The sequence below is a fragment of the Streptomyces novaecaesareae genome, from assembly GCF_000716875.1.
In the GTDB taxonomy this organism is placed as follows: domain Bacteria; phylum Actinomycetota; class Actinomycetes; order Streptomycetales; family Streptomycetaceae; genus Kitasatospora; species Kitasatospora novaecaesareae.
In genome coordinates, this window is the sequence record NZ_JNWQ01000009.1 from 1 (window position 1) to 110,468 (window position 110,468).

The window sequence follows — 110,468 nt, forward strand, 5'->3', positions numbered from 1 at the left end:
GAAGACGGCATACGAGATTTCTGCCTGTCTCGTGGGCTCGGAGATGTGTATAAGAGACAGGGCGGGGTCAGCCCATCTCCTCCAGCGCGCGGCCCTTGGTCTCCTTGATGCAGAAGGCCACGAACGGGATGGAGAGCAGCGCGAAAGCCGCGTAGATCACGTACGTCGCCGAGAGGTTCCAGTCGGCGAGGTCCGGGAAGCTGACGGTGATCGCCCAGTTGGCGATCCACTGGGCCGAGGCGGCGACCGACAGGGCCAGCGCGCGGATCCGGTTGGGGAACATCTCGCCGAGCAGGACCCAGACCACGACGCCCCAGGAGAAGGCGAAGCAGAGCACGAAGACGTGCGCGGCGACCAGGGCGACGGTGGCGTGGGTGTTGTCGAGGGTGGCGGTGTCGCCGGTGCCGTGCCGGTAGGAGAACGCCCAGGCAGCGGTGCCCAGCGCGGCCGCCATGCCGATCGAGCCGGCCAGGGCCAGCGGCTTGCGGCCGATCCGGTCCACCAGGACCATCGCGATCACCGTGCCGATCACGTTGACGATCGAGGTGGAGAGGCTGATCAGCAGCGAGTCGGACTCGTTGATGCCGACCGACTGCCAGAGGAGGGACGAGTAGTAGAAGATCACGTTGATGCCGACGAACTGCTGGAACACCGAGGCGCCGATGCCGACCCAGACGATCGGCAGCAGGCCGAAGCGGCCGCCGAGCAGGTCCCCCGGCCGGGGCTTGTGGGCGGACTGCAGCACCGCGCGGATCTCCGCCACCCGGGCGTCCAGGTCCACGCCCTCGCCCTCCACCTCGGCCAGCACCTTGCGGGCCTGCGCCTCGCGGTGGTCGGCGATCAGGAAACGCGGCGACTCGGGGATGGAGAGCGCCATCAGCCCGTACACCAGCGCCGGGATGGCCTCGACGCCGAGCATCCACTGCCAGGCCTGGATGCCGCCGAGGTGGTTGGTGGACTCGCCGCCGGCGCCCTGGTTGAGCGCGTAGTTGGCGAGTTGGGAGATGGTGATGCCGAGCACGATCGCCATCTGCTGGAAGGAGGCGAGCCGGCCGCGGTAGGCGGTCGGCGCGACCTCGGCGATGTAGGTCGGCGCGATCACCGAGGCGATGCCGATCGCGACGCCGCCGACCACGCGCCAGGTGGCGAGGGTCTCGATGTTCGGCGGGAACATCGAGCCGATGCCGCTGGCCGCGAAGAGTGCGGCGGCCAGCAGCATCGTGCGCACCCGGCCGAGGTGGTCGGCGAGCCGGCCGGCGATCACCGCGCCGGCCGCCGAGCCGAGCAGTGCGATGGCCACCACGAAGGCGGTGGTGCCGTGGCCCACCGCGAAGTGCTTCTGGATGCCCGTCACCGCGCCGTTGATCACGGCGCTGTCGTAGCCGAACAGGAAGCCGCCCATGGCGGCGGCCGCCGAGATGAACACCACGTGCCCGAGGTGGGCCTCGCCGGACGCCTGTCGGCTGCTGACTGAGGACACACACGCTCCCGGGGGTGGACGGGCCCGCCCTGACGCCGAGTGGGCAGGGCTCGTCTCACATTCGAGCAGCGCCGGGGGCGGCCTGCCCGACATCGGGGCCGATCGGGCGACGCGGGGTCAGCCGGCGGCGGGCGGTGCGGTGGTGCGCGGTGCGGTGGTGCGCGGTGCGGTGCCGCGCGGCGCGGTGGTGTGGGGTGCGTCGGTGCGCCGCTGGTGGCGGCGGAGCAGCTGGGTACGGGCGGCGGCGTACTGGTCGCGGCCGCGCCCGCGCCCGCGGCCGTCCGCGCGCTCGGCGAGGCGGGCGGCGATCCCGAACTGCGCCTCGGCGGGCTTCTTGTCGTCGTACTTGAACTTGGCCCGCACCTCGTTCACCGTCAGCCGGAGCCCGCGCAGGCCGGGCAGTTGCCGGGCCAGCTCGCCGCCGCCGGGCACCACCCGGACCTCCGGCGTCTCGGGCTGGAAGTGCGCCAGCTGGCGGTTGAGGATCTCCGCCTTGCCGGCGGCGGACTCCACGACCTCGGCGGTGCAGTGGAAGTGCACCGAGGCGTAGTAGCTGGTGGGCGTGCCCGGGGCGCCGCGCCAGTGGCCGGGGGCGAAGGCGTAGCCGTCCGTGACCGCGAGGGTGACCTGCGGGTCGGCGCGTACGGCGGCCAGCAGCGGGTTGGGCGCGGCGAGGTGGAGCAGGATCTCGCCGCGCCCGGCGTCGAGCAGGAAGTGCGTGGGGACGAGCACCGGACCCTCGCCGGGGCCGCCGTTCGCGGCGAGCAGGCCGAAGTCGCGGCCCTCGGCCAGCCAGGCGCGCCATTCGTCCTCGTCGCCGCGGTCCCAGGACCTGATCAGCATGGGTCGCTCCTCGTCAGCGGGGGTAGCCGCGCAGGTGCGCGGGGAGCGGGAGGGTGGTGCCGGGGTGCGGTACGGGGGCGCCGTGCACGGTGGTGACCGGGATCAGGCCGGACCAGTACGGGAGGTCGGTGTCCTCCGGGTCGTCGTCGGCGCCGTCGTCGCGGGTCTTGGCCGAGACCTCGTCCAGCTCCAGCCGGAGGACGGCGGTGGCGGCGAGCTCCTTGGCGTTGGCCGGGCGGACCTCGGCGGAGCGGCCGGGTATCGCGTGGTCGACCAGGGCGTCCAGTGCGACGTCCAGCTCCTGCGGGTCGGTGACCTGGTACGCGGTGCCGTGGGCGACGACGGAGCGGAAGTTCACCGAGTGGTTGAACGCGGACTTGGTCAGCACCAGCGCGTCGACCTGGGTGACGGTGACGCAGACCGGCATGCCCTGCTCGCCGGAGGCGCCGCGCAGCGGGCGGCTGCCGGTGGAGCCGTGGACGTAGAGCCGGCTGCCGACCCGGGCGTAGATGGTCGGCAGGACGACGGGGGCGCCGTCGACGACGAAGCCGAGGTGGCAGATGTAGGCGCTGTCGAGGATGGCGTGGATCGCCTCCTGCTCCCAGGTGGCCCGGTCCTTGTAGCGGGTCGGGGTCGTCCTGGGGGTGCGGGAGTAGGTGGGCGAGCCTTCCGTGGTGTCTGACATGACATCCTCTATGTACTAGTGCATAATTTGCTTTGTGCTAGGAGACTATCCGCTGAAAGGGCGACGCGCCAGCGAAATCGCGGCGCACATCGAACAGGGCGTGAGCAGCGGATTGCTCGCCCCCGGAACCGCGCTGCCCCCGCTGCGCGACCTCGCCGCCGAACTCGGCGTCAACCCCAACACCGTCGCCGCGGCCTACCGCCTGCTGCGCGACCGCGGTGTGATCGAGACCGCCGGCCGCAAGGGCAGCCGGATCCTCCCCAGGCCCGCGCTCACCCCGCGCGACCAGATCCGCATCCCCGTCCCGCCGAACGCCCGGGACCTCTCCGGCGGCAACCCCGACCCGGCACTGCTGCCCGACCTCGCCCCGGCCCTCGCGGCCGCCGCCGAGGCCGCCCGCACCGAACCCGTCCTGTACGGGCACCCGGCCGTCGACCCCGCCCTGCTCGCGCTCGCCCGCGCCTCCTTCGAGGCCGACGGCCTGCCCGGCGGCCCGATCGTCGTCGCCTCCGGCTCGCTCGACACCATCGAGCGCATCCTCGTCGCCCGGCTGCGCCCCGGCGACGCGGTGGCCGTCGAGGACCCGGGCTGGGGCAGCCTGCTCGACCTGCTGCCCGCGATGGGGCTGCGGCAGGTGCCCGTCCGGCTGGACGACGAGGGCCCGCTGCCGGACGCGCTCGCGGCGGCCCTGGCCGAGGGCGTCCGGGCGGTGGTGGTCACCAGCCGGGCGCAGAACCCGACCGGCGCGGCGCTCACCGCCCGCCGGGCCGAGGCGCTGAAGTCCGTCCTGGCCGGGCACCCCGGGGTGCTGCTGATCGAGGACGACCACGGGCACGGCATGGTCGACCAGCCCTACCACCCGCTGGTCGGGGCCGGCTCGCGGCACTGGGCGGTGGTGCGCTCGGCGGCCAAGGCGTACGGGCCGGACCTGCGGCTCTCGGTGGCCGTCGGAGACGAGGAGACGATCGGACGGGTCGCCGGGCGGCTGCGGCTGGGTGCAGGCTGGGTCAGCCACCTGCTGCAGCGCACCGTCGCCGAGCTGTGGCGCAGCGACGCCGCGCCGGTCGCGCAGGTGGCGGCCGTCTACCGGGCCCGGCGGGACGCGCTGTTGGGCGAGCTGGCGGCGCGCGGGATCGAGGCGCACGGGGAGAGCGGGCTGAACGTCTGGGTGCCGGTGCCGGACGAGACCTCGGCGCTGGCGGCGCTGGTGCAGCGCGGCTGGGTCGCGGCGCCCGGCGCCCGGTACCGGATCCAGTCGCCGCCCGGGCTGCGGGTCACCACCGCGCGGCTGGAGGCGGCGCAGGCGCGGGAGTTGGCGGAGGACCTGGCGGCGGTGCTGGGGGCGGGCTCGGGCGGGTCGCGGTTGGTCTGAACCCGTCGGTAACAAAGCGGAAACCTCCCGCAGATACCTAGCGGTAACAGGCGCGGCCATGCCATCTTCATCGCGCCACCGGCCGGCGGTCCACCCTCACCTACGCGTCTTTCCGTGCCCCACACCACGGGAAGACCGAGCCGCAGGAGTTCCGCGTGCCCGAAAACTGTTCAAGCATCACCCGCAGCGCACCTCGACTCGGCCGACGGCTGCTCACCGCAGCCTTCGCCCTCCCGCTCGCCGTCGCGGGCCTGGCCGTCGCCGCACCGGCCCACGCCGCGCCGTCCGCGCCCTCCGCGATCCCCTCCGGGCCCACCGCCAGCGTCTCGCTCGGCGACAGTTACATCTCCGGTGAAGCCGGGCGCTGGAAGGGCAACGCGGCCGGCACCAGCGGCAGCCGCAACGGCACCGACCGGGCCTGGACCGGCAGTTCGTACGACCCCTCGCTGGTCTACGGCACGACCGCCGCGAGCGGCTGCGACCGCTCGGACGTCGCCGAGGTGCTCAGCGCCTCGACCGGCGCCCAGAACGAGATCGACCTGGCCTGCTCGGGCGCCGTCACCGCGAACGTCTTCCGCGCCTCCAACGGCGGCCAGTCGTACAAGGGCGAAGCCCCACAGGCCGACCAACTCGCCGCCGTGGCACGGCAGAACAACGTCAAGCTGATCACCCTGTCGATCGGCGGCAACGACCTGGGCTTCGCGGACGTCATCTCCACCTGCGTACAGGACTACCTGATCTGGTACTCCTACTGCCACGACTCCGCGCAGTCCTCGATCGACGCCAAGATGCCCACGGCGATGGCCGGCGTCGGCAAGGCGATCGACGAGATCCGCGCGGTGATGGCCGACGCGGGCTACGCGCAGACGGACTACCGGCTGGTGCTCCAGTCCTACCCGTCACCGATCCCGCGCAGCGCCGAGATGCGCTACCCGGAGAGCGGCTGGACTCGGTCGAACACCGGCGGCTGCCCGTTCTGGGACGGGGACGCCGACTGGGCCCGCGACTCGATGGTGCCGCAGATCACCCAGGCGCTGGCGGGCGTTGCCTCCTCAAAGGGCGCGCAGTTCCTGGACCTGTCGGACATGCTGCAGGGCCGCGAGGTCTGCTCGACGGCCACCAGGCAGCCGACCAGCAGCTCCGGTCCGTCCGCGACCACCAGCGAGTGGGCGCGTTTCCTCGACGGCGGGCTCAACTCCACCCAGGGCGCGCTGCAGGAGTCGATGCACCCCAACTACTACGGCCAGCAGGCGGTCGGGCGCTGCCTGACATTGCTGTGGGGCCGCCCGAGCGGTGACTACGCCTGCCGCAACACGGCCGGGCAGGACGCCGCCGGGATGTACCTGACCGCGCGGTGACCGTGCGCTCCGGCGCCCCCGCAGCCTCGGCCGCGGGGGCGCCGGAGCGGTGTGCCGGGGTCAGCCCTTGGCGAGCAGGGACTGGGCGTGCGCCCGGACCTGATCCTTCGTCAGATAGGCGTCGGTGTACTCGAAGTCCTGCAGCCGGGCGGGCTGGCGGGCGAGGAAGCCGGTGCGGACGAAGTCGTCCCCGGCCGTCGCGTTGAGCAGCCAGTTGGCGCCCACCCGGAACTTGGCCGCGTTGGTGCGCATCGCCATCAGGTGGTAGCCGCGCGCCACCAGCTGGGCGGGCACCCCGCGCAGCTCGATGCCCAGCGGCTTGGAGACCGCGTCCTTGCCGCCGAGGTCGACCACCAGGCCCAAGTCCTTGTGGTAGTACGGCTCCAGAGGCTTGTTGCGGAGCGAGGAGATCACGTTGTTCGCCGCCGCGCGGCCCTGCCGGGCGGAGTGCTGGGCGGTCGGCGGGCAGACCGCGCCGTCGCCCTTGGCGAGGTCGGGCACGGCGGCGGCGTCACCGAGCGCGAACACCCCCTCGAACTGCGGCACCCGCATCTCCGCCGTCACGGCGAGCCGGCCGCGGACCGTCTCGGCGTCCAGGGTGCCGATCAGCGGGCTCGCGGCCACACCGGCGGTCCAGATCAGCGTGCGGCAGGGCAGCACCCGGCCGTCGGTGAACTTGACGGACTCGGCGCCGACTTCGGCCACCGACACGCCCAGCGACACCTCGATGCCGCGGCCGCGCAGCACCTCCAGGGCGGCCTCGCCGAGCGGGTCGCCGAGCTCCGGCATCAGCTTCGGGGCGATGTCGATCAGGTGCCACTTGATCTGCTGGGCGTCCAGGCGCGGGTAGCGGTGCGCGGCGGCGGTGGTCAACCGCTGCAGGCAGGCGGCCGTCTCGGTGCCCGCGTAGCCGCCGCCGACCACCACGAACTGGAGCCGGGACTCGCGCTCCTTCTGGTCCAAGGTGGCCGAGGCGAGGTCGAGTTGGGCGATCACGTGGTCGCGGACGTAGGCCGCCTCGGCGAGCGTCTTCATGCCCCGGGCGTAGTCGGTGAGACCGGGGATGTCGAAGGTGCGGGTGACGCTGCCGGGGGCGAGCACCAGGATGTCGTACTTCTGCGCGACCACCTCGTCGGTGATCTTGCGGACGACGCAGACCTTGGAGGCCGGGTCCACGCCGATGGCGCCGCCGGGAACGATGTGGGTGCGGCGCAGCGAGCGGCGCAGGGAGACGGCCACGGACTGCGGGGTGAGGACGCCGGCGGCGACGTGGGGGAGGAGGGGGAGGTAGAGCTGGTAGCTGAACGGTGTGACCAGCGTGATCTCGGCCTCCGCGGGCGAGAGCTTGTGTTCGAGGCGGCGGGCGCACTCCAGACCGGCGAAGCCACCGCCCACGATCAGGATCCGAGGTCGTTCCATCGCTCATCCCTTTGCCGTGAAGGTCCCCATTACTGTCCGCCACACTCGCACGGAGCAGCGGGGGCTGCCACTGGGGTGGGGCGGATGAGGGAGGGAGGAACGGGGGCTGGGTGGGGGGTGAAGGTGGGGGTGGTGAGGGTGCGGGCAGAGCGGGGGCGGTGGCACCGATAGGCTGTCGGTCGTGCTACCCGAGGTGACGGCGATCCGGTACGTGACGCCACTGCGAGAAGGCGGCTCGATGCCGGGCCTGGTCGAGGCCGACGATCGGCGGCTCTACGCGCTGAAATGGGTCGGTGCGGCGCAGGGGCGCAAGGCGTTGGTGGCGGAGGTGCTGGCCGGGGAACTGGGGCGGCGGCTCGGGCTGCCGGTGCCGGAGCTGGTGACCGTGGACCTGGACCCGGTGCTCGCGCGCAGCGAGCCGGACCACCAGATCCAGGACCAGATGCGGGCCAGTGGCGGGACCAACCTCGGCATGGCCTTCGTCAGCGGCGCGCTCAACTTCGACCCGCTCTGCTTCGAGGTGGATCCCGAACTCGCGGGCCGGGTGCTCTGGTTCGACGCGCTGATCGGCAACGTCGACCGGTCCTGGCGCAACCCCAACCTGCTGGTGGCCACCGGCGGGCTGCGGCTGATCGACCACGGGGCGAGCCTGATCTTCCACCACAACTGGCCGGGTGCCGCCGCCTGGACCCGCCGTCCGTACGACGCCTCCGACCACGCGCTGCTGAGCGCCGGGCCGGATCTGGAGGCGGCGGACAAGGCGCTGGCGCCGCTCGCGGAGGCGGCGATCGAGGGCGCGGTGGCGCAGATCCCGGAGGTGTGGCTGATGGACGAGTTCGGCTTCGACTCGCCCGACGAGGTGCGCGCCGCGTACCGTGCCCAGCTGACCGGGCGACTGGCCGGTCCGCGTGACTGGCTGCCGGAGGTGCCCGCATGACCGAGTCGTCGACGCCCGCGCTGCCGGCCATCGTCGAACTGCACGACTACGAGTACGCCGTGATCCGTGCGGTGCCGAGGGTCGAGCGCGGTGAGTGCGTCAACGTGGGGGTGCTGCTGTACTGCCGGCAGAGTTCGCACCTGGCGGCGCGGACCCACCTGGACCAGGCCCGGTTGTTGGCGCTGGACCCGGTGGCGGACGTGCAGGGGGTGCGGCGGGCGCTGCACGGGATCGAGGCGGTGTGCCAGGGCGGCCCGCAGGCCGGGCCGGCGGCCGGGGACAGCCCCGGGCAGCGGTTCCGCTGGCTGACCGCGCCGCGCAGCGCGATCGTCCAGCCGGGGCCGGTGCACACCGGGCTGACCGCGGACCCGGATGCGGAGCTGCGGCGGCTGTTCGACCAGTTGGTGCTCTGACCGCGGCTGCGGCCGGGGCCGTGAGCGCGGCGGTGGGCGGGAGTGTGAGGCGGCTCGCCGACGGTTGCCCTGGTCAAAGCTTGAGTTGCTGAAGCACCTGGTCGTACCCTGACCCCATGGGTTCGACAGCGACGACGACCGTACCGACCAACGCCGAGCTGATGGAGGCGTTGGCCGCCGTCGGCGCCGCGTACTTCCAGGACTTCGCGGCGGCCGCGGCCCGACACGGCCTCTCCTCCTCGCAGGCCAAGGCGCTGGGCGCGGTGCAGGAGCCGGTGCCGATGCGCGCACTGGCCGGGCGACTGGGCTGTGACGCGTCGAACGTCACCGGGATCGTGGACCGGCTGGAGTCGCTGGGCCTGGCCAACCGGGCGGCGGCGGCCGGCGACCGCCGGGTGAAGATCGTGGTGATCACGGCCGAGGGCCGGGAGATCCTGAACCGCATCCGGAGCGAGATGGCCCGCACCCACCAGGCCTTCGAGGCGATGACCGACGAGCAGCGGATCGCCCTGCACTCGATCTGCGGGCAGGTCCTGCCGGTGCTGGCCGGCCGGACGGGCGGAGCGCAGTAGGACCTGCGCCCGCCCGGCCCACCCCATCCGCCGCCGTCCGGCGTGACCTCGGCTGTTACTCTTGCGAAGCGTGAGCGCGAAGCCCCAGATCCCCAATGTCCTGGCCTCCCGGTACGCCTCGGCGACCCTGGCCCAGCTGTGGTCCCCCGAGCACAAGGTGGTCCTTGAGCGCCACCTGTGGCTCGCCGTCCTGAAGGCCCAGCAGGACCTCGGCGTCGAGGTTCCGGCGACCGCCGTCGCCGACTACGAGCGGGTGATCGACCAGGTCGACCTCGGCTCGATCGCCGCCCGTGAGCGGGTCACCCGCCACGACGTGAAGGCCCGCATCGAGGAGTTCAGCGAACTCGCCGGCCACGAGCAGATCCACAAGGGGATGACCTCCCGGGACCTGACCGAGAACGTCGAGCAGTTGCAGGTCCGCCAGTCGCTGGAGCACGTGCGGGACCGTACGGTGGCCGTGCTGGTGCGCCTGGCCAAGCTGGCCGCCCAGCACTCCGAGCTGGTCATGGCCGGCCGCTCGCACAACGTGGCCGCGCAGGCCACCACCCTGGGCAAGCGCTTCGCGTCGATCACCGACGAGCTGCTGGTCGCCTTCCGCCGCCTGGAGGAGCTGATCGCCCGCTACCCGCTGCGCGGGATCAAGGGCCCGGTCGGCACCGCCCAGGACATGCTGGACCTCCTCGGTGGCGACACCGAGAAGCTCGCCGAGCTGGAGCGCCGGGTCGCCGGGCACCTCGGCTTCGAGAACGTCCTCACCAGCGTCGGCCAGGTCTACCCGCGCTCGCTGGACTTCGAGGTGCTCACCGCCCTCGTCCAGCTGGCCGCCGCGCCGTCCAGCCTGGCCAAGACCATCCGTCTGATGGCCGGCCACGAGCTGGTCACGGAGGGCTTCAAGGAGGGTCAGGTCGGCTCCTCCGCGATGCCGCACAAGATGAACACCCGCTCCTGCGAGCGCGTCAACGGCCTGGCCGTCATCCTGCGCGGCTACGCGTCGATGACCGGCGAGCTGGCCGGCGACCAGTGGAACGAGGGCGACGTCTCCTGCTCGGTGGTGCGCCGGGTCGCGCTGCCGGACGCCTTCTTCGCCTTCGACGGCCTGCTGGAGACCTTCCTGACCGTCCTCGACGAGTTCGGCGCCTTCCCTGCCGTGATCGAGGCCGAGCTGGACCGCTACCTGCCGTTCCTGGCCACCACCAAGGTGCTGATGGGTGCGGTGCGCGCGGGCGTCGGCCGGGAGACCGGACACGAGGTCATCAAGGAGCACGCCGTCGCCTCCGCGCTGGCGATGCGTGCGGGCGCCCGGGAGAACGAGCTGCTGGACCGCCTGGCCGCGGACGAGCGGATCCCGCTGGACCGGGCCGCGCTGGACGCGCTGCTGGCCGACCGGCTCTCCTTCACCGGCGCGGCCGGCGCCCAGGTCGCCGAGGTGGTCCGCCAGGTGGAGGCCGTCGCGGCCGCCTACCCGGAGGCCGCCAAGTACGCGCCCGCCGACATTCTCTGACGATCGGTCAGTTCTCGGGCGAGGGCCCCGCTGCCGGACCGGTGGCGGGGCTCTCGTGCGTGTGGACGTGGCCCGGGTCGAACGGCGGGGTGGTGGTGCCGCAGGGCCAGTCGCAGTTCGGCTCGGCCACCGGGTGCGCCTCGGGGGCGAGGACGTTGCCCCGGACGGTGACGAAGGCGACCAGCCCGCCGGCGGCCAGCAGGCCCGCGCAGATCAGCATCGCGGTGTGGAAGGCGGAGTCGACCGCCGACGGCACCCGGTAGGCGTCGCCGCTCAGCCCGGCCAGCGCCGGGAGGGCGGCCACCGCGAGCAGGCCGGCCGCGCGGGCGGCGGCGTTGTTGACCCCGCTGGCGATGCCCGCGTGCCGGACCTCGACGGCGGCCAGCACGGTGGCCGTCAGCGGTGCGACCAGCAGGGTCATTCCGCAGCCCATCACCGTGACGGCGGGCAGCACGTCCGCCCAGTAGGAGGAGCCCGGGCCGGTGCGCAGCATCAGCAGCACCCCGGCGGCGCACAGCAGCGGGCCGACGGTGAGCGGGATCCGCGGGCCGATCCGCTTGCCCAGGCGCCCGGCGCGGGCCGACAGCGCCAGCATCAGCACGGTGATCGGCACCAGCGCGAAGCCCGAGACCAGCGGCGAGAACCCGGAGACGATCTGCAGCTGCACCACCAGCAGGAAGAAGACGCCGCTGAACGCCGCGTACACGCACAGGGTGACCAGGTTCACGGCGGTGAACAGCCGGGAGGAGAACAGCCCGAGGGGCAGCATCGGCTCGGCCGCCCGCTGTTCGACGGCGACGAAGGCGGCGCCGAGCGCCACGCCGATCGCCCCGGTGACCCAGACCGTGGGGGACACGCCCTCCCCGGCCGCGGTCAGCGCGTAGGTGATCGCGCCGAGGGCGAGCGCGGCGAGCACCGCGCCGAGCGCGTCGAAGCGGCCGGAGGCGCTCTCGTCCCGGCTCTCCGGGACGTACCGGGTGGTGACGGCGATCACGGCGGCGGCGAGCGGCAGGTTCAGCAGGAAGATCCAGCGCCAGCCGGGGCCGTCCACCAGCCAGCCGCCGAGGAAGGGGCCGACCGCGGCCGACACCCCGCCCAGGCCGGACCAGAGGCCGACGGCGGCCGAGCGGTCGTCAGGGTGGAAGACGGCCTGGAGCATGGCGAGCGAGCCGGGGGTGAGCAGCGCCCCGCCGATGCCCTGGACGGCGCGGGCGGCGACCAGCACCTGGATGTTCGGTGCGGCGGCGCAGGCCGCGGAGGCGGCGGCGAACCAGACCACGCCGATCAGGAAGACCCGGCGCCGGCCGTACCGGTCGCCGAGTGCGCCGCCGAGCAGGATCAGGCCCGCCAGGGTGAGCAGATAGGCGTTCAGGGTCCATTGCAGGGACGCGAGGGAGGCGCCGAGGTCGACGCCGATGCGGGGCAGGGCGACGTTCACCACGGTGCCGTCGAGCATCGCCATGCTGGAGCCGAGCACGGTTGCCAGGAGTACCCAGCGACCCTGCGCGGTGCTCAGGCGCAGGGTGCCGGCTTCGGAGGTGGCCACGGCCCGATCCTGCGCCCCCGGGGCGTACGTGACAAGGCTCACCGGAGGGTGTGTCGGTGATTGACGGCGTGTGGGCGGATCGTTGCGGAGCGTCGTCGAGTTCGGCGCAGGGTCGTGGATCAGTGGCGCGGGGTGAATGGATTGTGTACGGACCGTATGGTCGGACGTGCGGAGGGTGACCGGGGTGCGGGGGATGGTTGCCGATTCAAGAGATCGACATTGCTTCACCCGAACGGATGGGTTTTAGTTCAGCGACCGCCCGGCCAGCCCGGACGGATCCGCCGGGTGGAACGCCGAGTCCTGCCGCTGCCCGGTGGTTCGAACTGAACTCTGTACGGCAGGAGCGGGGGACCCACAGGTAAGTCGCCGGACCGGAGTTCGCGCCTCAGGGCGCGGGCGTCCAGGGCCGGCTTGGGGTGAAGCCGCGCATGCGGCCGGGCAACTCCAGCCCGAACCCGACAGCTCACCTCGCAGGCGTCGGAGAGGAAACTTCCATGCCTGCTCAGGCTCGTCGTATCGCCCTGCCCCGCGCCGCCCGCATCGGCATCGGCATCGCCGTCACCGGTGTCTCCTTCGCCCTTCCGCTCGTGACCGCGATGAACGCCCAGGCCCACACCGCCCCGGTCGCCCCGGTCGCCCCGGTCGCCCAGGCCCACACCGCCCCGGTCGCCCAGGCCACCCCCGGCGCCGAGGCCAAGCCCGCCGCCCCGGCCGCCGCGCCCGCCGCCGCGCCCGCCGCCCACGAGAGCTACCGCGTCGTCAGCGGCGACTCCCTGTCCAAGATCGCCGAGGCCAAGCGCGTCGACGGCGGCTGGCAGGCGCTGTACGAGCAGAACCGCTCGGTCGTCGGCGCCAACCCGAACCTGATCTTCCCGGGCCAGCAGCTCGCGATCGCCGGCCACGCCGCCGCGCCGTCCGCCGACGCCGCTCCGGCCAAGCCCGCCGCGCCGGTCACCCAGGCCGCCTCGGCCGCCAAGCCGAAGGCCCAGCTCCAGGTCACGACCGAGGTCGCCAAGCCGTCCGCCCCGGTGCAGACCCAGGTGCAGACCGCCGCCCCGGCCCCGGCCGTGACGGCCGCTCCGGTCGCCGCCACCTCCGGCTACGTCGCGCCGCTGGCCCACCCGGTCCTCGGTGAGGCCTACGGCGTGGCCGGCTCGATGTGGGCCTCCGGCCACCACACCGGCCAGGACTTCGTCGCCTCCACCGGCACCCCGCTGCGCGCCGTCGCCAACGGTGTCGTGGTCAAGGCCGGCAACGGCGGCGCCTACGGCAACGAGGTCGAGATCAAGCTCGCCGACGGCAAGTACGCCCAGTACGCGCACCTCTCCTCGATCGGCGTGACGATCGGTCAGAGCGTCACCGTCGGCCAGCAGATCGGCCTCTCCGGTGCCACCGGTAACGTGACCGGCCCGCACCTGCACTTCGAGATCCGCACCGGTCCGGAGTACGGCTCGGACATCGACCCGGTCGCCTACCTGCGCGCGCACGGCGTCGCGCTCTGACCCTGTCGGGGTCTCAGGAACCACCGCTGCTGCGGAGCGAATCGATCCTCCGGGATGGTCATGTCGGGTGACCGCTCGACCGGGTGATCGCCGCACGGCGGACATGGGCGCGGGACACGCCCAAGGCCGGCCCGGCTCGCGAGATTCAACCCCCTCTCGCGGGCCGGGCCGGCCGCTGCCGTTTTCCGGTCCGGTGGCGTCGGGCAGGTGGTGTCGGTCCGGTGGCGCTCGGTCAGGTGCGGTGGGCGGGCTGGCCGTACTGGGCGGCGGACAGCAGGTCGTGCATCCGGTGGCCGAAGTCCTCGGTGTCGCGGGCCGGTTCGGGGAAGACCAGGCGGACGTCGCGGTGGCCGTCCGGGTGGTCCAGGCGCAGCAGCAGGCCGTGGCGGTCCAGGGCGAGCGGGCGGACGTCCGGGGTGCGGGCGAGCAGCGCCGGGTCGAGCAGGCGGGTGAGCACGTCGAGGGCGTCGGCGTGGTCGTCGGCGAGGTGGGTGAGCAGCGCGGCCTCGTGCCGGGCCAGCGGGTCGGCGGTGGCGCGGGCGAGGTCGGTGGCGGTGATCGCGCCGGTGCCGTACGGGGTGGCGAGGACGGCGTGGGCGACGTCCACGCGCAGGTGGACGCTGAGGCCGTCGTCGGCGAGGTGGGCCAGGTGCAGCCGGCCGGCCAGGGTGAGGCGGGCGCGGATGCGGTCGCGGACGGCGACGGGGGCGACGTCGGTGACGTCGAGGACGACGGCGAGGCCGTCGGTGGCGTGGGCGGCGGCCGCGGTGAGCGGGGCGTCCAGTGGGGCGCGCATCCGCAGGTGGGAGCCGTGGACGGAGACCGGGGTGTCCAGGTCGTGGTGCTCGCCCAGGGCGCGGACGGTGAGCGAGGAGGTCGTGCCGAGCAGGCTGTGGATCCGTTCGGCGGTGGTGGGCTCGGGTGCCTCGGTGTCGCCGGTGGGCTGGCTCATGGACGGACCTCCAGTTGGTTAGGTGAGCCTAACCTAATGTCCGCTCAGGGGTGTGGCAAGCAGGCGTCCGGAGGTGCCGAAGGGCCTGGACGCGCGGAGGCGTCCGGGCCCTTCGGGGGGCTGTGGTGCGCCGGGTCTGCGCCTTCACGTCGCCGTGGTGGAGGGGTACTCGCCGGTCGCCGGGTCCTGCGGGCCCTGGCCGGAGACCTGCAGGATCGGGCCCTTGCGCACGCCCTGGGAGAACATCCAGGCGGGGGCGGGGGCGCCGTCGGTGCGGATCTCGACCTTCTCGACGGTCTGGGGGTGTTCGAAGGCCATGGGGTGCAGGATTCCTTACAGTCGGTGACGGATCGTCAGTTGCGCTCGGGGTGGCCGAAGTCGGCCGAGACCATGCGGGTGGTGGCGAGCAGTTGGGGCAGGAGGTCCAGCACCTGCTCGTACGGCAGGACGACGTCCGGGACCGTTCGGCCCCGGCTACCTCAAGGGCCTGCGCGGCCCCTACCCCGGCGTCCCACTCGTGGCCTCCGGCGGGGTGAACGCGGGCAACGCCGCGGAGTTCCTGGCGCAGGGCGCGCTCGCGGTCTGCGCGGGGACGGACGTGGTGCCGCCGGACGCGGTCGCGGCGGGGGAGTGGGCGGAGATCACCCGGCGGGCCCGGGCGTTCACGCAGGCCTGCGGGGTCGAGGCGCGGGCCCGGTAGCGGATCGGTGAACCGGTAGCGGACCGGTGAAGGGGCGGACGCGGGCTGTCGGAGCGGCCGGGATCGGACGAGAATCGGGGGCACCCGGCTCGGCCCCGGCCGAGCCCGGCCCGGCTCAGCCCCGCCCGGTGCACCCCGGGCCCCGGACCCGGTAGGAGGACCCGCCCATGACCTCGACCCGCCCCGGCCCCGACTGGCTCGCCGACGCCGTCCTGTACCAGATCTATCCGCAGAGCTTCGCGGACTCCGACGGCGACGGCATCGGCGACTTCGCCGGCATCGCGGCGCACCTCGACCACCTGGCCTGGCTGGGCGTCGACACGATCTGGCTCAACCCCTGCTTCGCCTCGCCGTTCCGCGACGCCGGGTACGACGTCGCCGACTACCTCACGCCCGCCCCGCGCTACGGCCGCACCGAGGACCTGGTCGCGCTGGTCGAGGCCGCCCGCCGCAAGGGGATCCGGATCCTGCTGGACCTGGTCGCCGGGCACACCTCCGACCGCCACCCCTGGTTCCTGGCCGCGGCCGAGGACCCGTCCGACCACCGCTACATCTGGTCGGACCGCCCGGTGGACGGCTTCGTCGCCTCGCCCGGCCGCCGCCCCGGCTGGTACCGGCCGAACTTCTTCGACTGCCAGCCGGCGCTCAACTTCGGCTACGCGCGCAGCAGTCCGGAAGAGCCGTGGCGCCAGCCGGTGGACGCCGAGGGGCCGCGCGCCAACCGGGCGGCGCTGCGCGACATCGTGGCGCACTGGCTCGGCCTCGGCGTGGCCGGCTTCCGGGTGGACATGGCGTACTCGCTGGTCAAGGACGACCCGGGCAAGGCCGAGACCGCCAAGCTCTGGACCGGGCTGCGCGACTGGCTGGACCGCACCCACCCCGACGCCGCGCTGTTCGCCGAGTGGGGCGACCCGGCCGCCGCCGTCGCGGCCGGCTTCCACGCGGACTTCTTCCTGCACTTCGGCGGCGAGGACCACGGCCTTCCGCTGCGCTCCCTCTGGAACAACAACGGCGGGACGGTGGAGGAGTTCTGGCAGCAGGACGCCTGCTACTTCGAGGCCGAGGGGCGGGGCACCCCGCAGCCCTTCCTGGACGCGTGGCGCTCCGCCGCCGAACTCGCCGAGGGCAGCGGGCACATCGTGCTGCCCACCGCCAACCACGACTTCTCCCGCCTGGCCACCGGCCCGCGCACCGCCGAGCAACTCGCCCCGGCCTTCGCCTTCCTGCTCACCTGGCCCACCCTCCCGGCGGTCTACTACGGCGACGAGATCGGCATGCGCTACCTGCCCGGTCTGCCGGACACCGAGGGCAGCGTGCTCGGGCCGCGCTTCAACCGGGCCGGTTCGCGCACGCCGATGCAGTGGGCGCCGGGCCAGGCGGCCGGATTCTCCAGCGCGCCGCCCGAGCGGCTGTACCTGCCGGTGGACCCGGACCCGCGCCGCCCGGACGTGCTCTCCCAGCGCGCCGACCCGACCTCGCTGCTGCACACCGTCCGGCGGTTGATCGCCCTGCGCAGGGCGCACCCGGGGCTGGGCTCCGCCGGCGGGGTGGAGGTCCGGCACGCCGGGTACCCGCTGGTGTACACCCGGGCGGAGCGGTACCTGGTGGCGGTCAACCCGCGCCGGGAGCCGGCGGCCGTACGGCTGTCGGGCCTTCCGGCGGGTGTCCGGCCGCTGGAGGCGCAGGGCGTGCGGGCGGCGGACGGGGAGCTGCGGGCGGAGGGGTTCTCGTACGGGGTGTTCGAGCTGGGCTGAGCTCGGGTGGCGCGGGTGGCTTTCCAGCGCGGCGAGATAGTTGTAAACTCCATCCATAGATGGTTGCATTTACCACCCATATTCAGCCACCACCGGAGGACGGTACGAACGCCATGAGCACACCCCAGAACCCCGCCGCAGCGCCCACCCTGGGGCACTCGCTCAAGCACCTCGCCGTCCACCTGATCACCCCGCTGCTGATGTGCCTCGGCATGGCGCTCGCCTACCAGGGCGCCTTCCACCAGCCCGAGCCGCACCACCTCAAGGTCGCCGTCGTCGGCACCACGCCCCAGGCGCACGGCCTGGCGCAGGCGATCCAGGAGAAGGCCGGGGCCGCGCTCGACGTCCATACCGTGGACGACCGCGCCGCCGCCGAGCAGCAGCTGCACGACCGCGACCTGGTCGGCGCCTTCGTGCCGGACGCCAGGAGCCCCGAGCTGATCGTCGCCAAGGGGAACTCGGACACCTCGGTGGTGGCCGCCACGGCGGTGTTCACCAACGTCACCGACAGGCAGGGCGTCCCGCTGCACGTCACCGACCTCACCACCCCCGCCGAGGGCGACCCGACCGGCCAGGGCCTGTTCTTCCTGCTGGTCGCGCTGAGCATCGGCTCGTACGCGAGCGTGGCGGTGATCGGCGCCGCCGGGGCCGCGCTGGGCACGAAGGTCCGGACGCTGGTCGGGGTGGCGGTCTCGCTGGCGGTCAGCGTGATCGGGATCGTCACCGCCGGGCCCGTCTTCCACGTCGTCGACCACGCGTACGCCGCGGTCTGGGCGCTCGGCTGGCTCTACTCGGCGGGCATCGTGCTGGTCGGCATCGGCCTGCACAGCTTCCTGAAGAAGTGGACCACGCTGACGATGATGGTCCTGTTCGTGATGCTCAACTTCACCTCCTCAGGCGGCATCTACCGGCCCGAGCTGCAGAACGGCTTCTTCGGTGCCCTGCACGGCTTCTGGACCGGCGCCGGCTTCCTGGAGGGCGCGCGCAACGTCCTGTACTTCGACGGCGGCGCGGGCCTCGGCGGCCATGTGGTGACCCTGCTGGTCTGGCTGCTGCTGGGCGGGGCGGCCGTGGCCGCCGCGGCCGCGTACGAGGGCCGCGGGCGCCGTCCGGTGGAGACGCCGGCGGAGGCCGAGGAGGAGATGGAGGAGGCGGTCGCGGTCTGACCGCACCCCCGGAAGGCTTCACCCGGTGCCACGGGCATCGGCACCGGGTGAGGATCGGCGGCCCGCGCCCGGCCCTGGACAAGCCGGACGCGGGCCGCAGTGGCGGTACCGGGGCGCGCGAGCCGCGCGGGGCGCGGCGGCTCCGGCTTTACTGGCGAGCCCGCTTCCCCGGGGCCGGCGGTTCGGTGAAGCAGCAGTCCCCGCAGAGCCCGGCACCCGGCCCGACCCGGTAGTAGAGGCAGCAGCTGGTCCGCCGGAACGCCGTGCCGCGCGGGCCGGTGTGCAGTGTGCCGGACCCGGCCAGCGGCGGGCGCTCCAGCAGCTCCGCGACCAACGCCCGTGCGGCGCCCGGCGCATGGGCGTCCAGCACCCGCAGCGTGCCGGCCAGTGCGGAGGCGGCGTTGCCGAGCAGCAGGCGCGGGGAGAGCGGGACGACGGCCCGGACGGCCGCCGCCAGCGGCGCCAACTGACCGAGCAGGACGGCCTGGTGGAGCTGGTCGGCGAGCGGGCCCGCGGCCGGACGGGCGGGCTCCGGCGGCGTCCAGAGGTCGAGCGGGCCCTGATCCGGGATGCGCACCCAGGCGTGCTCCAACGTCGGGACGGCACCCAGCAGGACGGCCGAGCCGAGGCCCACCGACCAGAAGCGGGCGGCCAGTCCGAGGTGCAGGATCGAGGCGGCGACCCGGGGTTCGGCGGTGCCGAGCCGCTGCGCCACCACCCGGAGCCGCGCGGCCAGCGGCGCGTCCGGCCCGGTGCCGTACAGCTCGGACAGCGGGCGGAAGCCCTCGGGGGGAAGGCCGGTCGGGGAGGTGTCCAGGGCGAAGTACGGGCCGACGGCGGCGAGTCGGCCGTAGTCGGGCGGCAGCCGGTCGGGCGCGGGGTTCAACGGCCGTCCCCTGTGCGGTCGTTGAACCCCGCGCCGACGCGCGGCGGGGCGGTCTGACGGTCGAGGGACAACGGGGCCTCCAGGTCTGCGGGCGCTCGGTCGGGCGGCGGTGCGCAGCCCCGGCCGGACCCGAAAGGCCCTGGCGGACCCGGTCGGCCGGGTGTCAGCCGCGCACGGAGAAGTCACCACCGGTCGTGCGGATGAACGGTACCGTGCCCTGGCAGTCCGAGATCGACTGGCCGAACATGCCCCAGACCCAGCCCATCCGGTCGCCGTGCCGGCCGTTGTCCTCCACCGAGAGCGCGACCTTCTTGCCGGCCAGCTCCAGGCCCGGGAACCACGGCGCCTCGCCCTTGGTGATCACCCCGGTGGCGATCGCCTCGCGGCCGCCGCCGGCCAGGCAGGTGATGTCCCCCTCGAAGTCGGCGACCAGGCGGCCGTCGGTGTGCACGTGACGGACGTGGAAGTGGCCCGTGGTGCTGCGCGGATCGGTGTTGGTGGCGGTGCGGGCGTCCACCGAGATCTGCACCGGATCACCCTCGAAGCCGTGGAACGCGGCGGTGAGCACGGTGCTGCCGGTGCCGTGCACGTTCACCGGCCCGAAGCCGTCCACGGCGGCGGCGAGTTCCCCGGCGGAGACGGGCGCGGCGGAGGCCGGTCCCACGGTGGCGACCGTCGCGGCCAGGAGGAGGAGCGAGGCTGCGGCGGTGGCGAGGCGACGGTTCATGGCGGTTCGTGCTCCTTCGGGGCGGTTGTTCCGACGGCTACGAGTCTGCTCCGGGTCGTCCGGGCAAACCTCCCGCTGCGGAGGGGAGTTGCCCGCGACCGGCTCCCTCGCGGGGAGGAGCCCGCCTCCCCCGGGAGAGCTGCCCGTAGGCTCGGCCGGGTGCGCACCGAATCCCCGACCCACCCCGTCCGGCGGCGTTCCGTACGGTTCCGGCGGCCGCTCGCCGTCCTCGCCGTGCTGCTGCTGTCGGCGCCCGTCGCGCTCGCCCACCCGGGCGATCACGGCCCGGCGGTGCTGCTCGCCCTGTCGGCCGCCCTGGCCTCGGTGGTGGCGCTCCTGCCGTGGCCCACCCGGCGGATCACGCCGGGGGCGGCGGCAGGGGCGGTGGCCGGTGCCTCGCTGCTGCTCGACCTGCTCTACCAGGGCCCGTACCGGCTGCCCGCGTTCTGGCTGCCCTTCGAGTGGCTCGCCCTGCTCGGGGTGCTGTTCCGGGCCGTCCGCCGGCTGTCCGACCGGTGGGCGGGGCCGGTCGGCGGGCTGGTCGGGCTCGCGGCCGTCCTGCTGCCGCTGCGCTTCGCCCTCCGGACGCCCCAGGGCGGTGCGGCCGGTCCGGTGATCGGTGTGCTGCTCTCCCTGCTGCCGGTACTTGGGGTCGCGGGGGCGGCGCTCTACCTGCGCGTCCTGGAAGCCCGCCGGGAGCGGGCCGTCGCCCGGGCCCGGCGCGAGCAGCGGCTCGACGTGGCCCGGGGGCTGCACGACTTCGTCGCCCACGAGATCACCGGCATCGTGCTGGAGGCCCAGGCCGGCCAACTCCCGGGCCAGGAGCCGGAGGAGACCGCCGCGCTGCTGCGCCGCCTGGAGGAGGCGGGGCTACGGGCGCTGGACTCGATGGACGAGATGGTCGGCGCCCTGCGCGACCCGCAGACCAGCTCTTACCGGCAGGGCAGCTCCTACCGGCAGAGCAGCTCTTACCGGCAGGGCGGCTCTTACCCGCAGAGCGAGGAGAGCGGCCAGGACGACCGGGCCACCGCCGCGACCACGCGCCGCCTGGGCCTGGTCGACCTGCCCGAGCTGGTCGCCCGCTTCGGGGCGACGGGCGGCAGCGGCCTGCGCGCCACCGCCGACCTGGCCCCCGGCACCGCGGACCTGCTCCCCGCCGAGACCCAGGGGACCGCCTACGCCGTCGTCCTGGAGGCCCTCACCAACATCCGCCGCCACGCCCCGCAGGCCACCGAGGTCAGCGTCCGGGCGGCCCTCGACGGGGACGGCGCGGTCCGGGTGACCGTCACCGACAACGGCGGCCCCGCCCGCAAGCCGCTGCTGCGCCGCCCGGGCTCCGGCGGCACCGGACTGGCCGGTCTCACCGCCCGCACCACCGCCCACGGCGGCTCGCTGACCGCGGGGCCGGTCGAGCCCGCGGGCTGGCAGGTCAGCTGCGTGCTGCCGGGGCGGTAGCGGGGCCGGCGCTGACGACCGGCGGTGGACGCTCGACGAGTGGACGAGCGACCGTCATCGGGCAGCTCAGCAGCTCAGCAGCTCAGCAGCTCGGCGGCTCAACGGCCCCGGCCGCCGCCGCGGGCGCCGCGCGGGCGGGAGAGGGTGAAGCGGTCGACGGGGACGAGGTCGCCGTACGGGCCGCTGACGGCGTAGTACGTGACGTCGATGGTGGTCTGCCCGTTGCGTTCGCCCGGGTTGACGTCGAAGGACGCGAAGCCGTACGGGTTGTCGGCGTCCCGGAAGGCGGACCAGGGGGCGTCCTCGATCACGTACACCGGGGGGCGCTTGCCGGTGGCCGGGTCGACGGCGCCGACGCCGGTGATGACGCGGGCCTTCGGGGGGTCGAAGAAGAGCTGGTTGGACGGGGCGGAGGTGCCGCCGCCGCCGATCACCATGTGGACGGTGCCCTTGGTAGTGTCGATGGTCCGGGTGCCGGTGGCGACCGGGATCGGGGTGCGGGTGTCGGTCGGCTGCTGGCCGCGGATGGGGTGCGAGCGCTCGTAGTGGTGCTCGTGGCCGCAGACCACCAGGTCCACGCCGTACTTGTCGAACAGCGGCACCCAGGCCTCGCGCACGCCGAGGTCGGCGCCGTTGAACTTGTCGGCGGTGGAGATGACCACCTGGTGCATGCAGACCACGATCCAGTCGATCCCCGGGTCCGCGTCGGCGGCCGCCAACTCCCGCTCCAGCCAGCGCTGCTGGGCGCCGCCGGAGTAGCCGTGGACGTAGGAGTTGCCGGCGTCCTGCAGGGCCACGTCGTCGTTGTTGAGGCTGATGACGCGTACCGAGCCGGCGGTGAACGAGTACCAGAGGCCGCGCAGTTCCTCGTCCGAGCCGGCGTTCGGCAGGTCGAAGTAGGTCTGGTAGGCGCCGTAGCCGATCGGGCCGTTGCCCTTCTCGTTCTCGTGGTTGCCGGCCGCGGGCATCCAGGGGCGGTGGCGGGCCGAGCGGCTGTTGTTCTCGAACCAGTCGGACCAGGTGCGGACCCGGTCGGTGGCGATGTTGGCGTAGCAGAGGTCGCCGTTGAGCAGGTGGAACAGCGGGGCGATCCGCTCGACCCCGGCGGTGGTGTCGCCGGCGGCGGGGCTGCCGAGGTTGTCGTTGACGTAGCCGTTGGCGGTCTTCCGGCCGAGGGTGGGGGTGCCCTGGTCGCCGAAGCTGGTGAAGGTGAAGGCGGACCGGCCGCGCGGGGCGGTGCGGACGGTGCCCAACTCGGGGGTGGTGCCGTCGTGGACGGCGGCGTAGACGTAGTCCGTGTCGGGGTGCAGGCCGGTCAGCCGGGCGTGGTGCACCTGGACCTCGGTGCCGGAGGCGGCGTCCCGGTAGGTGCGGGTCGCGGCCTGGCTGGTCCGCCCGAAGCCGCCGTGCGAAGTCCCGTACATCACCCGGGGGTTGGAGACGGACCGGGTGGTGTGCCAGGAGACCACCACCTCGCGCGAGGCGTCCGAACCGAACTGGAGGTGCAGGCCGGCCACCCGTGGGGCGCCGGAGCGCCCGGGCCGCTGCCACAGCAGCGGGGAGGCGGCGGGGTCCGCGGGGGCAGCGGCGGCGGGGGCGGCCGCGAGTCCGGAGAGGGACACGGCGCCGCCGAGGCCGAGGCCGGAGGCGCCGGCCAGGAGCCCGCGCCGGCTGACGGGGGGACGTCCACTGGAAGCGTTCATGGGGGCCAGCTCACCGTACGGAGGTGAACCGTGCCGGGGCTTCGGCGTGAACTTTCCCGCTGGGCAGCGCGTGGCAGACTGCTGGGCGTGACGAGTGCGAACGGCGAGTCCCCGCGGGTGATCCGCACCCTGATCGCGGACGACCAGGAGGCCGTACGGCGCGGCGTGCGGCGGATCCTCCGGGCCCAGCCGGACATCGAGGTGGTGGGCGAGGCCTCCGACGGGCTGGCCGCGCTGGAGCTGGCGGCCGAACTGCGGCCGGACGTCGCGCTGGTGGACATCCGGATGCCGCGGATGGACGGTCTGGAGCTGACCCGGCGGCTGGCCGGGCCGGGGGTGGCGGAGCCGGTGCGGGTGGTGGTGCTGACCACCTTCGACCTGGACGAGTACGTGTATCCGGCGCTGCGGCACGGGGCTTCGGGGTTCCTGCTGAAGCGTTCCGGCCCGTCCCTGCTGGCCGAGGCGGTGCGGGCGGCGGCGGACGGGGAGAGCCTGATCAGCCCGTCGGTCACGGTCCGGCTGCTGCGGCACGTGACGTCGCCGCGTCGCCCGGAGCGCCGCGGCCCCGCGGCGGCGGTGCCGTTGACCGAGCGGGAGGTGGAGATCGCCGGGCAGGTCGCGGCGGGCCGCACCAACGCGGACATCGCCGCGGAACTGTTCATCTCGCCGGGGACGGTGAAGACCCACGTCGCCAGCATCCAGCGCAAGCTCGGGGTGGCGAATCGGGTCGGGATCGCCGTGCACGCCTGGGAGATGGGCTACGCCGTACCGAACTAGCGGCGTACTTGGACGGCGCGTCCGCAGAGCGGCGCGTCCGCAGAGCAGCGTGTTTACGGAGCAGCGTGTTTACGGAGCAGCGCGTCCACGGAGCCGAGGGGATGCTCCGTGGACGCGCGGAACCTACGAGGTGGGGGCGGCCTCCGGACGTACCGCTGATGTCCTCCGGCCGGTAGTTCGATCGTCGACCGAGGTAGTCCCAGCGGCAGACCCTGATCCGTCTCGATCTGTCGCCACTGCCTCCTGCGGTCGAACTCCTTCAGCTACCTCGCAGGTCCACCTCCCATGATGCGCCTCCTACGCCGCCTGCACCAGGGGTGAACGGCCCGAATTCGGGCAAATTTCGCAAGTTGTGGGGTCTTGGCCGGGCGCTACCATCCGTCGACGAAGCTCAGCGTCCGGTGGTACGGCCCCTCGGGCCCGGTGCTGCAGTAGTCCTCGGTGCTGCTGCCGGTCCGCACGGTGCGGTCGCCGTCGTGGCGTTGGGCGGTGGGGCGCAGGGCGTGGTCGACGGTCGAGCGCTCGGTGACGTGCCCGCCGGTGGCCGTGGTGGAGACGCGGTGGTAGCCGAGGTCCATGGCGGTGTGCTGGTCGGTGTTGCCGGCCGCGTCGTGGCTCACCTTGTAGGTGACGTCCAGCGGTTCGCCCTCGTGGACGGTGGTGGTGCGGTGCGGCCCGCCGCCCCAGGTCGAGGTGGTGCGGGTGAGGTCGGTGCCGTTGTGCAGCGTCACGTCGTTGCCGCTGTCGCGCAGTTGCTGGGCGGAGTCGAAGGCGAGGTCGTCGCGGACCTCGGTGGTGATCCGGCCGTGCGAGGTCTGTACCCAGCCGCGGGCGAGGTCGTGCCGGGCGGCGGTGACCGTCCAGTCCCCGCTGCCGCCGCCGTGGTCGGCGAGTTGCGTGGTCACGGCGGCCTCGGGGGCGACCCGGTGGTCGGTGAGCTGCCCGGTGGTGCGGGCGGCGCCGTGGTCGGTCTCGGCGAAGAGGTTGAGCTGGCCGGTCCAGACGTCGTTGCTCTGCGCCTCGGCCGCGTTGACCGTCACGCCGACGGTGTGCGGGCGGCCGTCGAGCAGCAGGCCGACGTACGGGGTGAGGTCGAGCCGGTAGGCGGGCAGGTCGAAGGCGAAGACGCCGGGGACGGGCCGCCACAGCAGGGGGTCCCAGCCGCCGGTGTAGATCACCGGGTACGGCCAGACCGCCCCGGCCACTCGGCCGTCCACGGTGAGCCGCAGTTCGCGGAACGGGCCCTTGCCGCAGGCACCGAGGCCGGGGTTGGCGGCGACGAAGGCGTCCGGCGCGGAGGCGTACGCGAACTCCTCGCAGGCGCCGCCGCCCCGGGCGTACACCTCGGCGGTGAGGCGTTCGAGGTTCTGCGGGAAGGTGAGGTCGCGCCCGGCGGCGGGGGCGGCCTGGGTGAGCGCGAACGGGCCGGTGGTGAGCAGCCGGTCGGCGCTCCGGGCGGCGGGCCAGCGGTCGTTCGCGGTGTAGAAGGTCAGGCTCGCGCTGATCGTGAAGACGCCGGTGTAGGTGGCGTCGGTGACGTTGGCGAGGTCGAAGGAGAACTCCTGCGGGCCGGCCGTGAACAGCGGGGCGTAGCGGGTGACGTCGTGCTCGACGTTCCATGCGATGCCGTCCTTGGACGGCTCCGGGGTGGAGGACAGCAGCACCTGGACGCCGCCGACGCGGACGCTGAAGATCCGGTCGAACTGCCGCCCGGCGACCTGCCCGTGGAGGTCCAGGACGACCGCGGACCAGGGGCCCGCGCAGTCGGCGGGCGGGGTGAGGGTGGCGGTGTACGGGGTGTCGGGAGGGCTGCCGTACCCGTTGCGGAACTCTCGCTCGTGCATCACGTCGACGGTGCAGGAGCGGGTGTCGGGCCGCGTGAGCGGCCTGGTGGCGGTGACCGGGTCGTGGTAGTCGGTGCCGAAGTCGGCGTGGGCGGGGCCGGCGGCGGTGAGGGTGCCGGCGAGGGAGAGGACGGCGGTGCCGAGCAAGGCGGCGGCGCGGCGGAGCAGCGGGCGCAGGGCCAAGGCGGTTCCCCGGGTCGGGCGGTCCGTCGGCGCGCGACGGGCCGGGTGGGTGATCCGGGCATCCTTCCGGCGGTGGCATGCCAGCGTCAAGGGTGGCCGTCGGGGCGCCACGGTGGGTACCACTGCGGGCGTCACGGCGGGCGCCACTACTGCTCTTCGAGCGCCGCCGCCTCCTGCCGGATGAGGTCGCGCAGGGTGGCCAGCCGGGGCCGGCGGTCGTCCAGTCGCCACTGCATCTCCAGCGGCAGGGTGGCCCGCCCCTCCAGCCGTACGGTGGCCACGTCCTCGGTGAGGTGGCCGGTCATCGAGCCGGGCACCAGCGAGAAGGCGCGGTTGCGGGCGAGCAGGTAGAGCCGGGAGCCGACGATCCGCGGCGGGCTGACCAGCACCGGCGGGTCGACGCCGTGGTCCGCGCAGAGGCCGAGCACGTGGTCGTAGTAGCGGGGGTGCTGCTCGCGCGGCCACAACAGCAGGGGCAGGTCGCGCAGTTCGGCCAGGCGCAGGCCGGAGCGGCCGGACAGCGGGTGGTCCCGGCCGAGCGCGACCAGTACCGGCTCGTCGGCGATCCGCTCCAGCCGGTAGCCGTCCACCTCGTCCAGGAAGCGGCCGAGGCCGATGTCGGCGAGCTCGGCGGCCAGGGTGGCGGAGACCTGCCCGGTGTCCACGGCGAGTTCGACGGTGTCGAGCGCGGGCAGTTCCTGCTCGGCCCGGCTGACCACGGCGGGCAGCAGCCGGTTGACCACGCTCGGCGAGGCGACGATCCGGGCCGTGCCCAGCCGGGACTCCTCGTGCAGCCGGACCCGGGCCAGCAGCGCCTCGGCCTGGCCGAGCAGCCGCGCGCTCTCGGCGGCCATCACCTCGCCGGCCTCGGTGAGCGCGACGGAGCGGCGGCTGCGGTCGAACAGCTCGACGCCGACGGTCCGCTCCAACCGGGCGACCTCCTGGCTGACCGTCGGCTGCGAGATGTGCAGCCGCTCGGCGGCCCGTCCGAAGTGCAGCGTCCTGGCGACGGTCAGGAAGACCTCCAGCTGACGCAAGGTGAAACCCATGCCAGCCAGGGTAGACGAGGAGTGGACGAACCAATAGGTGACAGGCTATCGGAAGGCCTAGGACGCATTCTGGTTTCCGATGCGAGCCGTCCCTACGCTGATCACCGCGTTGCCCCACCGCAGTGGCATCTCACAGAGAGTTCGCATCATGACCGGACTTCCCCCCAGCGCCTCCAGCACCCGCAGTACCGCCGGCGCCCGCAGCACCGCCGGCACCTCCGGCGCTCCCGCCATCCGCGTCGCCGAGGAGGTCGTGCAGGCCCTCGCCGACGGCCGGCCCGTGGTCGCGCTGGAGTCGACCATCTTCACCCACGGTCTGCCGCGGCCCCGCAACCTGGCCGTCGCGCTGGAGGCGGAGCAGCAGCTGCGGGCCGCGGGCGTCGTCCCGGCGACCATCGGCGTGCACGCCGGGGTGCCCACGGTCGGTCTGAGCACCGAGCAGATCACCGAACTCTCCGCCACCGACGGCCTGGACAAGGTCAGCCTGCGCGACCTGCCGGTGGTCGCGGCGCTCGGCCGCCACGGCGGCACCACCGTCGCCGCCACCGCCTTCCTCGCCCACCGCGCGGGGATCCGGGTCTTCTCCACCGGCGGCCTCGGCGGCGTGCACTTCGGCGCCTCCGAGAGCTTCGACGAGTCGGCCGACATGACCACCCTGGCCGCCACCCCCGTCACCGTGATCAGCGCCGGCGTGAAGTCGATCCTCGACATCCGGGCCACCCTGGAGCGCTTCGAGACCCTCAACATCCCGGTCATCGGCTACCGCACCCGCAAGTACCCCGGCTTCTACGTCACCGACTCCGGCCACGAGATCAACTTCAGCGTGGAGACGCCCGAGGAGGCCGCCAAGGTCATCGACGCCCGCGACCGGCTCGACCTGCCGCAGGCCGTCCTGATCGCCAACCCGGTCGACCCGGCCAAGCAGCTGCCGCCGGAGGAGCTGGACGGCATCCTGGCCCGCGCCTGGGCGGAGGCCGAACGGCAGGGCATCACCGGCAACGCCTCGACCCCGTTCCTGCTCGACCACATCCAGCGCGACACCGGCGGCCGCAGCCTGGAGGTCAACGTCGAGGTCTACCGGGGCAACGTCCGTCTCGGCGGCGAGATCGCGACCGCCCTGGCCGCCTCGGCGGCTGCCGCGGCCGACGTCACGGGCGGGGCCACGGCCGACGTCACGACCGACGTCACGAGCGGGGCCTGAGCCGTGCTGGGGGTGCTCGGCGACCTCGTCGAGGACATCGTGGTCTGGGTCGACGGCCCGCTGCGGCACGGCACCGACTCGGCCGCCCAGGTCTTCCGGCGGCGCGGCGGCAGCGCGGCCAACGTCGCCTGCTTCGCCGCCGGGCAGTACCCGGCGCGCTTCCTCGGCTGCGTCGGCGAGGACACCGCCGGGGACGGCGTGGTCGCCGAACTGGTCGGCCACGGCGTGGACGTACGGGTCTCCCGGCACGGCCGGACCGGCAGCGTCGTGGTGCTGATCGACCAGGACGGCGAGCGGACCATGCTGCCCGACCGGGGCGCCGCCACGCTGCTGGAGCACGTCCCGGACGAGTGGCTGGCGGGCCTGACCCACCTGCACGTGCCGGCTTACTCCTTCGACGGCGAGCCGGTCGGCGCCGCGGCGGTGGACGCCCTCGGCCGGGTCCGGCAGGCGGGCGGCACCACCTCGGTGGACGCCTCCTCGACCGGCATGCTGGAGCAGTTCGGACGGGAGCGCTTCCTCGCCCTGCTCACCGAGTTGGCGCCGACCTTCGTCTTCGCCAACCGCTCCGAGTCCGCCTTCCTCGGGCTGCTGGTGGACGGCCTGCCCGGGCCGGAGCGCGCCCGGCTGGCGGCCACCACGGTGGTCACCAAGTCGGGCGCCGAGGCCACCACCGTCGACGTGCCCGGCGAGGGGCTGTTCACGGTGCCGGTGCCGCCGGTGGCGCAGGTGCGCGACCTCACCGGGGCCGGGGACGCCTTCGCGGCGGGGTTCCTGGCCGCCTTCCTGAGTGGTGGGGGCCTGGTGACCGGGGACCTGCGGCTGGCGGCCGGGCTCGGGCACCGCTGCGCGGCCCGGGTACTGGGCTCGCCGGGGGCCTCCTGCGACGAGGGGTGACGGCCCGGCCTGGGGTGACGGCCCGGCCTGGTTGACGGCCCGACCGGGGTGGTGACGGCCGGGGTGGTGACGGCGGTGCGTACTCGCGCGGGGCGTCAGCGCAGCGCGTCCTTGCGCAGGAAGCGCTTCAGCCGTTGCCACGTCCAGGTGTTGACCACGTCCTCGGCGGTGAGCCAGCCGCGCTGCGCCGTGCCGATGCCGAACCGCGGGTACGCGAGGTGCGGGGTGGCGTGGGCGTCGCTGTCGATGCTGAACCGGACGCCGTGTCGCCTGGCCCGCAGGATGTCCTCGTCGCGCAGGTCGAGCCGCTGCGGGGAACTGTTGACCTCGATCGCGGTGCCGGTGCGCGCGGCGGCCTCGAACACCGCGGCCAGGTCGACGTCGATCGGGCCGCGGCTGCCGATCCGCCGGGTGGTGAGGTGGCCGATGACGTGCACGTACGGGTTCTCGCAGGCGCGGATCAGCCGACGGGTCTGGGCGGCGCGGTCGAGGGCGAAGTGCGAGTGCACGGAGGCCACGCAGACGTCGAAGCCGGCCAGGAACTCGGGCGGCCAGTCCACGCCGCCGTCCGGGTCGATGTTCAGCTCGGTGCCGTGCAGCAGCCGCAACTTCCGGTGGCGGTCGGCGAGTTGCCGCAGCTGCTCGCGCTGGGCGAGGATCTTCTCGTCGGTCATCCGCTGCATCACCAGGTTCGGCGCGTGGTCGGTGACGGCGAGGTAGGAGTAGCCGCGGGCGGCCGCGGTGTCGATCATCTCCTCCAGCGTGGCCAGCCCGTCGGTCAGGTCGGTGTGCGTGTGCAGGTCCCCGCGCAGGTCGGACTCCTCGACCAGGTCCGGGAGTTCACCGTTCAGCGCGACCTCGATCTCGCCCCGGTCCTCGCGCAGCGGCGGCGGGATCCACGGCAGGCCGAGCGCCGCGTACACCTCGTCCTCGCTCTCCGAGACCACCTTGGCCCCGCCGTCGACCTCGAACAGCCCGTACTCGGAGAGCTTCAGCCCGGCCCGGACGGCCATCGTGCGCAGCCTGATGTTGTGCGCCTTCGACCCGGTGAAGTACACCAGCGCCGCGCCCCAGTCCTCCTCCGGGACGACCCGCAGGTCCACCTGGACACCCCCGGTCGTGCGCACCGAGGTCTTGGTCGGTCCGCTCGCGATCACCTCGGCCACGTACGGGAGTTCGGTGAGCGCGGCCATCAGCGGCGCGGAGTCCTCGGCGGTCGCGAGCACGTCGATGTCGCCCACCGTCTCGCGCATCCGGCGCAGCGAACCCGCGAACGCGCAGCGGGTGCAGCCGGGGACGGCGGAGAGCGCGGCGACCAGCTGCTCGGCGAGTTCGGTGGCGGTGTCCAGCAGCGTCCGGCCGCCGGACTGCCGCATCAGCTCGATGCCGTGCAGGATCTTCTCGCCGCTGCGCTCGCCGAAGCCGGCCAGGCCGGACAGCTTCTCGGCGCGCACCGCCTCGGCGAGCTCGTCCACGGAGGCGATGCCGAGGTCGCGGTAGAGGGCGAGGGCGCGCTTGGGGCCGACGCTGGGGACGGCCATGATGTCCCGGACACCCGCCGGGATCTCGGCACGCAGGGCCTCCAGGGCGGCGATCCTCCCGGTGGAGAGGTATTCGGCGACCTTCTCGGCGGTGGACTTGCCGACGCCGGGGATCCGCTGCAGACCCTTGACGTCCAGGCCGACCAGGTCCTCCGGGTGGCCGCCGACCGCGCGGGCGGCCTTCTCGTAGGCGCGGGCCCGGAAGGCGTCCCCGCCGGTGATGTTGATCAGGTCGGCGTACTCCTGGAGCAGGTCCCTGACCTGGTCGTTGAGCCGGGGCATGGGGCAAGTCTAGGTTCGGCGGGGCGGGTTCGCCGGGTGTGCGCGGGGCGGCCGACGCCGCTGCGGCGTCCTCATCGGGCTCTCGTCGGTCTCGTCGGGCCGGCGTCGGGCCCTCGTCGAGCCCCGGTCGGCCCGTCGTCGGGCTCGGGTGCGGGCGGGCTCGTCGGCTCCGGGTGTGCGGCGTCAGTCGTGGGCGACGGTCAGCAGCAGGACCACGGTCAGCCCGCCGCCCGGGGTGGACTCGACCGCGAGCCGGCCGCCGGCCGCCAGGACCAGGCTGTGCAGGGCCGGTCCCACCGGGCCGTCGGCCCGCACGCCCGCGAGCAGCCACTCGCGGGCCTCGGGCAGCTCGTAGCCGCCCCGGTCGGATATCCGGATCTCGACCCGGCCGCGGTTCCGGGCGCCGTCCCGTCCGCTGCCTCGGCCGTCGCGCCGTCCGCCGTCCCGTCCGCCGTCCCGTCCGCCGCTCAGGGAGACGTCCCGCCCGAAGTCCCGGCCCCCGGGGGCGGAGGCCCTCCGGGTGGAGCGGCCACCCGCGACGTCGGCGCGGACCAGCACCCGGCCGCCCAGCGGGCTGCGCCGGATCGCGTGGTCGACCAGGCCGGCGACGGCCGCCTCCAGCCGTCGGGCGTCCCCGGACACCACCGGCAGACCGGGCGCCACCCGGACCGTGACGGCCGCCGAACGGCCGCCGCCGCGCACCACCCGGCGGACCACGTCGGCCACCTGGACGTGCCGGGCCGTCGGCTCGCACCCGGCCTGCCGACCGGTCCAGCGCAGCCGCTCCAGCTCCGTGCGCGTGAGCGCCCTCGGCGCGGCCATCCCGCCCGACTGGAACGGGCCGGGGCCGTCCTCGACCTCGGCGGTGGCCGACCCGCCCGCGCGACCCGACCCGCCCCGGCGGCCGGGGCTGCCCGCGGCGCCGATCGCGCCGATCGCGCCGATCGCCCGGGCCCCCGACGCGACGTAGCCCCAGAGCCTCCCGCGTGCCATCGTCCTGCCCCTCGTGCCTCACCGGCGGCCGTCATCGGTTCCGCGGCCGGACCGGGGCGGGCCGTTTCCCGGACCCTCCTCACAGCCTGCGCCTCACCCGCCCGGGTGACAATCCGGCCCCGGGGCGCGAACCGGGCCCGGGCCCCCGCCGAGCGGCCGGTCGGACACCCCCCGACCGGCGGGGCCGGGCGCTCCGTCGGACCGCGGGAGGCCCCGTTCGGGCCGCGAAGGGCTCACCCGAACCGCAAAGAACGCTTTGCAAAAAACCCTTTGCGAAGAGTTCTTTGCGGTTCTATGCTCCTTGCCATGACCGATGAAGACCGCGGCTGGAAGCACAGCGACGACCCGCACATCGCCCTCACCGCCAAGGGCATGCGGGCGATGGCGCACCCCGTGCGGATGCAGCTGGTCGGGCTGCTGCGCAAGCACGGCCCGTCCACGGCGACGAGGCTCGCCGAGCAGCTGGGGCTCAACTCCGGAGCCACCAGCTACCACCTGCGCCAGCTCGCCGCCGCCGGCTTCGTCGAGGAGGACGAGGAGCGCGGCAACGCCCGCGAACGCTGGTGGCGCTCGGCCCATCAGGTCACCGTCTGGACGGGCGACGACATGGCGGACGAGGAGCCCGAAACGGCCGTCGGCTTCCTGCGCTCCGTCCTGGCCGCCCACACCCTGACGGCGCAGCGCACGCTGGACGCCTTCGAGACCATGCCACGCGAGTGGCGCAAGGCGACGGACCTCAGCGACACGGTGCTGCAGCTCACGCCCGCCGAGGCCGAACGGCTGGCCGGGGAGCTGGCGGACGTGGTCGGGCGCTACCGCCGGGTGGCCCCGGACGCGCCGGCCCCCGAGGGCACCGAACAGGTGGCCGTGGTCCTCCACGTGCTGCCGGACGCGCGGAGCAGCGAATCCGACAGCGAATCCGACAGCGAATCCGGCAGCGAATCCGAGAGTGAAACCAGCAGCGAAACCAGCAGCGAAACCGGCAGCGAAACCGAAGGGGGAGCCGTATGACCGGCACCGCCGCGGCCCCGACCGTGCGCAGCTTCCGGCCACTGGCCGGGGTGCTGACGGCCACGGCCGTCTCCGTCACCGGGACACGCGTCTCGGCCATCGCCCTGCCCTGGTTCGTCCTGGCCACCACCGGCAGCGCCACCATGACGGGCCTGGTCGCCTTCGCCGAAATGGCGCCGTACGTGCTGGTCAAGGCGCTCACCGGGCCGGTGGTCGACCGGCTCGGGCCGCGCGTGGTGTCGTGGACGACGGACGCGGTCAGCGCCGTCGCGGCCGGGCTGGTCCCGCTGCTGCACGCGCAGGGGCTGCTGCCGTTCTGGGTGCTGCTGGTGATGGTTGCGGTGATCGGCGCGATGCGCGGCCCCGGCGATCTGGCCAAGTCGGTCATGGTCCCGGAGGCGGCCGACCACGCCCGGGTGCCGATGGAGCGCGCCACCGGGCTGTCGGGCGTCACCGAGCGGCTGGCCTCCACGATCGGCCCGGCGGCGGGCGGTGGGCTGGTCGCGTTGATGGGCCCGCTGGCCGGTCTGGCGGTCAACGCGGGCACCTTCGCGCTCGGCTCACTGATCATCGCCCTCGCCCTCCCACGCGGCATGGGGCGCCCGGCGGTGCCCGCCGCGGCCGCCACGACGACCGGACGGGCGGAGGACGGGGACCAGCCCGTCGGCTACTGGCGGATGTTCCGCGAGGGCTTCGCCTTCCTGCGGTCCGAGCCGCTGCTGCTCACCGTCATCGTGATGGTCGGCATCACCAACCTGATCGACGCCGGTTTCATCACCGTCCTGGTCCCGGTCTGGGCACGGGAGTCCGGCAACGGCCCGGCCGCCATCGGCCTGACGGCCGGCGTCATGGGCGCCACCGCCGTGGTCGGCAGCCTGATAGCGGCGGCCGTCGCGTCCTGGCTGCCCCGGCGCACGGTCTTCTTCGCGGGCTTCCTGCTCTGCGGTGCGCCCCGCTTCCTGGTGCTCGCCCTCGGCGCGCCGATGTGGGTCGTGCTCACGGTCTTCGCGATCGGCGGCTTCGGCTCCGGCTTCCTCAACCCGATCCTCGGCGCGGTGCTCTTCGAGCGCGTGCCCCGCCACCTGCTCGGCCGCGTCCACGCCCTCGGCGACTCCCTCGCCTGGGCCGGCATCCCGCTCGGCGGCCTGGCCGCCGGCGGGGCGGTCGCCCTGGTCGGCCTGGCGCCCAGCCTGCTCGCGGCCGGAGCCGTGTACTTCGCCACCACGACCCTGGCGGGATTCCGGCCCGAATGGCGCGAGATGGACCGCCTCCGGGGCCATGCGGGCGGTGCGGGTGACGTCGGCGGTGGGGCCGTCGAGCCGGACGTGGCGGATGCAGCGGAGGCTGCGGAGGCCAAGCCGGAGCAGGCCCCGGCGCGGGTATGAGTGTTGCTCATGAGGAAAGGAAGGTCATGAGTGTGGGTCATGAGGCAGAGCGGGTGATCCGGCCGGCCTCGGTGCCGGGGGAGTGGCCCGCCCACTGGAGGAGCAGGAGGCCGGCCAGCGCGGCGAGGGCACACCAGGTGGAGGCGAAGGCGAGACGCCAGAGCAGTGCGCAGACGACGGCTCCCACGCCCGTGACCAGGCCGAGGCGCCGGAGCAGGCGGTCGCCGCTCGCGAGGAGGGAGCCGACGGTGGCGAGGAGGTAGCCGGCCAGCAGAACGGCGGCCGGGTGCGGGACGCCGAAGGCGTAGCCGAGGGTGTGGCCGTGCACGGTGGCCGTCACCGGGTGGGCGGCGACGGCCACGGCGAGCGGAACGGCGACGGCCGCGCCGAGCAGGGTGAGCCCCGCGAGCAGACGACGGCTCGGTCCCGTGGTCGCGGACCACACCCCGGCCGGGACCAGGACGGGCAGCAGCGGGAGCGCGATCACCGCCCAGGCGGTGCGGGCCGCCGCAGCCGGGGCGGCGGACAGCCCGCCGTCCGTACCGAGCCAGACCAGCGCCTCGATCAGCTGGTGCACGCCCAGCACCAGCGGGACGGTGGCAAGGAGTAACCGCTCGGGCCGCCCGGCCCGGTGGGCACGGACCAGGCACGCCACCCCGACAACCACGACCACCCCACCGGCCGCGGCGTCCGCCTGCGCGCTCCAGCACATCGGGGCCCTACCGGGGATTCCCCGGGCCGCCGTCGGGTCCGTCCTCGGGCTGGTCCTCGGTGCCGTCCTCGGACACGTCCTCCGGTGCCGCCCCGATGCTCTCCAGGGTGTCGCGGACAGTGCCGGGCATCGCCGGGTGGCGCCCGATCACGATCACCCCGATCACGATGGCCACCAGCCCGGCGGACTGCCAGGCCAACGCCCCCGGGGTCACCCGCAGCCGGTCGCCGAGGAAGCCGACCGCGCAGGCGATCCCGGCCAGCGGCTGGGCGGCGGTCAGCGCGGGCAGGGACATCCGCAGCGGCGCGGCCTCGAAGGCACTCTGCACCAGCAGCAGCCCGACCACGCCCGCCACGACCACCGCGTACGGCTGCCAGCTCTGCAGCACGGCCGTCAGCCCCTGGTGGTCGAGGCGCTGGGAGGTGGTCCTGGTGAGCGCGTCCTGGAGGCCGTAGAGCAGCCCGGCGGCGAGCGCCAGCAGCGTCGCCTCCTCGAACAGCGGCAGCCGCCGGGCCAGCGAGACCAGCAGCAGGACCAGGCCGACCACCGTGCCGACCACCAGCCAGTGCCGCAGCTCCCCGGCCGGCGCCCCGCCGCCCGTCGGCCGCCCGGCGACGATGAAGGCCGTCACCCCGAGCCCGAGCAGCAGTACCCCGATCCAGCCGGAGCGGCCCAGCGTCTGACGGGTCAGCACCCGGGACAGCGCCATGGCGAACAGCAGATTGGTGGCCAGTAGCGGCTCGACCAGGGACACTTCGCCCTGGTTGAGCGCGAGCGCGGAGAGGATCAGGCCGCTGACCATGAAGCCGGTGCCGAGCAGCCACTGGGGCATCCGCATCAGGTCCAGCAGCAGCCGCCAGTGCAGGAGGTCGGCACGGGGGGCCCGCTGCGCCGCGTGCTGCTGGAGGACGAAGCCGAGCCCCAGACAGCAGGCTGCGCTGAGGGCGAGGAGGAAGACCGCCACGGAGGGACCACCAGGTTGTCGCTGCCCGCGCCGCGCCGACGGATCCGGGGTGGGGCGGCGGTCGCGGCCGCTTCCGTCAGCGTACCGCCGGGGCGGCGGCCGGGCCGATCGGACGACGCCCCGGCGCTCCCGGCACCGTACCGGCACTGTGGCGGGGGCCGCCCGCGGCGCGCGGCGCACTGCCCTGCGACGGTCCGTCGTCGGCCGCGCTTGCCGCCACCGGAGGGGCAGGCGCACGCTGGTGTGAGCGGCCGCCACGGGTCACCGTCCGTGCCGGTCAGGACAGGCGCGACGGGGGCCGGCGCCAGGAGGTGTGGCATGCACAACCAGTGGGACGTGGAGCTGAGCTTCGAGGAGGACGGCGTGCACACGGCGTGCGACGCCAGGTTGACGGGCGCGAGGGCGCCGGGCCTGAGCGCGCACGGCGAGTCCGTGAAGAGCGCCGACGACCGTCCGCTCGCCAGGATCGGCGAGGAGGTCGCGGCCTCCCGCGCCCTGGAGGAACTGTCCCGCAAGCTGCGGGCCCAGGCCACCGGGGAGATCGACGACGAAGGGCACCGCCCCGGGTACCTGATCTACTGACGGCGGTGACGGGTCAAGGGCCCGGGCGGCGCGGCCGTACGGTCACGGCCGCCCCTGCCCGGGCCCGGTTCGGTAACTCGTCGGCGGGCGCCGGACGAGCAGGTCCGATGCCGCGCCCGCGCCCGCGCATGCGTGCGCGGGCCTGCCCGAGCAGCCCGCCCGCCGTCCTCCCCGGGCGACCGGCCTGTGGGGGTGGCCGGTCGCGGCGGAGCGACCGCCTGCACGGTACTCGGCGATCACTCCGAGCCGCAGCAGGTAGCCCAGGGCGCCCGCGGCCAGGCCCCACCACACTCCGTTGAAGGCCCCGACGGCCACCCCGAGCGCCCCCGGCACGATCGCGGCCCGGGCCGCCGTCTCGGCCAGTGCCCGCCCGCGGTGCCGGGCGGCCCCACCGTGGGCTGCCCGGGCGGCGTAGCTGACGTGGGAGGCGACCGCCGCAGCCGACCACGGCCTGCTAGTCATCGACCGCTCGGTGTTCATGCTGCAGAAGCGCCCCGAAGACGCGCGACGTTCCTCAGCAACCTCGACATCGTCGGCCGCCACTGGGCGCACCGCGCCGACCAGCCGGGCAAGTCCTCCAACTCGCTGCTGCCGTAGGCGCCGACGGCGCCCTCGCGCCCGACGGAGCCGGCCTCCCCCGCACGGAGAGCGGGAGGCCGGATTCCCGCTCGCCGGGGCGATGGGCCGTGATTACTCGGCCACTCCTGTGAGTTCGGCGACGACGTGCGTGGTGCCGTGGGAGGCAGTCGCGGCGGGGGTGCCGTCGAGGGGTGGTGAGGTGGGGAGGGCGGTCAGGTGTGGGCGGTGGTGAGGAAGTCGGTGAGGCGTCGGTTGACTTCGGGTGCGCCTGCGGTGGGCAGGGTGTGGTGGGAGAGGTCGGGGAGGACGGCCACTTCCGGTGCGGGGAGGGTGCGGCGGGCGGTTTCGGCGGCCTGGTGGGCGTGGTGGGGACGGCTGCGGGCGGCGAACAGGGCGAGGGTCGGGGTGGTGAGGGTGCGGAGGCGGGCGGCGGACGGGCGGGGGCCGGTGACGACGCGGGAGGCCGGGAAGTCGGCGTGGCCGAGGGCGTACAGCTCGCGCCAGTCGGGGTCGAGGTGGGGGGCGCCGCCCGTTTCCCAGTCGAGGTAGGAGCGGGCGCGGGCCGGGGTGCGGCGGGGGAGGAAGAGCGGCAGGACGCGCAGCAGGTAGCCGGGGCGGAAGCCGGCGAAGCACTGGGTGGGGTCGAGCAGGGCGAGGCGGCCGACCCGGGCGGGGGCGTGCAGGGCGTACTCCAGGGCGATCCAGCCGCCGTAGGAGTGGCCGCAGAAGTCGGCCTCGGGCACGCCGAGGCCGTCGAGGACGGCGTCCAGCCAGCCGAGCAGTCCGGGGACGCCGTCGAGTGGGGTGCCGTCGTGGACGCTGCGCCCGGGGTCGCCGATGAGGTCGACGGCGAGGACGCGGTGTCCGGCGTCGGCCAGGGCGGCGGCGTTGGCGAACCACATGGTGGAGGTGGCGCCGCCGCCGTGGAGGAGGACGAGGGGGCGTCCGTCGCGGGGGCCGCAGGCGTTGATCCGGGTGGTGCCGTGGGCGGTGCGGACGGTGAGGGCCTCGACCGGGACGGGCCAGCGGGCCAGCAGGGCGTCGTACGCGGCGAGGAAGGGGGCGGTGCGGGCGGACATGACGGGCCTCCGCGGGTGTGGTGTGATGGCGCGCGGGAACACTCGCCCGACAAGTATCTTGTTCGGCAAGTGTCTCGCTGAGCGAGAGAATAATCGCATGGCCGTGATCGAGGAAGGACGACGGGTGTCCGAGGTTGAGGAGCCGATGCGGCTGGTCCACCTGCTGCGCGGGCTGACGGTCGAACTGGACCTGTTCGGGGCCGAGTTCGCGGCCGGCAACGGTCTGCACCCGACCGATCTGCGGGCGCTGATCCATCTGCTGGACGCCGCCAGGGCCGGGGAGGTGGTCACCCCGGGCCGGCTCGGCGAGGCGCTGCGGCTGAACTCGGCCGGGACCACCGGCCTGGTGGACCGGCTGGAGCGGCTCGGGCTGATCCGGCGCGAGCGAGACCCGCAGGACCGTCGGCGGGTGCGGCTGCTGGTGGAGGACCGGGCGATGGAGCTGGGGCAGGGGTTCTTCGGCGGCCTGATCGGTGATCTGCTGGCGGCGATGCGGCGGTTCGGTCCGGGGGAACTGGAGACGGCCGGGCGCTTCCTGGAGGCCATGACCACCGTGGTGGCCGCCGCCAGGCAGGGCACGCGGGAGCAGCGGGGCGGGGGAGCTACGCCGGCCCGAGGGTCCAGCTGATCACCGAGAGCGTCGCCATCGACACCAGCGTCGACCAGAGCACCGCGTCCCGGGCGAGGACCGTGCCCTGCCCGTACTCGCGGGCGTAGGTGTAGACGTTCTGCGCGGTGGGCAGCGCGGAGAACAGCACCACGGTGAGGAGTTGGTGCGCGGGCAGGTGGAGCAGCGGACCGGCCACGGCGAGGGCGACGAGCGGCTGGAGCAGGGTCTTGATCGCGACGGTCAGCCCGACCTCGGCGCGGCGCGAACGGCCGTCCGCCGGCGGGCGGTTGTGCAGCGATATGCCGAGGGCGATCAGGGCGGTCGGCACGCCGGCGCCGCCGAGCAGTTCGCAGGAGCGGTTCAGTTCGGCGGGCAGGTGCACCCCGGCCGCGGAGACGACGGCGCCCAGCGCGGTGGCGAGCAGGATCGGGTTGCGCACGGGGAGGGTGAGCAGTGCGCGGCGCCCGGCCGCGCCGCCGTCCAGGACGGCGAGGACGGCGGGGGTGACCAGCAGGATCTGGAACAGCACCACCGGGGCCACGAAGGAGGCGTCGCCGACGACCTGCATGGTGACCGGGATGCCGAGGTTGGCGGAGTTGACGTACCCCGAGGCCATCGCGCCGATGGCAAGTTCGCCGGGCTTGCGCCGGAAGACCAGGCGCCCGGCGAGCAGCCCGAGACCGATCGCGACGACGGTGCCGGCGGCGAAGGCGAGCATCGACGGGTTGGCGAAACGGTCCAGTGGGGTGCGGGCGATCATCAGGAAGAGCGCGGCCGGCATCGCCACGTGGAAGACGAACCGGTTGAGCACCGCCTCCGCGTGCGGCCCGAGCAGCCTGGTGCGGCCGACGACGTAGCCGACTCCGGTGAGCGCCCAGATCGGGGCGAAGCCGGACAGCAGCGGGTGCAGGGATGGCATGGTTCCTCGGATCGCTCGGACGTGCCTGCCGGGTGCGGCGGGGGTCTCCCGCCGGAGGCGTCGACCCGCGAGCTGGTGAACCCCCGAAGCCGTGAACCCCCGGGGCAGTAAACCAGCGGCCGTCGAGGTGTCGATCACGGGCCTACCATGAGCCGATGGACGAGCCGATGGACGAGCCGACGGGCCAGTCGATGGACCAGCCGACGGACGAGCAGCCGGAGCACGAGTACCTGAGCCTGGCCGAGGTGGAGGCGATCGCGCGCCGTGCCCACCAGGGCCAGGTGGACAAGAACGGCCACCCGTACGGCGAGCACATCGCGGCGGTCGCCCACGGGACGGCCGCACGCGGCGGCAGCGAGGCGCAGATCGCGGCGGGCTGGCTGCACGACACCGTCGAGGACGACCGGCTGAGCTGGGAGTGGCTGGCGGCGGCCGCACTGCCGCCGGAGACCAAGGCGATCGTGGACGCGCTCACCCGGCGCCCGGACGAGCCGGTCGAGGAGTACACCGCCCGCGTCCTGGCGACGCCCGGTGCGCTGCTCGTCAAGCGGGCCGACCTGGCGCACAACTCCGACCCGGGCCGGCTGGCCTCGCTGGACCGGGCGACCGCGGAGCGCTTGGCCGCGAAGTACGCGCGGATGCGCGAGCTGCTGGGGCTCACGGGCGAGCTGTGACGGACCCCCGGGGGCGGAGCCCGCGAGGGGCGCCGCGAGCGGGCGCTAAGAGGGGTATCGCGAGTGGCATCGCCACGGGGAGAGCCCGTGAGGAGCCGGCGGGAGAAACCACGAGAGGGCCCGGGCCCCGCGGATCGCGCGGGTCCGGGCCCTCTCGGGCACCCCGGTGGTCCCTGTCCGACCCCCGGGGTGAGGGGGAGTGGTCAGGAGACGGGAGGAAGTCGGTGAGCCGATGAGGTCGGCTTAGTACCAGTGGTGGGCCTGCCAGAAGTTCCACGCGGCGTTCGGGCTGCCGTAGCGGGAGTTCATGTAGTCCAGCGCCCACTTGATCTGGGTGGAGGGGTTGGTCTTCCAGTCCGCGCCGGCCGAGGCCATCTTGGAGCCCGGCAGCGCCTGGCCCAGGCCGTAGGCGCCCGAGCTCGGGTTGGTCGCGCTCACGTTCCAGCCGGACTCGTGGGAGATGATCTGGTTGAACGAGGCCAGCTGGTTCGCCGGGACGATCTGGGCGGCGATGGCCTGCGGGGAGGCGGTGGCGGCGTTCGCGGTGGCGGGCAGCACACCGGCGCCCAGGGCGGTCAGACCAGCGGCGCCGGCGAGAATCGCGGCCGAAGTACGCATACGGAGCTTGAAAGCGGGCATGTAGAACAGGACCTCAATCAGGTTGGGCCGGGTCACTCCCCGCCCGGGACCGTCTGGCCGGACAGGGGCCGAAGCGGTCGCGGGGGGTGACTCGGCAGTAAGCCGTTCACCGGCGGGACAGGAGCCGGTGTGGCTGGCGACGAGAGCCATTGTTGGCAGACCGGATCGGTCGCCGCCAAGACCCCCTCGTTACGACCGACGGTCGTACGCGAGCGGCCGCCGTGGATTCGAAGGGCCGATTTGCCGAGAATGTGCAGACCCCTCCTGACGTGCGCGAACGAAGGGTGACGGGGGTGGGGCGGGAGGTGCGGCGATGCCTACTACGGTCCGTCGTGGGCGTTGATTCCGTGTGAGCGCACTCACCGTTTGAGCCGCCGGAGCCGTCACCCGGGGATCCGGGGCAAGCACTTTGGGTACAGACGATCAACCCGGCACTGAGACCCGCGCCACACGGTGACGGCGCCGCCCTCAGCTTGGACCGTCAACGCGGACTGTCGGCGCGGGTCGTCGGCGCGGTCCGTCGGCTCGGATCGTCAGCGCGGATCGCCCAGCCGGCGGTGGCGGGCGGCCCGGGCCGCGAGCCGGTCCGTGTCGGGGGCCGCCGCCAGGGCGCCGAGCGCCGTACCGAGGGCCCGTCCGAGCCGTGCGCAGAAGGCCTCCGGCTCCTCGGCGGCGTCCGGCAGCTCCGGGACCACCTCGTCGACCAGGCCGACCTCCGCCAGGTGCTGGGCGCCGATCCCCTGCGTCCGGGCCAGTTCGGCGGCGTGCGCACCGTCCCGGTGGACGATCGCCGAGGCGCCCTCCGGGGGCAGCGGCGCCAGCCAGGCGTGGCCGGCGGCGATCACCCGGTCGGCCGGGAGCAGGGCTAGCGCGCCGCCCCCCGAGCCCTGGCCGAGCAGCACGGCGAGGACGGGGGTGCGCAGCGCGAGCAGGGTGGTCAGGCAGTGCGCGATCTCCACCGCGATGCCCTCCCGCTCGGCCTGGGCGGACAGCTCGGCCCCGGCCGTGTCCACGACGGTGACCAGCGGCAGCCCGAGCTGTTCGGCCAGCAGTGCGGTGCGTCGGACGGCCCGCAGGTCGGCAGCGGTGAAGGGGCGCTCGTGCTCCGGGGTCTGCCGCTGCTGGCCGACGACCACGACGGGCCGGCCGCCGAGGACGGCCAGTGCGCGGACCAGCGCACCGCCACGGCCGCCGGGCGCGTCCAGCAGCACCAGCTCCTCGGCGGTGTGCCGCAGCAGCTCGCGGGTGCCCGGGCGGTCGGGGCGGCGGGTGCGGAGGACGGAGTCCCAGGCGTCGGGGTGCTCGGGCGCGGCGGCGTCCGTCCCCTCGGTAGCGGACCCGGAGGTGCGGGACCCGGTGGGAGGGGGCTCGGCGGTGTCCGCTGCCCTGGTGGGAGGGGTGTGCGCGCTGGAGCGCGCCGCACCGAGGACGGCGAGCGTGCGGCGGAGCAGCTCGCGCAGCTCCTGCGGCGGTACGACGGCATCCACCAGGCCGTGCTCGGCCAGCGTCTCGGCCCGCTGGACGTCGGCCGGCAGCTCCACCCCGCGCAGCTCCTCGTACACGCGCGGGCCGAGGAAGCCGAGCCGGGCGCCGGGCTCGGCGAGGACCAGCTGGCCGAGCGTGCCCCAGGAGGCGAAGACCCCGCCCATGGTGGGGTTGCGCAGATAGGTGAGGTAGGGGAGCCCGGCCGCGCGGTGGGTCTGGACGGCGGCGGTGATGCGCAGCATGCAGAGGAAGGCCGCCGAACCCTCCTGCATCCGCGTGCCGCCGGAGACCGGCAGGGCGAGCAGTGGCAGCCGTTCGGCGGTGGCCCGCTCGACGGCCCGGGTGATCCGCTCGGCGGTCGCGACGCCGATCGAGCCGCCGAGGAAGCCGAACTCGGAGGCGACCAGGGCGACGGGCCGGCCGTCGACCAGGCCGAGGCCGGTGAGGACGGCCTCGTCCAGGCCGGTGCGCTCGCGGGCCCGGTCGAGCGAGGCGCGGTACTCGGGGTCGGCGGGCGGGCCGGGCGGCGGCTCGTCCCAGCTGCGGAAGCTGCCGGGGTCGACCAGCAGTCCGACCAGCTGGTGGGCCGTCAGTGCGGTGGGTGCCGTCAGTGCGCTCGGCGTCGTCCGCGCGGTGGGCGTGGTCTCCGCGCTCGGCGTCGTCGGCGTGCTCGGCGTCGTCCGCGCGGTGTTCTCGTTCGCTGCCATGTCCACCCCGTCGTCCACCCCGTCAGAGATCGTTCCGGCCCGCCGTGATCCGTCACTCTATGCGGCGGTGGCCGGGAGCGGCGAGAGGCCGCAGAGCGGGGCGAACGGGCTCCGATGGTAGTTCGACGGCGGTCGACCCTTGTACCGTCAGGACGGTTCGTGGACGGCGGCGCGGACTGCCGCCGGAGGCGGGGGTACGGGCCAAGTCGGCCCAGGTAAAGGGGAGTTACTCGCCGGTTAATACTTCGGTGGAGGGCTTCCGGAGTTGACGGTGTCTCGCCACACTGGGGGACATGACTCGCACTCTACGCGCGTGGAAGTCCCGCGCTGCCGCCGTTACCGCCGTCGCCCTGATGACCCTCGCGCCGCTCGCCGTCGCCACCGAGGCGCACGCCGCCGTGAGCGGCACGGTGTGCCTCTCCGCCCTCCCGCCGGAGGCCACCGACACCCTCAACCTGATCGCCTCCGACGGGCCGTTCCCCTACTCCCAGGACGGCGTGGTCTTCCAGAACAGAGAGGGTGTCCTGCCCCGCGAGTTCAGCGGGTACTACCACGAGTACACCGTCATCACCCCCGGCTCCCCGACCCGCGGCGCCCGCCGGATCGTGACCGGCCAGGCCGACCAGGAGGACTACTACACCGGCGACCACTACGCCACGTTCTCCCTGGTCGACCAGAGCTGCTGACCGACCCCGCGTGACAGTGGCCCCGGCACACTTCCCCGCCGGGGCCACCGTCGTACCCTCGTCGCCCTGGCCATGACCTTCCCGTCCTCCCTCGACTCGACCGGACCGAACGGTAGTTGAGTCATGCGGTGGGGGACGGCCCGGCCGTCGGGTCGTGCGGCGCCGCCGGCCCGCCCGCTTGCTAGGGTCGGGGGCATGGCACCGAGCAGCGCGAACCCCCCGGGACGGCTCCGGCGAGACGCGCAGCGCAACCGCGACCTGCTGCTCGCCGCCGCCCGTGACATGTTCTCCCGGCACGGCCTGGACGTGCCGCTGGACCAGATCGCCAAGGAGGCCGGCGTAGGCAACGCCACCCTCTACCGGCACTTCCCGACCCGCGAGGCGCTGATCGGCGAGGTGTTCGCGGACGCCGGCGCCGGACTGGCCACGGCCGGGCAGGAGGCGCTCGACGCCGAGGACGCCTGGACCGGCCTCGAAGGGTACTTCGGGCGGATCTTCGAACTCGTCGCCGCCGACCGGGGCATCAACGACCTCGTCACCCAGGCCATCCCGACCATCCCCGGAATGATCGAGATCAGCCGGCAGCACGCCACCACCGTCGGCGCCCTCATCGCCCGCGCCCAGGAACAGGGCACCATGCGCCGCGACGTGGTGACCATGGACCTGCTGTTCCTGCTCGGCCCGCTCTGCCGCGCCCTGCCCGCCGCCGGCGAACTGCGCCCTGACCTCTGGCGCCGCTACCTCGCCCTGCTCCTGGACGGCTTCCGCGCGCAGGCCACCCATCCGCTGCCCGTCCCGCCGATCGGGGAGGAGCACCTGGACCGGATGTTCGCGGACCTCTGGGAGGCGCAGGCGTCCGAGGCCCCCGAGGCCCCCGAGGCCCCCGAGGTCCCCGAGGCACCCGAGTTCTGAGCGCCCGACGCCACGGCATCAGGGACGCGTACGGAACACCGGGCACCGCGTCAGAGCACCGTCAACGAGCTTCGGCTGTTCGGTCGCTGGGCGGTTTGCTGAGGCGGGACGGCGTGCGGTGAGGAGAGGTCATGGTGGACAGCGCGGACAGTGGTGTGGACGAGGGCCGGATCGTGGTCGGCGTCAGCGGCTCGCTCGGCAGCCTCGCCGCCCTCCACCGCGCCGTCGCCGAGGCCCGCCGGACGGACGCCGACGTGCTCGCCGTCCTGTGCTGGACCCCGCCGGGCGATGAACTCGGCTACCGTCGCAGCCCCTGCCCGCCGGTGGTCAACGCCGGCCGCGACGCTGCCGTGGCCCGGCTGCGGCAGGCCCTCGACGAGGCCTTCGCCGGGCGCTACGCGGGCGTTCGGCTGCGCTGCCAGGCCGTCCGCGGCGACACCGCCCACACCCTGGTGCGGTGCGCCGACCGCCCCGGCGACCTGCTCGTCCTCGGTGCCGGGCGCGACCGCGGCCGCCTCGCCCGGCTGGTCCACCCGTCCGTCACCGCCTACTGCGTGCGGCACGCGACCTGCCCGGTATTGACCGTGCCGCACCCGCCGCTGCAGCGCGACCTCGAAGCACTGGAGCGCGGGCACGGGACGCGCGGGCGCGGGATGCGCGCGTACGGGCCGCGCACGCCGCTCGCCCGGAACTGACCACCGGTTCAAGGCCGGTGGCTCACGACCGTCCGGCCGCCTCGGCGAGGACGGCGGCGGTGCGGCGGCCCGCCTCCAGGGTGTCGGCGGCCGTGGCGGGCAGGCAGCGCCGGGCCTCGGGGCTGTAGGCGGTCATCACCACGCCGGCGTGGTCGGTGGGGAGTTCGAGGTTCCGTACGGTCGACATCTGCTGTGTCAGGGCAGCGTTGAGCTGCCGGGTGTGCCCGATGTCCACGATCTCGTCCGCCGTGCCGTGGACCAGCCAGAGCGGGACGGGCGACGGGCCGGCGGCCAGGTGGTCGAGCGGGGCGTCCCCGGTGGTGACGGCCGGGTCGGAGTAGTGCGAGGCGATGCCGACGGCGGCGGTGGGCCGGAGTTCGGCGGGGGTGTCCGGGTGGGTGGCCACGGCGACGGCCTCCCGGCCGCCCATCGACCAACCGGCCAGCACGAAGCGCGCCGGATCCCCGCCGAACCCGGTGGCGATGCGGCGGGCCTGGGCGAGGGAGGCGAGCAGTTCGGCTCGGCCGCCGTCGGCCCGGTCGGCGCTCCAGTCCGGGACGAGCACCAGCAGGCCATGGCCGGCGGCCTCCCGGGCCAACGGCCGCAGCACGTCGCGCTCGTTCGGGCCCCGGCCGTGCCAGAGCAGGACCATGGGGGCCGGCCCGGCGGCGCCGGAGGCCGGGCGGTGGACGTCCATCAGCCGTCCGTCGGCGTACGGAACGGCCTCGGGTGGAGCGGTGGTCATGCGGGGTTCGCCTCCGATTCGGTGGTTGATCACTCAGCTGGTACCGTACTTCCTGTCGCGAGGGAGACGATCTCTCGTCAGGCGTCAGCGGTGCTACCAGAGCACGTCCTACTTTCAGTAGGGAGAGTCCGTGCAACCCGGGCCTGGCGCTCCACAGTCGGGCGGGGTCCGGTGCCTTTCACAGGTGCCGGGCCCCGTTCGCGTTCGTGGACGCGTCTGCGGGTACGTCTGCTTCTGCGTCTGCGGGTGGTTGGTTCGTGGTTCGGCGCATGGCCGTTGAGCTGCTAGTATTTCTCTTGTCGCGAGGGAGATGATTCCTCGTCAGGCGTCAGCGGTGCTACCAGAGCACGTCCTACTTTCAGTAGGGAGAGTCCGTGCAACCCGGGCCTGGCGCTCCACTGTCGGACGGGGTCCGGTGCCTTTCACAGGTGCCGGGCCCCGTCCGCGTTCGCGAGGCGGGTCAGTTCCTCCCTGCTGAGCACCAACTCTCCTGCGGCGGCGGAGTCCTGGATGGTCTCGGGGCGGCTGGCGCCCGGGATCGGGATGGTCACCGGGGAGGTGGCCAGCAGCCAGGCGAGGGCGACGCGCTGCGGGCTGACTCCGCGTTCGGCCGCGATCGCGGCGAACTCCTCGCCGGCGCCGCCGAGTTCGGCGGAGCGGCCGATTCCGCCGAGGGGGCTCCAGGGCAGGAAGGCCAGGCCCAGTTCGGTGCACAGGTCCAGGACGGGCTGGTGCGTGCGGACGGCGGGGGAGTACTCGTTCTGCACCGAGACCAGGGCGTCGCCGAGGATCTCCCGGGCGAGACGGACCTGCGCCACGTCCACGTTGGAGATGCCGGCGGCGCGGATCTTGCCCTCCTCGTAGAGCTCCCGGATCGCGCCGAGCGAGTCGGCGTACGGGACGTTCCGGTCCGGGTGGTGCTGCTGATAGAGGCCGATCGCCTCGACGCCGAGGCGGCGCAGTGAGCCCTCGCAGGCGCGCTTGAGGTGGGCCGGGTCGCCGTCGATGGTCCAGGAGCCGTCGCCGGGGCGCCCGCGGCCGCCCTTGGTGGCGACCAGGACGCGGTCGGCGTCGGAGCCGTAGGAAGCGAGGGCCCGGGCGATCAACTCCTCGTTGTGGCCGTACTCGTCGGCGTGCCAGTGGTAGGAGTCGGCGGTGTCGATCAGGGTGATGCCCGCGTCCAGGGCGGCGTGGACGGTGGCGACGGCGCGGGCCTCGTCCGGGCGGCCCTCGACGGAGAGCGGCATCGCGCCGAGGCCGATGGCGCTGGTCCGGACGGTGCCGAGGAGACGGGTGGTCGGGGCGGTGGTTCCGGTGGTCATGCGGGGAGCTCCTGTCCACGGGTGGCGGCGAGCAGGCCGGGCAGCCAGTCGCGGGTGTGGGTGAGGGGGTGACCGAGCTGCTGTGCCCGGGAGTTGTCCATGCCGTAGTAGCGGTCGAAGGAGAACGGCGAGGCCTGCTGTCCGGGCCGTGGCGGTGTGGTGCGGTACGGGCGGCCGGCCGCGATCAGCTCGCAGAGGGCGGTGGCGGTGAGTTCGCCGTGCGAGGCGACGTTGACCGGGCCGGTGAACTCCTCGCCCGCCGCCCAGGCGAGGAAGGCGGCGGCCTCGGTGTCGTGGGTGTAGGAGGAGGGCAGGTCCTCCGGGTGGACGAGGACGGGCAGGCCGGCCTCGATGCGGTCGGTGTAGTGGGCCAGCCGCCCGGTGAAGTCGGCGGCGCCCAGCACGTGGCCGAGCCGCACGGACACGAACGGGAACGCCCCGGCGCGGGTGAACACCGCCTCCGCCTGGCGCTTGCCCCCGCCGTACGAGCCTTCGGCGAACTCGGCGTCGTCCCAAGGGAGTTCGATCTGAATCGGCCACCGGCCCGGATCGACGACGGACTCGGCCAGCGGACGGAGCGGGCGGACCGGCGGGTGCTGGGCAGCGGTGTCGTAGACCTCGATGGTGGAGGTCATCAGATAGCGGCCGGTCCGTCCGGCGAAGGCGCGGACGGCGGCCTCGGCCTGCCGCGGGGTGTAGCAGACCTGGTCGATCACCGCGTCGAAGTCGCGTCCGGCCAGTGCGGCGGTCAGCGCGGCCTCGTCCGAGCGGTCGGCGAGGAGCGGGGTGACGCCCGGCGGCGGTGGTGCCGAGCCCCGGTTGAGCACGCTGACCCGTACGCCGGAGTCGCGCAGCCGGGTGACCAACTGCCGTCCGAAGTACCGGTTTCCCCCGATGACGAGCACGTTTTCCATGACCACAAGTGTTATGGTGCGGCGCGGTTCGATGAAGGGGTGATCATGGGAGTTCAGGCGCTACGACCGAAAGACCAACGGCAGTCGGGCGGTTCGGCCGAGGATTCCTCAGCGGGCGCCCGCAGCGGTGCCGGTGGCGGTCTGGACGCGGTCGATCTGCGGCTGCTGGAACTGCTCCAGTCCGAGGGGCGGATCACGCTCAGCGAGCTGGGCCGGCGGGTGAACCTCAGCCCGGCCGCGGTCGGTGAGCGGGTGCGCCGGCTGGAGGCGGGCGGCACGATCACCGGCTACGCGGCGCAGGTCGCGCCCGGGCGGCTGGGGTACGGCATCCGGGCCTTCGTCCGGGTCTCGCCGCACGCCCGGATGACGGTGAAGTACCTGCGCAGCCAGGAGCTCCTGCACCGGCCGGAGGTGCTGGAGGTGCACCACGTGATCGGCGAGGACTGCTGGGTGTTCAAGGTCGCCGCACGGGACACCACGCACCTGGAGGAGCTGATCGAGGCGATCGCGGTGCTCGGCCGCACGACGACCTCGGTGATCCTCTCCTCACCGGTGGAGCAGCGGGTGCTGCTGCCCTCGGACTGACGGAGCCGAGGACGCGGGGGAGCAGGTTCAGGACGGCTGTCGGTCGGAGCCCAGTTCGCGCGAGATCCGCAGCCCGACCTGGGCCACCACCGGCCCGAGGGCGTGGCGCCCACCGGTGACCCGGTACGTCGGGTCGCGGCTCAGGCCGCCTGGGCGGACTCCCGGGGCGGGACGGCGACCAGGACGAACCGCGCCCCGGCGTCGTCCCGGACGAGCGCGGCACGGCCGTACGGTGTCGGCTCCGGCCCGGAGAGGACGGTGCCGCCGAGGGCGCGCAGCCGCTCGGCCGCCCGGTCGGTGTCGGCGGTCCCGAAGTGGGCCAGCCAGTGCGCGGCCGTGGCGCCCGGGCCGATGCTGCAGGCGGGCAGGCCGGCGACCCGGGCGAGGGTGTGGCCCGCCTTCGGCCGGTCGTAGGTGTAGCCGAAGAGGCGGCGGTAGAAGGTGCGCGCGGTGTCCGGGTCGGGGGAGAGGTGCTCGTTCCAGGCGAGGGCGCCGGGCTCGTCGACCAGGCCGGCGCCGTCGATGGTGCCCGCCTGCCAGAGGCCGAAGGGCGCGCCGAGCGGGTCGACGGCGAGTGCGGCCCTGCCCTGGTCGGGCACCTCGTACGGCTCGCGGGTGATCCGGCCGTCGGCGGCGCGGACGAGTGCGGCGGTGCGGCGCAGGTCGGTGCAGGCGAGGTGGGTGGTCCAGGCGGCGGCCCGGGCGGTGTCCGGGTGCTGTCCGACGGCCGCGACCTGGGCGCCGTACCGGGTGGCGACCGCCTCGGCGGGGCCGGTCGGGACGAACTCCCAGTCGAACAGCGCGCCGTAGAAGCGCTGCGCGCGCGGGGCGTCCGGGGTCGTCAGGACGACCCAGCACGGGACGCCCTCGTGGTACCTGCCCGCCTTCGGCATGCCGCCCTCCTGGTGGCGCCGGCGCTCCTGGGGCACCGGGCCTGTCAGGGGCATCGACCCCGCTGGTGGCGCCGGGCCCGCTGGTGGCGCCGGCCCCCTTCGGCCAGCCTCCGCGTCCGGTCGGCGGGTGGCAAGCGGGGGCGTCAGGCGACGCCGTGCGGCCGGAACTGGATGCTGATCCGGGGGCCGACCGGGCGGGCGGTCTTGGGGATCGCGTGCTCCCAGGTGCGCTGGCAGGAGCCGCCCATCACCACCAGGTCCCCGTGGCCGAGCGGGTGGCGGACGACCGCTCCGCCGCCGTACCGCGGCCGCAGGGCCAGGGTGCGCGGCTCGCCGACGGACAGGATCGCCACCATGGTGTCCTCGTGGGCGCCGCGCCCGATCCGGTCGCCGTGCCAGGCCACGCTGTCCCGGCCGTCCCGGTAGTAGCAGAGGCCGAGGGTGCGGAACGGCTCGCCGAGCTCGTCCGCGTAGTGCCGGCTCAGCGCCGTCCGGGCCTGTCCGAGCACCGGGTGCGGCGGTTCGGCGTCGGCAGGGTACGAGGCGAGCAGACGGGGGACGTCCACCATCCGCTCGTACATCTCCCGGCGTTCCGCCCGCCAGGGGACGGCCCCGGCCAGCTGTTCGAACAGCTCGTCCGCGCCGTGCAGCCACCCCGGCAGCAGGTCCAGCCAGGCGCCGTCGCCGAGCACCTGTCGTCGCAGGCCGGCGAGCAGGCCGAGGCGGGGGCCGTCGCGGTCGGCGTCGTCGAACAGCGAGGGCTGGAGGGTGTCCTGTCTCAGCGAAGTTTGAGTGATCTCACCGAAGGCTGATCGCCCCTCCCGTCGGAGGTGGGCTCGCGACCGGGAGGCCGAGAAAGGGTCGGCGGGCAGGCCGCTGAACTGAGCACTTGCCGACGGCATGGCTGATGACTAGCCTCGCTCGAAGCGTAGGGCGATGTTCGCCCGAAACCCGTCAGCTAACCCGGCAGGTGCCTTCCTGACAGTGCGTCGCGCTAGCGACCGCTACCGAATCTGAGAAGCCGCTTCGATCGCCCCGATCGGAGCTGGTGGATCGGAGCCGGGGAACCAATTTAGGGTGCGCACAGCAATGGAACTTTGGGTTCCGGAACTGTGTGCTGCACTCTTCTGGTTCCCCAGGTGCTGCCATATGGGACTCCGAAGGGGCTTGCGCACACACTTTCCGGCGAAAACTGGAAAGGCCTCCTATTTATGGAGCTGTGGCAGTTCGTTATTGTGCCCGTCGTGGTGGTTGTCGCAATCGCCATTATTGCCATCGGAATCGGGTCGAGGGCCCTGGATGGGACTTCCGGTGATCAGCGGCCTGAGATTCTCCGGGCTCTCGCTGACCTTGTCAGGGCGGTCCGCGGTCGAAAGTAGCCGCAGGTGACTGTCTGGGTGGCTATTTGAGTCATTAGGTAAAGGCGGATCATGGGCGGTTCCGGTGAGTTAATTGAATTGCCGGAACCGCCGCATCTTGATTCATGATTTCGTTCGCTCGGTGAGGCGGTCGGTGGGGATAGGTCCCGGGGTTGGGTGAGTCGCGGTTCTGGTCGAGTCGCCAGGTCTGGGCAAAGCGGTAGAGGGCCATCCATCGCAGTGCGATTCCGTGTTCATCGACCAGGCGGGTCCAGATATCTGAAATATTGATGTTCTGTTCAAGCAGTGGGACGATTAGGTGCCTTATGGGCTCGATGACCCGCACCTGTCGCCGAGCCAGTTCATGAGGCTGGGGTCGCGGGGATCCGAGTGCCCGGCGGACGGTCCGGCGGGAGACGTCGTGTCGTGTGGCCAGTGCGCGGACAGTGAGCCCTCGGTTTTGGGCATCGCGCTGGATCTCGAAGAACTTCTGCCTCTCGGTATTCTCGGTGTCGCTAAGTTTCGGAGATGGTTTGACGTATGTCAGGAGCGACAGGGCATTGACCAGGGTCCGTCCGAGTATCTCAGGATCGACACGGGATAGTGTTGCGAGCTGGTCGATTTCAGGCCTGCTGGTTGAGATCGACTCCCAGGTGAGGAGATTGTAGAGACGGCTGGGCTTGATGTGATTGGCCTGCGCGAGCCGACGGATGAAGGAGTCGATGGTCTCTGCAGGTTTAGGACGGACCCGGATCGGCAGGGGCTTGAGGATGTCTGAGGGATAGCCGCTCACTGGCTGGCCGCAGCTGTTTTCTCGGCGGTGTAGTCCAGAGGAACGGCCGCAAGACTTTCGCGGGTGATCTGCTCGTTGCCAGAAAGAATGGCGTCGATGGCGGCACCGCGGATCTGGTGGGACAACGCGCCGATCATGCCGCCGGTGCGTTCGTGGAGGTAGCGGTCCAGGCCAGTGAGAGTGCCGGGAATTTGGCGGCGGAGCATCAGGGTGCTCTCCAAGGTGGCCACCAGGCTCTTCCATTCGGGCCCGTAGGGGAAAGGGTGGGTGGGGATGAGAGTGAAGCGGCCGGCGATCTGGGCTCCGCGGGTTCCGGAGAGCAGGGTGGTGCGCTCGATGTTGATGCCCGCGTAGACAAACGTGGCGGGGATGCGTTCGGAGAAGTACTTGAGCGTGTCGGCGACTTCGCTGCCATGCCGGGTTGTGAGCGAGATGTTGTGCAGCTCGTCGACTAGGACCAGGCCGGTGCGAGCGTCGGTGCAGATCCCCACGACCGCCTCGATGATGTCGGTGATGTTCCAGGGGCGGCGGACGGGGATGCCGAGGAAGCGGGCGAACTCGGCTGCGATCATGCGCGCGGTCGCGGCCGGCGGGACGGTGACATAGAGAACGGGGATCCGGCCCGTCGCGTGGGGCTGACGGGCCCGGTCCAGTAGTTCGTGCGAGCGTCCGAGTTGGGTGATGGCGATGGTCTTGCCGGTGCCGGCTGGTCCGGAGACGATCAGGCCGCGGCGTGCGCTGACTGCATGGCGATTGAGCAGGACCAGGCGCCGTCCGGATGTGACAGTGTGGCGGACGGTGGAGGTGGCCACGACCAGCAGCCTCGCGTGATGGTCGAGGCGGGCTTCGTCGTCCAGCTCCTGCTCGGCCACCGGCAGCGCGGCGAACTCTCCTTCGGATCGCAGCCGTGGTGCCGATGGTGCCTCGGTGAGAAACTGCCGCCAGCCGTCCAGGGTGGTGAGGTGCTGGCCGGCTTCCTCTTCGGCGTCTTCGAGGAAGCCGCCCGGTATGGGGCCGACGCTGGTCATGCGTTTCTCCAGGGATTCTCGAACGGGTCGAACAGGCCCAGAGGGATCACCTCGGCCAGCGGCTCGTCCTGCGGTTCGCGCTGTTCGGGCTCGGGGTCTGCGGGGAGTGTGGGGTCGGGCCGAGGACGCGGGGTGCTGGGGCCAGTGGCACGGGTGCGTGCGGCAACCCGACGGTCACGGGCCGTGCGCTTCGGTGGGGCCGGCTGGCCGGGCCCGGCATGGGCCCGGGCAAGCAGAGCGGCGACCGCATCCGCGATCTCGGTCTCGGTGGCCTCGGGCAGGCCCTGGCGGGCGTGGTCCCAGGCCAGCTCCCCGAACGGGACCGGGACCCGGTTCAGGTGCTTCCACGTGGCCTCGACCCAGCCGGTGCCAGCGTGGTGGTCGCGTACCCAGATCCGCGAGACGTCGTAGGGGTCGTGGTGGACCTCCCACAGGCCCTTCTTCGCCGCGACGCCCGAGTGCTGGCGGCGCATCCGCGTGAGCTCCGGACTGTCGTAGGTGCGGTACTTGATCCTGATGCCGTAGTCGTTGACGGTCCGCCAGACCGCCGGGAGCAACTCGACGTAGTCGTCGCCGCTGAGCGCGACCGGAACGTAGCCGCAGGCCTCGACCAGCGCGGCGTACTTCTCGTTCGGCGTGAACAGCCGCCCTGGAAGGGCAGGATCACGCAGACCATCGTGCGGTCGGTTCTGCCACTTCGCGACCATCCACTCGTCCAGAAGCTCCTGCAGTTCCAGCAGCGACCACAAAGGCTGCTTGTCCAGATGGCGGCCCCGGTGGTCGGTGCTGCGGCCGGTGTAGCCGGGCAGGAACTGCGTGAACAGCGTCCCCACCGAGCTCAGCATCTTCTCGATGTGGCCCTTCTCGAAGGGCGATCCCTTGTGCGAGGGCTGGAAGTCGATCTCCAGGAACCGGCACGAGGCAAGAAAGTTGCGGGAGATGAACGCCTTCCCGTGATCGCAGACGATCATCTCCGGCACGATCACCGGCCGCGCGGCAGCATGCTCCAGCCGTTCGTCCAGGCTCAGCAGTCGCCGGTGCGGCAGCACCGACCGCGACATCCGCAGAGCATCGACCCAGCCCGGACGCATCAGCTCCGGAGTGACCGTGCGGGCCAGCAGCACGCTCGCGTCGACTGCTTTCGTGGTCGGCCGCAGCACCGCCGCGGTCACCGTGCGGGTCGCGACATCGATCATCCCGGTCAGCTCGACTTTGCCAGGAACACCGTCGTCGAGACGGACCAGCACGTCCAGCGGAGTGGAGTCGATCTGCATCACCTCACCGGGCGCGAAGACCGATAGCTCACCGAACGGGGCACTCGCCCCATGAGCCCGCGACCTGCGGGTCACCGCCGAACCGGTGGTGTGTGTGCCCGAGGTCAGCTTGTCCAGCAGCCGGTAGAGCGTTGCCCGGCAGGGCAGTTGGACCTCAATGCCCTGAGCTTCGCCCCTGAGGATCTCGCTGGTTCGCCACAACAGGAACGTGCCTGTGCGGGTGGAGGCGTCCACCGCCTCGCTGATCGCCTGCCGCATCGCGGCGACGACGGCCTCGTCCACCAAACCGTACCGGGGCGTCTTGCGCACCGGACGGCGATCCGCCAGCCCCAGGACACCGCCATTTTCGTAGCGGCGGCGGTAGTTGCCGACCGTACTCGCGCTGACCTTGTGCCCGGCCGCGCTCAACTCGGCGGCCTTCGTCTTCTCCCGCGAGGTCAGCGACCGGCCGGCGGCGTACTCCGGCCGCGGCTGCGTGCCCGGCGCGGCGTTCGGCGGCAGCCCGTGCAGGACCTCCAGGATGTGCTCCTCCCACCACAATGCCTTCTCCAACACCGGCCGTGGCAGCGTCTCCAGCATCGAGGTCGGGGGCAGCGGCATCCGACCCACGGTGTCCACGAGCTCGAAGTCACCGTCCGCGAACAGCACCGCCGGCGGCACAGACCGCGGCTCGCCGCCGAGTTCGGAGAGCACGACCGAACGACCCGTGACTTCCAGTACCAGCCGGATCTGACCGTCGAACCGGACACGCTGACCAACCGCCAGGCCGTCAGGTCGCGCCAATCTGCCCATCACCGCCCCCTTGCCGTTCGCACCGAACTGTCCGAACCCAGCAGCCGCGAGCCCAGATCCGTCACCAGAACCCCCGACCACAGCAGATGGAACAGCACGGGCAGCACCAGCAGTGGATCACCGACCCGCATGGCCCCCGCCCGTAACGCGGTCGGCTCGTCGAAGACCTCCAGTAGTCGCACCACGACGTCCTCGCGCCGCCCGCACCGCTGCCGCCGATAGCGCGACAGCCACCGCATGTTCGCCATCAGCACCGGATCCGGAACACCCGCGCGCACGAACTCCCAGCCCACCGCCCGGCAGGCCCGCGCCGTCGCCTCGAAGGACTCCGCAGCCGCCTCATCGATCCGGTCACCCGCCCGAACATCGACGACCCGGCCACGGCCGTCCGCGAGCCGCACGAAGTAGTCCGGAGCGTGACGCCGTTTGCGCCGGCCGTCGTGCCAGTGCAGCCAGAACGGCTGCGATGCGATGCCGACCACCTCGGGATCCGCATCGAGGAGGATCAGCCGGTCACGTTCGAGCCACGACTCGTAGCCGACGTGGTCCCGGGTCGTCGCGGCGTAGTACCAGCCCGCGAAGCTCTCCCCGCCCTTCGACCAGCGGAACGGGCGCACCGGCGCCACTCGCTCCAACGCGCAGTTCCACCCGGCGCCCAACGACCGCCGGACGAGCAGTTCGTCCTCGTAAAACCCCAGCTCAAACGCGGTGAGCGCCGGATCCCCATGCGCTCCCGCGAGCTTCCCCACCGCCACCCTCGCCCCTCGGCAGCCAACCGCTCAATCTTCGGTGAGACGAACCTACCGGTAACCAAGATCCAGTGAGAACGCGCAGCCTTCGCTGAGACGGGACAGAGGGGGAGGGTGCCGTGCATGGGGCCAGCGTACGCTTCTATTCGAACGCCTGCTCGAATATCCCCCTCTTTCCGCCGGTCACGTCCTAACCTGCGGATATGGCGATCAATGGCTTCGGGGTCGGCGAGTTCCAGCTGGTGCTGCTGCGTCGGATGGCCGACTTCCGGCCCGTGCTGGTCGAGGACGCGGTGCGGAGGCTGGGTGCGGACCGGGCCTCGATGCGGGAGGCGAACAAGCGCTGGCAGGCGATGGTCCGGTCGCCCCGGTTCCCGCGTGGCGGCGCCCGGTACACCGCGGTGCTCGGTCCGGCGGAGGCGAGTGTGCCGCGCCGGATCGGGGACCTCGCGTGCACCGCGCGGCAGTGGGAGCTACCGCTCTGGCCCGAGCTGCGCTTCGAAATTCTGCTGGGCCCGGTGGAGATCGGTGCGCCGGTGCTGAACGAGTGGCTGGTGCGGGCGGAGGGCCGCCCGGGGCCGGAGCTGCGGACGGCCGCCGACCTCGCGCCGTGGAGCTGCGTGGTGGGCGACGTCGGGGCCGCCTTCCCGCCCGCCGTGCCGCGCGAGGGGAGCGCGCCGACCCGCTTCCAGCTGGACTTCGATGCTCCGGACAGCGACGGGCGGGTGCGCCCCTGGACGGCCGACTTCACCTGGGGGCTGCTCCAGGAGGTCCGGCCGGCCGTCGGCCGGGGCCCGGAGGCACAACCCGGGGGCAGGGGCGATGCAAGGTGATATTCAGTGAATGCCTTCGATTTGCAGGCTGTGCGGCGAGCATGGCAGCATAATCCCAGTCACTCAAGAAGCTCGGCATCGGAAAGCGAAGGATCATGTCGGACGGCGCTCGCGTCATCGTCGGAGTCAGCGGCTCACTGCACAGCCTCACCGCCCTGCATCGGGCGGCGGAGGAGGCCCGGATCCGGCAGGCCGTCCTGGTCCCGGTGCTCGCCTGGACGCCGGTCGGCGGCGAGCGCAACTACCGGGCGCGGCCGTGCCCGCCGCTGCTCCGCGCCTGGCAGGACCTCGCCGACGCGCGGATGGACAGCGCGCTGGAGCAGGCCTTCGGCGGACTTCCGGTCGGGGTGCCGGTGCGGCCGCTGGTCGTGCGCGGCGAGGCCGGCGCGGTGCTGACCGAGCTGGCCGACCGCCCGGGCGACCTGCTGGTGGTCAGCACCGGGGAGCAGGGCGGCCTACGCGCCCGGGCGCAGCGGCTGCTGCGTCGATCGGTCACCCGCCACTGCCTCGACCGGGCGCGCTGCGGCGTGCTCGTCGTGCCGCCGTCCACCCTGCACGAGGACCTGCGCGCGCTGCACCGCGGGATCGACCTGCGGGAGCTGGTCGCCGCCTGACCGCCCGGCCAGACGTACGGCGAAACCGCCTGACTACTCGTCAGGATCGGCGCACTGTGCTGCCGTTGACCACCGTACGGGTCGGCAGCAGCTCGCGCAGCGCGTCCGCCGGGCAGTCCAACGGGTCGAGCGGCCACACCGTGAGATCGGCGAACGCCCCCGGCCGCAGGTGGCCGCGCAGCTCGCTCTCGCCGGTCAGCCGGGCCGCGTTGACGGTGTGCAGGGCGACCGCCTCGGCCCGGTCGATCGCGTGCTCCGGGCCGACCACCCCGGCCGTGGTGCCCCGGGTCGTCATGCCCCACACCGAGACCATGGCGCCGTACGGGCCGACCGGGAAGTCCGAGCCGCCGGTGAGCAGCGCGCCCTCGTCCAGCCACTCGCGCAGCGGGAAGATCGCGGCCGTGCGCTCCTCGCCCCAGGCTCGCTGCTGGGTGAGCGCGCCGTCGTGCAGCAGCGGGTGCTGGACGGTCACCGGGATGCCGAGGGCGATCGCCCGGGCCCGCTGGTCGGGCCGGGCCAGGCCGCCGTGCTCGACCACCAGCGTGCCGGGCGGCAGACCGGGGCGGCCCTTGATCACCTGCTCGAAGACGTCGAGCAGGACCCGCAGACCGCGGTCGCCCCAGGCGTGCACGCCGACCCGCCAGCCGCGCCCGACCACCCGCTCCACCGCCGCGAGCAGCTCGGCCGGCTCCCAGAGCAGCCGCCCGTGGTAGCACGGCTGCCCCTGGTACGGCTCCTCCAGCGCGCCCGCCTCGAAGCCGCCGTCGATGCCGAACTTGACGCCCCACAGCCGGAGCCGGTCGTCGTCGCGGCCGTCCGCGCGCCAGGCGTCCATCCGGTCCAGCAGCGCGTCCACCTGCTCGGGCGTCCGGGCGGTGAAGCCGGAGACCAGCGCCCGGACCCGGACGGCGAGCGCGCCCTCGGCCCGGGCCGCGTCCAGCACATCGAGGTCCTCGACCGGGACGAGGCAGTCCCGGACGGTGCCGATCCCGGTGGCGGCGAAGTCCGCGGAGGCGGCGCGCAGGCCCTCGATCCGCTCGGCCGGGGTGGGGCGCGGCAGCACCCGCTCGACCAGCTCCACCGCCCGGTTGACCAGCCGGCCGGTGAGCCGCCCGTGCTCGTCGCGCTCGATCACGCCGCCGGGCGGGGCCTCGGTGGCCTCGGTGATCCCGGCCAGCCGGAGCGCGGCCGAGTTGAGCACCATGTTGTACGCGCCGCGGCGCACCAGCACCGGGTGGTCGGCGGTGGCGCCGTCCAACTCCGCGGTGGTGGGCATCCGTTGCTCGGCCAGCAGCACCTCCTGCCAGTTGACCGTGGTGTGGATCCACTCCCCGGCGGGGGTGCGGGCGGCGCGCTCGCGGATCAGGGCGAGGAACCCGGCGAGGTCGCGGGCCCGGTGGACGGGCACGCCGTGGACGCTCTGCGCGGCCAGGACCAGATGGGTGTGGGTGTCGTCGAAGGCGGGCAGCACGGTCGAGCCCGGGGCGTCCACGACCTCGGTGGCCGGCCCGATCAGGGCGTCCAGGCCGTCGGGGGCCGGGGACAGGGCGGTGATCCGGCCGCCGGTGACGGCGATCGCGCGCTGCGCGGGCTCGCCGGGGACGAGGGTGTGCACGGCGGCGGCGCGGATCAGCAGGTCCGCCGGGGGTTGGGCGGTCATGACGGCTCCTGGGGGTGGGACAGACCGGTGACCTTCTCGACGTACCGCAGGCTGGGCTCGGCGAGCAGCCCGTGCACCTCGGTGAAGACCGCGCGGGCGGGGACGGCGTTCCAGTCGGCGGGCAGCAGTTGTGCGGGCAAACCCGGGTCCAGGTAGGGCAGACGGCGCCACTGGGTGAGCATCGGGACGTAGCTGCGGAACGCCTCGGCCGGGTCCGTCCGGGGCCGCCCGCGCAGCTCCTCGGCGACCGGGCGCCAGGCGTCGGCGAAGGCCGCGTACTGCGCCTCGATCGCCGGGAGGTCCCACCAACTCGCCACCGCCGTACGGAGATCGGCGAAGCCGGCGTACTCGGCGGAGAGGAAGAGGTGGACGTAGGCGCTCAGCCCGAGCCGCTCCAGCAGCCGGCGGGCGTCCGGCAGCAACCGGGCGGGCGCCAGCCAGACGCCGGGGGCGGCGTTGCCGAAGCCCAGCCAGCTCAGCCGGGAGCGCAGCTGGTGGCGGTGGGCGCGCTCGGACTCGGGCACCGAGAAGACCGCCACCACCCAGCCGTCGGAGAGCTCGGCGGGCTCCAGGCTGTGGAAGATCCGGCGGTCGCCCTCCTCGAAGACCGGCTCCATCGCGGGGGCGAGCCGGTAGCCGGTACCCGTGCGGCGCTCCTGCAGCAGGGTGCCGGCCTTCTTCAGCCGGGACGTCGCCGAGCGGACGGCCGGGCCGTCGACGTCGAGTTCGGCCATCAGCGCGATCAGGTCGGCGATGGATATCCAGCCGCCGAGGCGGCGGACGAACTCGCCGTAGACGGTGTGGATCAGGGAACTCGGCCGGGGCGTGCTCTCCGACATGCGTGGGCGCTCCTCCCCGATGGCCAGGTGGTCCGGTGGTCCTGCGGCTTTGTGCCCGGCTGGCCGGGTGACCCGTGACCGGTCGCGATCATAGCGGTGCTCCCGGACGTTCAGGCCTCCGCGTAGGCGCCGGAGAGCAGGTGCCCCGCGCCGGGCGCGAAGGCCGGCAGGCCGAGGGCGCGGAGCAGCTGGTGGGCGGTGCAGACGGCGGCGGAGACCACCGGCTTGCCCAGTTGCTGCTCGGCCTCCTCGACGGCGGACAGCGAGGGCATCTGCACGCAGGCGGAGAGCACCACGGCGTCCGCGTCGGCGTGCGCGAGGCCGCGGGCGATCGCGGGCAGCCGGGCCGGGTCGTGGGCGGCCACGTCGAGGTTGTCGGCGATCTCCAGGGCGGCGTGGTCGAGCACCTCGATGCCCTCCGCCGCGAGGTAGTCGACCACCGTCCGGGCCAGCGGCCGCAGGTACGGGGTGACCATCGCGACCTTCTCGGCACCGAGCGTCCGCAGCCCGGCGACCAGCGCGCCGGCGCTGGTGACCACGGGTGCGGGCGCGCCGTTCTCGACGGTGCGCCGGTGCAGCCGCTGCTCGGCCTCGCGGTGGTAGCCGGGGCCGGTGGCCATCACCGCGACCAGGCAGGCGTAGCCGATCACGTCCACCCGGGCGTCCGAGAGCTCGGTGGCGCAGCGGTCGGACTCGCCGTCCATGGCGCGCAGTTGCTCGGGGGTGACCTTGGTCATCCGCATCCGGCTGGAGTGGAAGGTGAACCGTTCGGGGGCGACCGCCTCGCGGGCCCGCAGCAGCGCGGGGACCTCGGTCTCCATGGTGACGTTGGAGCTCGGGACGATCTGGCCGATCCGGTAGGTCGGCATCGGTGGCGCTCCCTTCAGCGGGCGTCGATCACGGTTGGCGAGCTTCAGCGGGCGTCGATCACGGGGTTGGCGAGCGTGCCGATCCGCTCGATGGTGGCCTCGACCAGGTCGCCGGGCTGCAGGAACTGCGGCGGCACCATGCCCGCGCCGACGCCCGAGGGGGAGCCGGTGGCGATCACGTCGCCCGGCTCCAGAGTGACGCCGGAGGAGATGTCCGCGATCAGCCGGGCGATGCCGAACAGCATGTGGCGGGTGTTGGAGTCCTGCCGCAGTTCGCCGTTGACCTTCAGCGAGAGGTCGAGCCGCTGCGGATCGGGGATCTCGTCGGCGGTCACCACGACCGGGCCGAAGGGCGCGTAGCTGTCCTGGCCCTTGGAGAAGAACCACTGGCCGGAGCGGCGCTGGTCACGGGCGCTGATGTCGTTGACGATGCTGTAGCCGAAAACGTGCCGCAGGGCGTCCGGTTCGGCGACCTGGAAGGCCGGTTCGCCGATCACCACGGCGAGTTCGCACTCCCAGTCGAGCTGTTTGGTGAGGTCGGCGTTGTGCCGGATCGGCTGGCCCGGGCCGGTGACGGCGGTGGACGGTTTGCTGAACAGCACAGGGCGGTCGGGAAGTTCGCGTTCGGTGTCCAGGGTGCGGTGCGACTCGGCCACGTGCTCCACGTAGTTGAGGCCGACGCCGACGATCTTGCCGGGGCGCAGCGGCGCCCGCAGCCGGACGCCGGCGAGCGGCCGGGTGGCCGGCGTTCCGGCGAGCAGCTCGCGCGCGGTGGCCAGGGCCGGGGCCCCGGACCGGATCAACCCGAGCAGGCTGTCCGGCAGTTGGGATCCGGCGGCGGTGGCGAGGGCGGTGAGGTCGGCGACCCGGTCCCCGGCGAGGAGCGCGCCGAGGCGCGGGGTGTCGTCGCCGTCCGAGCAGTAGGTCAACAGGTGCATGGTGGTGGGTCTCCCGGTCGGACGGTCGGATCTGGTCAGGCGGCGGTCGTGGTGGGCTGGTGCCCGTCGTGGTCCGGGTAGGCCTCCTCGCGGTACAGGCCGAGCGAGTGCGTCACCGGGAAGTCGTTGAAGGAGAACAGGCAGGCGTCCTCGCCCTCGTCGAGGTTCGCGTGCTCGTGCCAGGCCCAGGACGGGACGACGAAGATGTCCCCCTGCTGCCACGCGAAGCGCTGCCCGGCGACGATCGAGACGCCGCGCCCCTTGGCCGCCGTGTAGACCACCGAGCCGGTGTGCCGGTGGGCGCGGGTGGCCTGGCCCGGGCGCAGCAGCTGGAGATGGGCGGCCATGGTCGGCATCACCGGGCCGCCGGTGACGGGGTTGGTGTACTCCATGATGACGCCGTCGTAGGGCGATCCCTCGGTGGCGCGGGCGAGTCGGCGCAGTGCGTCGTAGCTGGGCTCCCAGGGCCAGCCGAACAGCGGCGAGTACGGCCTGCTCCACTTCTCGGAGCCGTACGGCAGCAGGTTGCCGCCGTAGCTGAGCAGCGAGGAGTTCACCACCGGGCCGGGGCGCTGGTACAGCTCCGGGTGGACCTCGTAGAAGTTGGCGTCCAGGGTGTTGACCAGCGGGATGTCCAGGCCGTCCTGCCAGATCACCGGGGCGTCGTCGGCCTCGTTGCCGTGCTCGTGCCAGGTGTTGTTGGGGGTGATGGCGAAGTCGCGCGGGCCGACCTTGAGCTTCTGGCCGTCCACGATGGTCCAGGCGCCGGTGCCCTCGTGGACGAAGCGCAGGGCGGAGGCCTGGTGGCGGTGGGCGGTCATCGCCTCGCCGGGGCCCATGATCTGCAGGCCGGTGTACAACAGGCCGACGGCGGCGCTCAGTTCGCGGCGCCCGGGGTTCACCAGCATCACCACCCGGCGGCCGGCGTCGTCGGCCTTCACCAGGGGCAGCGCCTTGCGCACCAGCGGGCGCAGGTCCGCGTAGCGCCAGAGCACGGGGACGGACTTCGGCTGCGGGTACCAGGGCTCGATCTCGTTCGCAACCGTCCACAGGGCCCCGGCCTCGTGCTTGGCCAACTCATCGTAGTAGGCGAGCAGTTCGGGGCTGTCGGTGACGCGGGCCCGGCCGATGCGGTCGTCGTTCTGCTCGGTCATGCGTCCTCCTCCTCGGGGAAGACCAGGGGCCGCAGCGGTCGGTCGTCCACGTGCAGCCGGAAGACGTCGAAGCGGTTGTAGTGGCCGACGATGTCGTGCATCTGCTTGGGCTGGATGCAGCGGCCGAGGTCGATCTCGGCGTAGACGATGCCCTCCTCGTCCACCAGCGGTTCGGTGACGGCGCGGCCGTCCGGGCCGAAGATCCCGGACAGGGCGCTGCGCGGGCGGGCGAGCTGTTTGCGGACCTGCTGGTCCTCGCCGGCGATCAGGTCCACGATCTCGGGAGAGAGGGTGGAGCAGGAGACCACCGTGAACACCTTGCCCTCGAAGCAGTGGGCGGCGGCGCGCAGCGCGATCGCCTCCGCCATGTCGTAGTCCTCGGGGGCCACCGGTAGGGCGATGTAGCAGGCGGCGTGGACGAGTTCGCCCTGGGCCAGCAGGGTGAAGCGGGCCAGGGGGTTGGTGTTCTCGCCGCAGGCGAGCGCGCCGAGCGGGCCGACGGAGGTGCGGTGCACCTTCAGGGTGCTGCCGTCGCCCTGGGTCCAGGTCAGCTTCTCGGCCCAGGTCGGCACCAACTTGCGGTGGGCGCTGAGCAGTTCGCCGTCCGAGTCGATGATCAGCAGGGTGTTGTACAGCACGCCCAGGCTGTGCCGGCCGCGCTCGTTGACGCCGATCACCAGCACCACCCCGGCCTGGCGGGCGGCCGCGCGCAGGGTGTCGACGTACGGGCCGGGCACGTCCACGGCGGCGCGGTACAGGCGCTCGTACCAGGGCGAGCCCTGCACCGGGTTCATCGTCCAGTTCCAGTACGGGTATCCGGGCACGAAGACCTCGGGGAAGACGACCAGTTCGGCGCCGTGGCCGGCCGCCTCCCGGATCAGCTCGACGGCCTTGTCGACGGTGGCGGCCGGATCCAGGTAGACGGGGGCGGCCTGCACGGCGGCGGCGGTGAATCGTGGCAGGTGGGGCATGGTTCCTCCTCACTCCTCGGGCCGGGTCGGCGACCAGCGGCGGTGGACGGGCGCGGGTGGTTCGCGCAGCAGGTGCAGGCGCGGGGCGACCCGGTCGGCGCCCGGGCCGGGCGGCTTGCGGCTGCCCGCCCGCCAGGGCCCGGGCCAGCGGGCGCCCGGCCCGGTGTAGCCCTGCTCGGCGGCGGCGTGCAGCGTCCACAGCGGGTCGTACAGCTGGGCCCGGCCGACCGCGACCAGGTCGGCCCGCCCGGCCAGCAGGACGGAGTTGGCGTCGTCCGGCCCGGAGATCGCGCCGACCGCGATGGTCGGCAGGCCGGTGGCGGTGCGGACCAGCTCGGCGAAGGGCGTCTGGTAGCCGCGCCCGTACGGCGGCCGCTGGTGCGCCACGACCTCGCCGGTGGAGACGTCCACCGCGTCCGCTCCGGCCTCGGCCAGCGCGCGGCAGATCGCCACGGCCTCGGCCTCGGTGGTGCCGCCGGGCGCCCAGTCGCTCGCCGAGATCCGCACCAGCAGCGGCTGCCCGGCCGGCCAGGCGGAGCGCACCGCCGCCAGCACCTCCAGCGGCAGCCGCAACCGGTGGGCGAGCGGGCCGCCGTAGTGGTCGGTGCGGCGGTTGGTGAGCGGGGAGAGGAAGGAGGAGACGAGGTGCCCGTGGCCGAACTGGAGCTCCAGCACGTCGAATCCGGCCCGCGCGGCGCGCTCGGCGGCCGCCGCGAAGTCCGCGGTGACGGCGGCCAGTTGGACGTCGCCGGCCTCGTGCGGCACCGGGCTGCCGGCGTCCCAGGGCAGCGCCGAGGCGGCGAGCAGCGGCCAGCCCTCGGCGAGCGGGCGCCCGATGCCGTCCGGCCCGGGGACGGCGGTCGCGCCCCGGCGGCCCGCGTGGGTCAGCTGGATGCCGAGCGGCGTGTCGCTCACCGACCGGACAGCTCGGAGGAGTTCGCGCCAGGCCTGCTCCTGGTGGCCGGTCCACAGGCCGGGGCAGTGGTCGGTGGCCCGGCCCTCGGGGCTGACGGCCGCCATCCCGGCGAGGACCAGCCCCGCGCCGCCGAGCACGTGCGCGGACAGCTGGGCCCGGTCGAAGGCGCTGGGCAGCGCGTCGGGGGAGGTGAAGGTCGCGAGCGGCGGTACCACGACGCGGTTGCGCAGCTCCAGCGCGCCCAGCTTGAGCGGCCGGAACATCGGCGGGATGCCGGGCGAGCCGCCGAAGGCCGTGTCCGCGGCGTCCACGAAGGCGGGGTCGCGGGCCCGGAGGTTGTCGTAGGTGACGCGGCGGCTGCGGGTGAGCAGGTTGAAGGCGAACTGGTCGACGCCCTGCCCGGTGCGCCGCCCGATGGTCTCGAACCACTCCAGGCTGGCCTGTGCGGCGCGCTGGGTGGACTCCACCACGGGGCGCCGCTCGGCCTCGTAGGCCGCCAACGCCTCGTCCAGGGTCGGCTGTTCGCTCAGCGAGGCGGCCAGAGCCAGGGCGTCCTCCAGGGCCAGCTTGGTGCCCGAGCCGATCGAGAAGTGCGCGGAGTGCGCCGCGTCGCCGAGCAGCACCACGTTGCGGTGGCGCCAACTCGCGTTCCGCACCGTGGTGAAGCGGATCCAGCGGGAGGCGTTGGGGATCAGCCGGTGGCCTTCCAGGTGGCCGGCCAGCAGTTCGGCGCAGCGCCGCACGCTCGCCACGTCGCTCTCGCCGCGGGCGAACTCCTGTGCGGCGAAGGCCTCGAAGCCGGCCCGGCGCCAGGCGTCCTCGGCGATCTCCACGATGAAGGTGGAGCGGGTGGCACTGTACGGGTAGGCGTGCACCTGCAGCACGCCGAAGTCGTACTGCTCGACGATGAAGGTGAAGGCCTCGAAGACCTTGTCGGTGGCGAGCCAGATGTAGCGGCAGTGCCGTTCGTCCGTCTCGGTGCGGAAGGCCTCCGGGTACGCCGCCCTGGTGCCGGAGCGGATGCCGTCGGCGGCCACCACCAGGTCGTACTCGGCGGCCAGTCGCCCGACGGGCGGGGCGGGCGTGCGGTAGCGCATGTCCACCGCCAGCTCGGCGCAGCGCTGCCGCAGGATGGCGCGCAGCCGGTTGCGGTCCAGGGCGGCGAAGCCGTGGCCGCCGCTGGTGCGCACCCGCCCCGCGTAGCGGATGTCGATGTCGCTCCAGCGCGCGAACTCGGCGCCGATCGCGGCGAAGACCTGCGGATCGGCCTGCGCGATGCCGTCCAGGGTCTCGTCGGAGAAGACCACGCCGAAGCCGAACTCGTCCTCCCGGCCGTCCCGTTCGAAGACGGTGATCTCCCGGTCCGGCGCCAGCTGCTTGGCCAGGGCGGCGAAGTAGAGCCCGCCGGGGCCGGCGCCGATCACCGCGATGCGGCGCGCCCGGTCGCTCGGCGCGGTGCTCATCCCACCACCTCCGGCTGCTGCGGCCCGGCCTCGGTCAGCGCACGGCGCACCTGCGCGGGCCACGGCTCGGCGCCCTCGGTGTGCGGCGCGGCGTGCACCACCGACATCCGCCCGCTGGCGGCCAGCCCCTGCGGGCCGTGCACCTCGAAGGCGTAGTGCAGCGAGGAACCGCCGACCCGGACCACCCGCAGCTCGGTGCGGACCACGTCCCCGAACCAGAGCCGCTCGCGGTAGTCGGCCTCGAAGTGCACCCGGGGGATCCGCCCGAACAGCTCCGCCAGCCCGAGCCGGCGCAGCAGCGCGGCCTCCGCCGCCTCGGCCCAGCGCTGCACGGCGGAGAAGTGGTAGTGCCCGGCCGCGTCGGTGTCCGACCACTCGACCCGGCGCTCGATGGCGACGCTGGCCGGTGTCGGCGCGGCCCGTCGCCGCAGCTCGGCGCGGTGCAGCTTGCCGGTCGCGGTGCGCGGCAGCTCGGCGACGAACTCGACGGCCCGCGGGTACTTGTACGGCGCGATCGTGCGCTTGACGTGGTCCTGGAGGGCGCGGGCCGTCCCCGGCCCGGCCGGCACGCCCGGGCGCAGCACCACGTAGGCCTTGACCACCGAGCCGCGCCGCTCGTCCGGCGCGCCGACCACCGCACAGTCGGCCACGTCGGGGTGGGCCGCGAGCGCCTGCTCCACCTCGGGGCCGGCGATGTTGTAGCCGGCCGAGACGATCATGTCGTCGTTGCGCGCCTGGTACCAGAAGTAGCCGTCCCGGTCGCGGACGTAGGTGTCGCCGGTGAGGTTCCAGCCGTCCCGGACGTAGTCGAGCTGGCGCTCGTCGTCCAGGTAGCGGCAGCCGGTCGGGCCCTTGACGGCGAGCAGCCCGGGCTCGCCGTCCGGCACCGGGCGGCCCTGGCGGTCCAGCACGGCGGCGCGGTAGCCGGGGACGGGCTTGCCGGTGGAGCCGGGGCGGATGTCCTCGTCGGCGGCCGAGATGAACACGTGCAGCAGCTCGGTGGCGCCGATGCCGTCGATCAGCCGCTGCCCGGTGGCCGCGTGGAAGGCCTGCCAGACGGCCGCGGGCAGCGGCTCGCCCGCCGAGACGCAGCGCCGCACGCCGGCCAGCCGGTCGGCCAGCCCGGCGGCCAGGATCGCCCGGTAGGCCGTCGGCGCGGTGAACAGGACGCTCACCCGGTGCTCCCGGACCTGCTCGGCCAGCTGCTCGGGCGTGGCCTGCTCCAGCAGGAGGCCGGCGGCACCGGCCCGCAGCGGGAAGACCAGCAGGCCGCCGAGGCCGAAGGTGAAGCCGAGCGGCGGGGTGCCGGCGAAGAGGTCGTCGGGGGTGGGGCGGAGCAGGTGGCGGGAGAAGGTGTCGGCGTTGGCGAGGACATCGCGGTGGAAGTGCAGGGTGGCCTTGGGGCGGCCGGTGGTGCCGGAGGTGAAGGCGATCAGGGCGACGTCGTCGGCGGCGGTGGGGACGGCGGTGAAGCCGGGCGCTTTGGCGGCGCAGCGGGTGGTGAGGTCCTCGGGGCCGCTGCCGCCGTAGGCGAGGATGCGCAGACCCGGGGTGCGGGCCCGGCGCAGCTCGTCCAGGAAGCGGTGGTCGCAGAGGGCGAGGACGGGCTGCGCGATGGCGTGCAGCTCGGTGAGCTCGGCAGCGCGCAGCAGCGGCACGGTGGTGACGACCACCCCGCCGGCCTTCAGCACGCCGAGCCAACAGGCCGCGAGCCAGGGGGTGTTGGGGCCGCGCAGCAGGACCCGGTTGCCGGTGGCGAGGCCGAGGTCCTCGGTGAGCAGGCGGGCGATCCGGTCGGCGTGGTCGCGCAGTCGGCCGTACGACCACTGTTCGGTGGGGGTGAGCAGGCAGCGGCGGTCCGGCCCGAGCCGGGCGATGGTGTCGTCGAGCAGGGCGGCGGCGCAGTTCAGTCGGTCGGGGTAGGCCAACTCCGGTATGTCGAAGAGGAGTTCTGGCCACTGCTCGAAGGGCGGGAGGTGGTCTCGGCAGAACGTGTCCACGTGCGCCGAGGGGGAGAGCTCCATGGGCGGGCACCTCGTCGTGCGAGCGGGGAGTGAGGCCAGTATGGCGCGTTGGTGACGCCAGTCAAGAGAGCGATACACGCATTCGGGCGACGGCCCGGCCCCGGCGGCGGCGCGGCGTGGGCGCGCGGCGGCGCGGGGCGTGGGCGTACGGGGGGTCGGGGCGTGGGCGCACGGGGGTACGGGGCGTGGGCGCACGCCTGCGCCGAGCAGGGGTTTCGGCGGGCCGGGTGCCGGCGGTCCTCGCCTACCTCGACAAGCCCTGAGACCTGGTCGTCAGGTCGTTGCGGCGCTATCGGGGGCGGCGCCCGGGGCCGTGTCGGGGGCCGGGGCGGTGGCGTCGGGGGTGTGGCCGTCCTGGGCCTGCCGGGCGCGTTCGGCGAGCAGCCGGGCGAACACGGTCAGCCCGGGCGCGGTGGCGGCGGCGCCGAGCCCGTCGTCGTGGACCAGCAGCAGTACGGCGTCGACCCGGACCATTGCCACCGCCGAGCTGGAGCCGCGGGTGCGGACGGCGCTCTGGTCGCCGATCCTGGGGAGGTCCACCGCCCCCGAATCCTCGCCGGCGGTGCGGTCGAGCGTGGTGTCGAAGGCCTGGCGGGCCGCCTCGGGGGAGGCGAAGGTCACCGCGGTGAACCGTACGGTCTGCACCGGGGCGGCGCCGAACGTCACCGTGGCGTAGGCGAGTTGCCGATCGCAGGAGTCCGGCAGCAGGCACGGCACCGAACCGGACGTACCCGTCCCCGACTCCGGCCCGCTCTGCACCTGCCAGCCGCCCGGCATCGCCCGCGCGTCGGGCAGCACGCCCTGCGCCACCGCGGGGTCGCCCAGCGGCTGCGCGGCGTGCGCCAGACCGGGGCCGCCCGGCTTCATCAGCGGCCGCGAGCCCAGGTGGACGGCGACGGCCACCAGTGCGGCGATCAGGACCAGGGCGAGCGCCACCACGATCCCGAAGCTGCCCCTCCGGGCCGCCAGCGCCCGGGCCCTGGCGTCCACCGGGCCGAGCCGCAGCTGGACGGTCGTCGGGCTCGCCGCCGGCGGTGCGGACGGCGAGGGCGCGGACGGCGGCCCGGTCCGCAGCTGGACGGTGCTGGGCGGCTCCGTCCGCAGGTGGACCGTCGGCGGATCGGCGGGCCGTCCCAGCGCGGTGGTGGCCAGGTACTGCGCGAACGCCTCGTCGGAGGCCAGCAGCTGGGCGACGGCGGCGGTCAACTGCGCCCGTGCCGGTACGTCCTTCGGGGCCGCCTCGGCCTGCGTCAGCGCCCGCGCCCCCTCCGGCACCATCCGCAGCCGCGCCCGCACCACGTCCGCCACCGCCCGGTGCGGCCCGCCCCCCAGCAGGGCCGCCACGACCTCGGGCACCATCTCGCGGCCGTCCCCCATGGCAACTCCCCCCGCCGCACGAGTCGTTGCCTCCACGATCCCGGACCGACGGCCACTTCGCACCCCCTCCGACACGGAACGGAGACGCAACTGCAACCACTCCCGGACGCGGCCGGGGCCGCAGGGACGGGTGGGGCGGGTGTGGCGTGCGGGCCGACTCCTCGTCGGCCACGGGGGCTGCGGCGTTTGCGGTGGATCCAAGCACGTGGGCCGGCCGGGGAGGCGGTACGGTGCCGTTCAGTCCACCGGCATCGACATGTACACCGCCCGCCGCCCGTAGCAGGCCGGCACCGCCACCTCCCGGTGCGCCCGGTAGCCCAGCAGCCGCAGCAGGATGTCCGCCCCGCGCACCGCGACCATCGAGATCCGCTCGAAGCCCTGCTCGCCCGCCTGCTCCCGGACGTGCCGGATGAACCCGAGCGCGACCTCCCGGCCGCGCAGCTCCTCGGCGATCACCAGGTCGTGCACGTGCAGGTTGGCCGACCGGTACACCGCCTCCTCCTCCGGCCGGCCGAGGTCCGGGCAGCGCAGCGGCGGGTACGGCAGGCTCAGCAGGTAGCCGACGACGGCGCCGTGCCGCTCCAGCACGAAACAGGTATCCGGCGACCTGCGGGCGCGCGACTGCAGCGCCTCCCGGCCCTCGGAGAGGCCGTCGGCCGCGTAGGCGGCGTGTTCCAGGTCGACCACGGAGTCCCAGTCCTGCTCGTTCAGCAGGCGGATCCTGAGCTCCTCGCTCACGCGCCCGGCACCTCCGCGCGGGGGCCGATCCCCTCCGCGCGGGCGGCGGCCACCAGCGCCGCCCAGGCTCCCACCAGCACCGCCCACCGCTCGGTGTCCTGCTGCGCCTCGTCCAGGAGCTGCTGCCGCCGCCCGGCCACCACGTCGGCGAGCTCGGCGTACTTGCCGCCCAGCTTGCGGTAGGAGCGGTCCAGGACGTCCAGGCAGTGCTCGTTCCCGGACCGGTCCCAGCCGGCGCTGCCGCGCACCAGGTCGAGGATCGGCTCGACCCGCAGGCCGTGCCGCTCGTCCAGCAGTCCGCGGCCGAGGTCGATCATCCCGCCGTAGACCGGGTACAGGTACAGCATCGAGAGCAGGAACTTGACGAACCGCAGCTGGTAGGAGACGAAGCCGGCGCCGGTGCGGCGCTCGGGCGTGTAGTAGTTGACGATGTGGCGGTTGTGGGTGACCCCGGGCAGCCGGGCGTGGACCATGGCGTGCAGCAGGGCGTAGTCGCTGCCGATGGTCTCGACCGAGGGCAGCAGCGGAAGCACCTCGTAGGCCCGGCGGTCGAGGGCGATGTTGCACATGTAGACGTCCCAGATGTCGGGCACGCCGAGGACGGAGTCGTCGGTGCTGAACGGCTCGGAGCCGGCGCCCTTGAAGGAGACGTCCACCATCGCGTCCTTCTCCTCCTCCGACCACACCGGCGGGGTCCACAGGCGCACCACGTCGCGGTAGACGGCCGGGTCCAGCTCGTGGATCTCGCCGATGTCCACGTTGAGTTCGCCGATGAAGGAGCCGCTGACCAGCATCACCGGCTTGTCCGCGTCGGCCGGGTCGAGCCCGGAGCGGGACACACCGGCCACCGCCTCGCCGGCCGGCCTGCCGATCGAGAGCAGCTCGTGGTGGATCGGGAAGACCTTCCGACCGTCGACGACCTGGAAGTCGGCGTCGTCGTTGCGCAGGTGCGCCGAGGTGCAGCCCAGGGCGGCCGCGCCCAGGAAGAGCCGGTTGACGCAGGAACCGTACGCGACGCCCCGCGGGAGCATCAGGTCGAGCAGCAGTTCGGGGTCGGCGGCGCCGGAACGCTCGGTCACCCGGCGCAGGAACTCCCGCTGCTGCGCCTCGCCGAGGTGGTGGACGACCACGCCGGGGGTGGGCTCCAGCGCGGCCACGGCGCCCGCGTTCTCCGCGAATCCGGCGGCGTCGGTGGTGTCGACGACGAGGAGGTGCACCTCGACCCCGAAGTTCGCGACGGCGTAGGCCGCTTCCTCGGCGAGTTCCGCGATGGTGCCGGGGCAGGGGCGCATGGTGGGCAGGGCGAGACAGACTCTTTGCATGGCGCTGGTTTCTCCGTCGGATCGTCAGATTCGGTTCCACAGTGGCGAGTTGAACGCACACGGAAGCCCCGGGTGCGGGCCTCGGCCGGCCTGCCGGACCACCGTGGACTAGACCACTTTTGATGTCAACGATTGACAGCGAGCCCTCGACGGGGTGGAATACGCCCCCCTTTTCGCGCGGTCGGCCGGACCGGCGCGGGTGCCCGGTTCGCACGCGAGGGCGAATTCCCCTCGCAGGGTCGAACGGCCGGGCGAGCAGCGGCGGTTCACCGCTGCGCATCGCACCCTCGGGGTCAACTCGGCACACGGACCTGCCGATACCGGAAACGATGCCCTCATGCCGTACGGAGGAGACCGCAATGCCCGACCTGTGGCTTCCCGGTGCCGACGTCCACGACCTCGGCGACCACGCGCCGACCGACCAGCAGTACCCGCCGAAGGCCATCGCGCACATCACCTGGGACCGCAACGCCACCGCCGCCGCGCCCCAGGACTGGTGCTCCTACGAGGACCTGGTGAACTACTTCACCGGCGCCGGCGCCGGAGACGCGCCGCACCTGGTCTGGGACCCGTTCAGCGGCCGCACGGCCCAGCTGTTCCCCGCCGACTCCCGCTCGAAGAGCCTGCTCAGCCCCGCCCAGAGCCCGACCCGCACCAACCGGGCCGGTCGGGTGGTGATCCAGATCGAGGCGGTGTTCTTCCCCTACTGCCGCTACCAGGGCCGGGTCTACCCCCGGCTGGTCGACACCCCGTGCGCGGGCTGGGACCGGATCCACGCCTGGATCGCCTCCTGGGGCGTCCCCGACGTCTGGCCGATGGGCCGCCCGACGGACTTCTCCAGCCACCGCGACGAACAGCGGTGGGAGACCCGCGGCGGCTGGTACGCGCACGCCCACGTGCCGTTCAACGACCACACCGACCCCGGCTCCTGGCCCGACTTCACGGCACGCTCCGGCAGCTCGGACGACCCGCCCTCGCAGCAGAACCCGGCGCCCCCGGCGGACCCGACGCCGGCCCGCTACCAGGTCACCATCAACGGCCTGCCGTACGGCTACGGCGCCCAGGGCTACCAGGTGACGACGGTCGGACGGGCGCTCGTCTCCCGCGGCTTCGGCTCCCACTACCGCTCCGGCCCGGGCCCGGACTGGACGGACGCGGACACCGAGAACTACGCGGACTACCAGGGGAGTCTGGGCTACTCCGGGCAGGCGGCGGACGGCGTCCCCGGCGAGGATTCGCTGAACCGCCTGCTCGGCTACCTGCCCGGGCAGCGGACCGTGTCGGTCGCCCACGTCGTGGCGGCCGCCCGCACCGACCCGGGCGCCGAGCAGGGGCACCGGACGTACGGGGCCGAGGTGGCGATCGTCGAGCAGGCGCTGGTGGACGAGGGGCTGCTCGAACAGCGCTGGGCGGACGGCTCGTTCGGCAGCCGGACGGTCACCGCGTACGCGGCCTGGCAGCGGCGCTGCGGGTACGGGGCGGGGGCGGCGGACGGGATCCCCGGGCAGGCCTCGCTCCACCGGCTGGGCGCGGCGCGGGGGTTCGCGGTGACCGACTGAGGCGGGGGAGCCGGTCCTGAGGCGCTCCCGGGGGCCTGCCGGGGTTCCGCCCGGGGTCCGCCCGGGTTCCGCCTGGAGTCCGTTCGGGGTCCTGCCGGTCCTCCTGGGGGAGGCGTGTCGGCGCGGTTGGGCGAAGCCGCGTACTCGCCTGGGAGTAGCCGAGGTTACTTCCGCCGGCAGATGCCGGATGAGGGACGAGCGGGAGAGTCTGGGGCCGTCCTCGTGGCCCCGCTCGAAGGAGGTACCCCCGTGCGTTCGCCCACCGGAGCCGTCGTGACGCCTCGGATCGCCCCCGGTGGCAAGCGACGATCGGCGGATCGTCGCTTGCCACCCCGGGCGCGCAAGCCCCTGGTCGTGCTGCACCTCGTCGCCTCGGTGAGCTGGCTGGCGCTGATGCTCTGCCTGCTCACCCTGGCGGTCACGGCGCTCACGACCGGGGACGCCGACCGGCTGCGCACCTCCTACCGGGCGATGGGCCTGCTCGGCGACGCGCTGGTCCTGCCGCTGAGCCTGCTCACCTTCCTGAGCGGGGTCGTCCTCGGGCTCGGCACCTCCTGGGGCCTGTTCCGCTACTACTGGGTGAGTACCAAGTTCTGGCTGACGCTCGGGGCGATGGCGGCCTCGGTGTTCGCCCTCACCGCCCGGCTGCACGACGCGGTGCGCGTGGCGGACGCGCATCCGACCGGCCCGATCACGGCGGCGGACCTCGGCTTCGTCCGCTACAACACGGTGATCGTCCCGGCGGTCGCGCTGGCGCTCTACCTGGTCAACGTCATCTTGTCGGTGTACAAGCCCTGGGGCCGCCGTCGTTGGGGGACTGCCCGCCCGCACCGAATACCGGGGGCGGGCTCCTGAGCCGCACACGCGCGCCCGCGCCCGGTTATGCGCCCGTGCCCCGGTTATGCGCCCGCGCCCGATCATGCGCCCGCGCCCCGACCGGGGGAATGCCCGCGCGCAGGAGGGGCGTTGTCCTCGGACGTGACCAGCGCTACGCCCGTGACCAGGCTCTCCGTGCTCGACCGCTCCCGCACCCGGCAGGGTGAGGAGCCGGCCCGGGCGCTGCGGGACACGGTGGCCCTCGCCCGCGAGGCCGAGCGGCTCGGGTACCACCGGTTCTGGGTCTCCGAGCACCACGGGGTGCCGGGGGTGGCCGGTTCGGCACCCACCGTGCTGGCCGCGGCGGTGGCGGCAGCCACCACGCGGATCCGGGTCGGCACCGGCGGGGTGATGCTGCCCAACCACCAACCCATGGTGGTGGCCGAGCAGTTCGGGGTGCTCGCCGCACTGTTCCCGGGGCGGATCGACATGGGGCTCGGGCGTTCGGTGGGGTTCACCGACGGTGTCCGGCGGGCGCTGGGACGGGAGAAGGGCGCGGCGGACGACTTCGGCGCCCAGCTGTCCGAGCTGCTCGGCTACTTCGACGGCTCGCAGCAGGTGCACCGGGGCGTTCACGCCCGCCCGGCCGAGGGGCTGCAGGTCCCGGCCTTCGTCCTGGCCACCGGCACGGGCGCCGACCTGGCCGCCGAGGCCGGGCTGCCGCTGGTGATCGCCCCCGCACGCGGGGAGGGCCGGATGCTGGAGGCCATCGACCGCTACCGCGCCCGGTTCCGCCCCTCCGCCCAGGCAGCCGAGCCGTACGTGGTGGTCTCGGGCACGGTCGCGGTCGCCGAGACCGCCGAGCGGGCCCGTGAGCTGCTGGTCCCGGAGGCCTGGGCCGGTGCGTACTCCCGCACCCACGGCGAGTTCCCGCCGCTGGCCCCGGTCGCCGAGATCCGGGCCCTGGCGATGTCGGAACGGGAGCGGTCCGCCTACGAGCAGTCGCTCAAGGGCCACATCGCGGGCACTCCCGAGCAGGCCGCCGCCGAACTGGCCGCCCTGGTGGAGCGCAGCGGTGCGGACGAGTTCCTGGTCACCACCAGCACCTACGACCGCACCGCGCTGCTGGACTCCTACCGCCTCCTCGCCGAGGCGGTAGGCCAGGCCTGAGCCAGGCCTGAGCCAGGCCTGGGCCGGGGCGGTCGGCCGGCCCCGGCCCAGGCCGCGCCTCAGGCCGTCGGCTCAGCCTTCGTCGACCTCGGTCGTCCCGAGCCGCGCACCGGCTACCGGGCGCTGCTGGACTGACCTGCTCCGACCGCCCGGGCGCGATTTCTGACCAGGCGCGATGGCCTGCTACTGTTCTTCTCGTCGAGAGGAAATGATCTTCCGAAGCGGGGATCTCGGAACTCTCGAACAGGCGTCAGCGGTGCTACCAGAGCACGTCCTACTTTCAGTAGGAAGAGTCCGTGCAACCCGGGCCTGGCGCTCCACCAGAAGGGGCTCGTTCCGTCCAGCGGAACGGGCCCCTTTGTTTTGCCTCATGCGTTCGCCGCTCGCAGGGTTGTCCCCTTATCGCACGTTCGGGCTCGAAACCCTCCGGCGCGGCCCGCTATCGGCCAAGGTCCCGGGCCAGGTGGCCGATGAGCGCCGTTCCCGAACGATCGACGGGCCTGCGGATTTGCCCGTCAGGCAGGTCTGACGAATCGTCATACCTTGGCTGGAACTGGTCGCTACTGATGTGAATATGCCATTGGAATGTTCGTCATACGGAATCCGGCAGTAGCCTTCCGTGTCGAACCTGCCACTGCTGGTGGCGAACCCGGCCGGTGCCGCGCAGCGCCCGGCCGCCCAGATCCCGCGAAGGAGCCGGTGTGCCGGGTATCGACGAATGCCTCTCCGGAGCGATGGCGATCGCCGGAGCCCGCTCCGCGAGCCTGGTCGACTGGAGCAGCGGACTCGCCCTCGGCAGCCTCGGGGACAGTCCGACCGGCGAGCACGAGACCTCCGCCGCCGAGGCAACGGACTTGGTGCGCGCGGCTGTTGAGAGCCAGACCTTCACGGTCGCGGAGGACCGGCGATCCCCGCTGGAGGACATCATCGTCACCGCCGGCCGCAGTTACCACCTGATCCGCTTCATCGACACCGTCTTCGACAACCGGCTCGTCCTGCACCTCTGGCTGGACCGTTCGGAGGGCAACCTCGCCGCCGCCCGCTTCCGCCTCCAGGCACTGGCCGAGGAGCTGGTGCTGGGGTGAACGCGATGTCCGTGACGCCCGATCCGCTCATCCCGACCGTCGCATTCCAGCCGCCGGCCCACCCCGAGACCGTCCCCGGTCCTGCTCCCGTCCCCGTCCCGGGGGCCGCCGCCCGGCGGTGGTTCGCGTGACCGTCGCCCCCAGCACCGCCCCGCCCCCGGCGGAGCACACCGCGCCCAGGACGCCGGGCGAAGCCCTCGCCCTGCTCGCCGACCGCCGCGCGACCGGCGCCCTGCACGGCCCGCTCGGTAGCCTCCACCTCCTCGCCGGGGAAGTGGTCGGCGCCGAGTCCCCCCGCGCACCCGGCCTGGCCGACCTGCTGGTCGGCACCGGCCGGATCACCCCCGAGGGCTGGGCGGAGCTGGTCCGTGTCCACGGCCTGCAGGGGAGGGTCGGCGACGTCCTGATCGAACGGCGACTGCTCACCCGGGGAGAGCTCGAACTCGGCCACCTGGGAACGCTGTTCGATGCCGCCTTCTTCGTCCTCGCCGACCCCGGCGGCGGCCTCTGGCGGTTCGAACCGGACGTCCGGCACTGGCTCGGACCGGTCGCGGCGGTCGACCCGGACCGGCTCGGCCGCGAGGTCGACCGTCGCCGCCGACTCCTCGACCGGATCTGGCCCTGGGCGCAGCTCGACACCGCGCCCGTCCGCCCGGTCGAGCGCAGCCGCCGGCCGTCCCACCGGCCGCCCGGCCGCCGACGCCGCGAGTTGCTCGACCACGCCGACGGCCGAAGAACCCCGGCGGACCTGGCTCGCCTGCTGGGCCGTTCCGGCTTCGGTGTCACGGCGGACGTCCGCCGCCTGGCCGCCGCCGGGCTGCTCGACGCCCCGGCGGCCAGCGCTCCGTCGGCCACCGCCCCGGCGGCCACCGCCCCGCCGACCATCGCCGAGCCCGTCGCGGCCCAGCCGGTGCCGGAGCAGCCGTCCGCTTCAGCCCCACGGGTCGCCGCCGGTGCCGCCGACCACGGCAGGCCGCCCGGCGGCCTGCACCGCCGGATCCCCGGCGCCACCCTGCGCGGCGCCGCACCCGCCGACGCCGCGTGGCCGGGCACGGCGCCGGCCGACGCCGGTCCCGGTCCCGGTCCCAGTCCCGGCGTTGGCCCCCGCCCCGAACGCCAGCCCACCCCGGCAGCGGCCCACCCGCTGACCGTCCCCGACCCGGACATCGCGCTGCTGACCCGGGTCCGAGACCTTCTGGAGGCCCGACTTTGACCCACTCCCCGCCCGCGACCCCGCCGTCCCGGCCATGAGGCGGGCCCTCAAGCAGCGTGTCGGAAGGAGACAACTGATCGCCTTGGAGACCGAGCTGCTCGCGGAACTCCGCGCCGTCAAGCACCGCGTCCCGCACCTCGCGGGCGGGTTGGTGGCCAGCGTGGACGGCCTGCTGGTCGCGCACGACACCCACGGCACCGAACCCTCGGGCCTGGCCGCGATGACGGCGGCCTCGCTCTCCCTGGCCCAGCGGCTCGCCGACACCACCGGCCAGGGCGAGTTCCGGGAGTCGCTGGTGCGCGGCGAGCACGGCTATGTCGCCACCTACGCGGCCGGCGGCAGCTGCGTGCTGACCCTGTTGGCGCACCCGGACGTCAACGTCGGCCGGCTGCACCTGGAGGCCCGGCGCAGCGCCCAGCGGATCGCGGGGCTGCTCAACGACAGCCTCCTGCCCAAGGACCCGCGCGACCCGGGCTGACCGGGACCGCCCACCAGAGCACCCAGGACCCGCGCAACCCCACCCCCAAGCCACCTCACCACCCAGCCCCAGCACTCAGTCACCCCACCACCCAACCACCCAACCAATGAACGGGAGTTACTCAGATGACCGACGCAGCCGGCGCACTCAAGCAGGCCATGACCAGCATCGAGGGCGCCATCGGCGCGGCCCTGGTGGACTACAACAGCGGCATGGCACTCGCCACCCTCGACGGCCCCGGCGGCCTTGACCTCAACGTGGCCGCGGCCGGCAACACCGACGTGGTCCGCGCCAAGATGCGCACCATGGACATGCTCGGCCTGCAGGACGGGATCGAGGACATCCTGATCACCCTGTCCAGCCAGTACCACCTGATCCGTCCGCTCACCGGCCGCACCGGCAAGGGCCTGTTCCTCTACCTCGCCCTGGACAAGTCGCGCGCCAACCTCGCCATGGCCCGCCACCAGCTCACCAGGATCGAGGCGGACTTGGAGGTCTGACGCCCGTCCGCGAGCCGGAGGAGTCCTCGGCGGCGGCTCAGGCCCCGCCGGGATCCCTCCGCGGCCTCCGTGGCCCGGTCGCCGTCTCCTTCCACCGGACCTCGCCGCCCGGCAGCCCCGCGCACACCGCGCCCTCGGCGGTCAGCACGCTCCACGGCGCCAGCAGCGCATGCGGCGGGACGGACAGCGCACCGCCCCCGGCGAAGCCCAGCTCCAGGCCGCCGGCCAGGGTGATCCGGGCGGCGTCGACACTCCGCCCGACCAGCGCCAGCAGGCTGGGGCTCGGCCGGAAGGTCAGCGCCGGGAAGAAGTGCTCGACCTCTTCCGGCGCGGCGAACGACGGCGCCGCGAAGCGGAATTCGTGCGCCACCCGGACGGTCAGCTCGCCGTCCAGCAGCAGCTCCAGCCGTCCGCCCCCGCTGACCGACTCCACCCGACGGCCGGCCAGCACCTCCGTGATCGCGTTCTGCATACCCCCAGTCTGTCCCAATCCGCCCGATCGGACCTGTCACCCGACCGCCATCGAACCGCCCCGGTCGGCTACCCGGCAGCCAGGCCGGCCACCAGCTCGACCGGCCCGCCCGCCCCCTCCCGGGCGGCCAGCGCGGCGGCCGTACGGTTCCAGGAGGGCTCGGTCAGCAGCGCTCGTGCTTCGGCCGGATCGCAGAACCGCCACTCCACCAGTTCCTCCTCCTGCAGCACGATCGAGCCGGGCATCCCCTCCGTCACCGTGCCCCCGTCGTACACGTACACCAGCACGGCGGTGTCCCGGCCGGTGGCCGGGTTGGCCCCGGGATCGGCGGCCATCCCCGGCTGCCAGTCCAGGGCCAGCAGCGGCCCGGGCTCGACCTCCCACCCCAGCTCCTCGCGGATCTCCCGCCGGGCCGCCGCCCGGGGCGTCTCCCGGTCCGCCTCGACCCCGCCGCCCGGCAGTGTCCAGTACGGCACCTGCCCGCGCGGCCCGTCCCACGGCCGCAGCCGTACCAGCAGCACCCGCCCGCCGGTGTCCGTGAACAGCGCCCGGGCCTTCGCCCGGATCCGGGGCCGGGTGGCGTAGAAGGTGTCCCGGTCCATCGGCGGCTCCGAGGCCTCAGGCGGCTCCGCCGGCCGCTGCCCGGCCCCCTGGGCCAGTCCCGGTGCCGGCACGCCTGCCAGCCCCGGGGCGGCGGCCAATCCCAGGTACTCGGGCGCCGGCCCGTCCGCGGGCAGCTCCCGCAGCGTGTGCCCGGTCGGCCGGCTGTCCTCCAGCTCCAACGGCCCGGCCGTACGCGGCGCGCGCAGACAGGCCGTCACCCGGCGCGACAGCCGGGGCGGCAGCGCGTGGCCCGCCTGCTCGGTGCTCAGCCACGTCCACCCGCCGACCTCCGCCGCATCCGGCCGGAACGCCGCCGCCTGCTCCGGCGTCAACGGTTCGGCCCAGTACAGGTACGCGACGATCGGCGGTCGGCTGCGCGAGAGCGCCCAGTCGACACAGGCCAGCGGCCCCAGCCGGGGCGTGAACCCGAGTTCCTCGGCGATCTCCCGCAGGGCCGTCTCCCGCGGGGACCGGTCGGTGGTCTCCCACCCGCCCCCGGGAATCGCCACCGGATGCTTCCGGTCGTACGGCAGCCGTACCACCAGCACCCGCCCGTCCCGGTCGGGGAACAGCACCCCGGCCGCCGCCAGAATCCCCCGACTGCCGCTCGCACCCGCGTTCTCCACCCCGGCTCCCTCCGTCGTACTCTCACCGGCCACGACAACCCGGGCCACCCCCATGGTTCCCAGCCGGCCCCCGCACCGATCACCACCACCGGGTGACCCGGAGGCATCCGCGGGCCGCGCCACGGCAGCCACGCGACGGCACAGCAGCCGCGCCACGGCCCAGCCGCACTCACCCCAGCGACGCCAGCGCCTGCGCCGCCGCCCGCGCCATCTGCTCGTCGTGCCGCCCGCTCGCGCCGCGCAGGCGGGCTGCGCCCTCGGCCGCCGCGAGGGCGAGGAGCCCGGGCAGCAGGTCGGTGCTGCGTGCGAGGACCCAGCGGGTGCCCTGGGTGGCCATCCACCACAGGTCGGCTGCCTTGCCCGGCGGGGGCTCGGCCGGTTCGGCGGCCGGGGGCGGGCCGAGCGGGTGGCCGGCGCCGGTGAGCAACTCGTGGTAGCGGCGGGCGATCAGGTGGTGGCCTTCGGCGCTGGGGTGCAGGCGGTCCACGCTCAGCAGCCGTCGTTCGTCCAGCCAGGGCAGTTCGGCGATGTGCAGGTGTACGGCCCGGTGGCGCGCGGTGAGGGCGTGCACCACGGTGTTGACGGCCCGCATCCGTCGTGCCAGCGGGCGGGCGAGTGGTGCCGGGAGGCGGAGCAGGGTGCCCGGGTCGGGGAGGCAGGCGGTGAGCAACACGGCGCCGTGGGCGGAGAGTTCACCCATCGTGGCGTCCAGCTCCAGGGTGCTGCGCCGGATGTCGAAGCCCGCCCGCAGGGTGTCGTTTCCGCCGACGACCACGGCCGCCAGCTGCGGCCGCAAGGCCAGTGCCTGCGGTAGCTGACGACTCGTCAAATCTGCTGTCAGTGCCCCGCTGTACGCCAGATTGGTGAACTCCACCGCCCGTCCCTCGGGCGCCAACGAGTGCGCGAGGAGGGTCGCCCAGCCGCGCCACCCCTCGTCGACCGGGTCTCCGATGCCCTCCGTCACCGAGTCCCCGAGCGCGACAAACCGTGCCAGCTCGCCCGCCGGAGTCCGCTCCGGCGTCGCCCGGTCACGTCCGGTGCCGAGCACGTCCATCCCAACCCCCTTCCACCGCACCGTCGTTCCGCAGTCCGTGCGCCGCCAGGAACGCCGCGACCGCCGCGGGCCACCCGTACCGCTCGGCCTGCGCCCGTGCGGCGGCCCGTCGGCTCCCCTCCGGTCGTTCCAGCAACTCCCGGACGGCGACGGCGAATCCGGCGCCCGTGTCGGCCGCCGCCAGTCCTGCGGGCCCGACCAGCCCGGGCAGCGCGGAGGAGCGGCTGACCACGACCGGCGTCCCGCAGGCGAGCGCCTCCATCGCGGCCAGCCCGAAGGTCTCCACCGGGCCGGGCGCGAGCACCACGTCCGCGCAGCCCAGCAGCCGGGCCAGCGCCTCGCGCCCGCCGAGGTGCCCGAGGAAGCGCACCGGGAGCCCCAGCCGGGCGGCCCGGGCTGCCAGCCGCCCCTGCAGCGGGCCGGTTCCGGCCACCGCCAGCACGGCGGGCAGCCGCTGTGCCCGCAGTGCCGCCAGCGCCTCGATCGCCCGCTCGGGCCGCTTCTCCGCCGAGAGCCGCGAGCAGAGCACCAGCAGCACCTCCTCCGGCGCGGCGTACCGGGCCCGCTCCGCCGCCCGTTCGGCGGGCGGCAGTGGCCGCATCGTGTCCAGGTCCACTCCGAGCGGGGCCCGGGTGAGGTTCGGCGTGCCGATCCGCCGGAACTCGGCGGCCGCCCAGTCGGTGGTGCACAGCACCGAGTCGTACGCCCGGGCGGTCGCCGCGTTCAGCCGGTCGGCGGCCGCGCTCGCCAGCGGCCCGGGCACTCCCCGGGTGCGGAGCACCCCGGTGGCGCTCTCGTGCGAGACCATGACCGAGCGCACGCCGTGCCGCCGTGCCCAGGCGCCGGTCCAGCGCAGCGTGGTGCGGTCGGACACCTCCAGCCTGTCGGGGGAGAGCCGGGTCAGCTCGGCGGCCACCGCCCGCCGGTCGGTGAGCAGCCGGTAGCCGCCGCTGGCCGGCAGGACCGGGCCGGGCAGGGTGACCACCAGGCCCTGTTCGGCCTCCTCCTCCGAGCGCCGTTCCCCGGGCACGATCAGCACCGGCCGGTGCCCGGCCTCCCGGTATCCGGCGCCCAGGTGCCGCAGCGCGGTGCGCAGGCCGCCGGAGACGGGGGTGACGAAGTTGGCGAGCCGGACGATCGTCAGGGCCTCGCGGTTCGCGGCGGCGTTCATGCCGGCAACTCCTCCGGCAACTCCTCCGGCAGCGCACCCTCGGCCGTCGGGCCTTCGGCCACCGGCCCGACCGGCGCCACCGACACGACCGGCGCTGTCACCCCGACCGGCGCGGCCACAGGACGGCCCGCCGCCCCGACCGCCGCCACCCCCCGGTGCTCCGCCAGCACCTCGGCGTAGTGCCGCAGCAGCAGGTCCCCGACCGCCTCCCAGGTGCGCGCGGTGACCTCCGCCCGCCCGGCCTGCCCGTACGCGGCCCGCCGCGCCGGATCGGCGGCCAGCTCGGCGACGGCCCGGGCCACCGCCGCGCCGTCCCGGGGCGGCACCAGCAGGCCGGTGCGGTGGTGTCCGACCAGGTCCAGCGGGCCGCCCGCCGCCGGGCCGATCACCGGCACGCCGCTGGCCATCGCCTCCTGGATGGTCTGACAGAAGGTCTCCAGCGGGCCGGTGTGCACGAACAGATCCAGGGTCGCGAAGCAGCGCGCCAGTTCGTCACCGGTCCGGCGGCCCAGGAACACCGCGCCGGGCATCGAGGCCTTCAGCCCGGGTGCCGAGGGCCCGTCCCCGACGACCACCACCCGTACGCCGGGCAGTGCGGAGGCCGCCACCAGCAGGTCGACGCGCTTCTCCGGTGCCAGCCGCCCGACGTACCCGACCAGTACTTCCCCGCCGGGTGCCAGTGCCCGGTGCAGCGCCTCGTCCCGGTGCCGGGGGTGGAACCGCGCCGAGTCGACCCCGCGCGGCCACAGCTGCACCCGTGGCACCCCGTGTGCCGTCAGGTCCTGGGCGGCCGGGGTGGACGGCGCCAGCGTCCGGGCGGCCGCCCGGTGCACGGCCCGGATCCGCCGCCACGCGGCGGCCTCGCCGAGGCCCCGCCCGGCCCGGTAGGCGTGTGCGTAGCCGGCGAGGTCCGTCTGGTACACGGCGACGGCGGGCACCCTGAGCCGGGCCGCCACCTGCATCCCGCGCGCACCGAGGACGAACGGGCTGGCCAGGTGCACGATGTCGGGCCGGTGCCCGGCGACGGCGGCCGCGAGCTGTCGGCTCGGCAGCGCGATCCGCACCTGCGGGTACCCGGGCAGCGGCATCGACGGAATGCGCACCACGGGGATCTCGCCCGCCCCGGCACTCCCGAAGGTCTCCGGCGGGCACTCCGCGCCCCGCGCCGGCGCGGGGGTGACGACAAGGGGCTGATGGCCGCGGCGGGCCAGATGCTCGGCCGTCCGCAGCACGCTGTGGGCGACTCCGTTGACCTCGGGTGGGAAGGATTCCGTGACGATGACGACGCGCATGCCAGTGTTCTGTCCGGGTCCGGCATGCACCCGGCCAAAGGGATCTGTCGAACAAGCGAACGCGGGTCGGCGATTTGCTCCACCGACCCGCGTTCCTCCGTACCTGGTGCCGCCCTGGCCTCACATCGACCCGGCCGCCTCCTTGAGCTCCGCGTAGGGCGCGAGCTTGCGGATCGACTCGATGCTCTTCAGGCAGTCGTCCTTGCTCTCCTCCGGGTCCCCGGTCACCACGACCGCCCCGTTGCTCGCCTTGAGCCGGAACCGGTGCATCCCGCTCTCGTCCATGTACAGCTCGAATCTGCCCGCCATGCCGGTATCAGCCTTTCCGCTGGGATGACCCCCTGGCACCGCACCGTAGGCGTGCCTCCGCCGTGCCGCCCGTCAGCCGTGCCGTTCGAGTGGGCGCGCCCTTCGACTGGCCGTGGTGGTCCAGGGCGCCGGAGGGTCACCGGGAGGTCAGTCGCGGCGTCGGCCCGCCATCCAGACGTAGACCAGGATCCCCGCGAAGAGGAACAGGACGCCCTGGTAGACGGCGCTGTAGCCGGCGCCGGCGAGGAGCCAGAGGGAGAAGGCGAAGGCGCCGAGCCCGAGGACGGCGTCCCGGACGAGCCGGCCGTGGTCCACCCTGTCGGTGGCCCCGCGCACCAGCCAGTACAGCTGGGCCGCGGTGGAGAGCAGGTACGGGACGGTCGCGGTGAAGGTGGTGACCAGCACCAGGACGTCGAACGCGCCCTTCGCGCCGCTGGCGAAGTTGAGGACGGTCAGCACCGAGGCCAGGGCGACGCTCACCACCACGCCGAAGGCCGGCACACCGCGCCGTTCCTTCCCGAAGGCGGCCGGGAAGAGGCCGTCCTTGGCGGCCGCGTACGGCGCTTGGGCGGCCAGCAGGGTCCAGCCGTTGAGGGCGCCGGTCATCGAGACCAGCGCGGCGACGGCGATCGCGGTGCCGCCCCAGGAGCCGCCGAACATGGCGTTCACGGCGTCCGAGAACGGCGCGGCGGAGTGGACGAGTTGCCCGTGCGCGACGGTCCCGAACACCGCGAGCGTGCCCAGCAGGTAGACCACCGCGGCACCGGTGGTGCCGAGCACGCTGGCCCGGCCGACGTTGCGCTCCGGGTCGCGGACCTTGCCGGCGCTCATCGCGGCCGACTCCACGCCCAGGTAGCTGAACAGCAGGATCGCCGCGGCGGCCGTCATGCCGCCCGCCCAGCCCTGGCCGTTCGCGTCGAAGGGCCCGAGGTTCTTCGGGTCGAAGAAGAACAGGCCGCCCACCGAGACCAGCAGCAGCGGGATGAACTTCAGTACGGTGGAGACGAGTTGGATCGCCCCGACGTAGCGGGTGCCGGCCAGGTTCGCCAGCGCGGGCAGCCACTGGAGGGCCAGCGCGGCGGTGATGCTGAACGCGGTGGAGTGGCCGACGGGCAGCAGCACGTCGAGGTAGCCGACGGCGGCGACGGCGAGCGCGGCGTTGCTGACCCAGGTGGTGATCCAGTACGACCAGGCGGACAGGAACCCGGCGAAGTCGCCGAAGGCCTCGCGGGCGTAGACGTACGGCCCGCCGGTGCGCGGGTTGCGCTGCGCCAGCTGCCCGAAGACCAGCGCGAGCGCGATCGCGCCCACAGTGAGCACCGCGAAGGAGACCAGGCTGACCGTCCCGTACGGGGCCACCGCGGCCGGGAGCATGAAGATGCCCCCGCCGATGATGTTGCCCATCACCAGGGCGGTGGCGGTCGCCAGCCCGAACCGGCCGTTCTTTCCTGCGGCCTGGCCGGACGGTGCCGGGTCGACCGGCCCCGGGTTCGCCGGGTTCTCCGGGTCGACCGGCCTCGGGTTCGCCGGGTCGCTCGGCCGCGTCGCCTGCCGGGGTGCGGCGGGACTGGTCTGCATGAGGGTGGTGCGCCTTTCGTGGTCCTGCTCGCGCTCGGTGGAGCGACCGTTCATGCTCGGACCACGCGGCATCGTGCACCAAATCGACGGGATTTGTTCAGTTCGCCCGGTGCCGCACCGCAAGACTTGCGGTGCCACGGCGGCCGGACGGGCACTCGTCCGGCGCGCGCCGCCGAGCCGTTCGACCGGATACGTGACCGGATCGCCCCGTTCGTCCGGTCGGGGGAGTTGCCTCACCCGAATGCCCCAGCCCGGTTGCGGCGCGCGCCCGGATGTGGGCGTTCGTGTGCCAGCCTTGGCGCGGCGCCTCCCCGGTGGGGCGCAGCCCAGCCTGCCGGGCGGCCGAACAGGCCGTTCGAGGGCGGTGGTTGAGAACCAGAGACGAACCAAAAGGACATCAGATGTCGCTTCGTGGGAAGATCCGCAAGCTCGCCGTGATCGTTGCCGTGGCCGGTGCCGTCGTGTCGGTCCCGACCGCGGCGATGGCGGGGGGCCACGCGCCGCAGGAGTCGTCCAGCCAGAAGCTGGAGTCCGGCTCTGCGGGTGTCGGCCTGTTCGGCCCGCACGCCACCTGGCTCAACTTCGCCGAGCACAGCGAGAGCGACTGCGACTGCTGATCCCCCCGCACCCCGAGCCCGGAGGCCGTCCGTCGGCCCCCGGGCTCACGGCTGCCGTGGTGACGTCGGCAGCGACGTCGGCAGCGACCCCGGTGAGGAGGGGGCCGCCATCCGGGACAGCCGCCCCGGCCACCACATGTGCCGGTCGAGGTCCATGGTGAGCGCGGTGACCAGCACCGAGCGCACCACCAGGGTGTCGAGCAGCACGCCCAGGGCCACCGCGAAGCCGATCTCGGCGAAGGCCACGGCCGGCAGGGTGCCGAGCACGGCGAAGGTGCCGGCCAGGATCAGCCCGGCCGAGGTGATCACCCCGCCGGTGGCCGACAGCCCGTTCAACGCCCCCTGGCGGGTGCCGTGTTGGGCGGACTCCTCGCGGACCCGGGTCATCAGGAAGATGTTGTAGTCGATCCCGAGCGCGACCAGGAAGACGAACACGAACAGCGGGAACGCGCTGTCCTGGCCCTGGAAGTGGAAGACGTTCGCGAAGAAGAACGCGCTGATGCCGAGCGCCGCCGCGTACGACAGCACCACCGTCGCGATCAGCACCAGCGGCGCCGTGACGGCCCGCAGCAGTACGGCCAGGATCAGCAGCACCACGCCGAGCACCAGCGGGATGATCGCCCGGTTGTCGTTCCCGGCGGCGCGCCCGGCGTCCAGCACCACGGCCGTACTGCCGCCGACCTTGGCGTCCGCGCCCGGCACGGCGTGCACGGCGGCCCGCACCCGGTCGACGGTGTCCTTGGCGGCCTGGCTGTCCGGCGGGTCGGTGAGGGTGGCCCGGAACAGCGCCTGCCCGTCGTGGAGGACCGGCGGCGTGGTGGCCGACACCCCGGCCGTCGCCCCGGCGGCCGCGCGCACGGCGGGGGCACCGGCGCCGGTGGAGACGATCGTGAGCGGCGCGCCGGTGCCGCCCGGGAAGTGCTGCTCCAGCAGTTGCTGGCCGACCACCGAGTCCGGTTTGCCGGTGAAGGTCCCGGCCGTGGAGAGCCCGTTGGCGTCGAGCGAGACCAGCCCGACGCAGCAGGCCGCGAGCGCCAGCGCCGTCCCCACCCACACCTTGCGCGGCCGCCGGCCGATCCAGGCCCCGACGTGGGCCCAGCGGCCGGTCCTGGTCGGCTCCGCGGTGCCGTAGCCGGGCCGGACCGGCCAGAACACCCAGCGGCCGACGATCACCAGCAGCGCGGGCAGCAGGGTGAGCATGGCCAGCAGGGCGACCAGGATGCCGATCGCGCAGACCGGTCCCAGGCCGCGGGTGGAGTTCATCTCGGCGATCAGCAGGCAGAGCATGGACGCGACCACGGTCGCCGAGGAGGCGAGGACGGCGGGCCCGGCCCGGTGCAGGGCGAAGGCCATCGCCTCGTGCCGGTCCCGGTGGCGGCGCAGCTCCTCGCGGTAGCGGGCGGTGAGCAGCAGCGCGTAGTCCGTCCCGGCGCCGAGCACCAGGACGACGAGGATGCCGGCGCTCTGGGCGTTGACGGTCAGTCCGGCGTGCTTGGCGAGCAGGTAGATGATCGCCTCGGAGACGGTCAGCGCACCGGCCGCCGAGACCAGCGGCAGGATCCACAGCACCGGGCTGCGGTAGGTGAGCAGCAGCAGGATGATCACGACGCTGACGGTGGCGGCGAGCAGCGAGCTGTCGATGCCCGCGAAGGCCTCGGCCTGGTCGGCGCCGACCCCGGCGGGGCCGGTGACGTGGGTGGTCATGCCGTGGCTGCCGGCGGCCGCTGTCCGGCGCAGCTGCTCGACGGCGGGCTTGAGGTCGTTCCAGCCGTTGGTGCCGATGTCGATCGGCACGACGGTCTGCATCGCCTGGCCGTCGGCGGAGACCACCGGGCCGACCACCGGCCCGACGACGTGCGGTACGGCGGCGAACCCGACGGCCTCGCGGGTGGCCTCGGCCCGGTCGGCGGCGGTGATGCCACCTGTGCGCTGGTACACCACGACGGCCTGGGCGGTGTCCACCGGCTGGAAGGCCCGCTGCGCGGTCAGCACCCGGGTGGACTCGGCGTTGCCGGGCAGCCAGCTGGACGCCTGGTTGTCCTCGGCGCCCATGAGCTTGCCGGCCAGCGGGCCGACGGCCAGCAGCAGCACCAGCCACACGGCGAGCACCACCCACTTGCTGCGGCGTCCGCACGGCAGCGCGGCGAGGTTCCGGGTGGGAGACATGACGGAACCCCCTGGAGGGCCGGTGGCAGTAAGGTCGCTCCAGCCTCCCACCCGCCCCGCGATCCGGCAGCTTCAGACAGCGTGTTGGGGCTGGAGCTGGCGCCGTTGCCGTTGCCGCGGTCGCTGTCGCTCCGGACCCCGGACCGCCGCCCGCTCCCGCAGCTCCTTCAGCACCGTGATGTCCATCGCGTGCCCCGTGCCGTCCCCGCCGTGCTTGCGGTCCGGGGTCTCCACCAGCAGTGGTACGCCGGCCGTCTCCGGGTGTTCGAACAGCTCGCGGAACGGCTCGGCGCCGATCATCCCGGCGCCGATGTTGGCGTGCCGGTCCTTGCGGGCGCCGACGACGTCCTCCGAGTCGTTGGCGTGGATCAGCCGCAGCCGGCCGGGGCCGGCGGCGGAGGCGAGGGCGTCCAGCGCGGCCGTCACCCCGCCGGGTTCGGCCAGGTCGTGCCCGGCGGCGAAGGCGTGGCAGGTGTCCAGGCAGACTCCCACCTTCGGGTGACGGTCCAGCGCCTCCACGTACTCGGCCAGCTGTTCCAGCCGCGAGCAGAGCGAGTTGCCCTGGCCGGCGGTCGGCTCCAGGAGCAGCCAGGGCGCGTCCTCGCCGAGCGCGTCGAGCTCGTCCAGCAGCGGCCGGACGTCCGCGCGGACCTGCGCCATCGCCTCGGCCCGGCGCGAGCCGCCGCCGGGCGCCGTCCCGACCGCCGAGCCGGTGTGCAGCACGACGCCGAGCGCACCGATGGCGTGGCCGCGGCGCAGCGAGTGCCGCAGCGATTCGGCCGAGCGCTCGCGGGTGGCGGGGTTGTCCGAGCCGAAGTTGATCAGGTACGGCGCGTGCACCCAGGCGGGGACGCCCTGCTCGGCGCAGACGGTGCGGAACTCCTCGTCCTGCGCCGGGTTGCCCGGGGGAGTGGCCCAGCCGCGCGGGTTGGCCACGAACACCTGCACCGTCTCGGCGCCGACCCGCCGTGCGTACGCCAGGCCCGTCCCGGCCAGCCCCCGCGCGGCCACCGGGACGTGCGCGCCGATCGGGTTGCGGACGGCGGCGACGGGCGGTACGGGCGCGGTGGTCATGGCCCGAGGATGTCACGCGGGCGGCCGACGCCGTCGGGCGGGCCGATGGGGTGGCGGGTGCAGTGGTCTGCGGGTGGCGGGCGCAGTGGCCGGTGGCGGGGCCGAGAAGAGGGGTTCCGGTGGTGTGGCGAAACGATCCTCCGTACTCGATCGAGTGAATTCGGTGCGAAAAGGGCACCCGGTGACTGCCGGCGCCGTCACGATCCGTGACCACGTGGACTCCACGACCCCTGAGGAGGCAGCCGTGACCACCGCCGAACCCGTCGGGACCGTCCCGCCCGTCGAGACGGTCGACCTGCGCGCTGACGACCTGATCCGCGACCCCTTCGCCGCCTTCGCCGAGCTGCGCGAACGCGCCCCGCTCGCCCGCGCCACCATCCCCGGCGTGGACCCGTTCTGGATCGCCGTCCGCTACCAGGACGTCCGCACCGTGCTGTCCGACCCGCGCTTCGTCAACAACGTGGACACCGTCGACACCCAGGACTTCGCCGACCTCCCGGACACCCCGGCCCCCGCCCCAGCCCACCGCACCGAGCAGGTCTGGCGCGCCCGCGGCATGCCGCCCGAGTGTGCGCAATACCTGCGCGCCGGCGTGTTCGACGCGGACGGCGCCCGCCACCGCCGGATGCGCGGCCTGGTGCACCCCGCCTTCACGGCCGGCGCGGTGGAGCGTCTGCGCCCCCGGCTCGAACGGCTCGCCGAGGAGTACGCCCGCGCCCTGCCCGAGCACGCCGACCCGGACGGCGTGGTCGACCTGGTCGCGCACTTCGCCTACCCGCTGCCCGTCACGGTGATCTGCGAACTGCTCGGCATCCCCGAGACCGACCGCCCCCAGTGGCGCCGCTGGAGCTCCTACCTCGGCCGGGGCGCCGGGCCCGGCCTCGACGAGGCGCTGCACGCCATGGTGGCCGCCGCCCGCGAGCTGATCGAGCGCCGCCGCGCCGAACCGGCCGAGGGCCTGCTCTCCCAGCTCGCCGCGGCCGACGGCGACACCCTCGACCCGGTCGAGACCGTCTCGCTGATCCTCAACCTGGTCGTGGCCGGCCACGAGACCACCGCCACCCTGATCGGCAACGGCACGGCCGCGCTGCTCACCCACCCCGAGCAGCTGGCGCTGGTCCGCGCCGACCCGGGCCTGCTGCCCGCCGCCGTCGACGAGCTGATGCGGTGGTGCGGGCCGACCATCGGCGGGGTGCCGCGCTACGCGACGGAGGACCTCACCCTGGCCGGCACCCTGATCCGCAAGGGCGAGGCGGTGATGCCGATCCTCGCCGGGGCCAACCACGACCCGCGGGTCTACGCCGAACCGGAGCGCCTGGACGTCTGCCGCGCGAGCGCGCCGGACCGCGCCGGGCACCGCGACGCGCACCTCGGCTTCGGCCACGGCGCCCACCGCTGCCTCGGCGCGGTGCTGGCGCACGAGGAGGCGGTGGTCGCCTTCGGCGCACTGCTGCGGACGTACCCGCAGCTGGCGCTCGCGGTCGGCCCGGAGGCCGTCGAGCGCGGCCCGAACCCGGCCGCCTGGCACCTCGCCGCCGTGCCCGTCCGCCTCGGGCCGCAGGCCCCCGCCGCGGGCTGAGCCCGGGGCCGTACGGAAGCCGCACCCGGAACCACCACCCCGCACACGCACCCGACCGCACCGCCACCGCACCGCCACCGCGCCCGACCGCACCCGCGGTCGGGCGCGTCGTCATGTCCGGCCGCCGCGCGCCACGCCGGGCCGTCCCACCGCCGGCCGACGCCCCGTCAGTCCCGCGGCCCAGCCCTGGTGGCGGCCCCACCCCGGCGCCCATACCGTCGACTCGGCCGTACCCACCGGCCGTCACCTCCCGCACACAGCGCGTCAGTCCGCGCCGCCGGACCGTGCCGGACGCCACCAACACCGACACGAACGCCGCCCCCGACACCCCTGACACACCCCCCGACACCGCCACGAACACCGCGCGCGCCGAAAGACAGGTCACCACTCATGCCCACGCGACGGGTCCACCACCTCGCCGCGGCCACCGCCGCCGCCACCGCCCTGACCACCGCCTTCGCCACCCTGGCCGCCGCGCCCGCGGCCCACGCCGTCGACATCGGCCGACTGCACGTCGTCCAGGCGGGCGAATCGATTCAGCGGGCCGTCGACGCCGCCCGCCCCGGCGACACCGTCCTGCTGGCCCCCGGCACCCACCGGGGCAGCGTCCGCATCACCACCCCCGGCCTCACCCTGCGCGGCACCGGCCCGGCCAGCGTGATCACCGCCGGGGACGGCACCGAGAACGCCTGCGCCACCGCCGGGCACGGCATCTGCGTGGTCGGCACCGAGCAGAACCCGCTGCCCGGCGTCACGATCGAGGCCCTCGCCGTCACCGGCTTCCGCAAGAACGGCATCGACGCCAGCGGCACCACCGGCCTGACCGTCCGCCGCACGTACGTCCACGACAACGCCCAGCAGGGCATCAGCCAGGAGATGTCCACCCGGGCCGCCATCCTCGGCAACCGCTCGACCGACAACGGCCAGTCCGGCGTCTTCCTCGCCAACTACGCCTACCGCGAGGGCGGCGCGCCCGACACCGGGGGCACCGTGGTCGAGGGCAACGAGCTGACCGGGAACCGGGTCGGCGTCACCGTCCGCCGCCTGCGCGGGCTGGCCGTCCAGGACAACGACATCAGGGGCAACTGCGGCGGCGTCTTCGTGGTCGGCGACGAGGGCGTGCCCCGCGCCGGCGACCTGGACGTGCGGCGCAACCGGGTCGTCGCCAACAACAAGTTCTGCCCGGCCAACCCGCGCCTGGGCGCCATCCAGGGCGCCGGCATCGTGCTCACCGGCACCGAGGACACCCGGGTCACCGACAACGAGGTCCGCGACAACACGGGCACCTCGGACTTCTCCGGCGGCATCGTCCTCTTCAAGAGCGTCGTCGGCGTCACCAACACCCGGGCCACGGTCACCGACAACCACCTGAGCGGCAACGGCCCGGCCGACCTCGCCGACCGCGACGCCGGCTCCGACACCACCTACGCCCGCAACACCTGCCGGAGCTCCGAGCCGTCCGGCCACTGCTGAGCACCCCCGGACGCAGCCCCGCAAGCACACCGCAGCTCCGCGAGCACACCGCAGCGCCCCGGACCCCAGCCGCCCCGCCCCCCGGAACCCAAGGAAGCGCCCATGACCACCGCACCCGCCCACACCAGCCCGCAGGCCGCGATGCGCCTGCGCGAGCTCGTCTTCGGCGCCGCCTGCGCCGCCGCCGTCCGCGCGGCCGCCCGGCTCGGTGTCGCCGACGCGCTCGGCGACACCCCGACCACCGTCACCGACCTCGCCGCCGCCCTCGACACCGAGCCCCGCCAACTGCGCCGCCTGATGCGCGCGCTCACCTGCTACGGCATCTTCGCCGAGACCGGCGACGACCGCTTCGAGCACACCGAGATGTCCCGCCTGCTGCGCGAGGACGCCCCCAACTCGCTGCGCTACATCTCCCTCTGGTGCACCGAGCCGTGGACCTGGGAGGCCTGGCCGAGGCTGGACGAGGCGGTCCGCTCCGGCCGCAACGTCTTTCCGGAGCTGTTCGGCAAGGAGTTCTTCGACTACCTGCACAGCGAGGGCGGCGACTCGGCGAAGGTCTTCGACAAGGCGATGACCACCTCCAGCCGGCAGTCCGCCCGCGACTTCGCCGACTACCTGGACCTCACCGGCGTCGACTCGGTGGTCGACATCGGCGGTGGCCAGGGCCACGTGCTGGCCAGCCTGCTGGAGAAGCACCCGGCACTGCACGGGACCCTGCTCGACCTGCCCAAGGTCGTCGCCGGCGCCGACCCCCGGCTGCGGGACGGCGGCGCCTTCTCCGCCCGCGCCCACCTGGTCCCGAGCGACTGCCGGGTGGACATCCCGGTCCGCGCCGACCTCTACATCATCAAGAACATCCTGGAGTGGGACGACGACAGCACCCGCCGCACCCTCGCCAACGTGGTGAAGGCGGCCCGCCCCGGCGCCCGCGTCGTGGTGGTGGAGAACCTGGTCGACAACAGCCCGTCGATGCGCTTCACCACCGCGATGGACCTGATGCTGATGCTCAACGTCGGCGGCGCCAAGCACTCCGAGGAGAGCATGGTCCGGCTGATGGAGGAGGCCGGCCTGACGGTCGCCGAGGTCTGCCCGGTCAACCCGTACCTGCACGCCTTCGAGGCCTCCGTGCGCGGCTGACCGGAACCCCCGCGCACCACGACCGCCGGCCCCCGATTCCCGGGGGCCGGCGGTCGTCGTACGGGCGGCGCGTCAGGCCTTGTGGGAGGACTCCAGGTGCGCGAAGACCACCACGTTGTCCAGGTAGTCCCGCCGCTTCTTGTCGTACGTGCCGCCGCAGGTGATCAGCCGCAGTTGGGGGTCGGGCGTCTTGCCGTACACCTTCTTGTCGGGGAAGGCGTCCTTGGCGAAGGTCTCCACCGAGTCCACCGAGAACACCGCGACGGTGCCGTCCGCGCGGCTCACCTCGACCTTGTTGCCCGGCAGCAGCAGGCTCAGCAGCAGGAACACCGCCGGGCCCTTGGTGGTGTCCACGTGCCCGGCCACGACCGAGCTGCCCCGCTCGCCCGGAGTCACGCCGTCCCGGTACCAGCCGACCAGGTTCTTGTCCTCCGGCGGCGGGGCTTCGAGATGGCCGGCCGGGTTGAGGGCCAGTTCGGTGAACGGCGCGTCCACGGCGATCTGCGGGATCCGCAGCCGGGTCGGCTTGGAGCGCTTGAGCGCCGGCGCCCCGGGCGCCGCCGCGGCCGTGGCGGGCGGGGAGGCGGCCGCCGGCCCGGGGACGGCCGACGCGGTGGCCGCCGGGGGAGCGGCCTGGGTCGCTGCCGGGCCCGTGCTCGGCTCGGTGTCCACCGAGTTGTAGATCAGCAGCAGCCCGACCGCCGCCGCGCCCATTCCCGCGCGCAGCAGCCGGGGCATTCCGGAAGCGGCACCGCTCGTCATTCCTGTCCTCCGTTCCAACCGGTTCCGCGACGGCCCGCCGCCCCCGGTGCGCCCCGCCCCCGGGCCGGGGGCGGGGCGTCCGGAGGCGGCGGAAGTACGGCCTCAGGCGTCAGGCGACCGCGCCGGAGGTGCGGCGGCCGCGGCGCAGGGCGTAGGCGCCGGCGCCGAGGCCGCCGAGCAGCAGCACCGCACCGGAGGCGAGCCCGCCGCCGGACAGGGCCAGCCCGCCGCCACCGGTGTGCACGCCACCGTGCGGGGTGCCGTACTCCTTGCCCTTGGACTCCTCGCCCTTGGACTCGGTGCCCTTGTGCTCGCCGGAGCCCTTGTGCTCTTCCGAGCCCTTGTGCTCCTCGGTGGCGGAGCTGCCGCCCTTCTTGTCGTCGTAGCCCTTCGAGCTGTCGGAGGCGCCCATCTCGGGCTTGTCCTGCTTCTCCTGCCAGGTGAGGTTCTTGCCCTGGTCGGCGGAACCGTCGGCGAAGGCCATGGGGGCACCGACGGTCAGGACGGCGGCGACGGCCGCCCCGGCGAGCAGCGTGCGTGCAGAACGCATGAGGATGATCCTTCCGGCGCGCGGACCCGCGACTGCCGGCACGGTGCCGGACAAGGGAATTCGCGGGAGGGTGGCGCCTGATCCACCGTCAACCACCGTGCCGCCGCCTGCCACCGGAGCGTGGCGGTGCCGGTGCGGAGCGTCCGCCCTTCGGGTGGAGTCCCGGGCGTGTTCACCCGGGTGCCCCGGCGATCCGGGTGATCGAGGTGATAGCTGCGGTCCGGGCCCGCCGGGTGATCCGTACGGTCCAGGCGGTCCGGGTGATTCCGACGCGGGGCCGGTGGTGCGCGCATGGGCCCGCCCCCGGCGCACGGCCGGGGGCGGGCCCATTCGGTTCGCGGGAGGTCAGCGGTCCCAGCGGTAGAACTCGCGCGCCATCGCGTCCTTGGGCTCGCGCCAGGTGGCCGGGTCGTAGGCCTGGACGAAGGCGGTCAGGCGGTCGCTGACGGTCCGGAACTCCGGGTGCCCGACGACCTTGGCGACGGCCGGGCCCGGCGGGCGGTCGGCCTCGATCAGGTGCAGGTAGACGTCGCCGAACTGGAAGAGGCTGCGGCCGGTCACGCCGATCAGGTGCGGCAGTTCGCCCTGGTCGGACTGGGCGAACACCTCGGCGATGTCCGGGGCCGCCTCGGGCTTCATCCGGGCGACGATCAGGGCCCGGTGCACCCCGCTCACAGCTCCGCCGCCCGCTTCTCGACCTTCTCGCGGATCAGCTGCATCTGGATCCGCGAGTTCTTGTTGATGTGGTTGACCATGCCGTCGTCGTCCACCGGGGCGGTGGGCTTCATGGCGAAGTCCTGGACCCAGCGCATCCGGGTGCCGGCCGGGACCTCCGCGTACTCCCAGCGGATGTCCATGAACTCGAACGGGCCGGGCTCGACCCGGCGGGCGCGCACCGCCAGCGAGGCCTTGTCGGTGGTGCGCTCGGAGACCCAGCTCCACACCTGGCCGTTCTCGTCCGGGTGCATGGTGAGCCGGAACTGCACGCGGTCTCCGTCGCGCTCCAGGACCTCGACCGAGGCGTACTCGCTGAAGAGGTCCGGCCAGTTCTCCAGGTCGTTGGTGATCTCCCAGACCAGGTCGAGCGGCGCGGCGATGACGATCTCGTTGTCGGTGTGTCCGGTCATCTCAGGCACCGGCCTTCGCGGAGAGGGAGGCGTTGACCAGCTCCAGGAACTCGGCCGGGGACTTGGCGGACTCGGCGCCCGAGGTGACCTTGAGGCCGTGCCGGTTCTCCAACTCGCCGACGATGCCGAGCAGTCCGAGCGAGTCGACGCCGAACTCGTCGAACTGCGCGCCCGGCTGCTCCAGGGCGCTCGGCTCGACGCTGACGCCGGCCCGGGCCTGCAGCAGGGCGGCGAGTTCCGGATAGCTGAGGGTGTTGCTCACGGGGTTTCCCTTCGAAAGGCGTGACGGAGGTGTGACTGGGGTGTGGCAGGGGTGGTTCAGGGCCGCTCCCCGCGCCGGAGCACCAGCGCGGAGTTGGAGCCCATCAGCCCGCGGCTGAGCACCAGGGCGGTGTGCAGTTCGGCCGGGCGGGCGCGCCCGGTCACCAGGGCGAGGTCGTGGCAGACCTCGGTGACGTTGGGCGTGGGCGGTAGGACGCCGTCCTCCATGGCCAGGACGGCGGCGGTGACGTCCAGCAGCGGGGCGCCGCAGTAGGCCCGCCCCGTACCGGTCTTGGGCGCGGTGACCGGGACGCGCTCGGCGGCCGGGCCGAACGCGTCGGCCAGCGCCAGCGCCTCCGCCCGGTCGGCGGCCGGCACGCCCAGCGCGTCCGCGAAGACGACGTCGACCTCCTCCGGGGCGATCCGGGCCTCGTCCAGCGCGATCCGGATCGCGGCGGCCAGCCCATCCCGGGACTCCTCCCAGCGGGAGGCCCCGGTGAAGGTGGCGCCGTGCCCGGCCAGGTGCGCCCGGACGTTGGCGCCGCGCCGCAGGGCCGCCTGCTCGTCCTCCAGCAGCAGCATCGCGCCGCCTTCGGCGGGGGCGAAGCCACAGGCCTTCGCGGTGAACGGCAGGTAGGCCTCCTCGGCCCGCTCGGCCAGGCTGACTTCGGGGTAGCCGAGCTGGCAGACCATCGAGTACGGCGCCAGCGGGGCCTCGGCGGCGCCGGCCACCACCGCGTCGGTGCCGCGGCCGATCGCGCGGGCGGCGTGCGCGAGGGCGTCCAGGCCGCCCGCCTCGTCGCTGGCGACCACCCCGCACGGGCCCTTGTAGCCGCCGCGGATCGAGATCTGGCCGGTGCTGGCCGCGTAGAACCAGGCGATGGACTGGTACGGTCCGACGAACTTCGGGCCCTGGCCCCAGAGTTGCTGGAGCTCGCGCTGGCCGAACTCGCCGCCGCCGGAGCCGGCCGCGGTCACCACGCCGACCGCGAAGGGCTGTTCGGCGTCGGGCCGGAAGCCGGCGTCCGCCACCGCCAGGTCGGCGGCGGCCATCGCGTAGTGCGTGAAGCGGTCGGTCTGCACCAGGTAGCGGTTGTCGATCGCCGACTGCGGTTCGAAGTCCTGCACCTGGCCCGCGATCCTGAGCGGCAGCTCGGTGCAGCCCTCGCGGGAAATCCGGTCGAGGACGCTCACGCCCTGCCTGGTGGCCTTCCAGAAGGCGTCGGCCCCGACACCGTTCGGTGCCACCACGCCGAGGCCGGTGACCACCGCCCGGCGGCCCTGCTGACGTGACGTCATGGAACTCACCCCGTTCTGTTGAGCACGACGGCGGACTGGAATCCGCCGAATCCGCTGCCGACCGAGAGGATGTGGCTCAGCGGCAGCTCGCGCGCGGTGCGCGGCACGTAGTCGAGGTCGCACTCCGGGTCCGGAGTCTCGTAGTTGGCGGTCGGCGGCACGACGCCGTGGGCGAGCGCCAGCGTGCAGGCGACGACCTCGATGGCGCCGATGGCGCCGAGCGAGTGCCCGACCATCGACTTGATCGAGCTCATCGGGGTCTCGAAGGCGTGCCCGCCCAGCGAGCGCTTGACCGCCGCGGTCTCGTGGCGGTCGTTCTGCTTGGTGCCCGAGCCGTGCGCGTTGACGTAGTCGACGTCGCCGCGGTCGACCCGGGCGTGGGCGAGCGCGTGGTCGATCGCCCGGGACATCTCCAGCCCCTCCTTGGTGAGGCCGGTCATGTGGTACGCGTTGCCGAAGGTCGCGAAGCCGCCGACCTCGCCGTAGATCCGGGCGCCGCGGCGGCGGGCGTGCTCCAGCTCCTCCAGCACCAGGACGGCGCCGCCCTCGCCGAGGACGAAGCCGTCGCGGCCGGCGTCGAAGGGGCGGGAGGCGTGCTGCGGGTCGTCGTTGCGCTCGCTGGTGGCCTTGATGGCGTCGAAGCAGGCGACGGTGATCGGCGAGATCGGGGAGTCGGAGGCGCCGGCGATGCAGATGTCGGCGCGGCCCTCCTCGACGGCCTGGAAGCCGTAGCCGATCGCGTCCAGGCCGGAGGTGCAGCCGGTGGAGACGGTTTGCACCGGGCCGTGGGCGCCGGTCCGTTCGGCGACCGCGGAGGCCAGCGTGCTGGGCGCGAAGGCCCGGTGCAGCTGCGGCTTCGCCTGCCGGTGGTCCACGTCCCAGCGCGCGCCGGCGGAGCTGACCAGGGCGTAGTCGTGCTCCAGCCGGGTGGTGCCGCCGACGGCGGTGCCGAGCGAGACGGCGATCCGCCACGGGTCCTCGGCGGCGAGGTCCAGGCCGGCGTCGGCGATCGCCTCGTCGGTCGCGACCATCGCGAACTGCACGTAGCGGTCCGCCCGTTGGACGTCCTCCGGGCCCAGCCCGTGGGCCGCCGGATCGAAGTCGACCTCGGCGGCGATCCGGGAGCGGAACCCGGTGGGGTCGAAGAGCGTGATGCCCCGGGTCGCGGTGCGGCCGGCCGTGAGGAGGTCCCAGAACGCCGGGACGCCGACCCCACCGGGTGCGACCACACCGATCCCGGTGACGGCGACGCGCCGGGTCACGAGCCCACCTTGGCGTGTTCCGGAGGGTCCGAGGCGGCCGTCTCCTCGGTGCTCACGTGGCCGAGGTCGGGGCGCGGGGCGAGCGGGCCGAGGTGGAAGACCATCCGGGCCTCGGTGTCGCCGACGTTGCGGAAGCGGTGGCGCATGTTGATCGGGATCATCAGGCCCTGGTCGGGCTTGAGCGGGTGGGGCTTCCCGTCCAGGTCCACTTCCAGGTCGCCGCAGACGACGAACACGAACTCCTCGGAGTACGGGTGGTAGTGCTCGCGGATCCGCTCGCCGGGCCGGACGATCGCCAGGCCCATGAAACCGCTGGTCGCCCCGCAGCTGGTCGGGGTGAGCATGGTGCGGAGCTCGGCGCCGTGCCGGCGGTTCTCCGGAGCCTCGTCGACGTTGACGATCCGTGGGTACTGCGTGCTCATGGTGCTCTCTTCTTCCGGAAGGTGACTGAGCGTCAGTTGGCGCGGGGGTCGGCGGACTTGCGGTCGGTGACCGGGTTCATGGCGCGGGCGGCGAGGAAAGCGCCGAGGCCGGCGACGGTGCGCAGGTCGCCGTGCGGGCCGAGGTCGAGCAGGACGGCGAGCGCGGCCGCCTCCCGGTCGTCCGCCACGCCGAGGGCCGCCGCCGGGTCGGCCTCGGCCGGCACCCGCAGGTCGACCAGGCGCACCACCACGTCCTCGCGGTGGAAGACCGTGCCCGCCGCGACCGGACCGGTCGGGTCGGCGGTGGCCAGGTTGTCGTGCTGGGCCAGCCGCTCGGCCACGGCCTGGCCGTGCCCCGGCCGGACGGGGTAGAGCACCGCGTGCCGGTGCAGCCGGCCGGAGGCGGGGGAGCTGGCGATCGCCTGGTGCTTGGCGGGCAGCGCCGCCCTGGCGAAGAAGGCGCGGGCGGCCTGCGGGTCGCCCAGCTGGCGGGTCTCCTCCAGGTACGGGTTGATCGCCTCCTCGACGGCCCGCACCTCGGGCTGCATCGCCACGTGGCGCAGCGCGTCGCCGAGGTTGCCGATCACCTCGACGGCCCGTACCACCCGGTTGCCGTGCATGAACAGCGAGGTGCGCTGCAGCCGGGTGTGCTCGTCCACCTCGGCCCTGGGAGAGGCGTAGCCGGAGAGGATCCGGGCCACCTCGGGCTCGCTGCCGGGCTTGACGGTGAAGGTCAGCGCGTGGCGGACCACGCCGTCCGGGCCCGGCTCGGCCTTCGGCGGGCCGACGTGCCCGGCGGGCGTGATGCGCGGCAGGCCGGGCGGCACCTCCATCGGGGCGCGGGTGCCGGTGGAGCCGGCCGCCGAGGTCTCGCGCAGGACGGCGTAGCGCAGCGAGCGGAAGTTGTCGCTGACGCAGCCGTGCATCGGCTTGACCATCTCGCGGTGCGCCGGGCTGTCCACCCACTGCAGGAAGGTCTCCTGGTCCTCCCACTCGCTGGTGATCAGCCACTGGCGCGGGTCGTTGATCGACTGGCACAGCTGGTCGCTGACGTGACCGGGGACCGAGGCCACCTGGTGCCGCAGCTGCTCGTACACGTCGAGGAAGCGCTGCTGGGCACCGTCCTGGATCTCCAGCATCAGCACCACCCGCAATCGGGTGTCGGACTCGGCCTGCTGCTTCGGCTGGGGTTCGGACAGAGTTGTCATGATCCACTTTCTGCTCTGGGCCGCACGCTGCGGGCCGTGTCGGCCGTGCCCGGCGGGTGCTCCCCGGCCTGGGAGGCGGTGCGACGGCGGTCGGCCCGGGCAGTCGGCGCCAGGCCTGAGGTCGATCGTGGGCGGCTCAGCGGGTTCGGCGCGAGATTTGCGGGCCATCCGGGCGACGGGGCGGCACAGGCCCCCTCCGGCGGGGGATGGAAGAGCGGGGCCCCCGGCTGCGCGGGCCCGTCGAGGGCGGCGCCGAGTCCAGTCGCCGGGCCGCGGAATCCCCTTACAGGGTGGAGCAATTGATGAATCCGAAGGTTGACGACCGGGTGCCGGTCCTGATCGTGGGCGGCTCGCTGGTCGGGCTGTCGGCCTCACTCTTCCTCGGTCGGCTCGGGGTCAGACACCTGCTGGTCGAGAAGCACGCCGACACCTCGCATCACCCACGCGGCCGAGGCAACAACATCCGCACGATGGAGCTGTACCGGGTCGCCGGGATCGAGCCGGCGATCCGCGAGGCGGCCTCGGTCCTCGCCCCCAACCACGGCATCCTGCAGGCGCCCTCGCTGACCGGCACCGAGCAGGAATGGCTGTTCCGCGAGATCGACCCGGGCGGCCGGCTGGCCCGCTTCAGCCCCAGCTCCTGGTGCCTGTGCAGCCAGAACGACGTGGAGCCGGTGCTGCTGCGCGCGGCCCGCGACCTGGGCGGCGACGTGCGGTTCAGCACCGAGCTGGTCTCCTTCGAGCAGGACGACGAGGGCGTCACCTCGGTGCTGCGCAGCCGGGAGAGCGGCGAGGAGCGGGTGGTGCGCTCGGAGTTCCTGATCGCGGCGGACGGCCCGCGCAGCCCGGTCCGCGAGCGCCTGGGCATCGGCCGGAGCGGCAAGGGCGAGCTGTTCCACAACGTCAGCATCACCTTCCGGGCGAAGCGCCTGGCGGACGTGGTCGGCGACCGGCACTTCATCGCCTGCTACCTGACCAACCCGGAGGCCGACGGCGCGCTGCTGCCGGTGGACAACCAGGAGGAGTGGGTCTTCCACGCGCCCTGGCACCCCGAGCACGGCGAGCCGCTGGAGGCCTTCACCGACGAGCGCTGCGAGCGGCACATCCGCACCGCGGTCGGCCTGCCGGAGCTGGACGTCGAGGTGACCGGCCGGGCGCCCTGGCACGCCGCCGAACGGGTGGCCGAGCGGTACGGCGCCGGGCGGGTCTTCCTCGCCGGGGACTCCGCCCACGAGATGTCCCCGACCGGCGCCTTCGGGTCCAACACCGGCATCCAGGACGCCCACAACCTGGCCTGGAAGCTCGCCGCCGTGCTCTGCGGCTGGGCCGGGCCGCGGCTGCTGGAGACGTACGGGCAGGAGCGCCGCCCGGTCGCCCAGGTGACCAGCGAGCGGGCCTCGGCCCGCTCCGCCGAGCACAGCCACCCGGGCTACGCGGTGGTGCCGGGCGTCGGCCGGCAGGCCGGGGTGCTCGCGGTGGCGCTCGGCTACCGCTACCCGGTGGGCGCGGTGGTCGGGGCCGACCGGGCGGGGGCCGTCGTCCCCGAGCGGTTCGAGTCGGCGGGCGAGCCGGGCAGCCGCGCCCCGCACCAGTGGCTGCTGCGGGCGGGGGTGAGGCTCTCCACGCTGGACCTGTACGAGCAGGCGATGGTGCTGCTCACCGGCCCCGAGGGCGGTGTCTGGCAGGCGGGCGCCCGGCGGGCGGCCGACCGGCTGGCCGTCCCGCTGGACGCCTACCGGATCGGCGACGGCGCCGAGGACGACCTGGCCCCGGAGCCGGGCGCGGACTTCGCCGCCCTGCACGGCGTCGGCCCGGGCGGCGCGGTCCTGGTCCGCCCGGACGGCTTCGTCGCCTGGCGCTCGCCCGGCCCGACGCCGGATCCGGAGCAGGAGATCGCCACGGCGCTGCGGACGGTGCTCGGGCTCTGACGCCCTTAGGGCGTGTCTGACAATTCCCGCCGGGCGCACGACGCCGGGGCACGCACCTCGCCGCGTTGTCGTCAGTCGCCAATGCTCCGCAGTGGCTCCCTCCTCCGCCTTGCGATGCACGCACCCCAACGCCGCGCGCTGACCCGACGCGAATTGTCAGACACGCCCTAGGCCCCGAGGTCCTGACGCCCCGAGGCACGCGGAAGGGCCCGCCGTCGTACGGCGGGCCCTTCGGTGCTTCGGGGGTGTCAGTGACCGCCCGCGTCGACCACCTCGACGTCGGCGACTTCCTGCTCGATCGCCTCGGCCGGCAGGGCGACCCGGATCGCCCAGTAGTAGATGCCGACGGCGAACAGCGCCACCAGGCTCATGTCCCACCACATCGGGATCCGGCCGGTGCCGTCGCCGAAGCCGCCCTGCCAGGAGATCAGGCCGAGGCCCAGCAGGTAGACCGGCAGCCACTGGGCGGACTTCCAGTTCAGGCGCGGCGCGTTCGGCAGGCCCTTCTTGATCGCGTACGCGGCGTAGCTGCCGAGCAGGACGTAGCCGATCACGATGGCGATGCCCAGACGGGACAGGGTCTGCCAGCCGGACCAGTAGATGATCAGGCTGGAGACCACGAAGGCGGCGGGGGAGATCACGCCGCCCAGCGGCAGCCGGTAGGAGCGCTCGCGGTCAGGCAGCCGGCGGCGCAGGGCGCCGAAGGCCAGCGGGGCGCCGGCGTACATCAGCACGCTGGCGGAGGTGATGAAGCCGACCAGCTCCTGCCAGCTGGGGAAGGGCAGGAAGCAGATCACGCCCGTCACGAAGGAGATGATCAGGCCGAACCACGGCACGCCGTTCTTGTCCAGCTGCTCGAACTTCTGCGGGGCGTAGCCGTTGCGGCTCAGGCCGTAGGAGATGCGCGAGGTGGAGGTGGTGTAGATCAGGCCGGTGCCGCCGGGGGAGATCACGGCGTCGACCTTCAGCACGTAGGACAGCCAGCCGAGGCCGACCAGGGTGGCCAGACCGGCGAAGGGGCCGTCGATGCCGGGGAAGTCGAGCTTCGCCCAGCCGTCGGCGAAGGCGCCGACCGGCAGCGCGCCGATGAAGACGACCTGCAGCAGGGTGTAGATCAGGGTGCCGATGGCGACGGAGCCGAGCACCGCGCGGGGGATGTCGCGCTTGGGGTTGCGGCTCTCACCGGCGATCTGGATGGCCTGCTCGAAGCCGAGCAGCGCGAAGATGATGCCGCTGGTGCTGATCGCGGCGAGCACGCCCTTGGCGCCGAACGGGGCGAAGCCGTGCGAGGTGAAGTTGGAGCCGTGGAAGCTGGTGATCGCCAGCATGAAGATCGTGAGCAGAGGAACGAAGATCTTCAGCCAGGTGGCGATGCTGTTGGTCCGGGCGAGGACCTTCACGCCGAGGAAGTTGACTGCGACGAACACGGCCATCAGCACGGTCGCGACGAGGAACCCGCTGGTGGTCAGGGTCTTGTCGGCGTTCAGCAGCCCGCCGGCCCAGGGCGAGTCCTTGGCGTAGTTGATCATGGCCTCGACCTCGATCGGTGCCACGGTGGCCGCCTGGAGCCAGGAGAACCAGCCGAAGGACATGCCGGCCAGGCCGCCGAAGGCGTAGTGCGGGTAGCGCGCGGTGCCGCCCGAGACCGGGAAGAGTCCGCCGAGCTCGGCGTGTACGAGCGCGAGCAGCACGATCGCGACGGCGCCGATGCCCCAGGAGATGACGGCCGCCGGCCCGGCGGCGGTGACGGCGCTCTTCGCACCGAAGAGCCAGCCGGAGCCGATGATCGAGCCGACCGAGGCCCACATGAGGCCGACGAGTCCGACGTGGCGCTTGAGCGACCGGTGGGCGGTCCCGGCGGTGCCGGAGCTCTGGCCGGGCGGCGAGATCTGGTTGAGGGAAGCCATGGATGATCTCTCTATGTGTGGGGGCTCCGGGGTGGGCGGAGCGCGGAGAGTTGCCACACAGTAGGGCTATTCATAGACCTCTGCACAGATTTCATTACTGAATGTTTACTTTCTTTACCTGATAACCGTGCAGGTAGGCGGCTATCTGTTCAGTTGTCTGTTACGTGACCGGCGAGTAGGTTCACCATTTGAGCGTGAATTGAGCTTCGCTATCCCGTCGGGCAATATGGACCACCCAGCCCGGTCATAGGAATGGCGGGGCTCGCATAGTCATGCCGATGGGTGTAAACGGCAATCGATCGACGGGCGTCAGACCGCCAGGTCGGACGGGTCGGTGTTGGCGCCGCAGAGCAGGACGGCGACGCGCTCGCCCTCGGCCTGGTCGAGCGCGGCGAGCGCGGTGGACGCGGCGTACTCGACGGCGATCCGGCGGTCCTCCCAGAGCCGGCGGCGGGCACCAATGATGGCCTCGTCGTCCACCAGGACGGACCGGACGCCCTCGTGCGCGGCGGCCTCGACGGCCAGCGCGGTGGCGCGCCGCGCGCCGAGCGCGTCCTGGGCGACGGAGGCCACCGGGACGTCCACCGGGCGGCCGGCGGCCAGGGCCGCGTTCAGGGCGCGGCTGCCGGCCGGCTCCACCGCGAGCACCCGGACACCGTGCTCGCGGGCCGCCACGGCCACACCGGCGAACAGCCCGCCGCCGCCCACCGAGACCACCACCGTGTCCAGCCCGGGCACCCGGGCGCGGATCTCCTCCAGGACCGTCCCCGCCCCGGCCGCGATCAGCGGGTGGTCGTAGGCGTGCGAGGCCAGCGCCCCGCTGCCCGCCGCGAACTCCTCGCACGCCGCCAGCGCCTCCGCGTACTCCCGGCCCACCAGCCGTACCCCGGCACCGTACGAGCGCAGCCGCGCCAGCTTCACCGGGGAGGCCGTCTCCGGCAGGAACACCGTTGCCCGCACGCCGAGTTCACGCGCCGCCCAGGCGCAGGCCAGGCCGGCGTTGCCGCCCGACGCGATGGTCACCCCGGCGTCCGGGAGGGTGCCCGCCTCGGCGTGCGCGAGCAGGAAGTTCTGCGCGCCGCGCGCCTTGAAGCTGCCGGTGTGCTGCAGGAACTCCAGTGCCAGCCACGTCCGTTCGGCGTCGTCGCCCAGCGCCACCGCGACCGGGCGCACCCGCCCGGCGATGCGCCGCCCGGCGGCCTCGACCTGGTCGTACGTCAGCTGGTCCGTCACGTTCTGCTCCTTCGCCGCGGGGTGCGTTCGTTCGTGGCCGACGCTACGTCGTGCGGTCGGGCGGGGGGAAGATCGCGATCGCCCCGCGTAGGGTGGTCCCGTGCGTCTCGTGATCCTCCCCCCGCCGGCCTGCTAGCGGGCGGCCCACTCCACCCACCCCGGCCCGGCGGACCCCGCCCACAGCCGGGGCGATGACTGCCGCCCGCGGACCCCAGCGGACCCGACCGGCAACTCATCGTGGAGTACCGACGCATGACTTCGTACGCTGCCGTGCCCTTCCGGCACGGCCTGTTGTCCATTTCCGCCGCCGCCGTCGCCTGGGGCGTCGGCGGCGCCGTGGCCGCGCTGCTGATGCGCACCAGCGGCCTCGGCCCGGTGGCCGTCTCCTGCTGGCGCTTCGGCGTCGCGGCGCTCTGCCTGGCCCTGCTGCCGGCCGGCGGGCCCCGGGCCGAACGGGGCGCCGTCCGGCGGGGCTTCGCCGGATGGGGCTCCGCTCGTTGGGGATCCGCGGTGCTGACCGGGCTGGGCCTGGCGATCAGCCAGTGCGCCTACTTCGGCTCCGTGCACTACGCGGGCCTGGGGCTGGGCACCCTGATCACCATCGGCGCCGGCCCCGTGCTCACCGGCCTCGGCGCCCACCTGTTGCTCGGCGAACGGCTGACCCGCCGTGCGCTCGTCGCCGTGGCCCTGGCCCTGGGCGGCCTCGCCCTGCTGGTCGCCGCCCCGGCGGCCGGCCCGCGCCCGGTCCTCGGCGCGGCCCTGGCCGTCCTCGCGGGCGCCGGCCAGAGCGGCCTCACCCTCTGGGCCCGGGGCGGCGGCTCGGCCCGGGCCGGCACCGGCGCCTTCACCACCGGCCTGCTCTGCCTGCTGCCGCTCGCGGCCGCCCAAGGCGTCCTGCCGACGGCCGGGGAGCCGGTGGTGACCGGGGTCGCGCTGCTCTTCCTCGGCACGGTGCCCACACTGCTCGCCTACCGCTGGTACTTCACCGGGCTGACGGCCGTCCCGGGCACGACGGCCGCGGTGCTGGTGCTGCTGGAGCCGGCGACCGCGGCGGTGATCGGAGTGCTGTTCCTCGGCGAGCCGGTCACGGCGGGCCTGCTGGCCGGTTCGGCGCTGCTGCTCGCGGCGATCGCGGCGCTGACCCGCGCCTAGGGTCCGTGCCAGGGCCCCGGCGAGGCCCCGAGGAGGACCTCGCTCAGGGTGCCCGGCCGGGAGGCCACCCGGGCGGGCGCCCTGTGGTCGCCGGTGGCCGGTGGCCGTGCTGTCGTGGTCCGCATGACCAGCTCACTGCCGGCCCGGGTGGCCGCCACCACCGTGTCCGTCGTCCTGTTCACCGTCACCGTCGCCGCCGGTGCCGCGGCCGCCGCCGCTGTTCCGGCGGCGACGACCGGGCTCCGCGATGTCACCGCCGGGCAGTGCCGGGGTGCGGGCGGGCACGTCGAGGGCAGCGGCTACTGCGTCGACGCGCTCGGCGACGACGCCTGGGGCCAGCCCATCGACGGCCAGGCGATCAACCCGGACCCGCGCCCCGGGCAGGAGTGAGCCCGATCCCACAGCGTGGGGCCCGGGGCCCAGGGCCCGTACGGCTCACGGCACCGGCCGCAGGGTCACCGGGGACGGGATGAGGGCTCGCAGGACCAGGTCGATGTGGACCCTGGCGGCGCCGGCGCGGTGCAGCGCGGCGGCGACGGCCCGTAACTCCGCGAGGTCGGTGCAGGCGAGGCGGAGTTCCAGGTCGACCTCGCCGGCCAGGGCGAGTCCGCTCCGGACGGCCGGGAACTCGGCCGCCAGCCGGTCGAAGTCGAGCGGCACCGGGCCGTAGCTGACCCGGGCGATCGCGTGCAGGTCCCGGGCCGGCCGGGGACGGCCCTCGGTGGCCAGACCGCCCGGGACGAGTTGGAGCGGGGCGGTCACCGGTGCTGGAGCTGTGCGGTCGGGGCCGGGGCGAGCAGTGCGCCCGGGCCTGCTGGGGCGCCCGGACCGGCCGGGGCGGCGGGCGAGGTGGCGGGCGGGGCGACCAGCCTCGGGTCCAGGACCAGGGCGTCGACCCCGAGCGGGGCGGTGAGCTCGCGCAGGGCGGGTTCGCCGAGCTCGGTGTACGCCTGGTCCGGCCCGAGCAGGGCGGTGAGGGCTTCGGGGCTGGAGAATCCGACGGCGCAGCGGCGGCCGTCGCGCAGGCGGAAGAGGCGGAGTGCGGTGGTGCTTCCGGTACCGGAGGTGGTGACCGGAACGTGCCAGACGACGCGGGCCATGCGGATGCTCCCGGGTGGGGTGGTGGTGCCTGCCGGAACTGCTGTCTCGACGCTAGGGCGGCTCGCCCCGGGCGTCGCCGGTCCTGACGCAGCGTTGACCGAATGGGGTGGTGCGTTGACGCACTCCTGACGTTCGGCTCACCCGACCGGACTACACCACTGCCCGGGGGCGCTCGGTTTGCCCCGCGCTCCACCTCGAACGACCGTGGAGTTGGCCCCGCGCCGCAGCCGCCGCAGCGCCCCCGGCGGGACCGTCGCACGCTCCGGGGCGGGGGGAGGTGGAGCGAGGGGCCCGTGACGAGATATCTTGACGTCAAGACGTTGGAGACGTGAAGCGGAGTACCGATGACTGACTCGACCATCATCTATACGCACACCGACGAGGCTCCGGCCCTGGCGACCTACTCGTTCCTGCCGGTTGTCCAGGCCTACGCCTCGACCGCGGGTGTACGGGTGGAGACCCGCGACATCTCCCTGGCCGGGCGGATCATCGCGAGCTTCCCGGAGCGTCTCGCGGAGGCGCAGCGGATCGGCGACGCCCTCGCCGAGCTGGGCGACCTGGCCAAGACCCCGGGCGCCAACATCATCAAGCTGCCGAACGTCTCGGCCTCCGTGCCGCAGCTGAAGGCCGCGATCGCCGAGCTGCAGGCCCAGGGCTACGCCCTGCCGGACTACCCGGACGACCCGCAGACCGACGAGGACAAGGACGTCCGCGCCCGCTACGACAAGGTCAAGGGCAGCGCCGTCAACCCGGTCCTGCGCGAGGGCAACTCGGACCGCCGCGCCCCGCTGTCGGTCAAGAACTACGCCAAGACCCACCCGCACCGCATGGGTGCCTGGACGGCCGACTCCAAGACCAACGTCGCCACCATGGGCGAGAACGACTTCGCGAGCACCGAGAAGTCGACCGTGATCGCCGCCGACGGCGCCCTGCGCATCGAGCTGCTCGGCGAGGACGGCACCACCACCGTCCTGCGCGAGAAGGTGCCGGTGCTGGCCGGCGAGGTCGTCGACGCCTCCGTGATGCGCGCCGCCGCCCTGAACGAGTTCCTGGCCGCCCAGGTCGCCCGCGCCAAGGCCGAGGGCGTGCTGTTCTCGGTGCACCTCAAGGCCACCATGATGAAGGTCTCCGACCCGATCATCTTCGGCCACGTCGTGCGCGCCTTCTTCCCGAAGACCTTCGCGAAGTACGGCGAGGTCCTCGTCGCCGCCGGGCTGAACCCGAACAACGGCCTCGGCGGCATCCTGGCCGGCCTGGACGGCGTGCCGCACCTGGGCGCCGAGATCAAGGCCTCCTTCGAGGCCGAGCTGGCCGAGGGCCCGGCCCTGGCCATGGTCGACTCCGACAAGGGCATCACCAACCTGCACGTGCCGAGCGACGTCATCGTCGACGCCTCGATGCCGGCCATGATCCGCACCTCCGGCCACATGTGGGGCCCGGACGGCCAGGAGGCCGACACCCTCGCCGTGCTGCCCGACCACAGCTACGCCGGCGTGTACCAGGTCGTCATCGACGACTGCCGTGCCCACGGCGCGTTCGACCCGGCCACCATGGGCTCGGTGGCCAACGTCGGTCTGATGGCGCAGGCGGCCGAGGAGTACGGCAGCCACGACAAGACCTTCGAGATCCCGGCCGCCGGCACCGTCCGCCTGGTCGACGCCGAGGGCAACGTCGTGCTGGAGCAGGCCGTCCAGCCGGGCGACATCTTCCGCGCCTGCCAGTCCAAGGACGCGCCGATCCGCGACTGGGTCAAGCTGGCCGTCACCCGGGCCCGCGCCACCGGCACCCCGGCCGTGTTCTGGCTGGACTCCGCTCGCGCCCACGACGCCGTCCTGATCGAGAAGGTCAAGACCTACCTGGCCGACCACGACACCACCGGCCTGCAGATCGAGATCAAGTCCCCGGTCGAGGCCACCGAGTTCTCGCTGGAGCGCATCCGCCGCGGCGAGGACACCATCTCGGTGACCGGTAACGTCCTGCGTGACTACCTGACCGACCTGTTCCCGATCCTGGAGCTGGGCACCAGCGCCAAGATGCTGTCGGTCGTCCCGCTGATGGCGGGCGGCGGCCTGTTCGAGACCGGCGCCGGCGGCTCCGCCCCGAAGCACGTCCAGCAGCTGGTCAAGGAGAACTACCTGCGCTGGGACAGCCTGGGCGAGTTCTTCGCGCTGGCCGCCAGCTTCGAGCACCTGGCCACCAGCACCGGCAACGCCCGCGCCCAGGTGCTGGCCGACACCCTGGACCGCGCCACCGGCACCTTCCTCAACGAGGACAAGTCGCCGAGCCGCCGCCTCGGTGGCATCGACAACCGCGGCAGCCACTTCTACCTGGCCACCTACTGGGCCCAGGAGCTGGCCAAGCAGACCGCCGACGCCGAGCTGGCCCAGGCCTTCGCGGGCCTGGCCGCGGCGCTGACCGAGCAGGAGCAGGTCATCGTGGACGAGCTGATCGCCGTCCAGGGCTCGCCGGTCGACCTCGGCGGCTACTACCAGCCGGACCCGGCCAAGGCCGCCGCCGTGATGCGTCCGTCCAAGACCTTCAACGAGGCGCTCGCCAACCTCGGCTGAACCCGAGGCGTGCCCGGCACGCCCTGGTCGGGCTGAACCACCGGGAGGCCCCCGGGTCCGTCACCGCGGACCTTGGGTTCTAACGGTCCTCGCAACACCCGCGATCTATGGGAGTTGCGAGGACCGTGGCCGTTGGACGCGATGATCTTTCGGACTTGAGGGAGCGTTT

The 110,468-nt window shown here is 73.7% G+C and carries 103 protein-coding genes, 1 pseudogene and 1 riboswitch; of the genes and pseudogenes, 40 read left to right on the forward strand and 64 right to left on the reverse strand.

The annotated features are described in order from the left end of the window. Positions 1-67 precede the first annotated feature (67 nt). From OP86_RS05075 to OP86_RS05085, 3 genes are all read right to left on the reverse strand, one after another. A complete protein-coding gene (locus OP86_RS05075; RefSeq protein WP_030256480.1) occupies positions 68-1,480 on the reverse strand; it encodes a sugar porter family MFS transporter in 1,413 nt (470 codons plus the stop codon). 117 nt (positions 1,481-1,597) lie between these two features. Then, positions 1,598-2,323, reverse strand: a complete 726-nt coding sequence (locus tag OP86_RS05080; RefSeq protein ID WP_063832296.1) for an FMN-binding negative transcriptional regulator — start codon at positions 2,321-2,323, stop codon at positions 1,598-1,600. A 13-nt stretch (positions 2,324-2,336) separates the two neighbouring features. Beyond that, positions 2,337-3,008, reverse strand: a complete 672-nt coding sequence (locus OP86_RS05085) for a pyridoxamine 5'-phosphate oxidase family protein (protein ID WP_033331042.1) — start codon at positions 3,006-3,008, stop codon at positions 2,337-2,339. A 34-nt stretch (positions 3,009-3,042) separates the two neighbouring features. Here OP86_RS05085 and OP86_RS05090 point away from each other — a divergent pair, with 34 nt between their 5' ends. Together OP86_RS05090 and OP86_RS05095 are read left to right on the forward strand one after the other, a co-directional pair. Beyond that, positions 3,043-4,380 (forward strand): aminotransferase class I/II-fold pyridoxal phosphate-dependent enzyme, encoded by a 1,338-nt coding sequence (locus tag OP86_RS05090; RefSeq protein ID WP_030256487.1) that lies wholly within the window; start codon positions 3,043-3,045, stop codon positions 4,378-4,380. A gap of 155 nt (positions 4,381-4,535) precedes the next feature. Then, entirely contained in the window at positions 4,536-5,738 is a 1,203-nt protein-coding gene (locus tag OP86_RS05095; protein WP_234434864.1) for a GDSL-type esterase/lipase family protein, read from the forward strand. A gap of 60 nt (positions 5,739-5,798) precedes the next feature. On the opposite strand, the gene OP86_RS05100 is transcribed toward OP86_RS05095, so the two are convergent. After that, positions 5,799-7,157 carry an NAD(P)/FAD-dependent oxidoreductase gene (locus tag OP86_RS05100; RefSeq protein WP_030060671.1) on the reverse strand — a complete coding sequence of 453 codons (1,359 nt, stop codon included), beginning with the start codon at positions 7,155-7,157 and terminating at the stop codon, positions 5,799-5,801. 181 nt (positions 7,158-7,338) lie between these two features. Between OP86_RS05100 and OP86_RS05105 the strand changes: the two genes are divergently transcribed. From OP86_RS05105 to purB, 4 genes are all read left to right on the forward strand, one after another. Beyond that, the gene (locus tag OP86_RS05105; RefSeq protein ID WP_030061329.1) at positions 7,339-8,094 is read left to right on the forward strand and encodes a HipA family kinase; all 756 of its coding nucleotides are present in this window, start codon (positions 7,339-7,341) and stop codon (positions 8,092-8,094) included. Next, entirely contained in the window at positions 8,091-8,507 is a 417-nt protein-coding gene (locus tag OP86_RS05110; RefSeq protein ID WP_051829703.1) for a DUF3037 domain-containing protein, read from the forward strand. The genes OP86_RS05105 and OP86_RS05110 overlap by 4 nt, the downstream gene beginning before the upstream one ends. A 116-nt stretch (positions 8,508-8,623) precedes the next feature. Continuing rightward, positions 8,624-9,079, forward strand: a complete 456-nt coding sequence (locus OP86_RS05115) for a MarR family winged helix-turn-helix transcriptional regulator (RefSeq protein ID WP_030256493.1) — start codon at positions 8,624-8,626, stop codon at positions 9,077-9,079. A gap of 70 nt (positions 9,080-9,149) precedes the next feature. Beyond that, positions 9,150-10,580: an adenylosuccinate lyase gene (gene purB / locus OP86_RS05120; RefSeq protein WP_030061326.1), complete on the forward strand. Its 1,431-nt coding sequence runs from the start codon at positions 9,150-9,152 to the stop codon at positions 10,578-10,580. A 7-nt stretch (positions 10,581-10,587) separates the two neighbouring features. Here the strand turns inward: purB and OP86_RS05125 are convergent, their stop codons facing one another. Next, entirely contained in the window at positions 10,588-12,126 is a 1,539-nt protein-coding gene (locus OP86_RS05125) for an MFS transporter (protein ID WP_051829704.1), read from the reverse strand. A gap of 311 nt (positions 12,127-12,437) precedes the next feature. Next, a riboswitch (cyclic di-AMP (ydaO/yuaA leader) is annotated at positions 12,438-12,618 on the forward strand. Positions 12,619-12,620: 2 nt separating this feature from the next. Between OP86_RS05125 and OP86_RS05130 the strand changes: the two genes are divergently transcribed. After that, entirely contained in the window at positions 12,621-13,628 is a 1,008-nt protein-coding gene (locus tag OP86_RS05130; protein WP_030061324.1) for a M23 family metallopeptidase, read from the forward strand. A gap of 232 nt (positions 13,629-13,860) precedes the next feature. Here the strand turns inward: OP86_RS05130 and OP86_RS05135 are convergent, their stop codons facing one another. Together OP86_RS05135 and OP86_RS34570 are read right to left on the reverse strand one after the other, a co-directional pair. Then, the gene (locus tag OP86_RS05135; RefSeq protein WP_030061323.1) at positions 13,861-14,580 is read right to left on the reverse strand and encodes a DUF2470 domain-containing protein; all 720 of its coding nucleotides are present in this window, start codon (positions 14,578-14,580) and stop codon (positions 13,861-13,863) included. A 144-nt stretch (positions 14,581-14,724) separates the two neighbouring features. Continuing rightward, the gene (locus tag OP86_RS34570) at positions 14,725-14,898 is read right to left on the reverse strand and encodes a RidA family protein (RefSeq protein ID WP_234434865.1); all 174 of its coding nucleotides are present in this window, start codon (positions 14,896-14,898) and stop codon (positions 14,725-14,727) included. 169 nt (positions 14,899-15,067) lie between these two features. Here OP86_RS34570 and OP86_RS05140 point away from each other — a divergent pair, with 169 nt between their 5' ends. From OP86_RS05140 to OP86_RS05150, 3 genes are all read left to right on the forward strand, one after another. After that, on the forward strand, positions 15,068-15,280 hold the full coding sequence (locus OP86_RS05140; RefSeq protein ID WP_199815163.1) for a hypothetical protein: 213 nt from the start codon (positions 15,068-15,070) through the stop codon (positions 15,278-15,280). A gap of 167 nt (positions 15,281-15,447) precedes the next feature. Beyond that, the gene (locus tag OP86_RS05145; protein ID WP_030256499.1) at positions 15,448-17,034 is read left to right on the forward strand and encodes an alpha-amylase family glycosyl hydrolase; all 1,587 of its coding nucleotides are present in this window, start codon (positions 15,448-15,450) and stop codon (positions 17,032-17,034) included. A 113-nt stretch (positions 17,035-17,147) separates the two neighbouring features. Further along, on the forward strand, positions 17,148-18,200 hold the full coding sequence (locus tag OP86_RS05150) for a membrane protein (RefSeq protein ID WP_030256502.1): 1,053 nt from the start codon (positions 17,148-17,150) through the stop codon (positions 18,198-18,200). A 148-nt stretch (positions 18,201-18,348) separates the two neighbouring features. On the opposite strand, the gene OP86_RS05155 is transcribed toward OP86_RS05150, so the two are convergent. Further along, on the reverse strand, positions 18,349-19,086 hold the full coding sequence (locus OP86_RS05155; protein ID WP_234434867.1) for a (2Fe-2S)-binding protein: 738 nt from the start codon (positions 19,084-19,086) through the stop codon (positions 18,349-18,351). A 163-nt stretch (positions 19,087-19,249) separates the two neighbouring features. After that, positions 19,250-19,813: a hypothetical protein gene (locus OP86_RS05160; protein ID WP_051829705.1), complete on the reverse strand. Its 564-nt coding sequence runs from the start codon at positions 19,811-19,813 to the stop codon at positions 19,250-19,252. A gap of 159 nt (positions 19,814-19,972) precedes the next feature. Between OP86_RS05160 and OP86_RS05165 the strand changes: the two genes are divergently transcribed. Continuing rightward, positions 19,973-21,268 (forward strand): histidine kinase, encoded by a 1,296-nt coding sequence (locus OP86_RS05165; RefSeq protein WP_051829706.1) that lies wholly within the window; start codon positions 19,973-19,975, stop codon positions 21,266-21,268. Between the two features lie 98 nt (positions 21,269-21,366). On the opposite strand, the gene OP86_RS05170 is transcribed toward OP86_RS05165, so the two are convergent. Next, entirely contained in the window at positions 21,367-22,971 is a 1,605-nt protein-coding gene (locus OP86_RS05170; RefSeq protein ID WP_030061317.1) for a purple acid phosphatase family protein, read from the reverse strand. An 87-nt stretch (positions 22,972-23,058) separates the two neighbouring features. Between OP86_RS05170 and OP86_RS05175 the strand changes: the two genes are divergently transcribed. Further along, a complete protein-coding gene (locus OP86_RS05175; protein ID WP_280921422.1) occupies positions 23,059-23,748 on the forward strand; it encodes a response regulator in 690 nt (229 codons plus the stop codon). A gap of 371 nt (positions 23,749-24,119) precedes the next feature. Here the strand turns inward: OP86_RS05175 and OP86_RS05180 are convergent, their stop codons facing one another. Both OP86_RS05180 and OP86_RS05185 read right to left on the reverse strand, forming a co-directional pair. Next, complete coding sequence (locus OP86_RS05180) at positions 24,120-25,775, reverse strand: peptide-N4-asparagine amidase (protein ID WP_051829707.1); 1,656 nt, start codon at positions 25,773-25,775, stop codon at positions 24,120-24,122. Positions 25,776-25,921: 146 nt separating this feature from the next. Next, positions 25,922-26,824, reverse strand: a complete 903-nt coding sequence (locus OP86_RS05185; RefSeq protein WP_051829708.1) for a LysR family transcriptional regulator — start codon at positions 26,822-26,824, stop codon at positions 25,922-25,924. A gap of 148 nt (positions 26,825-26,972) precedes the next feature. On the opposite strand from OP86_RS05185, the gene OP86_RS05190 reads away from it, so the two are divergent. Both OP86_RS05190 and OP86_RS05195 read left to right on the forward strand, forming a co-directional pair. Next, the gene (locus OP86_RS05190) at positions 26,973-28,025 is read left to right on the forward strand and encodes a pseudouridine-5'-phosphate glycosidase (RefSeq protein ID WP_078588572.1); all 1,053 of its coding nucleotides are present in this window, start codon (positions 26,973-26,975) and stop codon (positions 28,023-28,025) included. 3 nt (positions 28,026-28,028) lie between these two features. Then, positions 28,029-28,922 (forward strand): carbohydrate kinase family protein, encoded by an 894-nt coding sequence (locus tag OP86_RS05195; protein WP_030061311.1) that lies wholly within the window; start codon positions 28,029-28,031, stop codon positions 28,920-28,922. 95 nt (positions 28,923-29,017) lie between these two features. Here OP86_RS05195 and polX read toward each other — a convergent pair whose 3' ends face one another. Further along, complete coding sequence (gene polX, locus OP86_RS05200) at positions 29,018-30,745, reverse strand: DNA polymerase/3'-5' exonuclease PolX (RefSeq protein WP_030061310.1); 1,728 nt, start codon at positions 30,743-30,745, stop codon at positions 29,018-29,020. 183 nt (positions 30,746-30,928) lie between these two features. Next, positions 30,929-31,738, reverse strand: coding sequence for a histidine kinase (locus OP86_RS05205; RefSeq protein WP_030256527.1), 810 nt, complete (start codon positions 31,736-31,738; stop codon positions 30,929-30,931). 306 nt (positions 31,739-32,044) lie between these two features. Between OP86_RS05205 and OP86_RS05210 the strand changes: the two genes are divergently transcribed. Both OP86_RS05210 and OP86_RS05215 read left to right on the forward strand, forming a co-directional pair. Then, positions 32,045-32,749, forward strand: a complete 705-nt coding sequence (locus OP86_RS05210; protein ID WP_063832297.1) for an ArsR/SmtB family transcription factor — start codon at positions 32,045-32,047, stop codon at positions 32,747-32,749. Further along, positions 32,746-34,134: an MFS transporter gene (locus OP86_RS05215; RefSeq protein ID WP_051829709.1), complete on the forward strand. Its 1,389-nt coding sequence runs from the start codon at positions 32,746-32,748 to the stop codon at positions 34,132-34,134. Before OP86_RS05210 ends, OP86_RS05215 begins: the two co-directional genes overlap by 4 nt. Positions 34,135-34,171: 37 nt before the next feature. Here the strand turns inward: OP86_RS05215 and OP86_RS05220 are convergent, their stop codons facing one another. Together OP86_RS05220 and OP86_RS05225 are read right to left on the reverse strand one after the other, a co-directional pair. After that, complete coding sequence (locus OP86_RS05220) at positions 34,172-34,846, reverse strand: DUF6629 family protein (protein ID WP_051829710.1); 675 nt, start codon at positions 34,844-34,846, stop codon at positions 34,172-34,174. Positions 34,847-34,853: 7 nt separating this feature from the next. After that, positions 34,854-35,810 (reverse strand): DMT family transporter, encoded by a 957-nt coding sequence (locus OP86_RS05225; RefSeq protein WP_167344191.1) that lies wholly within the window; start codon positions 35,808-35,810, stop codon positions 34,854-34,856. Between the two features lie 318 nt (positions 35,811-36,128). On the opposite strand from OP86_RS05225, the gene OP86_RS05230 reads away from it, so the two are divergent. Then, complete coding sequence (locus OP86_RS05230) at positions 36,129-36,392, forward strand: dsRBD fold-containing protein (protein ID WP_030061827.1); 264 nt, start codon at positions 36,129-36,131, stop codon at positions 36,390-36,392. Between the two features lie 42 nt (positions 36,393-36,434). Here OP86_RS05230 and OP86_RS34230 read toward each other — a convergent pair whose 3' ends face one another. Both OP86_RS34230 and OP86_RS05240 read right to left on the reverse strand, forming a co-directional pair. Next, a complete protein-coding gene (locus tag OP86_RS34230; RefSeq protein ID WP_157849665.1) occupies positions 36,435-36,854 on the reverse strand; it encodes a hypothetical protein in 420 nt (139 codons plus the stop codon). Between the two features lie 329 nt (positions 36,855-37,183). After that, positions 37,184-38,050: an alpha/beta fold hydrolase gene (locus OP86_RS05240; protein ID WP_030061829.1), complete on the reverse strand. Its 867-nt coding sequence runs from the start codon at positions 38,048-38,050 to the stop codon at positions 37,184-37,186. A gap of 97 nt (positions 38,051-38,147) precedes the next feature. Between OP86_RS05240 and OP86_RS05245 the strand changes: the two genes are divergently transcribed. Continuing rightward, positions 38,148-38,678 carry a MarR family winged helix-turn-helix transcriptional regulator gene (locus OP86_RS05245; protein WP_063832299.1) on the forward strand — a complete coding sequence of 177 codons (531 nt, stop codon included), beginning with the start codon at positions 38,148-38,150 and terminating at the stop codon, positions 38,676-38,678. On the opposite strand, the gene OP86_RS05250 is transcribed toward OP86_RS05245, so the two are convergent. Beyond that, positions 38,653-39,579 (reverse strand): AEC family transporter, encoded by a 927-nt coding sequence (locus tag OP86_RS05250; RefSeq protein WP_030061831.1) that lies wholly within the window; start codon positions 39,577-39,579, stop codon positions 38,653-38,655. The genes OP86_RS05245 and OP86_RS05250 overlap by 26 nt on opposite strands. 191 nt (positions 39,580-39,770) lie before the next feature. Here OP86_RS05250 and OP86_RS05255 point away from each other — a divergent pair, with 191 nt between their 5' ends. Further along, positions 39,771-40,253 (forward strand): HD domain-containing protein, encoded by a 483-nt coding sequence (locus OP86_RS05255; protein ID WP_051829718.1) that lies wholly within the window; start codon positions 39,771-39,773, stop codon positions 40,251-40,253. Positions 40,254-40,496: 243 nt separating this feature from the next. Here the strand turns inward: OP86_RS05255 and OP86_RS05260 are convergent, their stop codons facing one another. Further along, positions 40,497-40,871 carry an aggregation-promoting factor C-terminal-like domain-containing protein gene (locus OP86_RS05260; RefSeq protein WP_234434868.1) on the reverse strand — a complete coding sequence of 125 codons (375 nt, stop codon included), beginning with the start codon at positions 40,869-40,871 and terminating at the stop codon, positions 40,497-40,499. A 554-nt stretch (positions 40,872-41,425) separates the two neighbouring features. Then, a complete protein-coding gene (locus tag OP86_RS05265; RefSeq protein WP_078588573.1) occupies positions 41,426-43,084 on the reverse strand; it encodes a carboxyl transferase domain-containing protein in 1,659 nt (552 codons plus the stop codon). 293 nt (positions 43,085-43,377) lie between these two features. Between OP86_RS05265 and OP86_RS05270 the strand changes: the two genes are divergently transcribed. The 3 genes from OP86_RS05270 (at position 43,378) to OP86_RS05280 (ending at position 45,377) form a co-directional block, all read left to right on the forward strand. Then, on the forward strand, positions 43,378-43,770 hold the full coding sequence (locus OP86_RS05270; protein WP_030061837.1) for a ribonuclease: 393 nt from the start codon (positions 43,378-43,380) through the stop codon (positions 43,768-43,770). A 195-nt stretch (positions 43,771-43,965) separates the two neighbouring features. After that, a complete protein-coding gene (locus OP86_RS05275; protein ID WP_063832300.1) occupies positions 43,966-44,682 on the forward strand; it encodes a TetR/AcrR family transcriptional regulator in 717 nt (238 codons plus the stop codon). A 131-nt stretch (positions 44,683-44,813) separates the two neighbouring features. Next, on the forward strand, positions 44,814-45,377 hold the full coding sequence (locus tag OP86_RS05280; RefSeq protein WP_051829712.1) for a universal stress protein: 564 nt from the start codon (positions 44,814-44,816) through the stop codon (positions 45,375-45,377). A gap of 22 nt (positions 45,378-45,399) precedes the next feature. Here OP86_RS05280 and OP86_RS05285 read toward each other — a convergent pair whose 3' ends face one another. The 3 genes from OP86_RS05285 to OP86_RS05295 all read right to left on the reverse strand — a co-directional run bounded on the left by OP86_RS05285 (position 45,400) and on the right by OP86_RS05295 (position 48,358). Next, positions 45,400-46,122: an alpha/beta hydrolase gene (locus OP86_RS05285; RefSeq protein ID WP_030256540.1), complete on the reverse strand. Its 723-nt coding sequence runs from the start codon at positions 46,120-46,122 to the stop codon at positions 45,400-45,402. Positions 46,123-46,544: 422 nt separating this feature from the next. Beyond that, positions 46,545-47,444 carry an aldo/keto reductase gene (locus OP86_RS05290; protein WP_030061841.1) on the reverse strand — a complete coding sequence of 300 codons (900 nt, stop codon included), beginning with the start codon at positions 47,442-47,444 and terminating at the stop codon, positions 46,545-46,547. Further along, complete coding sequence (locus OP86_RS05295; RefSeq protein ID WP_030061842.1) at positions 47,441-48,358, reverse strand: NAD-dependent epimerase/dehydratase family protein; 918 nt, start codon at positions 48,356-48,358, stop codon at positions 47,441-47,443. The genes OP86_RS05290 and OP86_RS05295 overlap by 4 nt, the downstream gene beginning before the upstream one ends. Before the next feature lie 45 nt (positions 48,359-48,403). Here OP86_RS05295 and OP86_RS05300 point away from each other — a divergent pair, with 45 nt between their 5' ends. Continuing rightward, positions 48,404-48,943, forward strand: coding sequence for an Lrp/AsnC family transcriptional regulator (locus OP86_RS05300; RefSeq protein ID WP_030061843.1), 540 nt, complete (start codon positions 48,404-48,406; stop codon positions 48,941-48,943). 140 nt (positions 48,944-49,083) lie between these two features. Here the strand turns inward: OP86_RS05300 and OP86_RS05305 are convergent, their stop codons facing one another. From OP86_RS05305 to OP86_RS05330, 6 genes are all read right to left on the reverse strand, one after another. Next, positions 49,084-49,836, reverse strand: a complete 753-nt coding sequence (locus tag OP86_RS05305; RefSeq protein ID WP_030061844.1) for a VOC family protein — start codon at positions 49,834-49,836, stop codon at positions 49,084-49,086. 143 nt (positions 49,837-49,979) lie between these two features. Further along, positions 49,980-50,738 carry an alpha-ketoglutarate-dependent dioxygenase AlkB gene (locus OP86_RS05310; protein WP_078588575.1) on the reverse strand — a complete coding sequence of 253 codons (759 nt, stop codon included), beginning with the start codon at positions 50,736-50,738 and terminating at the stop codon, positions 49,980-49,982. Between the two features lie 526 nt (positions 50,739-51,264). After that, entirely contained in the window at positions 51,265-51,987 is a 723-nt protein-coding gene (locus OP86_RS35590; protein WP_106973331.1) for a TniQ family protein, read from the reverse strand. After that, on the reverse strand, positions 51,984-53,015 hold the full coding sequence (locus OP86_RS05320; RefSeq protein WP_030061847.1) for a TniB family NTP-binding protein: 1,032 nt from the start codon (positions 53,013-53,015) through the stop codon (positions 51,984-51,986). The genes OP86_RS35590 and OP86_RS05320 overlap by 4 nt, the downstream gene beginning before the upstream one ends. After that, on the reverse strand, positions 53,012-55,081 hold the full coding sequence (locus tag OP86_RS05325; RefSeq protein ID WP_030061848.1) for a Mu transposase C-terminal domain-containing protein: 2,070 nt from the start codon (positions 55,079-55,081) through the stop codon (positions 53,012-53,014). The genes OP86_RS05320 and OP86_RS05325 overlap by 4 nt, the downstream gene beginning before the upstream one ends. Continuing rightward, positions 55,081-55,836, reverse strand: coding sequence for a TnsA-like heteromeric transposase endonuclease subunit (locus OP86_RS05330; protein WP_030061849.1), 756 nt, complete (start codon positions 55,834-55,836; stop codon positions 55,081-55,083). Before OP86_RS05330 ends, OP86_RS05325 begins: the two co-directional genes overlap by 1 nt. Positions 55,837-56,033: 197 nt before the next feature. Between OP86_RS05330 and OP86_RS05335 the strand changes: the two genes are divergently transcribed. Together OP86_RS05335 and OP86_RS05340 are read left to right on the forward strand one after the other, a co-directional pair. Continuing rightward, positions 56,034-56,663 carry a hypothetical protein gene (locus OP86_RS05335; RefSeq protein ID WP_051829713.1) on the forward strand — a complete coding sequence of 210 codons (630 nt, stop codon included), beginning with the start codon at positions 56,034-56,036 and terminating at the stop codon, positions 56,661-56,663. A 95-nt stretch (positions 56,664-56,758) separates the two neighbouring features. Further along, positions 56,759-57,277, forward strand: a complete 519-nt coding sequence (locus OP86_RS05340; RefSeq protein ID WP_030061851.1) for a universal stress protein — start codon at positions 56,759-56,761, stop codon at positions 57,275-57,277. Between the two features lie 40 nt (positions 57,278-57,317). Here the strand turns inward: OP86_RS05340 and OP86_RS05345 are convergent, their stop codons facing one another. The 12 genes and pseudogenes from OP86_RS05345 to OP86_RS37385 form a co-directional block, all read right to left on the reverse strand. Next, positions 57,318-58,937, reverse strand: a complete 1,620-nt coding sequence (locus tag OP86_RS05345) for an amidohydrolase (protein ID WP_030256550.1) — start codon at positions 58,935-58,937, stop codon at positions 57,318-57,320. Further along, complete coding sequence (locus OP86_RS05350) at positions 58,934-59,776, reverse strand: PaaX family transcriptional regulator (protein ID WP_030061854.1); 843 nt, start codon at positions 59,774-59,776, stop codon at positions 58,934-58,936. Before OP86_RS05350 ends, OP86_RS05345 begins: the two co-directional genes overlap by 4 nt. A gap of 110 nt (positions 59,777-59,886) precedes the next feature. After that, entirely contained in the window at positions 59,887-60,645 is a 759-nt protein-coding gene (locus OP86_RS05355) for a maleate cis-trans isomerase family protein (RefSeq protein WP_030061855.1), read from the reverse strand. A 44-nt stretch (positions 60,646-60,689) separates the two neighbouring features. Continuing rightward, positions 60,690-61,583 (reverse strand): fumarylacetoacetate hydrolase family protein, encoded by an 894-nt coding sequence (locus OP86_RS05360; protein WP_030061856.1) that lies wholly within the window; start codon positions 61,581-61,583, stop codon positions 60,690-60,692. Between the two features lie 35 nt (positions 61,584-61,618). Then, complete coding sequence (locus OP86_RS05365) at positions 61,619-62,737, reverse strand: cupin domain-containing protein (protein WP_030061857.1); 1,119 nt, start codon at positions 62,735-62,737, stop codon at positions 61,619-61,621. Continuing rightward, positions 62,734-63,708 (reverse strand): carbon-nitrogen hydrolase family protein, encoded by a 975-nt coding sequence (locus OP86_RS05370; RefSeq protein ID WP_030061858.1) that lies wholly within the window; start codon positions 63,706-63,708, stop codon positions 62,734-62,736. Before OP86_RS05370 ends, OP86_RS05365 begins: the two co-directional genes overlap by 4 nt. Positions 63,709-63,717: 9 nt before the next feature. Further along, a complete protein-coding gene (locus tag OP86_RS05375) occupies positions 63,718-66,087 on the reverse strand; it encodes an oxidoreductase (protein WP_030256554.1) in 2,370 nt (789 codons plus the stop codon). Beyond that, positions 66,084-66,419, reverse strand: coding sequence for an acyl-CoA thioesterase (locus tag OP86_RS37760; protein ID WP_234434871.1), 336 nt, complete (start codon positions 66,417-66,419; stop codon positions 66,084-66,086). Before OP86_RS37760 ends, OP86_RS05375 begins: the two co-directional genes overlap by 4 nt. 81 nt (positions 66,420-66,500) lie before the next feature. Then, positions 66,501-68,111: pseudogene (locus OP86_RS05380) on the reverse strand (AMP-binding protein); the annotation flags it as partial. A gap of 273 nt (positions 68,112-68,384) precedes the next feature. Continuing rightward, positions 68,385-69,488, reverse strand: coding sequence for a hypothetical protein (locus tag OP86_RS05385; protein WP_030057791.1), 1,104 nt, complete (start codon positions 69,486-69,488; stop codon positions 68,385-68,387). 237 nt (positions 69,489-69,725) lie between these two features. Beyond that, the gene (locus OP86_RS37380; protein WP_030057792.1) at positions 69,726-70,226 is read right to left on the reverse strand and encodes a GNAT family N-acetyltransferase; all 501 of its coding nucleotides are present in this window, start codon (positions 70,224-70,226) and stop codon (positions 69,726-69,728) included. Continuing rightward, complete coding sequence (locus OP86_RS37385; RefSeq protein ID WP_030256562.1) at positions 70,223-71,548, reverse strand: DUF6271 family protein; 1,326 nt, start codon at positions 71,546-71,548, stop codon at positions 70,223-70,225. Before OP86_RS37385 ends, OP86_RS37380 begins: the two co-directional genes overlap by 4 nt. Before the next feature lie 359 nt (positions 71,549-71,907). Between OP86_RS37385 and OP86_RS05400 the strand changes: the two genes are divergently transcribed. From OP86_RS05400 to OP86_RS05430, 7 genes are all read left to right on the forward strand, one after another. Next, positions 71,908-73,107, forward strand: coding sequence for a peptidoglycan-binding protein (locus tag OP86_RS05400; RefSeq protein WP_030256566.1), 1,200 nt, complete (start codon positions 71,908-71,910; stop codon positions 73,105-73,107). Positions 73,108-73,431: 324 nt separating this feature from the next. After that, positions 73,432-73,962, forward strand: coding sequence for a hypothetical protein (locus tag OP86_RS05405; RefSeq protein WP_030057797.1), 531 nt, complete (start codon positions 73,432-73,434; stop codon positions 73,960-73,962). Between the two features lie 123 nt (positions 73,963-74,085). Then, on the forward strand, positions 74,086-75,093 hold the full coding sequence (locus tag OP86_RS05410; RefSeq protein WP_030256570.1) for an LLM class flavin-dependent oxidoreductase: 1,008 nt from the start codon (positions 74,086-74,088) through the stop codon (positions 75,091-75,093). 701 nt (positions 75,094-75,794) lie between these two features. Beyond that, positions 75,795-76,178: a hypothetical protein gene (locus tag OP86_RS05415; protein WP_030057800.1), complete on the forward strand. Its 384-nt coding sequence runs from the start codon at positions 75,795-75,797 to the stop codon at positions 76,176-76,178. 127 nt (positions 76,179-76,305) lie between these two features. Then, positions 76,306-77,391 carry a hypothetical protein gene (locus OP86_RS33330; RefSeq protein WP_051829714.1) on the forward strand — a complete coding sequence of 362 codons (1,086 nt, stop codon included), beginning with the start codon at positions 76,306-76,308 and terminating at the stop codon, positions 77,389-77,391. A gap of 82 nt (positions 77,392-77,473) precedes the next feature. Continuing rightward, the gene (locus tag OP86_RS05425; RefSeq protein WP_324604088.1) at positions 77,474-77,869 is read left to right on the forward strand and encodes a roadblock/LC7 domain-containing protein; all 396 of its coding nucleotides are present in this window, start codon (positions 77,474-77,476) and stop codon (positions 77,867-77,869) included. A gap of 125 nt (positions 77,870-77,994) precedes the next feature. Further along, complete coding sequence (locus OP86_RS05430) at positions 77,995-78,369, forward strand: hypothetical protein (protein WP_030057803.1); 375 nt, start codon at positions 77,995-77,997, stop codon at positions 78,367-78,369. A 37-nt stretch (positions 78,370-78,406) separates the two neighbouring features. On the opposite strand, the gene OP86_RS05435 is transcribed toward OP86_RS05430, so the two are convergent. The 7 genes from OP86_RS05435 to OP86_RS05465 form a co-directional block, all read right to left on the reverse strand. Beyond that, positions 78,407-78,841, reverse strand: coding sequence for a DUF6188 family protein (locus OP86_RS05435; protein ID WP_030057804.1), 435 nt, complete (start codon positions 78,839-78,841; stop codon positions 78,407-78,409). Positions 78,842-78,909: 68 nt separating this feature from the next. Beyond that, the gene (locus OP86_RS38660) at positions 78,910-80,070 is read right to left on the reverse strand and encodes an NUDIX hydrolase (RefSeq protein WP_158707015.1); all 1,161 of its coding nucleotides are present in this window, start codon (positions 80,068-80,070) and stop codon (positions 78,910-78,912) included. Between the two features lie 169 nt (positions 80,071-80,239). Next, positions 80,240-81,124, reverse strand: a complete 885-nt coding sequence (locus OP86_RS05445; protein ID WP_078588579.1) for an SGNH/GDSL hydrolase family protein — start codon at positions 81,122-81,124, stop codon at positions 80,240-80,242. Beyond that, the gene (locus tag OP86_RS05450) at positions 81,099-82,295 is read right to left on the reverse strand and encodes a glycosyltransferase (RefSeq protein ID WP_078588580.1); all 1,197 of its coding nucleotides are present in this window, start codon (positions 82,293-82,295) and stop codon (positions 81,099-81,101) included. The genes OP86_RS05445 and OP86_RS05450 overlap by 26 nt, the downstream gene beginning before the upstream one ends. Continuing rightward, positions 82,292-83,587, reverse strand: coding sequence for a glycosyltransferase family 4 protein (locus tag OP86_RS05455; RefSeq protein WP_030256580.1), 1,296 nt, complete (start codon positions 83,585-83,587; stop codon positions 82,292-82,294). The genes OP86_RS05450 and OP86_RS05455 overlap by 4 nt, the downstream gene beginning before the upstream one ends. 120 nt (positions 83,588-83,707) lie before the next feature. Further along, a complete protein-coding gene (locus OP86_RS05460; RefSeq protein ID WP_030057810.1) occupies positions 83,708-83,896 on the reverse strand; it encodes a YegP family protein in 189 nt (62 codons plus the stop codon). Positions 83,897-84,043: 147 nt separating this feature from the next. Further along, entirely contained in the window at positions 84,044-85,474 is a 1,431-nt protein-coding gene (locus OP86_RS05465; RefSeq protein ID WP_030057811.1) for an amino acid permease, read from the reverse strand. Positions 85,475-85,875: 401 nt separating this feature from the next. Here OP86_RS05465 and OP86_RS05470 point away from each other — a divergent pair, with 401 nt between their 5' ends. Then, on the forward strand, positions 85,876-86,091 hold the full coding sequence (locus OP86_RS05470; RefSeq protein ID WP_030057812.1) for a hypothetical protein: 216 nt from the start codon (positions 85,876-85,878) through the stop codon (positions 86,089-86,091). Positions 86,092-86,136: 45 nt separating this feature from the next. Here the strand turns inward: OP86_RS05470 and OP86_RS05475 are convergent, their stop codons facing one another. Both OP86_RS05475 and OP86_RS05480 read right to left on the reverse strand, forming a co-directional pair. Next, on the reverse strand, positions 86,137-88,257 hold the full coding sequence (locus tag OP86_RS05475) for an MMPL family transporter (protein ID WP_051829715.1): 2,121 nt from the start codon (positions 88,255-88,257) through the stop codon (positions 86,137-86,139). Positions 88,258-88,329: 72 nt separating this feature from the next. Beyond that, positions 88,330-89,331: a deoxyribonuclease IV gene (locus OP86_RS05480; RefSeq protein WP_078588581.1), complete on the reverse strand. Its 1,002-nt coding sequence runs from the start codon at positions 89,329-89,331 to the stop codon at positions 88,330-88,332. A gap of 244 nt (positions 89,332-89,575) precedes the next feature. Here OP86_RS05480 and OP86_RS05485 point away from each other — a divergent pair, with 244 nt between their 5' ends. The 3 genes from OP86_RS05485 (at position 89,576) to OP86_RS05495 (ending at position 93,520) form a co-directional block, all read left to right on the forward strand. Then, positions 89,576-90,910, forward strand: a complete 1,335-nt coding sequence (locus tag OP86_RS05485) for a cytochrome P450 family protein (RefSeq protein ID WP_051829716.1) — start codon at positions 89,576-89,578, stop codon at positions 90,908-90,910. A gap of 390 nt (positions 90,911-91,300) precedes the next feature. Beyond that, positions 91,301-92,383, forward strand: coding sequence for a right-handed parallel beta-helix repeat-containing protein (locus OP86_RS05490; RefSeq protein ID WP_030057816.1), 1,083 nt, complete (start codon positions 91,301-91,303; stop codon positions 92,381-92,383). A gap of 102 nt (positions 92,384-92,485) precedes the next feature. Next, positions 92,486-93,520 (forward strand): methyltransferase, encoded by a 1,035-nt coding sequence (locus OP86_RS05495; protein WP_030057817.1) that lies wholly within the window; start codon positions 92,486-92,488, stop codon positions 93,518-93,520. 72 nt (positions 93,521-93,592) lie between these two features. Here the strand turns inward: OP86_RS05495 and OP86_RS05500 are convergent, their stop codons facing one another. From OP86_RS05500 to OP86_RS05540, 9 genes are all read right to left on the reverse strand, one after another. Next, on the reverse strand, positions 93,593-94,282 hold the full coding sequence (locus OP86_RS05500) for a class F sortase (RefSeq protein ID WP_030256583.1): 690 nt from the start codon (positions 94,280-94,282) through the stop codon (positions 93,593-93,595). Between the two features lie 109 nt (positions 94,283-94,391). After that, on the reverse strand, positions 94,392-94,832 hold the full coding sequence (locus OP86_RS05505; protein ID WP_030057818.1) for a hypothetical protein: 441 nt from the start codon (positions 94,830-94,832) through the stop codon (positions 94,392-94,394). A 345-nt stretch (positions 94,833-95,177) separates the two neighbouring features. Beyond that, entirely contained in the window at positions 95,178-95,498 is a 321-nt protein-coding gene (locus OP86_RS05510) for a TcmI family type II polyketide cyclase (RefSeq protein ID WP_030057819.1), read from the reverse strand. A 5-nt stretch (positions 95,499-95,503) separates the two neighbouring features. Further along, a complete protein-coding gene (locus OP86_RS05515) occupies positions 95,504-95,959 on the reverse strand; it encodes an SRPBCC family protein (protein WP_030057820.1) in 456 nt (151 codons plus the stop codon). Position 95,960: 1 nt separating this feature from the next. Beyond that, the gene (locus tag OP86_RS05520) at positions 95,961-96,221 is read right to left on the reverse strand and encodes an acyl carrier protein (RefSeq protein WP_030057821.1); all 261 of its coding nucleotides are present in this window, start codon (positions 96,219-96,221) and stop codon (positions 95,961-95,963) included. Positions 96,222-96,277: 56 nt separating this feature from the next. Next, positions 96,278-97,519 (reverse strand): beta-ketoacyl synthase N-terminal-like domain-containing protein, encoded by a 1,242-nt coding sequence (locus OP86_RS05525; protein WP_030057822.1) that lies wholly within the window; start codon positions 97,517-97,519, stop codon positions 96,278-96,280. Between the two features lie 5 nt (positions 97,520-97,524). Next, complete coding sequence (locus OP86_RS05530) at positions 97,525-98,781, reverse strand: beta-ketoacyl-[acyl-carrier-protein] synthase family protein (protein WP_030256587.1); 1,257 nt, start codon at positions 98,779-98,781, stop codon at positions 97,525-97,527. Continuing rightward, a complete protein-coding gene (locus OP86_RS05535; protein ID WP_030057825.1) occupies positions 98,778-99,203 on the reverse strand; it encodes a cupin domain-containing protein in 426 nt (141 codons plus the stop codon). The genes OP86_RS05530 and OP86_RS05535 overlap by 4 nt, the downstream gene beginning before the upstream one ends. Before the next feature lie 32 nt (positions 99,204-99,235). Beyond that, positions 99,236-100,411 carry a SchA/CurD-like domain-containing protein gene (locus OP86_RS05540; protein ID WP_030057826.1) on the reverse strand — a complete coding sequence of 392 codons (1,176 nt, stop codon included), beginning with the start codon at positions 100,409-100,411 and terminating at the stop codon, positions 99,236-99,238. Positions 100,412-100,713: 302 nt separating this feature from the next. On the opposite strand from OP86_RS05540, the gene OP86_RS05545 reads away from it, so the two are divergent. Further along, a complete protein-coding gene (locus OP86_RS05545) occupies positions 100,714-102,339 on the forward strand; it encodes an FAD-dependent oxidoreductase (RefSeq protein ID WP_030057827.1) in 1,626 nt (541 codons plus the stop codon). Positions 102,340-102,587: 248 nt separating this feature from the next. Here the strand turns inward: OP86_RS05545 and OP86_RS05550 are convergent, their stop codons facing one another. Continuing rightward, positions 102,588-104,246 carry an APC family permease gene (locus tag OP86_RS05550; protein WP_030057828.1) on the reverse strand — a complete coding sequence of 553 codons (1,659 nt, stop codon included), beginning with the start codon at positions 104,244-104,246 and terminating at the stop codon, positions 102,588-102,590. Between the two features lie 309 nt (positions 104,247-104,555). Beyond that, positions 104,556-105,479, reverse strand: coding sequence for a serine/threonine dehydratase (locus tag OP86_RS05555; RefSeq protein WP_030057829.1), 924 nt, complete (start codon positions 105,477-105,479; stop codon positions 104,556-104,558). A 252-nt stretch (positions 105,480-105,731) separates the two neighbouring features. On the opposite strand from OP86_RS05555, the gene OP86_RS05560 reads away from it, so the two are divergent. Together OP86_RS05560 and OP86_RS05565 are read left to right on the forward strand one after the other, a co-directional pair. Continuing rightward, on the forward strand, positions 105,732-106,631 hold the full coding sequence (locus OP86_RS05560; protein WP_030256593.1) for an EamA family transporter: 900 nt from the start codon (positions 105,732-105,734) through the stop codon (positions 106,629-106,631). Positions 106,632-106,754: 123 nt separating this feature from the next. Further along, positions 106,755-107,021 (forward strand): hypothetical protein, encoded by a 267-nt coding sequence (locus OP86_RS05565; RefSeq protein WP_157849667.1) that lies wholly within the window; start codon positions 106,755-106,757, stop codon positions 107,019-107,021. Positions 107,022-107,066: 45 nt separating this feature from the next. On the opposite strand, the gene OP86_RS05570 is transcribed toward OP86_RS05565, so the two are convergent. Beyond that, on the reverse strand, positions 107,067-107,393 hold the full coding sequence (locus OP86_RS05570) for a hypothetical protein (protein WP_030057831.1): 327 nt from the start codon (positions 107,391-107,393) through the stop codon (positions 107,067-107,069). Continuing rightward, on the reverse strand, positions 107,390-107,731 hold the full coding sequence (locus OP86_RS36430) for an SAV_915 family protein (protein ID WP_063832301.1): 342 nt from the start codon (positions 107,729-107,731) through the stop codon (positions 107,390-107,392). The genes OP86_RS05570 and OP86_RS36430 overlap by 4 nt, the downstream gene beginning before the upstream one ends. A 345-nt stretch (positions 107,732-108,076) precedes the next feature. On the opposite strand from OP86_RS36430, the gene OP86_RS05580 reads away from it, so the two are divergent. After that, the gene (locus OP86_RS05580) at positions 108,077-110,299 is read left to right on the forward strand and encodes an NADP-dependent isocitrate dehydrogenase (protein ID WP_030256596.1); all 2,223 of its coding nucleotides are present in this window, start codon (positions 108,077-108,079) and stop codon (positions 110,297-110,299) included. The last annotated feature ends 169 nt before the right edge of the window (positions 110,300-110,468 follow it).

Bases quoted from the DNA above. Each gene is read 5' to 3' on its own strand.
- OP86_RS05255 (WP_051829718.1), top strand. From the start codon at position 39,771: ATGGACCAGCCGACGGACGAGCAGCCGGAGCACGAGTACCTGAGCCTG.
- OP86_RS05245 (WP_063832299.1), top strand. From the start codon at position 38,148: ATGGCCGTGATCGAGGAAGGACGACGGGTGTCCGAGGTTGAGGAGCCG.
- OP86_RS05545 (WP_030057827.1), top strand. From the start codon at position 100,714: ATGAATCCGAAGGTTGACGACCGGGTGCCGGTCCTGATCGTGGGCGGC.
- OP86_RS05170 (WP_030061317.1), bottom strand. From the start codon at position 22,971: ATGAACGCTTCCAGTGGACGTCCCCCCGTCAGCCGGCGCGGGCTCCTG.
- OP86_RS05495 (WP_030057817.1), top strand. From the start codon at position 92,486: ATGACCACCGCACCCGCCCACACCAGCCCGCAGGCCGCGATGCGCCTG.
- OP86_RS05290 (WP_030061841.1), bottom strand. From the start codon at position 47,444: ATGACCACCGGAACCACCGCCCCGACCACCCGTCTCCTCGGCACCGTC.
- OP86_RS05275 (WP_063832300.1), top strand. From the start codon at position 43,966: ATGGCACCGAGCAGCGCGAACCCCCCGGGACGGCTCCGGCGAGACGCG.
- OP86_RS05145 (WP_030256499.1), top strand. From the start codon at position 15,448: ATGACCTCGACCCGCCCCGGCCCCGACTGGCTCGCCGACGCCGTCCTG.
- OP86_RS05280 (WP_051829712.1), top strand. From the start codon at position 44,814: ATGGTGGACAGCGCGGACAGTGGTGTGGACGAGGGCCGGATCGTGGTC.
- OP86_RS05525 (WP_030057822.1), bottom strand. From the start codon at position 97,519: ATGACGTCACGTCAGCAGGGCCGCCGGGCGGTGGTCACCGGCCTCGGC.
- OP86_RS05185 (WP_051829708.1), bottom strand. From the start codon at position 26,824: ATGGGTTTCACCTTGCGTCAGCTGGAGGTCTTCCTGACCGTCGCCAGG.
- OP86_RS05215 (WP_051829709.1), top strand. From the start codon at position 32,746: ATGACCGGCACCGCCGCGGCCCCGACCGTGCGCAGCTTCCGGCCACTG.
- OP86_RS05130 (WP_030061324.1), top strand. From the start codon at position 12,621: ATGCCTGCTCAGGCTCGTCGTATCGCCCTGCCCCGCGCCGCCCGCATC.
- OP86_RS36430 (WP_063832301.1), bottom strand. From the start codon at position 107,731: ATGGCCCGCGTCGTCTGGCACGTTCCGGTCACCACCTCCGGTACCGGA.
- OP86_RS05285 (WP_030256540.1), bottom strand. From the start codon at position 46,122: ATGACCACCGCTCCACCCGAGGCCGTTCCGTACGCCGACGGACGGCTG.
- OP86_RS05100 (WP_030060671.1), bottom strand. From the start codon at position 7,157: ATGGAACGACCTCGGATCCTGATCGTGGGCGGTGGCTTCGCCGGTCTG.
- OP86_RS34570 (WP_234434865.1), bottom strand. From the start codon at position 14,898: ATGGCCTTCGAACACCCCCAGACCGTCGAGAAGGTCGAGATCCGCACC.
- OP86_RS05230 (WP_030061827.1), top strand. From the start codon at position 36,129: ATGCACAACCAGTGGGACGTGGAGCTGAGCTTCGAGGAGGACGGCGTG.
- OP86_RS05565 (WP_157849667.1), top strand. From the start codon at position 106,755: ATGACCAGCTCACTGCCGGCCCGGGTGGCCGCCACCACCGTGTCCGTC.
- OP86_RS05135 (WP_030061323.1), bottom strand. From the start codon at position 14,580: ATGAGCCAGCCCACCGGCGACACCGAGGCACCCGAGCCCACCACCGCC.
- OP86_RS34230 (WP_157849665.1), bottom strand. From the start codon at position 36,854: ATGACTAGCAGGCCGTGGTCGGCTGCGGCGGTCGCCTCCCACGTCAGC.
- OP86_RS05535 (WP_030057825.1), bottom strand. From the start codon at position 99,203: ATGAGCACGCAGTACCCACGGATCGTCAACGTCGACGAGGCTCCGGAG.
- OP86_RS05295 (WP_030061842.1), bottom strand. From the start codon at position 48,358: ATGGAAAACGTGCTCGTCATCGGGGGAAACCGGTACTTCGGACGGCAG.
- OP86_RS05515 (WP_030057820.1), bottom strand. From the start codon at position 95,959: ATGACCGGACACACCGACAACGAGATCGTCATCGCCGCGCCGCTCGAC.
- OP86_RS05465 (WP_030057811.1), bottom strand. From the start codon at position 85,474: ATGCAGACCAGTCCCGCCGCACCCCGGCAGGCGACGCGGCCGAGCGAC.
- OP86_RS05300 (WP_030061843.1), top strand. From the start codon at position 48,404: ATGGGAGTTCAGGCGCTACGACCGAAAGACCAACGGCAGTCGGGCGGT.
- OP86_RS05190 (WP_078588572.1), top strand. From the start codon at position 26,973: ATGACCGGACTTCCCCCCAGCGCCTCCAGCACCCGCAGTACCGCCGGC.
- OP86_RS05360 (WP_030061856.1), bottom strand. From the start codon at position 61,583: ATGCACCTGTTGACCTACTGCTCGGACGGCGACGACACCCCGCGCCTC.
- OP86_RS37385 (WP_030256562.1), bottom strand. From the start codon at position 71,548: ATGCAAAGAGTCTGTCTCGCCCTGCCCACCATGCGCCCCTGCCCCGGC.
- OP86_RS05305 (WP_030061844.1), bottom strand. From the start codon at position 49,836: ATGCCGAAGGCGGGCAGGTACCACGAGGGCGTCCCGTGCTGGGTCGTC.
- OP86_RS05260 (WP_234434868.1), bottom strand. From the start codon at position 40,871: ATGCGTACTTCGGCCGCGATTCTCGCCGGCGCCGCTGGTCTGACCGCC.
- OP86_RS05320 (WP_030061847.1), bottom strand. From the start codon at position 53,015: ATGACCAGCGTCGGCCCCATACCGGGCGGCTTCCTCGAAGACGCCGAA.
- OP86_RS05370 (WP_030061858.1), bottom strand. From the start codon at position 63,708: ATGCCCCACCTGCCACGATTCACCGCCGCCGCCGTGCAGGCCGCCCCC.
- OP86_RS05375 (WP_030256554.1), bottom strand. From the start codon at position 66,087: ATGAGCACCGCGCCGAGCGACCGGGCGCGCCGCATCGCGGTGATCGGC.
- OP86_RS05085 (WP_033331042.1), bottom strand. From the start codon at position 3,008: ATGTCAGACACCACGGAAGGCTCGCCCACCTACTCCCGCACCCCCAGG.
- OP86_RS05115 (WP_030256493.1), top strand. From the start codon at position 8,624: ATGGGTTCGACAGCGACGACGACCGTACCGACCAACGCCGAGCTGATG.
- OP86_RS05400 (WP_030256566.1), top strand. From the start codon at position 71,908: ATGCCCGACCTGTGGCTTCCCGGTGCCGACGTCCACGACCTCGGCGAC.
- OP86_RS05150 (WP_030256502.1), top strand. From the start codon at position 17,148: ATGAGCACACCCCAGAACCCCGCCGCAGCGCCCACCCTGGGGCACTCG.
- OP86_RS05560 (WP_030256593.1), top strand. From the start codon at position 105,732: ATGACTTCGTACGCTGCCGTGCCCTTCCGGCACGGCCTGTTGTCCATT.
- OP86_RS05345 (WP_030256550.1), bottom strand. From the start codon at position 58,937: ATGACCGCCCAACCCCCGGCGGACCTGCTGATCCGCGCCGCCGCCGTG.
- OP86_RS05335 (WP_051829713.1), top strand. From the start codon at position 56,034: ATGGCGATCAATGGCTTCGGGGTCGGCGAGTTCCAGCTGGTGCTGCTG.
- OP86_RS05270 (WP_030061837.1), top strand. From the start codon at position 43,378: ATGACTCGCACTCTACGCGCGTGGAAGTCCCGCGCTGCCGCCGTTACC.
- OP86_RS05355 (WP_030061855.1), bottom strand. From the start codon at position 60,645: ATGCCGACCTACCGGATCGGCCAGATCGTCCCGAGCTCCAACGTCACC.
- OP86_RS05385 (WP_030057791.1), bottom strand. From the start codon at position 69,488: ATGGGGGACGGCCGCGAGATGGTGCCCGAGGTCGTGGCGGCCCTGCTG.
- OP86_RS05445 (WP_078588579.1), bottom strand. From the start codon at position 81,124: ATGGACGTGCTCGGCACCGGACGTGACCGGGCGACGCCGGAGCGGACT.
- OP86_RS05470 (WP_030057812.1), top strand. From the start codon at position 85,876: ATGTCGCTTCGTGGGAAGATCCGCAAGCTCGCCGTGATCGTTGCCGTG.
- OP86_RS05490 (WP_030057816.1), top strand. From the start codon at position 91,301: ATGCCCACGCGACGGGTCCACCACCTCGCCGCGGCCACCGCCGCCGCC.
- OP86_RS05220 (WP_051829710.1), bottom strand. From the start codon at position 34,846: ATGTGCTGGAGCGCGCAGGCGGACGCCGCGGCCGGTGGGGTGGTCGTG.
- OP86_RS05160 (WP_051829705.1), bottom strand. From the start codon at position 19,813: ATGAACCGTCGCCTCGCCACCGCCGCAGCCTCGCTCCTCCTCCTGGCC.
- OP86_RS05205 (WP_030256527.1), bottom strand. From the start codon at position 31,738: ATGGCACGCGGGAGGCTCTGGGGCTACGTCGCGTCGGGGGCCCGGGCG.
- OP86_RS05550 (WP_030057828.1), bottom strand. From the start codon at position 104,246: ATGGCTTCCCTCAACCAGATCTCGCCGCCCGGCCAGAGCTCCGGCACC.
- OP86_RS05110 (WP_051829703.1), top strand. From the start codon at position 8,091: ATGACCGAGTCGTCGACGCCCGCGCTGCCGGCCATCGTCGAACTGCAC.
- OP86_RS05455 (WP_030256580.1), bottom strand. From the start codon at position 83,587: ATGCGCGTCGTCATCGTCACGGAATCCTTCCCACCCGAGGTCAACGGA.
- OP86_RS05580 (WP_030256596.1), top strand. From the start codon at position 108,077: ATGACTGACTCGACCATCATCTATACGCACACCGACGAGGCTCCGGCC.
- OP86_RS05250 (WP_030061831.1), bottom strand. From the start codon at position 39,579: ATGCCATCCCTGCACCCGCTGCTGTCCGGCTTCGCCCCGATCTGGGCG.
- OP86_RS05435 (WP_030057804.1), bottom strand. From the start codon at position 78,841: ATGCAGAACGCGATCACGGAGGTGCTGGCCGGCCGTCGGGTGGAGTCG.
- OP86_RS05325 (WP_030061848.1), bottom strand. From the start codon at position 55,081: ATGGGCAGATTGGCGCGACCTGACGGCCTGGCGGTTGGTCAGCGTGTC.
- polX (WP_030061310.1), bottom strand. From the start codon at position 30,745: ATGCCCCGGCTCAACGACCAGGTCAGGGACCTGCTCCAGGAGTACGCC.
- OP86_RS05475 (WP_051829715.1), bottom strand. From the start codon at position 88,257: ATGTCTCCCACCCGGAACCTCGCCGCGCTGCCGTGCGGACGCCGCAGC.
- OP86_RS05340 (WP_030061851.1), top strand. From the start codon at position 56,759: ATGTCGGACGGCGCTCGCGTCATCGTCGGAGTCAGCGGCTCACTGCAC.
- OP86_RS05450 (WP_078588580.1), bottom strand. From the start codon at position 82,295: ATGAACGCCGCCGCGAACCGCGAGGCCCTGACGATCGTCCGGCTCGCC.
- OP86_RS05480 (WP_078588581.1), bottom strand. From the start codon at position 89,331: ATGACCACCGCGCCCGTACCGCCCGTCGCCGCCGTCCGCAACCCGATC.
- OP86_RS05540 (WP_030057826.1), bottom strand. From the start codon at position 100,411: ATGACAACTCTGTCCGAACCCCAGCCGAAGCAGCAGGCCGAGTCCGAC.
- OP86_RS05080 (WP_063832296.1), bottom strand. From the start codon at position 2,323: ATGCTGATCAGGTCCTGGGACCGCGGCGACGAGGACGAATGGCGCGCC.
- OP86_RS05310 (WP_078588575.1), bottom strand. From the start codon at position 50,738: ATGCCGTCGGCAAGTGCTCAGTTCAGCGGCCTGCCCGCCGACCCTTTC.
- OP86_RS05430 (WP_030057803.1), top strand. From the start codon at position 77,995: ATGACCGACGCAGCCGGCGCACTCAAGCAGGCCATGACCAGCATCGAG.
- OP86_RS05505 (WP_030057818.1), bottom strand. From the start codon at position 94,832: ATGCGTTCTGCACGCACGCTGCTCGCCGGGGCGGCCGTCGCCGCCGTC.
- OP86_RS05240 (WP_030061829.1), bottom strand. From the start codon at position 38,050: ATGTCCGCCCGCACCGCCCCCTTCCTCGCCGCGTACGACGCCCTGCTG.
- OP86_RS05350 (WP_030061854.1), bottom strand. From the start codon at position 59,776: ATGTCGGAGAGCACGCCCCGGCCGAGTTCCCTGATCCACACCGTCTAC.
- OP86_RS05365 (WP_030061857.1), bottom strand. From the start codon at position 62,737: ATGACCGAGCAGAACGACGACCGCATCGGCCGGGCCCGCGTCACCGAC.
- OP86_RS05265 (WP_078588573.1), bottom strand. From the start codon at position 43,084: ATGGCAGCGAACGAGAACACCGCGCGGACGACGCCGAGCACGCCGACG.
- OP86_RS05500 (WP_030256583.1), bottom strand. From the start codon at position 94,282: ATGACGAGCGGTGCCGCTTCCGGAATGCCCCGGCTGCTGCGCGCGGGA.
- OP86_RS05210 (WP_063832297.1), top strand. From the start codon at position 32,045: ATGACCGATGAAGACCGCGGCTGGAAGCACAGCGACGACCCGCACATC.
- OP86_RS05460 (WP_030057810.1), bottom strand. From the start codon at position 83,896: ATGGCGGGCAGATTCGAGCTGTACATGGACGAGAGCGGGATGCACCGG.